This is a genomic window from Flavobacterium sp. LHD-85 (genome assembly GCF_030929595.1).
Taxonomy (GTDB): domain Bacteria; phylum Bacteroidota; class Bacteroidia; order Flavobacteriales; family Flavobacteriaceae; genus Flavobacterium.
This window is the reverse complement of record NZ_JAVFVR010000009.1, coordinates 172,695-265,439: the sequence shown is the minus strand read 5'-3', so window position 1 is coordinate 265,439 and position 92,745 is coordinate 172,695. Positions and strand designations below refer to the sequence as shown.

Sequence of the window (92,745 nt, the reverse complement as noted above, 5' to 3'; positions counted from 1 at the left end):
AAGATGAGATTTCTTTTAAGGATCGTGGAAGATGACCACGTTGATAGGCTACAGATGTAAAGGCAGTAATGTCATAGTCGAGTAGTACTAATAATCCGTAAGCTTATGCACAGACTTTTCCCTATCCGCCTTGGCGGATAGGGAAGGAACTTTCTTAAAAAAAGCTTATTTGTTTCTTTATCCCAGTATGTTAAAATATTTGCTCGACGCAGAGCGGTGAATAGTAAAGAGTAATAAGTAAAGAGTCTAAGGACTAATTACTAATCACTAAGAGCTAATCACTAACAACCTTAAGGTGGTTATTGCGGCGGGGCTCACCTCTTCCCATCCCGAACAGAGAAGTTAAGCCCGCCTGCGCAGATGGTACTGCATTATTGTGGGAGAGTATGTCGTCGCCTTTCTTTTGAAAACCCTGTTTACATTAACGGGGTTTTTTATTCTAACATTTGCTATATAGAAATATAAGTAAATAAGGTACCTTAGCTCAGATGGTAGAGCAATGGACTGAAAATCCATGTGTCCCTGGTTCGATCCCTGGAGGTACCACATAATGCTCGGATGGTGAAATTGGTAGACACGCTGGACTTAAAATCCAGTGAACAGCAATGTTCGTGCGGGTTCAAGTCCCGCTCTGAGTACTAAAACTTCAATTGACTTTGTCAATTGAAGTTTTTTTTTGGATTTAACTGAGATCACACACTAAATTTCATATTTTTACTTTTAACTATTGTAATATTATAAACTATGCAAAATGTTTTTCTTAAAGAAGATTGTGATCAATTTATAAATAGAATTAATCAGCTCACAGCTAATACACAACCACTTTGGGGTAAGATGTCTGTTGACCAGATGTTGGCTCACTGTAATGTTACGTATGAAATGGTTTATGATAATATTCATCCTAAACCAAATGTTGTTATGAAACTTCTTTTAAAACTATTGGCTAAGAATAAAGTAGTAAGCGAATCTCCTTATCCAAGAAATCTTAGTACAGCTCCGCAATTTATTATTAAAGGGGATCATGATTTTGAACTAGAAAAAAACAGATTGATTTCTTATATTCAAAAAACACAAGAATTAGGAGAACAAGAGTTTGAAGGTAAAGAATCTCTTTCTTTTGGGAAACTGTCTTCTAAAGAATGGAATAATATGTTTGCAAAACATTTAGACCATCATTTCACTCAATTTGGCGTTTAAACTATTTTAGCAATGAAAACGTATGTAATTTTCCTTTTTCTTCTTTTGGGATTATCATCTAATGCTCAAAAACAAGAAGTACAAAAATGCATTGAATCTTTTTTTGAAGGTTTTCATCAGAGAGATTCATCAAAAATTAAGTTAGTCTGTACTGACAAAATGGTATTGCAATCCATTAGTGAAAGTGCTGTTAAAGGCAATAAATTGTCAGATGAAAGCGCAAAAGAATTTTATAAATCTATTGCTTCAATTCCTGTAAACATGAAATTTCAGGAGAAGATTTTAAGCTATAATATTCAAATTGACGGAACTATGGCTCATGCTTGGACTCCTTATGAATTTTATGTAAATGACAAACTTAGCCATACAGGAGTTAATGCATTTACATTATTTAAAGAGAAAGATTCGTGGAAGATAATTTATATAATTGATACGAGAAGAAAATAACTAGATTACTTCTGTATTATAATAAAGGCAGATATCTGCTAAAAGACATTCAAGACATTTCGGTTTTGGTCTGCAGGTCTCTCTTCCTAGAAAAGAAATTGCCATTCCTATTTCGGACCAAATGTTTTTAGGTAAAACCTGCATTAAGTCTTTTTCTATCTTATTTCCGTCTTTACTTTCTTTTATAATTCCAATTCTCGGCGCAACACGAATAACGTGTAAGTCAGCAATAATTCCTTCAGCGGGTCTATTAGTTTCTCTTAGAATAACATTCGCAGATTTTCTTCCGACACCTTTTAGCGCTGTCAAACCTGACATGGTTAAAGGAATATTTGCATCTTCTTTAATAGTTTTTGCTATATCTAGAATCCATTGTGCTTTTGTGCTATAGTTTCGAACTTTAGTAATCTGCGATGTAAAAGTTTCTATATCGGTTTGCGATATGCTTTTTAATGTTGGGTATTTTTCAAATAATTTTGGTGCTATTGTATTTATATTGGCATCAGAATCTTGTGCTGAAAGAATCACCATCACAAGCAATTGATAAGTATTATGATATTCCAGAGGATGCTTTTTTCCTTTATATTTTTTTAAAATGGGCTTTAGTTTTGTTTCCCAATCCGAAGTTTGTCCAAATAAATCCATTTTATATTAAATTTAAAATATTGATATTTAGTTTTTTATGCTTATAAATTTACGGATTTTGTATGAATTCTAGAATTTTTTTAATAACACCATGATTTCCTAGAATTTTTCTATGACCAAGTCCTTCGGTTAGAAATAAGGAACCATTTTTAAGATTTTCATGAATATGTATTCCGGCTTTAACAGAAACTTCAGGATCGTCTTTATCATGCATAACCAAAACAGGAATTTCTACTTTCTGAGCAGCTTTATAAGCTGAAAAATTATCCATTTTAACTTGGTACATATTTTCAAAATAATCTCTTAGATGTATGCTGATTTCTTTCTTCAATCCTAATTTAAAAGTAAATTCATCCAAAATATCCTGAACTATATCACCACTTCCTATTATTACTGCTTTTTCTACTTTAAGTCCGTCTTTGATAGAGTTTAGGACAGACATTCCGCCTAAAGAATGCCCTATTGCAATTTCAAAAGGACCAAATTGTTTTTCTATTTCTAATATAGAAGCTATAAATTCAGACATTATTGTTGTTTGTCCTTTTGATTTTCCGTGAGCAGGCGCATCAAAACTAACTGTAGAATAGCCATTTGCTAGCAGTTCATCGGCAATCTTAAAAAGTTGAGTTCCTCTTCCTGACCAGCCGTGAACCAGTAATACTTTTCGTTGGCTTTTACCATATATATAAGTGACTACACTTTTGTCAATAGCAGGAACATAAACTAAGTTTTGTTCGCTTTTTGAATCCATTTCCAACTCGCGTTTTGGAACTTTATGCTTTATCGGACTTGTAAAAATTTTTGCAGCAAACTTTGTAACTAATTTTGTTGATATAAAAGCACAAATTTTCGCAGAAATTATAATAATCTTCGGAATTTTTAATGATTTAGTAGGATTAATTGCCTTTTTTGCCATTTCAATAAAACTGATTTAAAAGAAGGATTTTGCTTGTTTTTTTGCTAAATTTAAAAAGCATAAAAATAGCATTTAAATGATTGCTTCTTATCTATAATCATAAATTAATTTCTTGAATGGAAATATTTCATATTAGTGCAGAATGTTATCCTGTGGCGAAGGTTGGAGGCTTGGGAGATGTAGTCGGCGCATTGCCTAAATATCAGCAGTCTGCAGGACATGATGTTAGAGTTGTAATTCCTTGTTATGACACAAAGTTTAGACGTGAAAATGATTTTGAATGTGTTCATTGGGGAACGGTTATATTAGGAAATTTTAATTTTCCGTTTAGCGTCTTAAAGGAAACCACTGATAAATTAGGATATGAACTGTATCTAATAGAAATTGATGAATTATTCAATCGTCCGAATGTTTATGGCTATGAAGATGATATAGAAAGATTTTTATCTTTTCAAATTGCAACACTCGATTGGATTATAGCAAGAAATAAAATTCCAGACATTATTAACTGCCATGATCATCATACAGGAGTTATTCCGTTTTTGCTTCAGTTTGCTTATAAATATGAGAATTTGAAGGATGTAAAAACTGTCATAACAATTCATAATGGTTTGTATCAAGGATGGTTTGGTTTTGATAAATTGTATTATTTACCGGAGTTTGATTTGAGACATGTTGGATTTTTAGAATGGAACAATTCAATAAATTCTTTGGCAGTTGGAATCAAATGTGCGAATGCAGTAACTACGGTTTCTCCAAGTTATTTAAATGAAATTAATATTTCTGCCAATGGTTTAGAATCTCTTTTTAATTCTGTACGAAACAAATCAAAAGGAATTTTAAACGGAATTGACATTGAAGTTTGGAATTCGTTGAAAGATCAAATGATTGCAGAAAATTATTCAATTGAAGATTTTGAAGCAGGAAAAAGAATAAACAAAGAAAAACTGTGTGAAGAGTTTGATTTAGATCCTTCAAAACCACTGTTTAGCTTTATTGGCAGATTGTTTGAAGAAAAAGGAGGCGATTTGCTTCCGCATGCTTCTGCTTTGGCTTTGTCAGAACATTTCGAAGAAATTAATATTTTGATTCTAGGTTCTGGAAATGCAGCAATTGAATCACAACTGACTCAACTGCGAAATGATTATAAAGGGAATTACAATGTTTTTATTGGTTATAATGAAGAATTAGCGCATTTGATTTACGCAGGTTCAGATTATATATTAATGCCATCGAGAGTTGAGCCATGCGGATTGAATCAGATGTATGCAATGCGTTACGGAACAATTCCGATTGTTAGAAGAACGGGAGGATTGAGAGATACGGTTATTGATTTTGGAGATGAAGGAAACGGAGTTTGTCATGATCAAGCTTCTGTGGCTGATATATGCTATTCAATAAATCGTGCTGTTAGGTTGTATGAGGATAAAATAAATTTCAATAAAGTTTTAAAACGAGGAATGTCAGCAGATCATTCCTGGGAAAGTGTTTGCCAAGATTATATCGAAATATACAACTTAATAATTCAGCAAGATGAAATTTAAAAAGAAAAATGTAGTCGCCATTATTTTAGGAGGTGGACAAGGTTCACGTTTATTTCCACTAACAGAAACAAGATCAAAGCCAGCAGTTCCGATTGGTGGAAAGTATCGTTTGGTTGATATCCCGATTTCGAATTGTATCAATTCTGATATTTTTAAAATATTTGTTTTGACACAATTCAATTCTGCGTCTCTAAATGCTCACATTAAAAACACTTTTAATTTCAGTATTTTTAGTCAGTCTTTTGTTGATATATTGGCAGCTGAACAAACTCCAGACAATCCAACTTGGTTTCAAGGAACGGCTGATGCTGTAAGGCAATGTATGTCGCATTTTTTAAAACACGATTTCGATCACGCTTTAATTCTTTCTGGGGATCAATTGTATCAAATGGATTTTAATGAAATGCTAGAAGCGCATATTGCTGCTGATGCTGAAATTTCTATTGCAACTTTACCCGTAAATGCTAAAGATGCTCCTGAGTTTGGTATTCTTAAAACAGATCATGAAAATAATATCCATGCGTTTATAGAAAAACCTCATGCTTCTTTATTGCCTGAATGGGAATCTGAAGTGAGTGAGCAAATGCAGGAAAAAGGCAAAAAATATCTAGCTTCGATGGGGATTTATATTTTCAATAAATCATTGTTGGAAGAATTGATGGCTGACCAAGAAACCAAAGATTTTGGTAAAGAAATCATTCCGCAATCTGTTGGAAAGCATAAAATATTAAGTTATCAATATGAAGGATATTGGACAGATATTGGAAATATTGAATCATTTTTTGAAGCAAATATTGGTTTAACTGCAGATATTCCTGAGTTTAATTTATTTGATAATGAGAATAAAATTTTCACAAGACCAAGATTACTGCCACCATCTAAATTTAGAAATTCGATTATCAATCAATCTTTAATTTCTGAAGGCTGTATTATCAATGCAAAAGAAATCAAAAGTTCGGTTATTGGAATTCGCTCAAGAATTGGAGAAGGAACCGTTTTAGAGAATTGCTATGTTATGGGGAACGATTTTTATCAAGATCTTGATGAAATGAACCATGAAAGCAGTATTAATAAAATTCATGTCGGAATTGGCGAAAACTGCTTTATAAATAACGCTTTGATTGATAAAAATGTCCGTATTGGAAATAATGTTCATATTAGTGGAGGCAAACATTTGGACAATTTCACGAACGAATTGTACAGCATAAAAGATGGAATCGTAGTTATTAAAAAAGGAGTTACTCTTTCTGATAATTTTAGAATTGAATAAAACCTGAAAAAACAATATTAAAATTCTAAATTCCAAAATCCAAATTCCAATCGCCATAAAAACCAAATATGATAAAAGTAATCGCACATTCTCTTTTTACCGATTTTGATATAGATTTATTCAAAGCTGGCAAACACTTCAGATTATATGAAAAATTAGGAGCTCATTTAACTGAGGTGAACGGAGTTAAAGGCGTTTATTTTGCCGTTTGGGCTCCAACCGCTCAGTCTGTTTCTGTAGTTGGCGATTTCAATTATTGGACACAGGGTGAACATAATTTAAATGTACGCTGGGATTCTTCCGGAATTTGGGAAGGATTTATTCCTGATATTTCGAAAGGAGCGCTTTATAAGTATAAAATTCAATCCAATATCAATGGTGTAATTACAGAAAAGGCCGATCCTTTTGCTCGTTATTGCGAAAAACCGCCTCATACAGCTTCTGTAGTTTGGGATTTAGATTATAAGTGGAAAGATCAAAATTGGATGCAGAAGCGTCAGGATTATAATGCACTTGATAAGCCGTATTCGGTTTACGAAGTGCATTTGGGATCTTGGAAAAGAGCAGAGCATAATCGGTTTTTAACTTATTTGGAACTTGCAGATGATTTAGTCAAATATGTAAAAGAAACTGGTTTTACGCATGTTGAGTTCATGCCTGTTATGGAATATCCGTACGATCCTTCTTGGGGGTATCAGTTGACAGGATATTTTGCGCCAACTTCACGCTTTGGCAAACCGCAGGATTTTATGGTTTTGGTGGATCGATTGCATCAGGAAGGAATAGGTGTAATTTTAGACTGGGTTCCGTCTCATTTTCCTGATGATGCTCATGGTTTAGGTTTTTTCGACGGCTCTCATTTATATGAACATCCCGATCGCAGAAAAGGATATCACCCAGATTGGAAGAGCTTAGTTTTTAATTATGGAAGAAATGAAGTTAGAGCTTTTCTAATGAGCAATGCTGTTTTTTGGCTTCAGAATTATCACATCGACGGACTTCGAGTCGATGCTGTAGCGTCTATGCTTTATTTGGATTATTCTAGAAAAGATGGTGAATGGGAAGCTAATATTTTTGGAGGAAGAGAAAATTTGGACTCAATTAGTTTTCTTAAAGAATTTAATGAAGTAATTTATTCTAATTTTGATGGAGTCCAGACTATTGCAGAAGAAAGTACTTCGTTTCCTATGGTTTCGAGACCAACTTCTGTGGGAGGTTTAGGTTTTGGGATGAAATGGATGATGGGATGGATGCACGACACTCTTAAATATTTTCAAAAAGAGACGGTCTATAGAAAATACCATCAGAATGAATTGACTTTTTCGATGACTTATGCCTTTACTGAGAATTTCATGCTTCCGTTTTCGCATGACGAAGTGGTGTATGGTAAAAATTCTCTTATTTATAAAATGCCCGGAGATGAATGGCAACGTTTTGCAAATTTGAGACTTTTATATGGTTATATGTTTACTCATCCTGGAACAAAACTCTTGTTTATGGGAGCTGAATTTGGTCAAACGTCTGAATGGAATTTCGAACAAAGTTTAGACTGGCATTTGCTGCAATATGATTTTCATTCTGGAATAAAAAAAATAATCACAGATTTGAATCAGTTGTATAAATCGCAGCCTGCATTGTATGAGAAGCAATTTAGGGGAGATGGTTTTGAATGGATTAATTATTCAGATCATCAAAATGCTATTTTATCTTATATCCGAAAAGGAAATAATCCTGATGAGAATTTAATTGTGGTTTGTAATTTTACTCAAGTTGTTCGAGAGAATTACAGAATTGGCATTCCTAAAAAAGGAAAATTGCAAGAGATTTTTAATAGTGATGCTGTAATTTATGGTGGAGGCGGTGTCGGAAATTCTAAAGCATTAAAAATTGAAACAATCGGTTATGATGGAAGAGATTTTTCTGCAGCATTAATTTTACCGCCTTTAAGTGTTACTGTATATTCTTTGATTGAATAAAAAATCTGAAAGTAAGATTTTGTCATTATATCGTTTCAAAATTATCAAATTGCTGATTTTTTCTTTTGTAATTTGGAACTCATTCAGAAAAATCGTTTTCGTGAATAAACCTTTTATTCATAGGGTGTTACGAACTTTTTTTGTATGTTTGAATAGGAGGAAAATGTTAAATTAATTCATTCGAGATATGATTACAAACACATCATTAGAATACAAAGGCGATTTATACCCATCAAAAATTGTCTCTTATGAACATGAAGGAGATTCTATTTTCTTTAACACGGACAACAAAGTAATTTTAAAAGTTACCATTCTTCGCGATAGTCTAATCCGATTTCGTTTTACTACAAAAGGTTATTTCAGTAACGACTTCTCATACGCTATTGATAAGACGCAGCTTCACGGTTATAATTTTTTAGAACTTACCGAAGAAGAAACGTATTTCCAGATTAGGACAAGCAAAGTTAAATGTAAAATCCAAAAAGTAGATCTTCGTCTGGCAATTTATGATTTAAATGATTTTCTAATTCTGGAAGATGAACTTGGTTTTCATTGGGAAGAAAGCTACGAATATGGAGGAAATATTGTAAAAATGAGCAAATTCTCTAAAGATGGTGAATGTTATTACGGTCTTGGAGATAAAGCCACTCAAATGAATCTTAAGGGCAAGAGAGTAGAAAATTTTGCGACAGATCAATATGCTTACCAAAAAGATCAGGAACCTTTATATAAAGTTGTTCCGTTTTACATTGGCTTACATAACAAACAGTCTTACGGAATATTTTTTGACAATACTTTTAGAACTTTCTTCGATTTTTGTCAGGAAAGAAGAAATATTACCAGTTTTTGGGCTGAAGGTGGCGAAATGAACTATTATTTCATTTATGGCCCGCAAATGCAAGATGTTGTAACGACTTATACCGATTTAACAGGAAAACCAGAATTGCCACCACTTTGGGTTTTAGGCTATCATCAATGCAAATGGAGTTATTATCCAGAAAGTAAAGTAAAAGAAATCACTTCAAAATTTAGGGAACTACAAATTCCGTGTGATGCCATATATCTGGATATTGATTATATGGATGGTTTTAGATGTTTTACTTGGAATAAAAACTATTTTCCAGATCCAAAAAAAATGGTCGCTGAATTGGCCGAGGATGGTTTTAAAACTGTTGTAATCATTGATCCGGGAATTAAAATTGATAAAGATTACTGGGTTTACAAGGAAGCTTTAGAAAAAGATTATTTCTGTAAAAGAGCTGACGGCCCTTATATGAAAGGAAAAGTCTGGCCAGGGGAATGCAATTTTCCTGATTATACAAATCCAGCAGTTAGAGAATGGTGGGCTGGTTTATTTAAAGAATTAGTTTCAGAAATTGGTGTAAAAGGAGTTTGGAATGATATGAATGAACCTGCCGTAATGGAGGTTCCAAATAAAACCTTCCCAATGGACGTACGTCACTTTTACGATGGAAATCCTTGCAGTCATAGAAAAGCGCATAACATTTACGGAACGCAAATGGCAAGAGCAACGTATCATGGTGTCAAACGATTTGCTTATCCGAAACGTCCGTTTGTCATTACAAGATCGGCTTATTCTGGAGCGCAACGATACACTTCTTCTTGGACAGGAGATAATGTGGCGACTTGGGAACATCTATGGATTGCAAATATACAAGTGCAGAGAATGTCTATTTCTGGAATGGGATTTACAGGTTCTGACATTGGAGGATTTGCAGAACAGCCTTCAGGCGAGTTATATGCACGTTGGATTCAATTAGGTGTTTTTCATCCGTTTTGCAGAACACACTCTTCTGGAGATCATGGAAATCAGGAACCTTGGTCATTTGACGAAGAAGTGATTAATATCACTAGAAAATTTGTCAGCCTTCGCTATCAATTACTTCCTTATTTATATACGATGTTTTGGCAGTATATTGAAGAAGGAGTTCCAATGCTGAAACCGTTAGTTTGCTTTGATCAGGACGATACGCAGACACATTACCGTAATGATGAGTTTATCTTTGGAAACCAAATTTTGGTCTGTCCAATACTTGAACCTAATGCTGTAGGTAGACGTATGTATATTCCTAGAGGAGAATGGTATAACTACTGGACAAATGAACTTTTTATTGGAGGAAGAGAGATTTGGATTGACAGTAAATTTGATGAAATTCCTGTTTTTGTAAAAGCGGGTGCCATTATTCCTAAATATCCAGTTCAGCAATTTGTTGGCGAATTAGAGTTTGATGAACTGACACTTGATGTTTACTATAAAAATGGTAAAGAGCAATCGGCAGTTTATGAAGATGCACAAGATGGTTATGATTATAAAAAAGGACGTTACAGCTATTTGTCGCTCAGAAATATAGGAAAAGAAAAAGAGCTTATTATTCAGCTTCACAAAGAAGGGAAGTATGAAACTCCGTATTCTAAATATAAAATCAATTTAATTGGACTTCCATTTAAAGTTTCAGAAATTGAAATTGACAATGAAAAAATTGAATTTGACAAAATTAATTTCGACTTAAATAATTTCTTGAGTGTTGATAAAGAGTTCAATGAACTTCATATTGTTGGCGAATAGTCAAATTTTGATAATTTTTTGATTTATCGTATAAAACATTTTATCTTTTTTAATCGTATTTTTGTTATAAAAATAGCTCGAATTATGAAAAAATATGTGTTTTTAGGGGTTTTTGGAGCACTTATGATGGGGTGTGCAACAAATCCAATTACAGGGAAACAAAACTTGAATTTTGTTTCGAATAGCGAATTGTTTCCATCTTCTTTTCAGCAATACAGCCAGTTTTTAACTGAGAACAAAGTTATTACGGGAACAGCAGATGCAAAACTTGTGGAAACAGTAGGATTTAAGATCAAGGCAGCTGCAGAAAAATATTTAAATTATTTAGGTCAAACGCAATACTTAAAAGATTATCGTTGGGAATATAAATTGGTCGATAATAAAGAAGTAAATGCATGGTGTCTTCCTGGCGGTAAAATTGTAGTGTATTCTGGAATTTTGCCAATTACGCAAAATGAATCTGGTTTGGCAACGGTAATGGGGCACGAAGTTTCTCATGCTTTAGCAAATCACGGTGCGCAAAGAATGTCTGCCGCACAATTGCAGCAAATTGGTGGAGCAGCTTTAGGAGCGGCAACAAGCGGAAAATCTGAAGCAACACAGCAGATATTTGCACAAGCTTACGGAATTGGTTCTGAAGTAGGTGTCATGCTTCCATTTAGCAGAAGCAATGAAAGTGAAGCGGACAAAATTGGTTTGACTTTGATGGCAATTGCAGGTTACAATCCAGATGATGCTGTAGCTTTCTGGAGTAGAATGGCGGCCAAATCTGGTGGAGCTTCTACACCAGAATTTATGAGTACACACCCTTCTGATGCTACAAGAATTGCTAATATTAAAGCCTTAATTCCAGAAGCAAAAGCAATTGCGCTTAAAGTTGGAACGATAAAGTAATACATAAAAAAAATAAATTTAAAAGCTATTCTTTGGAATAGCTTTTTTTGTTTTAGTACACTTCATGATTTAATAATGTACGATTTGAATAAATTCTATTTGTTTATCGTAAAAAATGGATAAATTCGTAGCCTATTAACAAAACCATTTCTATGAAAAACCTACAAAAAGGAGATAAGAAGCTTTTAAATGCTTGGGCATTTTATGACTGGGCCAATTCAGTTTATACTTTGACGATTGCTTCTGCTGTGTTTCCAATTTTTTATGAAGCTTTATTCAGTGATCGTGATCATTACATCGATGTTTTCGGAATGCATCTTAAAAATTCGGCCTTAATTAGTTTTATTACGGCTGCGGCTTTTTTAGTAGTTTCATTTATTTCTCCTTTATTATCTGGAATTGCCGATTATGTAGGGAATAAAAAATCATTCATGAAGTTTTTCTGTTACATGGGAGCTTTATCGTGTATGGGATTATATTGGTTTGATCTTGAAAATATTTATGTCGGTTTAGCTTTTTATTTCCTGGGATTATTAGGATATTGGGGAAGTTTGGTTTTTTATAATTCTTATCTGCCAGACATTGCTTTTGAGGAGCAGCAAGACAGAATTAGTGCGAAAGGATATTCTTTAGGCTATATAGGAAGTGTTATTTTGTTAATCATCAATTTAGCGATGATAATGAAGCCAAAACTTTTTGGAATATCAGGAACCGATGGAGAAGCTGCAATGAAAGCAATGCGTTATTCTTTTATAATGGTTGGAGTTTGGTGGATTCTATTCAGTCAATATACATATTACTATTTGCCAAAAGGAAGCAAAGAAACAGGACAGAAGCTGACAAAATCTGTGATATTCAATGGTTTTAAAGAATTAAGAAAGGTTTGGGGTATATTGCAGGATAATATTCCTTTAAGACGTTATTTAGGAGGTTTTTTTGTTTCTAGCATGGCTGTTCAAACCGTAATGCTTGTAGCAACTTATTTTGGGGCTCAAGAAATTCAATGGGAAACCAAAGAGCAAAGTACAATTGGTTTAATTATTTGTATTTTAATAATTCAGTTGGTAGCTGTTGTAGGGGCGGTTTTAACTTCTAGAGCATCTGCAAAATTTGGTAATATCCCAACACTTATAGGAATTAATGTTGTATGGGCTGTTTTTTGCGCATTAGCTTACTTTATAACATTACCAACACATTTTTATGTTATGGCTACAGTGGCTGGATTTGTAATGGGAGGAATTCAGGCTTTGTCTCGTTCTACCTATTCTAAATTATTGCCTGAAACAGAAGATACGGCGTCATTTTTTAGTTTTTATGATGTAGCAGAAAAAATCGGAATTGTAATTGGAATGTGTGTTTACGGAATTATCGATCAGATTACGGGAAGTCCGCGTGCGGCGATTGTAATCTTGGCAATATTCTTTATTACATCAATATTTTTATTGAGAAGAGTGCATAAAAAAGACGTTTCAAATTAATTGAAACGTCTTTAATAATAATATCGCAAATTGCAATTAATTATTGATTGATGATAGTTATGTAATTTGCGATATTTTATTTAATTAATTAACCTTTGTAAATTTTTCCAGAACCAGAAACTTTTACATCTCTTTTCTCTGGATTTCCTAAATATTTAATATTTCCAGAACCAGAAACTCTTCCAGTAATACTTGTTTCGCAGGTTACTACGCTATTTCCAGAACCAGAAACAGTTACATCTACAGCTTGCGATTTTAAATTGGAAGCATTAACATTTCCTGATCCAGATATTTTGCTTGTGAAAGAATCTGCTTTTCCTTTTAAAACTATATCACCAGAACCGCTTAGAGCTAAATCAAAATTTTTTGAATCAACATCTAAGTCAAAATTTCCTGATCCTGAAAGTTTTGCTGAAAAACTATCGCTGTTGATTTTGTTTTTACTTTTTACATCGCCAGATCCGGATAAAGTAACTGCCGATATTTTTTCGAATGGAACTGTCACTTCAATCTTTTTGCCCATGCTGGTACGTAGTTGTATTCCTTTCTCAACATAAACTTTCAATTCGTTTCCTTCAACTTCAACTTTGATTTTAGATAATAAATTTTCTTCTCCTTTAAGGGTGATTTTTCCTTCTTTTCCAGCTACCAAATCTACATCCAAGAATCCAGAGATTCTTATGCCATCATAGTTTCCAGTTGTTCTTGTTTCGGTAGTGACATTACCATTTCCGCTTATTTTTGTTTGTGCGTTAGAATTTACCGCAATAAAAAACAGGCTTAATGCTGTAAGTAAAATTGACTTTTTCATTGTTTTGATTTTTAGATGATTAATTTTTTATTAGTGAAATATTTCCATAGTTTGAATTGATATTGATTTTATTCTGGCCTTTTTTCTTGTAAAATCCTGCGATTCTTTTGCTGTTGCTTTTGACTTCAGAAACAGAAACTTCTAACGAATTATCATGTTTGATATTCGAATATTTTGCTGAAATATCAAAATCAAAAGCGTAGTTTGGAACATAACCGATTGTAACGTCTGTATATCCTGAGTTTATGCTAATATTTCCTGCTTTTTCAGTCACAGTTCCGATACTGATTTTACTGTAATTGGTGTCATAACTAAAGTTGCTTGATACTTCTCCAATAATAAAAGTCATGTAATTTCCAGAACCGCTTAAAGAATTGATTTTTTGAAATTTAAACGTGCCATAATTACAGTCAGCTTTAATGTTTTGACCATCATTTAGATTAATATCTGTATAGTTTGCATTAATATTTAGGTTTCCAGAATCATTAATTTTAAGATTTGAATATCGAGCATCTATATTTCCTGCTTTTATATAATCAACGCTTGAATTCTGGCAATATTGAATAGAAATTTGATTGTTCGATCCGCTTAATTTTCCTAAAGTAACTTTGCCATATTTACATTCAATGTCTGTAGAAGATTCTGCATTTGGAATAGAGATATTTCCATACTTATTAGCTAGTTTAATTGTTCCGTTTTTTGGAATTTTAATAACATAGTTGATTTCAACACTGTTATTGCTTCCTTTGCTTTTAACATTAGAACTTCCTAGCGATGTTACAGCTGTCACCAAACTTTTAAGAGCAGTGATATTTACATCAATGTTGTTCAATCGTTCATTTACCCAATTTTCATTTGGGCCATTCACTTTAATCGTGATGTCAAGATCAATTTTATCTTCATCCCAAGTGGTTACAGTGATGCTTCCGTATTTGTTGTCAATATCGATTCCTGCGTTCGAATTTACGATATAGGTTTTTTTAATGTTTTTTTGTTTCGTTATATAAGTGTCATCATTTGAAAATCCTAAGAAAGGAATCAAAAGAAGTAAGATTAGCAAATTATAGTGTTTTTTCATTAGAGGTGTTTTTTAGTTTTTCATTGTCTTCAATTCTTTTCAAAACGGTTTGTAAAAAAGAAATACGCGTTTGGAGATTGCTGATCATTGCATAAATAATCTGTTTGTTTTCTCCATTTTTTTGCAATTCATTGATGATTTTTTGATAATCAGCATCGAAAGTTTTCATCTGCTTCATTGCGTCATCAATAATCTGCTGGTTTTCTGGCGAATTTTTCTCTTTCAGTTTAACCAGTTCATTATCAATTAGAATATTAAAAATAGAATCGGTACGTTTAGTTTCTTTAGAAGCAAATTTGAATTCTTTTGGTTTTTCATTTTTATAAAAAAGAGATATCCCGAGCATCAATACAATCGAAGCGGCAATAGCAGTTACGAACCAATATCGTTTCTTAGGCTCTTTTTTGTTTAGTTTTTGAAGAAAATCCATCTGATGATCCGGATTTAACTCCTGAATATCCCATTGGTTTTCAAATCTGTTAAATAATTCTTCTAAGTTGTCTTTTTCATTTTTCATAATTCCAATTCATTTTATATCTCTTCCAATTTTTTTCTCAAACTATCTTTGGCTCTGCTCAAAGTCGTTCTGCAATTTGCGTATGTGATGTTTAAAATTTCGCAGATCTCTTCTTGATCATAACCTTCTATATAAAAAAGCGTCAGCACCATTCTGTAATTATCTTTCAGCTGCAGAATAGTATCCAAAACCTGTTTTACTTTTAGAGAGTTTAAGTCAATATTATCGGAAAGAATTCCGTCGTTTTCTTCGATTTTATAAAGCTGTTTACTTAAATCTTCTACTTGAAAAGAGTTGTTTTTCTTGTAAAAATCGATGCTATAATTGATGATTATTTTTTTTAACCATGCTCCAAAAGCCACTTCTTGTTTATAGTCATTGATTTTTGTAAAAGCCTTTAAGAAACCTTCCTGCATGACGTCTTGTGCAAAATGTTCATCTTTTACAATACGAAAAGCCACGTTATACATCGCCTTACAATAGCGATTGTATATTTCAAACTGCGCTTTTTGATTATTGCTTTTGCAAAGCGCAATCAGTTCATCGATATTTTGGTTGTTTATAGTCAAGTAGTGGCTTTTGGTTTTTAGTAATGACTTTACTTTTTTTTGTTTGTTACACTTTTATAAAATTAATTTTATTTTTTTTTAATTTCATTAGAGCGAAAGTGAAAATATAATTTTTAGAACTGACTTCTTTTGCTTTTGGCATAATGATTGTCTATTTTTATGCCCTATCTTGTAATTGAAAGACGAAACTCGTTTTCAGTAAAAACTTCAATAAGCAATACTACTTTTACAGATAACATAACAATTTTAATGACAAAACGACTTATATTTTATTATGTCAAACCATAAAATACTTACTATTGACAATCTGTCACTTCAAGAATTTGACTCAGAGGCAGAATTAATTCCATTGTTGACGCCAGAAGATGAGGAGGAAATGAACAATGAAGAACTTCCTGTTTCGCTTCCAATTTTACCTTTACGTAATACTGTATTATTTCCAGGAGTTGTTATTCCAATTTCTGCTGGAAGAGATAAGTCTATCAAACTAATTAATGACGCTAACGCAGGCGGAAAAATTATTGGTGTTGTATCTCAAATTAATGAAGAAGACGAAGATCCGTCAAAAGATGATATTCATAAAGTAGGAACTGTAGCGCGTATTTTGCGTGTGCTTAAAATGCCTGACGGAAACGTTACGGTTATTCTTCAAGGTAAAAAACGCTTCGAAATTGACGAAGTTGTTGCTGAAGAACCTTATATGACAGCAACAATTAAAGAAGTTGCTGAAGATCGTCCAGATGAAAATGATACTGAGTTTACAGCTATTTTAGACTCTGTAAAAGAATTAGCGATTCAAATTATCAAAGAAAGTCCAAACATTCCTTCTGAAGCTACTTTTGCGATTAAAAACATTGAAAGCCAGTCATTTTTAATCAATTTTGTATCCTCAAACATGAATTTATCTGTAAAAGAAAAACAAGGTCTTTTATCGATAAATGGATTAAAAGAACGCGCTTTAGAGACTTTGCGTTATATGAATGTTGAACTTCAAAAATTAGAATTGAAGAATGACATTCAGTCAAAAGTTCGTTTTGACTTAGATCAGCAGCAGAGAGAGTATTTCCTTCACCAGCAAATGAAAACCATTCAAGAAGAATTGGGTGGCGTTTCTCAGGAAGAGGAAATGGACGAAATGGGGCAGAAGGCGAAAACCAAAAAATGGGACGAAAAAACGCAGAAACATTTCGAGAAAGAATTATCTAAAATGCGTCGCATGAATCCGCAGTCGCCAGATTTCGGAATTCAAAGAAATTACTTAGAGTTGTTTTTAGAATTGCCTTGGGGCGAATATTCTAAAGATAAATTCGATTTAAAACACGCACAAAAGATATTAGATAAAGATCATTTTGGACTTGATGAAGTTAAGAAAAGAATGATTGAGCATTTGGCAGTTTTAAAATTGCGAAATGACATGAAATCACCAATTATATGCTTAACAGGGCCTCCGGGAGTTGGTAAGACTTCTATTGGGCGTTCTGTGGCAGAAGCTTTAGGAAGAGAATATGTTCGTATTTCTTTAGGAGGCTTACGTGACGAAGCGGAAATTCGCGGTCATAGAAAAACCTATATAGGAGCGATGCCAGGACGTATCATTCAGAGTTTGAAAAAGGCAGGAACATCAAATCCTGTGTTTATCTTAGATGAGATTGATAAACTTTCAAATGGAAATAGCGGCGATCCATCTTCAGCTTTACTAGAGGTTTTAGATCCAGAGCAAAACAATGCTTTCTATGATAACTTCCTTGAAATGGGCTATGATTTGTCTAAAGTAATGTTTATTGCGACTTCAAATAATATGTCAGCGATTCAGCCTGCTTTGCGTGACAGAATGGAAGTAATCAAAATGTCAGGCTATACCATTGAAGAAAAAGTTGAAATTGCTAAAAGACATTTATTTCCAAAACAATTAGAAGCTCACGGTTTAACTGCAAAAGATTTGACTATTGGTAAAAAACAATTAGAAAAAATCATTGAAGGTTATACTAGAGAATCTGGTGTTCGTAACTTAGAAACTAAAATTGCTCAAGTTATCAGAAATGCAGCAAAATCTGTTGCAATGGAAGAAGAGTACAACAAAAAAGTTACAGATGAAGATGTTGTAGCAATTTTAGGAGTGCCAAGATTAGAGCGTGATAAATACGAAAATAATGATGTTGCTGGTGTTGTAACAGGTTTAGCTTGGACAAGTGTTGGAGGAGATATTTTATTTATTGAATCTTTGATTTCTGAAGGAAAAGGCTCATTGACTATTACAGGAAATCTTGGAACTGTAATGAAAGAATCTGCTACAATTGCATTAGAATATATTAAAGCAAATGCTAAGAAATTAGGCATTAGTACAGAATTATTTCAGAAATATAACATTCATTTACACGTTCCAGAAGGAGCAACTCCAAAAGATGGACCAAGTGCTGGTATAGCAATGCTTACTTCTTTAGTTTCGCTTTTAAGTCAAAAGAAAGTAAAGAAAAGTTTAGCTATGACTGGAGAAATCACTTTACGCGGAAAAGTGCTTCCTGTTGGCGGAATCAAAGAGAAAATCTTAGCCGCTAAAAGAGCTGGAATTAAAGAAATCATTCTTTGCCACGAAAATAAAAGCGATATTGATGAAATTAAAGCCGAGTATCTAGAAGGTCTTTCTTTTCATTATGTAAAAGAAATGAGCGAAGTTTTAGCGATTGCTTTGACTGATCAAAAAGTTAAAAATGCTAAAGATTTGAAATAAACGTCAATTAAATTTTTATATATTTAAATTCCAAATTCCAATTTTTTTATTGGAGTTTGGAATTTTTTTATTGGAATTTATTTAGCGTATAGTTTATTTTAAGAGTTATATAATTTTATATTTGCAGTTACGTTATTCCCATATAGGTGCGCCAAAAACAAATGCTTAAAAAAGTTGTTTTATTTTTTATAATCTTAATTTGTTCGTGTTCTTTCGGACAAGTTGGAGGGCGTTACACTTATCAATTCTTAAATCTTACCACTTCGCCAAGACAGGCTGCATTAGGAGGAGATATAATTACGATATATGACGAAGACGTTAATCAGGCCATGTCAAACCCCGCTTTAATAAACGCAGATATGGACAATCATTTGGCATTAAATTACGGAAGTTATTACGGCGAAGCCTCTTATGGTACTGCATCATATGCTTATACTTATGATAGGCATGTCCAGACTTTTTATGCTGGAGTGACTTATGTAAATTATGGCACGTTTGAAGGTTATGACGAAAATGGTCAGGCGACTTCTAATTTTACAGGAAGTGAAGGTGCCCTATCACTTGGATATGCCTACAATGTTCCTTATACCGATTTTTACATTGGAGCAAGCGCTAAATTGATAACATCATCGCTTGAAAGTTATAATTCGATTGGAGGCGCAGTTGATTTGGGGTTTCTATATGTGAATGAAATGAATGATCTGAACTTCGCTCTTGTGTTTAGAAATATGGGAACGCAGTTTACGACTTATTCAGGAATTAAAGAAAATCTTCCGTTTGAAATCATTGCTGGCGTTTCACAAGAATTAGAACATGTTCCAATTCGCTGGCATCTTTCGTTGGAGAATCTTCAGCAATGGAATATCTCTTTTTCAAACCCTAATCGAGGAGAAACTAATATTGACGGAAGTACAAGTCCAGAAAAGGTTTCTTTTGTAAACAATGCTTTGAGGCACGTTGCTTTTGGTGTGGAACTTTTTCCTAAGAAAGCATTCAATTTTCGTATCGGATATAACTTTAGAAGAGGAGAAGAGTTGCGAGTAGAAGAACAGCGCAATTTTTCGGGTGTTTCATTAGGTTTTGGTTTAAGAATGAATAAGTTAAAATTTAATTATTCATATTCTAGATATACACTGGCGGCTAATACAAGCCTTTTTGGTTTAACATTAAATTTTCAATAATTACAAAAAACAATTCTATTTGGTCTTATTTATGGTGGTAAGTTTTTTTTTATAGAATCAAAACTTTCTTTTAAGTAAGAGGAAAAAAAATCTCTAATAATCATTTAATGAAAAAAGTAATTATCATATGTCTTTTTGCTCTTGTGATTTTAGTTGGGTATTTTATAATATCTGATAGCAATAGAGTTGATTTACCATCTTCTGACTATAAAAGAGTTGAAACTCATGTTGCTGATATAAAAAAGCTAATTCATAAGAATGCGAAATACAATGATAAAATTGCTTTTTTTATAGATATGAAGATTCCTTCGGGGAAGAATCGCTTTTTTGTTTATGATTTAAAAGCAGATAAAATTATAGACAAAGGTTTGGTTGCGCATGGTTCTGGTTCTGAAACGGGGAAAGAAGGAAAACTTCGCTTTAGCAACGTTCCAAATTCATTAAGCACTTCATTAGGAAGATATTCTATCGGAAATCATTATTACGGAAAGTTTGGAAAGGCATATAGGTTGTATGGTTTAGATGAAACAAATGATAATGCTTTTAAACGGGATATTGTTTTTCATTACTATTATGATGTTCCATATGAAGAGAAAGATGGCTACATTTGCAATAGCCATGGCTGTCCTATGGTTAATAAGAAATACTTTGAAAGAATAGCTCGATTAATTGATGGTTCCAAATCGGATATTTTAATGAGTATTTACTATTAGAAAAAAAAGCTTTAAAAGAATAAAAATTTAAAAATAAAAAATTGAAAAAAATTACCATTGCTATCGACGGATTTTCATCAACAGGAAAGAGTACTCTTGCCAAGCAATTAGCAAAAGAGCTAGAATATGTTTATGTGGATACTGGAGCTATGTATCGTGCCGTTGCTTATTTTGCTATGCAACATAATTTGATTGGAGTTGATTTCTTTAAGAAAGAAGCCTTGATTGAAGCATTAGCAGATATTAAACTTGAATTTAAATTTAATGCGGATTTAGGTTTTGCGGAAATGTATCTAAATGGTGAAAACGTAGAGAAACAAATTAGAACTATTGAGGTTTCTAATTTCGTTAGCAAAGTAGCGGCTGTTTCAGAAGTTCGTGCTAAATTAGTAGAACAGCAGCAAGAAATGGGAAAGAACAAAGCTATTGTAATGGACGGTCGTGACATCGGAACTGTAGTTTTTCCTAATGCTGAACTTAAAATCTTCATGACTGCAAGTGCAGAAACTCGTGCTCAAAGACGTTTTGACGAATTGCAGGCTAAGGGTGATAATGTTTCTTATGAAGAAGTCTTAAAAAATGTAGTAGAGAGAGATTATATGGACACACATCGTGCAGATTCTCCTTTGGTAATTGCTGAAGATGCAATAGAAATTGATAATTCTTACTTAAATAAAGAGGAGCAATTTGCAGCTGTTTTAGAATTAGTGAATGATGTTGTTAAAACAATATAATTTTTTGCAGATATTATTTTAAATGGTAGTTTTACCGCTTCATTTTTACTAAAGAACAATTTTTATCATATGGGGATTAAAAATAGATTGATTTTAATGAGCTTTCTTCAATTTTTTGTTTGGGGAGCCTGGCTTATAACAATTGGAAATTATTGGTTTGGAACAAAAAACTGGGAAGGAACTCAATTCGGACTAGTTTTCGGAACCATGGGAATCGCTTCTCTTTTTATGCCTACACTTACGGGTATTATTGCCGACAGATGGGTTAATGCCGAAAAATTATACGGCGCGCTTCATATTCTTTATGCAGTAGTTCTATTCGGAATTGCACAAGTTGCTACACCAGATACTTTTATTATTGTTATGCTTTTAGCCATGTGCTGTTATATGCCAACAATCGCTTTAAGTAATTCAATATCTTATACTTCGCTTAAATTAAATAATAAAAACATTGTGAAAGACTTCCCGCCAATTCGCGTTTGGGGGACAATTGGTTTTATTGTAGCAATGTGGATTACAAATTTAAGCGGAAGCAAAGCAACAGAATATCAATTTTATATTGCTGGAGTTGGAGCTTTAATTCTTGGAGTTTATGCTTTTACTTTGCCTAAATGTGAGCCACAGCGTTTGATTAAAGAAAATGCAACTTGGATTGAAACTTTTGGCTTAGAATCTTTCAAATTGTTTGCAAATTACAAAATGGCTTTGTTTTTTGTTTTTTCTATGTTTTTAGGAGGAGCGTTACAATTGACAAATGCTTATGGTGATGTGTTTTTGGATGAATTTAAGCATTTTCCAAAATATGCAGATTCTTTTGTAATTAAATATTCGACTATTATAATGTCGATTTCTCAAGTTTCTGAGACGTTATTTATTTTGGCTATTCCATTTTTCTTGAGACGTTTCGGAATCAAACAGGTTATGTTGATTAGTATGCTGGCTTGGGTTTTACGTTTTGGATTATTTGCTTTTGGAGATCCAGTTGGAGGTCTATGGATGATTATTCTTTCTTGTATTGTTTACGGAATGGCATTTGACTTCTTTAATATTTCGGGTTCTTTATTCGTTGAAAGCAATACCGATTCTAAAATTCGTTCTTCTGCGCAAGGTTTATTTATGATGATGACCAATGGAGTAGGAGCAGTTTTGGGAAGTTTGACTTCGGGATGGGCAATAGATCGTTTCTTTACAAAATCGTTTGCTAATACAACAGAATTGGCTGGTTTTTTACAAACAGATGCCACTAATGAGAAAATAGCAGAATTTGTAAAAGGACAAGGAAATTCAATTTCTGCAGATGGAATTTTTGCAAATCCAGTTTTAATGAAAGATTGGCATACAATCTGGTTGTCGTTTGCTGCTTATGCTTTGGTAATTGCTATAGCCTTTGCTGTATTGTTTAAACATAAGCATGATCCGAAGGAGATTGAGAATTTGAGTCATTAATATTTTAGATATAAAAAATCCCGTTTTCGATTTATTGAAGACGGGATTTTTTCTTTATGTTTATATAAGTTTAGTGATAGTTTTGGAAAGAAATTCTTTCTTCATTATTTGAAATATTTTATTTTTATTTATTAAATAGGCATTATGAGTATTAAAAAAATAGCGTTTTTAATTCTTTTCACTTTTATATTTAGCTGTAGCAAAAAAGAAGATTTTAAGCCTACAGTTAAACTTGATTCAATTTTAAAAAATGAGAAATTAAAGAAAGATTATGCTGAATTTAGATTTGATAATATTTATTTGTTTTCAGGAATAGAGAAAAAAGAAAGTTTTATGAAGTTTTCTAGAGAAGCAAGTATTGATGATCTAGTTTTAATGACAGAATGTGAAAAACCAATCGTAAGGTGTTTTGCATTTAAAATATTGGTAGAAAAAGATTATCCTAAAATTCGTGAATTATTGTTTAGGCATAAAAATGATAATGAATATCTAGATGTTTTGCATCCGCCCTGTGTTAGGATGAATGAAATGGTTAAAGTTTATATGCTACAGCAATTAGATCCGTTTTCAAATAGTAAAAGGAAATTTAATAGAGCTGATTATGATAAGGTTGTGGCTGATTTTTTTAGATAATATTTTTAGGAAAATAATATTGTCATTAAATCTTAAGATATTTTGATATGGTTTAAAAATCTGTCAGTAATTGCCTTATGAATACAGAACCTTCTAAATTAGCCCCGATAGAAGTGGAAATCCTTTTGTGACGGGGTTCGGCACAAAAGATTGCAACGGATAGCGGGACAAAACGTCTTTTGAAACCTCAAATCTTCTGCTTCTTAATAATTAACTGATAATCATATCGGTTTTGTTTTGTTAATTCAGAAAAATGTACTAATTTTGCAGTCCTTTTGGCAGAGAAGAGTTTCCATTAGGAATCAACCATTTATGTAAAACAACTTCTGTATTTTCTATCGCATGGAGAAACTCGAGAAAAACAGAATACAAATTTTTTTATCAGCATGTCTGAACAAACAAAATCACAAGAAGAGTTTTTAGCAAATTTTAACTGGCACAACTTCCAAGAAGGAATCGATGCAGTAGATGAAAAAAACTTACAAGAGTTTGAAGAACTAGTATCAAAAACTTTCATCGCTACAGATCAAGAAGAAGTAGTTGAAGGAGTTGTAGTTAGAATTACAGATAGAGACGTTATCGTTGACATCAATGCTAAATCTGAAGGTGTTATTTCTTTAAACGAATTTCGTTACAACCCAAATTTAAAAGTAGGTGACAAAGTTGAAGTATTAATCGACATCCGTGAGGATAAAACAGGTCAATTAGTATTATCTCACAGAAAAGCACGTACTATCAAATCTTGGGATAGAGTTATTGCAGCTAATGAAACTGGAGAAATCGTTAACGGTTTTGTTAAATGTAGAACTAAAGGAGGTATGATTGTTGACGTATTCGGTATCGAAGCGTTCTTACCTGGATCTCAAATTGACGTTAAGCCAATTAGAGACTACGATGTATATGTAAACAAAATGATGGAATTCAAAGTGGTAAAAATCAACCACGAATTCAAAAACGTAGTTGTATCTCATAAAGCACTTATTGAGGCTGATATTGAAGTACAGAAAAAAGAGATCATCGGTCAATTACAAAAAGGACAAGTATTAGAAGGTGTTGTTAAAAACATTACTTCTTATGGTGTGTTCATTGACTTAGGTGGTGTTGACGGATTAATTCACATTACTGACCTTTCTTGGAGTAGAATCAACCACCCAAGTGAAGTTCTTGAATTAGACCAAAAATTAAACGTTGTAATCCTTGATTTCGATGATGAGAAAACAAGAATTCAATTAGGATTGAAACAATTAAACGCTCACCCATGGGATGCTTTAGATGCTAACTTAACTGTTGGTGATAAAGTTAAAGGTAAAGTAGTTGTAATCGCTGATTACGGTGCATTTATCGAAGTTGCTGAAGGTGTTGAAGGTTTAATCCACGTTTCTGAAATGTCATGGTCAACTCACTTACGTTCTGCTCAGGACTTCGTGAAAGTTGGAGATGTTGTTGAAGCAGTTATCTTAACTCTAGACAGAGAAGATCGTAAGATGTCATTAGGTATCAAACAATTGACTCAAGATCCATGGACTGACATTACTTCTAAATACCCAGTAGGTTCTAAACATACAGGTATCGTTAGAAACTTTACAAACTTTGGTATTTTCGTAGAATTAGAAGAAGGAATTGATGGATTAATCTACATTTCTGACCTTTCTTGGACTAAGAAAATCAAACACCCATCTGAGTTTGTAAACGTTGGTGAAAAACTTGATGTTGTAGTATTAGAATTAGATGTTGAAGGACGTAAATTATCTTTAGGTCACAAACAAACTACTGCTAATCCTTGGGATCAGTACGAAGATTCTTTCGCTGTAGGAACTATCCACAACGGTGAGATTTCTGAAATCGTTGACAAAGGAGCTACTGTAGAATTCGGAGATGATATCGTTGCTTTCATTCCTACTCGTCACCTTGAAAAAGAAGACGGAAAGAAATTGAAAAAAGGTGATACAGCTGATTTCAAAGTAATTGAATTCAATAAAGAATTCAAAAGAGTTGTTGCTTCTCACACTGCTATCTTCAGAGAAGAAGAAGAGAAAAATGTGAAAGCTGCTGCTGAAACTACTACATCTGCATCTACAAACGCACCAGCTGCGACTTTAGGTGACAACAATGATGTATTAGCTGCTTTAAAAGCTAAAATGGAAAAAACTGAGAAAAAATAATTCTTAGCTTTTTTATAAAATAGAAAGTCCCACAGTAATGTGGGACTTTTTTTTATTCAGTTCTTTATAATTTAAGATATTTTAACAAATAAAGTTGTGTTATTATCTTAAAAAGTTATTTTTGTATGAAAATACAACATATGAAAAAACTCTACTTTTTTGTTTTGGCTTTATGCTTTTTTAATAGTACAAATGCACAATTTGTTTCTTTTCAAGATTTTAATCTTAAAATAAAATTACTGTCATCTCCTTTAAATACCAACTCCAATTCGGAAATTGAAATCAGCGAAGCGTTAAATGCTACTTATTTGGATATTAGCAACTCTAATATCACTTCATTACAAGGATTAGAAAGTTTTGCCAATCTTCAATTTTTAAATTGTAGTGAGAATCCAATTATGACAGATGTTGATTTTAATTCTTTAAAGAAATTAGTTTATTTAAATTATTCTAATATTCAAAACAAACAATATTTGCAAATTGAAAATTTACCAGAGTTAACCACGATAATAGCTGAAGGACTATCTAATTTGAAATATGTTCAATGTACAGGAAATCCAAAACTAGCGACATTAAGCTTAATTGGGGCAACTACTTTGACTGAAATTTGGGCTACAAATAATAAATTGTCTGTTTTGAACCTGCAAGGATTAACTGCACTTAAAAAATTACGCTGTTCAGGAAATCAATTAGCGGCATTAGATGTCAGTAGTTTAACGAATCTTGAAACTTTGAGCTGTGAAGGTAACGTACTGAAATCGACAGAATTTAATGTATCAGGATTAAATAATCTAAAATATTTATCCTGTCAATACAATAAATTGGTAAAATTAAATGTAGATCTTCTCACAAAACTTACATATTTAAGCTGTTATTCTAATGAACTTGTAGATTTGCCTGTAAGTAACCTAATGAATTTAGAGGAACTGTATTGTGACGGAAATAATATTTCTTCATTAAAATTAGGCAGTTTGCAGAAGTTAGTCTGGCTTAACTGCAGTGATAATACATTACCACAATTGTATGTAGATGGTTTGACTAGTCTTAAGGGGTTAAAATGCAGTTACAATAAATTGACATCACTAAATGTAAGCACGTTAACGAAGTTAGAAAGTCTTGAGTGCTTTAATAACCAAATTGATACTTTGGATTTAAGTAATTCGAAGAATCTGAATCGCCTTGATTGCTCTCAAAATCAGCTTACTTTGCTATTGATAAGAAATGGAAGTACGGAAAAAGACTATTTGAAGTTCTCTTCAAATCCTAATCTGAAGTATGTTTGTGCAGATGAAAATCAGCTGAGTACTGTTCAGGCTTTGGTTGCAGAATATGGTTATAGCAATTGTAATGTAAATTCGTATTGTTCTTTTAAGCCCGTTGGTACATATTATACAGTTGAGGGAAATAATAAACTTGATTCTGATAATAATGGATGTGATACTCAGGATATGAGTATGCCAAATTTTAAGCTCAGTCTGTCTGATGGTACAAACACAACTAATATAACAGCTGATGCAAATGGAAATTATTCGATTCCTTTTCCTGAAGGAAACCATTCGATTACTCCAGTTTTAGAAGAACCAGCTTATTTCTCTGTTTCTCCAACTTCTGTAAATGTTTCTTTTCCTGTACAAACCGCTCCTTTAAAGCAAAATTTTTGCATAACTCCAAATGGTTTACATCCTGATTTAGAAGTGGTTGTTTTGCAAACTGTTCCTGCAAGACCTGGATTTGATGCATCATATAAAGTTATTTATAAGAACAAAGGCAATATAGCACAATCCGGATCAGTGAATTTAAGCTTTAATGATTCTGTTTTGGATTTTATCGCATCAAATCCATCTGTAAATACTCAGAGTACAAATAATTTATCATGGAATTTTACAAATATTAAACCTTTTGAATCCAGAGAAATCTCGTTTACCATTAAAGCAAATGCTCCAACGTCTACTCCAGCTGTAAATATTGGCGATATTTTGACATTTACTGCTGCCATAATATCTTCAAATGCAGATAAAACCCCTAAAGATAATTCATTTGTCTTCAATCAAACAGTTGTAGGATCTTATGATCCGAATGACAAAACCTGTTTGGAAGGTTCAGTTGTTACTTCAGAATTAATAGGTGAGTTTGTGCATTATATGATTCGTTTTGAAAACACAGGAACTTACCAAGCACAAAATATCGTTATAAAAGACATTATCGATTTATCAAAATTTGACATTTCAACGCTAATTCCAACAAGTTCAAGTCATCCTTTTGTTACTAAAATTTCAGAAGGAAATAAAGTAGAATTTATTTTTGAGGGAATTAATTTGCCTTTTGACGATGCGAGTAATGATGGTTATGTCGCTTTTAAAATAAAGACAAAACCAACATTAGTAGTAGGAGATACGTTTACGAATGAAGCTAATATTTATTTTGATTATAATTTTCCTATTTTGACTAATACAGCAACTTCAACATTTAAAACTGTTTTATCAACAGAGGAATTTAATTTCTCGAGATATTTAAGTTTATATCCAAATCCGGCAAATCAGTTTTTAAATATTTCGCAGAACCAAAATATTGAAGTGCAATCATATGAAATTTATGATGTTTTAGGACAATTAGTACTTGCAGTTCCAAATGCAAAAATAACTTCTAGTATTGATATTTCTAGGCTTAGAGCAGGTAATTATTTTATAAAAGTAAAATCAGATAAAGGAAGCTCGAGTATGAAATTTATTAAGAATTAAATAGAAAGTCCCACAGAAATGCGGGACTTTTTTATTTGTTTATAATATTTTAATCTCTAGTTATTTCTCGACTGTCAGTTAGAATGGAGCCGAGAACCCGTTTTTAAAAACGATATTTATTGATATTAGTTTGATGCTAATAATTTTGATTCCTCTGGGGTAAATTCTGGAACAATATAATATGATGTTATTCCAGTTATTTTCATTTCATCCAAAATATCTACCAAATTACCATAATTTGATTTTTTAGTAGGTTTAATAATAACTACTAGATCTCGCATTAGTTTACTAGAATCAGAATAATAGCTTTTTAAAGATTCGATTCGAGCAGTAAGTTCTTTTCGAATTCCATTTTTACCATATGCAACAGTTTTAGGCTTTTTAATTGGACTTGCGATAACTCCAATATAATAAATTAATTTATTGTTTTCGCCTAGTATTACTGTGATCGATCTATTTTCACCATCATGACGGGGCGGACAGTCGCAACAACCTCTATCTTGCCCAGTATCATATTTCATTTCTCTAGGTTTCGACAATTCTCCAACAACCATAAAAAATATAATTAGCAAAAAAGAAACGCTGACCATAGCGGTTAAATCAACTCTAGAATTTAACTTTCTGCTTCTGACTTTTTGAGGTAGATTTTTCATAGGCTTTAGATTTAATTTGAAGCTAATAATTTTGATTCTTCTTGAGAAAATTCATCGACAATAGAATAAGTGTCAATTTTTGCAATTTTCATTTCGTCTAAAATGTCAACTAGATTTTGGAAATTACTTTTTGAACTTGGCTTTATAACCACAATTATTCCGCTTTTAGGTTTCCCTACAGATATCATATACTCTTTTATTTGTTTCTTTTTAAGGAAAACTTCCTCTCTAATACCTTTTTTTCCAAATTCAAAATTTTTAGGAATTTCAAGTGGATAGGATAAAATCCCAGAATAAGTGACTATTTTGTTATTATCCCCCAGTAAAATTGTATACAAGCGATTAGGCTTAATATGACCAGTTGGGCCACATGTAATGTCATCATTATCTGGAAGAACCAAATTTTTTCCTTTAGGTTTAGATAATTCTCCAACAACCATAAAAAATATAATTAGCAAAAAAGAAACACTAACCATTGCAGTTAAATCCACTTTTGAATTTAACTTTCTGCTTCTGACTTTTTGAGGTAGATTTTTCATAGTCTTTAGATTTAATTTGAAGCTAGTAATTTAGATTCTTCTGCACTAAATTCATCAACTATTGAATAGGTTTCAATATTGGCAACTTTCATTAGATCGAGTATATTTACTAAATTACCGTAGTTTGATTTTTTACTCGGCTTTATTATTACAATTACACCATTCATTGGTTTTCCTACTGAAATCATATAATTATGAACTTCTTTCTTTTTACGGAATACTTCTTGATTGATTTCATTTTCCCCAGATTTAAATTCCTTTGGTGTCTCCATTGGAAATTCTAATATTCCAGAATAAGTTATTATTTTATCGTTCTCGTCTAATAATATGGTATAGACCCGATCGGCTTTTATACATGCATGACTCCATCTGCATACATCTTTTTCCGGTAAAGCGAGATCCATTCCTTTGGATTTTGACAATTCCCCAACAACCATAAAAAATATAATTAGTAGAAAAGAAACACTAACCATTGCAGTTAAATCCACTTTTGAATTTAACTTTCTGCTTCTGACTTTCTGAGGTAGATTTTTCATAGGCTTTTTGATTTAGAGTTGTAACACAATTGAATTAGTTTGAGGCCAACAATTTTGATTCTTCTATAGTAAAATCATTTACTATAGAATAGTTTTCAATATTGGCAATTTTCATTTCATCTACTATATTTACTAAGCTTCCATAATTTGAATTTTTACTCGGTTTTATAATAACGATTACTTCACTTGTTGGTTTTCCTTCGGAGATCATATAATCATGAACTTCTTTCTTTTTACGGAAGATTTCTTGCCGTATCTCATTTTTTTCAAAATTAAACTCTTTTGGCTTCTCGATTGGAAATTCCAACAAACCTGAATAAGTTATTATTTTACCATTTTTATCTAACAATATGGTATACAATCGATCAGTTTTGACACATCCAATATTTTCTAAATAGACATAGTTCTCTGGAAAGGAAAGATTCATTATTTCAGGCTTTAATAGTTTCTTAGCAGCCATGAAAAATACAATCAGTAAAAAACAAACGCTAACCATTGCGGTTAAATCTACTTTTGAACTTAACTTTCTGCTTCTGATTTTTTGATGCAAATTTCTCATGATTAGTAAGTTTTGATTTTAAATTTAATAATAAAATCGATACAAAAATTAGATGTATTTATGTTTTTTTTGTAAAAATATTAGAATACTTTAATGTCTTGGTTTACGAGAAGTTTAGGGAAGAATTAGAATTTTTTGACATGAAAATAATTTTCAAATGAAAACCAAAACTACTTTATCGCCGTAAATGACCTTATAACTTAAAAATCATTTAATATGAAAACTAGAAAATTTTTAGCCGTAACAATTTTAGCTTTAGGATTTGCATTTACATCAAATGCTCAAAAATCAGTAATGGTGGGTGGTGCAGCGATGTATCCAAATAAAAATATAATTGAAAATGCTGTTAACTCAAAAGATCACACAACATTGGTTGCTGCAGTAAAAGCGGCCGATTTAGTTGAAACTTTAAAAGGAAAAGGCCTTTTTACCGTTTTTGCCCCAACAAATGCAGCATTTGATAAATTGCCAAAAGGAACCGTAGAAACATTACTAAAACCCGAAAATAAGAAGCAACTTCAAACTATTTTGACATATCATGTTGTTTCGGGAAAACTGAATTCGGTTGATATTGCAGAAGCAATTAAAGAAGGCAAAGGAAAAGCGGCTTTTAAAACGGTAAGTGGCGGCACAATAACAGCTTGGATGAAAGGAAAAGATCTATATATTAGTGACGAGAACGGAAATAAAGCAAAAGTTACTATTGCTGATGTAAATCAATCAAATGGAGTTATTCACGTTATAGATGCTGTATTGCTTCCTAAAAAATAAATGGCTTAAATTCCAATTTGAAAATTCCAAATTCCAAATGCTACAATGGAATTTGGAATTTTATTTTTGAGGTTTTTTCAATTTATTTTTTTGATGTCAAAGTACTTCCTGCGGAAGCAATTACAACGCATATTACAGCTAGAATTTCGTAAAAATTTAAACTTTCTTTCAGAAAAATAAAGGCACAGATAGAGGCTGCTGCCGGTTCTAGGCTCATTAAAATACTAAAAGTACGTGGAGGAAGTTTTCCCAATGCTTTCATTTCTAGTGTAAACGGAATTGCACTCGATAAAAGAGCAAGAGCAATACCCATTCCGAAAAGTTTAGGCGTAAGATTGTTTAATCCGCTTTCAAAGAAACCAAAAGGTAAAACTAAAAGAGCCGCAAATAACATTCCTATAGTAACGGCATCTCCATCATTCATTATTTTTGAAACTTTGCCTCCCAAAACAATATAAGCACTCCAAAAAGCCCCAGCCAAAAGAGCGCATATAATTCCGACAGGATCTAAACGATCATTTGTCCAAGGCGCAATTAATAAAATGCCAACTGCAGCCAATAAAACCCAGCAATAATCAACCAAACGTTTTGAACCAGCTATTGCAAGCAATAATGGCCCCACGAATTCTAGTGTTACCGCCAAACCAATTGGAATTCTTTCTATAGCGAGATAGTAAATTAAATTCATAGCACCCAATGATAAACCATAAGGAATTACAACTTTCCATTGTTTTGGTGTTATGGTTCTCAAATTTGGTCTGTAAGCTAATAATAAAATTATTGCCGAAATACCAATACGCATTGATGCTGTACCTGCTGAGCCAATTGTTGGAAAAAGTGTCTTTGCAATTGCCGCACCGAATTGCACACTGATAATTGCTAATAATACTGCTGGAACAGGAGACAGACTGATTTCTCTGTTTTTCATAAAAAAATAAGACAGAATACTAAAAAGCCTATTTCTGTCGGATAAATAAAAATGTATTCTAAATTAATTGCCCAATGCTTTTTTTGTAACATAGGCGCGATAACCAATAATTGCCATTTGCCATTTCTTTGCTTTTGAAATATCCAGACCTTGTTTGGTAAAGCTTGGCAAAAGTAGTTTATTTAGTTTAGCTAATAATTTATACATGGTAGATTTGTTTCGGCAAAGATATAAAAAAAAGACTTTGTGTTTGAAACAAAGTCTTTTGGCAGTAAAATGTAAAAGTATTTAAATTCTGATAACCAGGTTTTTATCTCTATCTGTTTCGCAGTTTATGGCATTTTTCGGAGCCTCCATTCATCCAGCTTTATTGATGGCAAATTTGAAAAGAAAAACCAGTGTTTGAGCACTGGTTTTTTATGTTTCAAAATATATGCAACTATGCTTTTTTATTTTGTTTTTCCATTTCTTTCATGTCTTTTTCATGCTGCTTCATATCTTTCTCATGTTGTTTCATGTCTTTTGCATGTTGCTTCATGTCTTTGGCGTGCTGTTTCATATCAAGCTCATACTGTTTCATGTCTTGTTCGTATTGCTTCATGCTATTTTTATAGTCTTTAGAATCATCTCCGAAGTTAAACTTAAAGTCATAATTAAATTTTTCCATGTTTGCACTGAATTTTTCCATAGCAATTTCATACTTCGCCATTTCTTTTTCATAAATGGCTTCACGTTGAGACATAATAGTTTCAATTTGTTTCTCATATGCATCCATCTGAGGTTCCCATGCTTCCATTTGTTTTTCAAAAGCTTCCATGTCTTTTTCAAATTTAGCCATAGCAATTTTATCTTTTGGGTTTTTAGGAGCAACTGGAGGTTTTGGCATTTTTGACATGTCAACTGCAGGAGCAGGAGGCAGTGGCCCTGAAGGAAATGAAGGTGGAGTTGGAGGTGCTGGAGGAACTATATCTCCATTACGAACAATAACTTTTTCGTTTCTGATAATTATTGGTGTTCTGAAATTTTTATCAGTATTGATAACAATAGCTTTTGCTCCATTTTCATCTGTTCCAATTGCTAGCTCACAATCTTTTATAGCTTCGTCTCCGTCAATTTTGATAGTTTGTTTTTTGCCAGAATCCGATTTTACTTTGATCTGAATCGCTGTTAATTCCTCTTTAGTATTTCTTTTCACATCAGAAATCTCAACATCAAGATTATGATTTGTTTTTAACTTTCCAGGAAGTTCGTTTAATTCCTTGTCGGTTGTGTTTTTTGTTATTTTGATGGTTTCATCAGAATCTTTGATAGTATCTCTTTGAACAACAGCTTCATTTTGTTTCTTTTCCTGTGCAATGGTCTTTATTTGAAATAAAAGAACAAATGCACCAAGAGCAGGAATTACTGCCGAATATTTCCAGTAGTTTCTTTTCTTTGATTGATTTTTGTTTAACATGACAATTCGTTTTTTGATTAATGATTGATAAAAATGATTGGTGATTGCAACGCAAGTTTCATGCGTTGTGATTTTTAAAAGTGTGTACTGATACGCTTTTTTGTCTGCAATTTTTTTAGAGGCCTCGCTATCAGCAATAAATTCGAGATTTTGCAAAATTGCTTTTTTGTAAAGCCAAACAATTGGATTGAACCAAAATAGGATACAGAAGATTCTCGAAATCAAAACATCGACTGTGTGTTTTTGATCGCTGTGCACTTTTTCATGTTCCAGAATATTCTCCAATTCTGCAGCTGTATATAGTGATGAGTTATATACAATGTAATCGAAATAGGAGAAAGGCGCAATGTTTTCATCTACGTCAATGAATTTAAAATCATTTTGCTGTTCAATTTTCTTTCCTTTCAAAACAGAGTTTAAGCTGTAAAAATCAAAAGCAAATTTGATTAGGAATGCTAAGAAACCAATTCCGTACACTACAGCAAGGACTAGACTCCAATTGATTTCGAAATTTTCCTCCTCAACAACCGTAACGGCTGTTGGTTTATATTGAGGCGTGTAAACAATGGCATCTTGACTTGAAGTCGAAATGTTTTTTACAGCATTTTCCGTAGTTGTTATAATTGGAGCAGGAGTATGCGCAGGTGGTGCTTCAATCCAAATCACTTTGGTGTAAACTACAAAAGGCAGTAAAACAGAAGTAATTAAACCAGCAATAAGAAACCAGCGGCTGCTGTTGAAAAAAGTCTCTTTGCGAAGTAAAAAAATATAAGCAAAATAAAACATTGCTAATAACCCGCTTGATTTTAGGATAAAAATGAAAAGTGCTTCCATACTATTTTGATTATTTACCTTCTTTTGGATTTTCGATCATATCTAAGATTTCACGTAATTCGTCTGCCGAAATTTTTTCTTCTTTGGCAAAGAATGAAACCATGCTTTTATAAGAACTATTGAAATAATTATCAATAGCAGTACTCATGAAACCTTTTCTATAATCTTCGATGCTTACAGCTGGATAATACTGATGCGTATTTCCAAAAGCATTATGCTTCACATAACCTTTCTCTTCCAAATTACGGACAATGGTTGACAAAGTGTTGTAATGTGGCTGATCTTCTAAAATCTCTGCTTGGATTTCTTTTACAAAAGCCTTTTTCAGCTTCCATAAAATATGCATGATTTCTTCTTCTTTGTTGGTTAGTTTTTGCATTTCTTTTCTATTTAAAAATTAGAAAGGTTTTATTTTTTAGTATAGATTTCGATTACTCCATTTGAACCTTTATCACCATATTCGATAACTGCATTCTCTGGTTTGAAAACATGTACAGATTCGATATCAGTTGGCTTAATACTATTATAATCAAAGCTAGAAGGCATTTCTTCTCCATCTACAATTACAAGCGGATGGCCTACTTTAATATTTGTTTTTGCATCACTTGATACAGCAACGGTCGCGCCATTGCTTGCAATAACTTTAGTGTTGCCGTCTTTGTTTACGATTACAGTAGTGCTAATATTTGTATTAGTATCACTGTTAATTTTTGTACTAGTAGTAGAATTAGTGTTAACATTGGTTTCTGTATTAGTAATTGTGTTTTTAACTTCAGAATGGTTTGCCTTTTCATTTAAAGCAACTTTTTGACTTACAGCGCTTCTTTCATCATAGGTTTTAATGCCAGTTCTTTTTGTGCCATTTTTTCCAGAAACAACAACTATCCCGAAATCTTTAATGGCAACTTTTCCGCCTGTTTGGATAGATTGAGATTTTTGGTTTTCATATGCTATTTCAACTTTAAGTGAAGTTAGCTGATTTGCTGAGTTTCTTTTGACTCTAGAAACTTCAAAATCAACATTGTGCAACATTTTTAATTGCGTTTTGATTCTTTTTAGCTCTAAATCTGTAGTGTTTTTTTGAATTTTGTAAATATCAACGGCTTCAATTTCGTTTGAAACTGATTTTACAGTTTGAGGTCTTTCTTTTGCAATTACTTCAATTTGAAATAATAATACAAATGCTGCAAGAGCTGGGATTACAGCATAATACTTCCAAGAATTTCTTTTTTTTGATTGACTTTTGTTTAGCATAACGATTCGTTTTTTGATTAATGATTGATAAAAATGATTAGTGATTGCAACACAGTTTTCGTGCGTTGTTATTTTTAAAAGCGTGTATTGATAGGCTTTTTTGTCTAAAAGTTTTTTTGCAGCCTCGCTGTCGGCAATAAATTCTAAATTCTGAGTTATTGCTTTTTTGTAAAACCAAACAATTGGATTAAACCAGAAAATAATGCTGAATATTCTCGAAATCAACACATCGAATGTATGATTTTGATCGCTGTGCACTTTTTCGTGTTCAATTATGTTTTCCAATTCTGAAGCTGTGTACAGTGATGAGTTGTACACGATATATTCAAAATAGGAGAAAGGAGCAATGTTTTCGTTTATGTCTATGAATTTGAAATCGGCTTGCTGTTTGATTTTTTTTCCTTTAATAATAGAATTCAAACTATAAAAATCGATTGCCAATTTTATTAGAAAAATCAAAAGGCCTAAAGCGTAGAGCCCAAGAAGGAAATAATTCCAATTAAACTCCGAAGATTCGTCTTGAGATGTGTTTGATACGAAATTCTGAAAATCGGTATCAAATTGTGGAGCCGCATTTATCCATATTACCTTCGTATAAGTCACTAATGGTAAAATTGCTGATACAATTAAACCAGACAAAAGAAACCATCTGTTGCTATTAAAGAATGTTTCTTTGCGAAGTAAGAAATAGTATGCGCAATAAAACAAAAGCATTAAACTGCTTGATTTGATAATATAGATGAAAAGTGCTTCCATAATCAGAATTATTTATCTTCTTTTTTATTTTCGATCATCGATAAAATTTCGCGCAATTCATCTGCTGAAATTTTTTCTTCTTTAGCAAAAAAGGACACCATGCTTTTATATGAACTATTAAAGTAATTATCGATTGCGGTTTTCATAAACCCTTTTCTGTAATCTTCAATTGGTACAATCGGAAAGTATTGATGTGTGTTTCCGAAGGCATTGTGCCCAACATATCCTTTTTCTTCCAGATTACGCACAATAGTAGATAATGTGTTGTAATGTGGCTGGTCTTCAGTTATTTCAGCTTGAATTTCTTTTACAAAAGCTTTTTTCAGCTTCCATAAAATCATCATAATTTCTTCTTCTTTGTTTGTTAACTTCTGCATCTTCTTTAATTTTAATTCAAACCTACAACTATTTTTTTAGTTACACAACTATAAAAATAGTTATTTAACTAAAAATTAAGTTTGATTTCGATTTTAGACGCAAAAAAGCAATTCAAATTTAATGGTAATAAATTGAATTATAGTGTTTTAAAAAGTTAAAAGTTGTTTAGGAAGCTTTTGGGTTAAGTAAAGCGTTTTTAATCCAAATGCAACACCCGGTTGCAAGAACACCAATGCAGGCCATAAAAAGCCAATTGGTTTGATAGCCAAATCGGGTAATAATCTCGAAGCCAAGTTTAGAACTCACAATATGAGCAAGACTAAAACTCATGGTATAAAGTGCCATGTATCGTCCTTCTTGTCCGCGCGGTGCACGACTTAGCGCAAATGCATTGGAAAACGGAAAAGTAAGAACTTCACCAATAGAAATGCAAACCATACTAACAACCAATATTCCTGCCCAGAAATTAATAAGAAGCAAAAAGAAACTGGAAGCCATTACAAAAGAGCCAACTATTATAATTCTAATTTTAGGAAAAGCTTTTCGCTCTAAGAATCCAACTGTTGGCATTTCTAGAGAGAAGATCAATAGACCGTTTAAAGTCATTAAAAGACCTGTTTGGAATTCGCTTAAGCCAAATTTTTCGTTATGATATAAAGGTAGAGTAGTAAATAACTGGAAGAAAATCATAGCCGTAATAAAACTTACGAATAAGAAAACCCAAAATATTTTATCATGAAAAACCGATTTTACATCGGTAGCGCTTTCTGCTTTATCGTCGTGTGTGGCTTTTTTCTTTTCTTTTACTAGCAGAGCGAAAATAGAGATCGAAATAATACAAGAAGCACCATCAACCCAAAACAAGCCTGAATATCCCATTCCCATAATAATTAAACCTCCAAGAGCTGGCCCTGCTGCAAAACCTAAATTTACTGCAAGACGTACAAGTGTTAGGGCACGAGTTCTATTTTCTGGTTTAGCATAAGCTCCAAGAGAAACAAACATAGCAGGTCTGAACATGTCTGCAATTGTCATAAGTACAAACATGGCAACGCAAAGTGTCCAAAAAGTAGTGATATATTGTACAAAGAAAAGAGAAATACCGCTTGTAAATAAGCTAAAAATCATGATTTTATAGAACCCTATTTTATCTGATAGTTTACCTCCAAGCCACGAACCCAACATTGATCCAAAACCAAAAGCAACCATAATCCATCCAACTTGATTGTACGAAAAGTGAAGGTCTTCTTTTAAATATTTAGATAAAAAAGGAAGAACCATTGTCCCGGCACGGTTAATAAAAGTGATAATGGCAAGAATCCAAACTTCTCTGGTAAAACCTCTGAAGTTGTTAATGTAGTGGGTTAAGGCGTTTTTAAGCATTTTGAGTGATAGATTATCGTAACAAAGTTAGGAAACTTTGTCTCGTTAAGTGGTTGTTGTTTTGTTACTTTTGAACTATTTTTGCAGAAAATTTCTAAGATGAAAACTATAAACGCCCTAGCTTTATTGTTGGTATTTAATTTTGGCTTTGCACAAAAAAAGTTTAGTAAAACTGATGCTCAGAAGTTTCAAAAGAAAATCAACTCCGAATATGCTGATCCTAAGACAAGTCCGTTGATGGCTGAAGATTTAAAAACTTTTAAAAGCTTAGATTTTTTTCCTATTTCTGAAACTTATTTTGTGAATGCAACTTTGGTAAAAGCCAAAGGAGGAAAAGTTTTTGAAATGAAAACTTCTGGAACTCGCACTCCAAAGTATATAAAGTATGGAACTTTAAATTTTAAAATCAACGGAAAACCTTTTCAGCTTGCTGTTTATCAAAGTTTGGATCTTATAGTTCAGGAAAAATATAAGAATCATTTATTCTTGCCTTTTTCAGATTTAACAACTGGTAAAGAAAGTTATATCGGCGGGCGTTATATTGATTTAGAAATTCCGAAAGGAAATACGATAGCTGTCGATTTCAATCAGGCTTATAATCCGTATTGCGCTTATAACTACAAATATTCTTGTCCGCTTGTGCCGCAGGAAAATGATCTGAAAATTGAAATCAAAGCGGGTGTAAAGACTTTTCATTAATGCAATATTTTAATCTTCATACCCATCAATTTACCAATCAATCAGATGTTTTAGAATTGGTTAATCAATATCCAAAAGATTTTGATGCGTCAATTCCATTTTATTCGATAGGAATTCATCCATGGTATATTGATGAAAATAGGCTTAATGAAGATTTGAAAACTATAGAGGAAAAACTGCAAACCAAAAATTGTCTGGCAATAGGCGAATGCGGTTTGGATAAAAGAATAGAAGTTCCGTTTGATTTGCAAGTTTCTGTTTTTGAAAAGCAATTGGAATTAGCAGAAAAATATAAAAAACCTGTAGTAATTCATTGCGTTGCCGCTTTTCAGGAAGTCATGGCGATTAAGAAAAAAATGAAGATAAATGTTCCAATGCTAATTCATGGTTTTTCAAAAAATAATCAATTGGCAGAACAATTAATCGTGGCTGGATTTTATCTTTCATTTGGAAAATACTTATTGAAAAATCCTGATTTGAAATCGGTTTTTCAAAATGTCCCAAATGATCGTTTTTTCTTAGAAACAGATACTATTGAAGAATCAATCAAAGAAGTTTACAATTTGGCTTCTGAATATAAAGGACTAAATTTAATTGAATTAGAAGAGGTTATTTCAAGTAATTATAAAAGTGTATTTAGGTAGTATAATGTGATTTGTCAGGCTGAGCGAAGTCGAAGCCAAGACCAATTGGAACGCCCTTCGACTCCGCTCAGGGTGACAACAGTAAAAAACATGAAACATGAAACATGAAACTTGAAACATGAAACTTGAAACATGAAACTTGAAACAAAAAGAATAAAAAATAAAACAACAAAATAGAATATAATGGCAGAATGGACAGAAAGAGCTGAGCTTTTGTTTACTAAAGAAGGATTAGAAAATTTACAAAAGTCTAATGTTTTAGTCGTTGGACTAGGAGGAGTTGGATCTTTTGCCGCTGAATTTTTAGCGAGAGCAGGAGTAGGGAACATGACAATTGTAGATGGAGACGTTGTGGATATTACCAATATTAACCGTCAATTGCCAGCTTTGCATTCAACAGTTGGTCAGCCAAAAATTAAAATTGTAGGCGATCGTCTGATGGATATTAATCCGGAATTAAATCTAACTCGTGTTCAGGAATTTCTTTCTCCAGAACGTGCTTTTGAGATTGTTTCTCCAGAATTTGATTATGTTTTGGATTGCATTGACAGTATTACTCCAAAATTAAATCTGATTATTGCCGCAAAACGCAAAAGAGTAAAAATCATCAGCAGTATGGGAGCTGGCGGAAAAATGCTAGCATCAAAAGTGAAAGTAGCGGATATTTCAAAAACAATTAACTGCTATTTCTCCAAAACAGTTCGTAAGCGTTTAAAAGAAGTAAAAATTAATAAACTAAAAGTGGTTTTCTCTTCTGAAATTCAAGACGAAAAAAGCTTAAAATTAACAGACGGTAAAAACTTTAAAAAATCGTTTTACGGAACAAACAGCTATATGCCAGGATTATTTGGCTTGCACGCCGCAGAAACAGTGATTAGATATTTGTTGAGCAAATAAGATACTAAGACGCTAAGATTCTAAGTTGCTAAGTTTTTTTTCTGAAACGCTGAATCTTAATTCCTTTGAACTTATAAATAAAACGTAAAGCAACTTTGTCAAAGTTTAAAACTTTGACAAAGTTAAATACACTAGAGAGAAATCTTAGAATCTTAGAATCTCAGAAACTTTAAAAAAATGATTAAAACAGTAATTTTTGATATGGACGGCGTAATTGTTGACACAGAACCTGTTCATCGTTATGCCTATTATTTACAATTTTCAGAATTGAATATCGAAGTTCCTGAAGAAATGTATACCACATTTACAGGATTTTCAACTCGAAATACATTTCAGACTTTAAAAAGCTATTTCCCAACGGTAGAACAGGAAGTTGAAGATTTAATTCAGAGAAAAAGAACAATTTTTAATGATGCTTTTGACACTAAGGAAGATTTATTTCTTTTAGATGGTGTCGAAGATTTGATTAAAGATTTGTACAACAACGGAATACAATTAATTTTGGCTTCATCGGCTTCAAAAGTTACTATTGATCGCGTTTTTACAAGATTTAATCTGCATCAATATTTTACACATATTGTAAGCGGTGAAGATTTTCCGCAATCAAAACCAAATCCAGCAATATTTATTCATGCAGCTTCTCTTTCTATAGCGCCAAAAGAAGAATGTATTATTATTGAAGATAGCACCAATGGCATAAAAGCAGCAAAAGGTGCAGGAATTTACTGCATTGGTTATAAGAGTGAGCATTCGCATCTTCAAGATTTGTCTGAGGCTGATTTAGTTATAGAACATTTTAACGAATTAAATGCTGAAAAAATATCACAGCTAAAGGGTTGAATTATATAAAATTTAACATTTGTTCCCTAATTGAATTTGTAAATTTGAATAAAAATAAAACTTAAAATAATGAAAAAACTACTTATTGCTTTAGCCCTGATCTTAGGACCATTAGCATCAGAAGCACAAGTAAAAACACCGCAAGCAAGTCCAAAAGGATATATTAAACAGACTGTTGGTTTAACCGATGTTGAAGTTACGTATTCAAGACCGGGAGCAAGAGGAAGAGCTGTGTTCGGAAATTTAGTTCCGTTTGGAAAATTATGGAGAACTGGAGCTAACGAAAACACTATTATCAATTTTAGCGACGATGTTGTAATTGACGGAAAAACGCTAAAGAAAGGAAAATATGCAATTTACACAGTTCCTAGAATCGAAAGCTGGGATATTATTTTCTACCTTTCTACAGACAACTGGGGATTGCCAGAAAACTGGAGCGATTCTTATGTAGCTTTAAAAACTACAGTTAAAGAAGAAGCGTTACCAACTCCTGTAGAAACATTTACAATCGGAATCAATGGTTTAGACCCAAATTTTGGTTATATCGACATTGCTTGGGAAAACTCTCATGTTGCTTTAAAGTTTGAAGTTCCAACTGCTAAAATTGCAACAGCAAGTATCGATAAAGCTTTGTCTGGTCCGAGCTGGAACGATTATTTTGCAGCATCTCAATATTTATTCCAATCAAATGGAAATATTGAAACGGCTAGAAATTATGTTGACAAAGCTCTTGATATGAGTTCAGACAAGCCATATTATGTGTCAAGATTAAAAGCATTGATCCAAGCCAAACAAGGTGATAAAAAAGGCGCAATCGAAACGGCAAAGGCTTCTTTAGCATCTGCTGAAGCTGCAAACAACGCTGATTACGTAAAATTGAACAAAGACAGTATTGCTGAATGGAGCAGATAAGCTTTTAAATTTTCAGTATATAAATTTTCAAATTCCAGGACTTTCGAGTTTTGGAATTTTTTTTAGATGTTAAAATAGACAGACTGGTCTGTTTATTTTATAGATTATTTATATATTTGCAGATATAAATTATAATGGGATGTCGCCGAAAGAAAGAATATTAGAAAAAACATTTAGTCTATTCCATACACAAGGTTATAATGCTACGGGCATTAATCAAATTATTGAAGAGGCAAAAGTCGCAAAAGCAAGTTTTTATCAGCATTTTAAATCTAAAGAAGATTTGTGCGTTGCTTTTTTAAATCAGCGCCATTTGTTTTGGTTTGAAGAATTGAAAAAATTTACCGCTAAGGAAGAAGACACAAGACTAAAAATTTTGGCTTCTTTTGATTTCTTAATTTATATGAATAAAAATGAAAATTTTAGGGGTTGCAGTTTTCTAAATATTTTATCAGAAATTCAATCAGATAATATTAAAATATTAGCAGTAATTCAAAGCCATAAAGCCGATTTACGAACTTATTTTGCCGAAGTTTTAAATGATAGTCTATTATCAGATCATCTATATCTGCTTTTTGAGAGCTGCATTATAGAAAGCCAGCTTTTCAAATCAAATAAGCTTATTGAGCAAACAAAGAAAATTATTCAAACTTTAATTTTATAATTATGGAACAGAAATTGCCATTGCCGCCATTCTCTTATGAAACAGCAATAGAAAAGATTCAACTAGCAGAAGATGCTTGGAACAGTCAAGATCCTGAAAGAGTTTCAAAAGCCTATACCGTTGACAGCGAGTGGAGGAATAGAAATCAGTTTGTAAATGGTAGAAATGAAATTGCACAGTTTTTAACGCAAAAATGGAAAAAGGAGAAAAACTACAAACTGAAGAAAGAATATTGGGCACATACCGAAAATAGAATTGCAGTTCGATTTGAGTATGAATATCAGGATGTTGATGGAAACTGGTTTAGAGCCTATGGAAATGAAAATTGGGAGTTTGATTCAAACGGGTTGATGCAAAAAAGGTTTGCCAGCATAAATGATCTTTCAATAAAAGAAGAGGAAAGAAAATTATAATAAATTTAATTCATAGAGGGCGGTTCAGGAATTTTTACCGTCCTTTTTATTTTCTTTATAATTAACAAATAAAATGTAATTCCTCCTAAAATAATAAGTAAAGCAATTTGAAGCTGGCCAAGCGCATTGTTTCTGTTATACATTGCATTTGCAGCGGCAAGTTTTGCTTTTCCTTCTTCAATCTGGATTTGAGAAAGCGATTCTAATGTTTTTAAAGCTTTCTCGCTAGAAATGGAAATTTTATCCCAGTTTTTATTTTCAACTTGCCTATTTATTTCTTTACAGGAAAGCAAAAAAACATCAAAATACTGTTTCTCTTTGTTTGTTAAAACTGTTTTAGCATACAAATCGTCAATATCATGAATAATGTCAAGAGTATGAATAATTTCATCTTTTTTAATGTTGTCGCTTAGATTTAATTTTTCAGCTTCAGCTTTTATAAAATGAAGTTCCTTTGAGTATTGAAAAATATAATGTGCCACCACCAATCGATCTTTATAAATTGCATTGATATTGTCATTTACGTTTTTGGAATTTCGCAGTGTGTTAAAGTTACCAAGCAGAATGATAAGCATTACGACTAATAATATGAAAGCAGCTTTGGTTTTATTGCTATATCTTCTTTGATCTTTCATGACATTTTTTTTGTGAAACTAAAATTTTAATCAATCACTTTGTTCTCGTTGAGCGCAATGTTTTTTATGGATGCTAAAGGGGTAATTTTTATTTTATTATCTCCCTTAACTAAATAGAAATAATACAAACTATTATTTCCAATGATAAAAACATTCTCAGATTCACCTTCATTAAAATCAAGCTGATAGCTGTAATCCAATCTGTTTTCTTTTAGCTTTTTCGTAGTAAAATAGCCTCCTGCGAATCCGTAACCTAAAAAAAAGGATAATAAAAAAATGACAAGCGATTTTATAGCAATGCCATTATAGTAGCTTTTAGTTTCTTCTGGAGACAATTCATCTGTTGATTTTAGTTCGAATGATCTTTTTACAAATGCCAAATCTTTATTCTTGGCCAAGAAGGAAGGAAGATAAAAATGAACTAAAAAAAGTATGGTGATTGCTCCTAAAATAATCGGATTTGAAGTAAATTCAGCAATTGGACTAATTAGAATGTCCATTATTGTGGAATACCTCAATATATTAATTCCGAATTGGTAGTAAAATATACTATCCTTTAGTATTCCCATTAAAATTAGAAATAGATATCCAAAAGGCAATAGCTTTTCTAAATCGTCTGAAATCTTCATTTCTGCAGTTTAAAATTGGTTCGTTTTTGGTAAGTTTTACAACTTACTAAAATAGTCTTTTTTACTTACAATAAATGAAGAATTATAATTGAATAAAGTAGTTATTTGAATTTTAAGTAGCTATATCCTGCTGTCCGCTATATCTTTTGTGCCGAACCCCGGCACAAAAGGATGCCGCTTCCATCAGGGCTAGGGCATTAGTATTTATTTGGAAGATTCTTGTTTAATTAATGAAAGTGTCTGTTTGTTTACAATATCAGCAGCCCTTTTTAAATAAAAAGAACTAGTACATTCTGCATAACTGATATAGACAATATGATTATCATCTTCTAAATTTTCATTTTTCTTTTTTTCTATAGAACCGCTTTCTAGACCGTTAATTAAGTAAACAGGATTTCCTTCTTTAAATAATTGAGTTGTAATTCCTATTAGTCTTTGTTCAGCAACTATTTGTATATCGGTCTCTTTGTATGCTAAAAGAAAAGAACAGTGAAGAAGCGTACAAAACATTGAAGAATCTAATGTTGGATATTTTTTGAATATCTCATTTCCTTGGTTTAAATTTTGAAAGCATTTTGTGTACAATTGAGTAGAAATTGAATTGTCTTCAATTATATTAGAATCGTCTTGATTTTGACTTTCGGCCAAGAAAAATGAAAAAAATGACAGTATCAAAAAGACTTTTCGAATCATCTTACTCCAAAATCACTTCGTTACCATCTGATTTTCCTCTAAAAAACAAAAACTGCAATAAAAGCGCTAATACAATTGTCAAGATAGCGCCAATAAAATTAAGCCATAAATAACCCAATTTTTCCTGATTGTAAACCATAAAATAGTAAATCACAAAAATCGTAAGCTGACTTATAATAGCGCTTATAAACATTGGTTTTGCTTGAACTCTTTTAGTATAAAAAGCTACAAGGAAGATTCCTAAAACGGTTCCATAAAAGATAGAGCCAATAATATTTACAAGCTGAATTAAATTTTCAAATAAGGTTCCAACGCAAGCAAAAAGTATGGCTATAACTCCCCAAAAAAGAGTGAAAAACTTAGTAACATGCAAATAATGTTTCTCTGATTTTTCTTCTTTCTGATTTCGTTTGTAAATATCAATTGCTGTCGTAGAAGCCAAAGCTGTTAGTCCAGAAGCCGTTGAAGACATGGCTGCCGAAAGGATAACGGCCAATAATAATCCGATTAGACCTTTTGGCAAATAGTTCAAGATAAAATGAAAAAACACATAATCTTTATCATTTGTTTCTGTATGGCTATCTGCTCTTGAAATAATTTCTTTCGCTTTATCGCGAAGATCTTTTTCTTTATTGGACAATGCAACCAATTCTTTACGTAAAATTGGATTGTCATAATCTTGATTCAGCTGATCGATGTACAATAAATTAATTACTTTTTTGTCTTCTGAAAGTTTGACTAATTTTTCTTCTAAAGCGTGATATTCATTCTTAAAAGCCGATTTTTCAATCGCGATTTTATTATTTGGATTAAAATTTAGCGGCACTGGATTGAACTGAAAAAAGACAAAAACCATGACTCCAGTCAATAGAATAAAGAACTGCATTGGTACTTTCAGCAATCCATTCATAATTAAACCCATCTGACTTTCACGAACCGATTTTCCAGATAAATAACGCCCAACCTGCGATTGGTCTGTGCCAAAATAGGCAAGGGCCAGAAAGAAACCACCTGTAATACCGCTCCAGAAAGTATACTTTTCTTCAGGATCAAATGAGAAATCAACAATATTCATTTTATCATTTGCACCTGCAATATGAAGCGCACTGTTAAAAGTCATATCGTTTGGGAGATAGTGTAAAATCAAGAAAAATGTAATAAACATTCCAGACATAATAACAAACATCTGCTGTTTTTGGGTTACGTTTACCGCTTTTGTACCGCCAGAAAAAGTATAGATAATTACCATAACTCCAATAATGATATTCATTACGGTTAGATTCCACCCTAATAGTGCAGACAAGATGATGGCTGGCGCGTAAATGGTCAAACCAGTACCTAAACCTCTTTGCACTAAAAACAAAATTGCTGCAAGTGAACGGGTTTTAACGTCAAATCTTCTTTCTAGAAATTCGTATGCGGTATAGACTTTACTTTTATGATATAGCGGAATAAAAGTCAAACAAATGACAACCATGGCAATCGGCAGACCAAAATAAAACTGCACAAAACCCATTCCGTCATGATAAGCTTGTCCAGGTGTAGATAAAAACGTAATGGCGCTAGCTTGTGTCGCCATTACAGAAAGTCCGACAGTATACCAAGGCGTTTCATTATTTCCTAAAATAAAATCCTCAACGTTTTTACTGCCTCGGGTTTTCCAAGAACCGTATCCAACAATAAATAATAAAGTGACAATAAGTACAATCCAGTCAAATAGCTGCATAGGTTATGAGTATAATTGCATGATTAAGAAAAAGATAGCAATATAAATTGCATTAGCTACCAAAACATAGGTGTAGCTTTTTTTCCATTTTTTTGTTTTTTTAGCTTCCATATTTTATTGCTTTAAATCTTGTTTTGGCGCTTCAATAGGCTGTTTTAGAGAAATAATATTCGATAATAATCGATAGGCTCCCGAAACGCCTTCAGGTAATTCTCTAAAGAAGCTTAAGCCAGTGTAAATGTAATATCCTTTTCCGTAAGGAGCGACCAATAGCGCACCATCTTTTGCAGATTCTCCTTTGTCATGTGATGAAATGATAGGAGTGAAGGCAGGATCATATTCATTTGGGTAATACAAACCTTGTTCTTGCGTCCAGCCTTGAAAATCTTTTTCAGAGATTTTGTTTGGTGTATTTAAAACAGGATGATTTGGAGCCAAGAAAGTAATTTTAGCATTTTCTTCAGTCACACGATCATTCGATAATTTTAATGGATATGGAGCAATTTTATCAGTTACCAATTTTCCGTTTGTATTGTACTGAACGATCATGTTTTTTCCGCTTTTTACAAAATTGAAAAGTATGTTTTGTTTGTTTGCCAAAGCATTTACGGTATTGTAAGCGCGAATTCCGGTAATAACGGTACTGAACGAATCTAGTTTCTGAGGTGTAATTTCTTCTGGTTTTAAAACAGAAACTTTGTATCCCATTTGTGTTAAACTTTCTGGAACTTCGTCTCCAGCACCCATAATGTAAGCAACGGCATCTCCAGAAATTTTCAAATCAATTCTAATGCATTTTGATTCAGCAGGTTTCAAAACCATTTGTTTGGTAATATGAGGAAAGTCAATAATTGTCTCGTCTTTATCAAAGCGCTTTCCGTCTACAATTGCGACGCTTTTTGCAGTAACTTCTTCTGGATTTACTGGTGGGGTTACTTCAAAGTAAAAGATTTGTTCTGTGCCTTTTTTGTCTAAAGCAAACGGAATTTCTTTTGGAGAAACATTCCAGCTTTTTGGCAATTCTAATTGCAGATTTCCTTTTACATCGTCTTTTCCAGCACGAACTTTTACTGGAATCATTTTGCTTTTGGTATTTCCAAAAATTAAAACCCTTTCTAAGATTGAAGTCGTAACTTCTGGCACAATATCTAGGAAATTATACATTTCGCCCTTTACGCCATCATTATATTTGTAGACTACAGTACGTTCAAACGGAATTTCGACATCGTTGATTTTTACATTAAAAATTACTTTCGTGTCTCTTATAATATCTGGAATGCCAATGTTTTCTTGGTTAGAAACCGTGTACATTCCAACTGTAGCTTTTTCTTTTAGCCAATATGGCTGCGTGTAATCAATATTGCTTGGAAGCTGTAATTGCAGGTTGATTTTATTGTCATTATTATTTTTTAAAACAATATTCTGAGCTGTAGTCTGATTGTTTGGAAGTGTAGTTACACTCATTAATTCCATTCCCACAGAACATCTGTTAATAGCTTCAAGACTTAGTTTAATAGTGCTTCCAGGAGTCGCTTCTTGTTCACTGGCAACAGCTTCAAGATATAAACCTGAACAAGAGGCAATAATGTTTTTTATAGCTGCCGATTTAATCTCTTTCCAATGTGTATCGTCTAAAGCTTGAATCATGGCATATGCTTTAACTAAATCTGGAATACTTGCAGCAGGATGGCTGAAATCGTATTTTGAAATAATTGCAGCAATTAAATCTCCAACAGGTTTTCCGTTTTTAACACGGTTCCAGCTTGTATCAATTCCGTCAAATAAATTATCGCGTTCTTTTGGCGTTTCACCATTTATCAGTTCTAAGTATTCGGTTTCTTCCCCGCGAACACCTGTGCTTCCAAAACCTTGCGATTGATGACGGCTTCGGCTTAAAGCTGCGATTTCTTGGTTTGATTTTCCGATTCCTGTGTAGTAAACACCTGTTTCTAGCTTTGTAAATTTAGATTTATTAGCGGCATCAAATTTTTCTTGGCTTCCGTAGAACCACCAAGACGGATTAAAGAATTGACGTTTTACCTGCCATGGCGTAACGTATTTTAATTGTTCAGGATAAATTTTAGGATCATTTGTCAATTTGAAACTTTCAACACTTAGCATCGCAGAAGATGTATGATGCCCGTGAGTTGTACCTGGCGAACGGTGATCAAAACGATTGATGATAATGTCTGGCTGGAATTTTCGTATTGTCCAAACCACATCGGCAAGGACTTTTTCTTTATCCCAAATATCTAAAGTTTCGTCTGGATTTTTAGAAAAACCAAAATCATTCGCTCTTGAGAAAAACTGTTCTCCACCATCTATTTTTCTAGCTTCAATTAATTCTTGAGTTCTAATAACGCCTAGCAATTCGCGTAATTGTGGCCCAATTAAATTTTGTCCTCCATCACCGCGAGTCAATGACAAATAGCCTGTTCTAGCATTCATATCATTGGCCAAATACGAAATCATTCTGGTATTTTCATCATCAGGATGTGCGGCAACGTACAATACAGAACCTAAAAAGTTTAGCTTTTTGATTTGATTGTAAATTTCAACTGAATTTGGCTTTTGTGGCTGCTGTGCAAACGAAACCTGAAAACCGATAAAAAATAAAAGAAAGATATAAATCTGTATTTTTCGCATGGTAAATGTTAGGTGTTTTTTTGAAATTATTCCAAAAATAGTAATTATTTTATGTAAGATTATTTAAATGAATTGTTAACGCTCAATAATTATACCTTTCTTTAAATTGATAAAATAAAAAAAAGCTGTTAGAAACTAATCTAACAGCTTTTATAGAAGTATTTTGAGAATTTATTTCAATTTGTTTTCGGTGTCTTTGTAAGTTCCTGTAATTGTAACATTACTTCCTTTTGTAACTTTTCCGTAGATTGTTATAGAAGAGTTATTACCAATGAAATTAATCTTAGCACCGCTGTTTAATCTTAAATCTCCCCAGATTACAACAGAACCTTCAACTTGCAAAAGAGCATTATTATTGATAATTAACTCTGTTGGATTAGATTGTTGGTATTTTCCTTGAGATAAACTTCCAGTCATATTGAAAGTGCCACCACTATTTAATGTCAAGTTATTAAGAATAGCTATTGAACCGCAATGTGTTAAAACAGCACCAGAGTTAATAATTGCCGAATTAATAGCAGTTGCTCCTTGGTATGATTTTATGTCGTTTGAGTTTAAAATCAGATCTCTACCTTGGTTGTATACGATATAAGAGGTACAGTTTGCAAAAGTAGTATTTGGTTTTTCCATTTTAATGATTTTCAAACCGCCTGTACCGCTTGCCACATAAATATAATTACCGCTTGATTTTACATAGTTTGATGAGCCAGTAATTCCGACAGACCCCATTAAGTTAAGTTGCGTTGCAGATTGATAAACGTTTAAGCCTAGAGCACCGTTTGCAACAAAAGCATAACCATCATTAAAAGAAACGGCATTTGTTACATTATCTTCTCCAGCTGTCGCAATTGCAATACTCTGCAATTTAGATCCGCTGTTGATATCATATACGCCAAGACCGTTTGGACCTTCAGAAACAAAAAGTTTTGTTCCGTCAATATCCATTGTTCTTTTTGCGCCGCTAACATCAGAAGATGTTTTAAAGCTTTTTTGTAAAGCAAGTGTTGACTGATTGTAAACATTAACACCTTTTGTACCGCTTAAAGTCACAACTTTGTCACTTGTTAAGGCAATCGAACGTAAATCGGCTACAGCAGCTTTTCCTGTAATTTCTTTTGTAGAACTGCTTAGTTTAAATAAGCTTCCATTGTCTCCAGTTACAGCAAAGTAATTAGAAGTATTAGCAGCAACGTCTGTTGTAACTCTATTCTCTAGATAATTTGTTTTGAATTTATCTGTAAGTAGTCCAGAGCTTAACTCCATATTAAGCACTATCGCTGGATTAGTATTCAGAAGCGGATCTTTATCTACATCTTTTGCTGCTCCTATAATTAAATTTGAACCAGAGAAAGTAAGAGATGTAATATCTGTATTAGGAATCAAAGCTGATCTAACCAATTTTGGTTTGTAAGGATCTGAAACATCAATTACATCAATAGCTCCAGAGTACACATCGCCTCTCATAATATAGGAAACATAAGCATAATTTCCGTTAACCGCAACATGGCTTGCTTGAAGTGTTTTCCCATTAGCATCAACTGGAGGTTTAACTTCAGCAATTTGAACTAAAGGAAATGAAGTGTTGGCAGTCTCTACAGATTTTCCTGTCAAAGATCCATTTTCGATCGAAATTACCCCTGAATTAGTTAGGTCAAGTCTTTGATTTAAAGTAGATTGATCTGAGGTAATAGTAATGTTATTTGACGATTGTCCATCGTTTTTGTTGTCATTGTTATCATCACATCCTATTAACAGTGACATTGCTAAAAATGAAAGCAAATAAACATTCTTTTTCATAAATTTCTTTTTTGGATTTTAAAATTCGGCGCAAATATAAATCATAATCACATTAAACAAAGGTTAATTTTACTAAAACAATCTTTTTTACAGTGATTTATATACAAATTACAAAATTTTAACAAAACTTCAAAGCTAAAATGGCATAAAAAAAGAGAGCATCATTTTATTGATACTCTCTTAAGCTGATTGCTAATAATTTAGCATTTATCTTCTTCCATGTCCATGATCGTGGTCGTGATCATCATCGTGGTCATGACGATCGTGTTTGTCATGGTGTTTATTGTAGTGTTTATCATGTTTGTCGTAGTGTTTGTAGTCTCTACGATCGTTGTAGCCATACACAGGTCTTGGTCTGTATGGTCTTTGTGGCGCTCCATGATATCCTCTGTAATATTTTACTTTATGACGATCAAAGTAAGTATAAGGAGTTCTACCATGATAATCTGTCAAAACTACTTTATAACCTCCATACAAATCATAGTTTCTATATTGTCTAGGCAAGTAAGTTGTTCTTACCCATCTTCCTCCTCCGAAATAGATAAATTGAGCAGCACGAACATCATAGTAAGCTTCAATATCTGGCAGATAATAGTATTCCATTTCTGTATATCCCACTGGACCCCAAGCTGGTGGATTTCCAATATTTACGTTTATCGATACTTGGGCTTGTGTGGCGTTTGCAACCATTAGAAATAATCCGGCGATTGCTAATTTTATCGTTTTCATCTTTTTTGTTTTTTTTAAATGTTAATCTTGAATAGGGATATTCACATACTGTGCCAAAAAAAATAAAGAGATGTATTTTGTCGAATAAAAATGCATTTCATCGAATATATAAAGTGTATAAAAGGTTTTAAAATGTTGGTAATAAGTGGTTTTACCCTTTTTTGAAATTTCTTAAAAAAAAATAAAAAATTACTTGTAATTGACTACTCTAGGTTTTGCTAACTCAAAACTTTGGAGTCCATAATCGGTAGTTTCAAAAGTATTTGTTTTGAATACATTATCTCCCTGTTGGGGAATGCTTGGGTAATAAGACAATGAAAGCTGGAATGAACTGAAAACCAAGTAGTCATTGCTAATTAATAATCCTACAGTAAGTTTAGAATAGGGTTTGCTTTTTGTCATTGCCATTTCTGGACTTCCTAATACCGCAATAGAATAATTAAAAAATGGGTTTATACGGAATCCCAACAAGGAATGCGGAGAATATGTTTGCGTCTGCAAGGATAAAACGGCTTTACTGGTTCCGTACAAATAACTATTGAATCCCGGAATTCCGTTTTCTTCGTTTATATTCAGCTGATCCCCAATTATATCATCTCTATTTATTCCAATTACTACTTTCGGATTTACGAATTGTCTAAGCTTCCAATTTCCGATACTGAATAGTTTTGTAAAATAATTGGATTCAAACAAAAATGAAGTTTGATAGGTTTTAGATTGATGAAAAAAAGTTCCTGCTTCAAAATTCATACTCAGAAAACCTAAACGGTAATAATTTCCAAAAGAAAACTGTGCGCCAACATAAGGTCGCCAGAAAGTATTCTTGTACTGATATCCAAATGTTACACCATAAATACGTCCTATTGGAACGTCCTCTGTTTGTCCATTTCTAAAAATATAGCTGTCTTTTATAAATTTACGAGTATTCAATCCAATTCCGCTGAGAATTAGTTTTTCAGAAGAATAAAAATGGTCAGGATCATAAATCTCGGAAGGTGTTTCACTGTAATTTACATTGAGAAAACGAGCTGTTGTAATTAAATTTGTTATCGCTTTATTCTGGTCTTCAAACATTTTAAAAGCATACCCAGCCCAAACGTCTTGCGAAGTATATTTTTTTGGCTGATAGGCAAATGTCAAATCGGGTGCTTGCAGCGTGTCTTTTCTAAAACTTTCATCAATATAAAATCCACCTGCCCATTTAGTCAAAGGAGAGTAGAAGTCTCGTTCAATATTTATACTTTTAATATAATTATTGTCCAAATCCATATTGTAGTGAAATACCGTACCGATGTAAGTATTTTTAATATTTGGAACTGTATAGGTTGCTTCATTAGCATTTCGTCCATCATCAAAACGATTGGTAAAACGATATTCTAATTGCTGCCCAGTTCCAAAAAAGTCTTTTTCTTTAAAGCCGATTGACATCTGGCTGCTAGAAATCGAAAATCTTGGAATAGTACTCCATGAATCTAACACGCGAATGGTAACATCTACAGAATCTGAAGCTTGACCAACACTTTGATTGGAAATTCTAACGGCTGTAACATATCGTTGTGCACGAATCAAACGTTCACTCTCGAGAACCTTATAGGTATTGTAAGGCGTGTTTTTCTTAAAAAGCAATAAATTATAAATAGCAATTTTTTTGGTTTTTAAGTGAAGTCGATTACCCATTCTTTCTCCCCAGTTTTTAGGCATTTGTGTGGTATCGGCAACAGAATGCCCAAAAGGATCTAAAGTGATAATATTGATTTTTCGAATAATTTTTCCTTCATAATTAGTAGAATCAATAGGAACAAGTAATTCGTCTTTTTTTCTTGGTTTTTTGGATCGAAAAAATAGTTTATGCATGGTTTGCGTAAACTTATTTTTTTTAGAATAGTTTCTAATTTTTGTATAGATTTCTGTGGTGTCTTTTTGCGGTTTTGGCTCTTTTTTACTTTGTTCTACCTGAGCATATCCGCTTTGTAAGCAAAAGCACAGCAAAATAAAAAATAGTATTTTTTTGTATAAAGACATTCAGTAGTTTTCTTCTAATAGTTTTAAGTTTTATGAATATAAGGAATATATAAATGTTATGCTAGCATAACGTTATTTTTAATTTTCTGTTGTAATTTTTCGTTTTCTCCAGACAAATTTCCTTGGAACATGATTTCCCATTAGATAACCCCAAGCAGAAAGAGAGTCAATTCGATCGAAAATGATTTTCAAAATTGCCAAAAGCGGAATCGCTAGAAACATTCCAGCTATTCCGGCGGCCGCACCTCCCACAATAATTCCCATAATAGAAACAAAGGCGTTTATTTCTACCTTAGAGTTTATAATTAAAGGCACAAGCAGATTGTTGTCAATAAACTGAACAATAATATTTACAATCAGGATTCCTAGAATTACTGAAATTTCTCCAGATCCTGTCAATGAAGCCAAAACAGAAATAATTCCAGCAATAAAAATTCCAATATAAGGAATCAGGTTTAGAAGACCTGTAATTAGTCCAAGCAGAATAAAATATTTTACACCAATAATCCATAATCCTAAGCTTGTCAAGACCGAGACAACAATCATTTCCATAATTAAGCTTACGATATAATTATTGATGGAAACTTTTATTTGAGACAAAATATCTTGTAGAACAGCATGATTTTCCTGTTTGATTAATTTGGCAAAAAACAGTTTAAAATGCTCTTTGTAAATTAGAAATAGGAAAGTATAAATAATCATAATAGTAGTGTCTAAAAGGACATCACTCATAGAAATTATAAAAGATCCCAGTTGAGCCTGACCCGTTTTGACAGAATCTTTTGTAACAGAATCCAGGTATTTTTTCTGTTCACCAATGCTTACCTGAAAATTTTCTCTGATAAATTTATGGATTTCGACAATAAAAGAGTTTGCATTTTTCTTTATAGTTTCAAAATCATTTGCTATGTAAGTGACTTGATAGGAAATGAAAACTAAAATTCCAACAATGCAGGATATGAAAAGGACTAAGCAAATGAATGCTGCGAGGTGTCTCGGAAATTTACATTTTGTGTTTAAAAAAGTAAAAATAGGAAGCAGTAAAACAGCAAATAAAAATGCCATTAAAACAGGTGTGAGAATGTCTTTTCCGATGCAAAAAATGAATGCAAAACAAATTAAAATTACAAGAATAAAAGAAAGTTTTGCATAAAATGGTAATGTTATGGGCCGAGTCATTTTTATTTTTATTTAGCTGAATTTATATAACAAATATTACGATTTATTTGTCTTTTTGCGTTCTAGCTTTTCTCGTGCCCGTTATAAAATTCCCATCATATTTTAGTCAAAAAACTCTCGCTCTTCATACTTTGCAGGAATAATAGAAATTCCTTTTTGAAGCAATAAATTATTTGGAAAAACAATTTTTTCTCCTTCTTTTGTTTTTAAACTTATGTGAAAAGTATTAATGTCTTCAATTTCGGCTTCGATCGGAAAATCTTTGTCATGAATTTTAATGGTATCTCCAATTCTAAAAGGAAAAGAGAAAAATAAAACCATTCCAGAAGTAATATTACTTAGAATAGACCATTGGGCAAACATGGCAACTCCAATTACAGTGGCAATAGAAGAGATGGTAATAAAAATATCTTCTGTCTGAACTCCCCAGATTATAATCAAAATGGTTACAAGAAGTATATTCATTAAAATATTAATATACTTAATAACCAAATTGGTGCGATGTTCAAATAATTGGCTTGTAGCTGCAAATTGCTTTATTAGTTTAGCAATTACTATTCGTAATACAATCAAAACACCAATAAGAATGATTGTGGCTATAATTTCTCGGCTATACTCTTTAAAAGAAAACATAAATAAATTTTTACACTAATGTAGTCAAAAATTCGTAAACTTTGGCTGTCGGAAGTCCCATTACATTGGTATAAGAGCCTTCTACTTTTGCAACTGCCATAAAACCAAACCATTCTTGTATACCATATGCACCAGCTTTATCATAAGGTTTGTAGTTTTCGATATAATATAAAATAGCTTCGTCTGACAAATCTTTAAAAGTTACTTTGGTAACGTCATGCAAAAGAGTAGAGGCGTCTGCAGTTTTAAAACAAACTGAGGTAATTACTTCATGTGTTGCATTAGACATTGATTTTATCATTGTAAAAGCGTCTTCAGCATTTTTTGGCTTTCCTAAAGCTTTATTCTGATGCCAAACAATAGTATCGCTTGTTACTAAAATTTCATTTTCTTTCAATTCACCTTCGAAAGCATTTGCTTTTAGTTCAGCGAGATAATCGGTAATTTCTTCCGCTTTTAGTTCTGGCGGATAAATTTCTTCAACGTCTTTTAAACGAATTTCAAAATCTAGATCTAAATCCTTAAAAAACTGCTGTCTGCGAGGCGAACCTGAAGCTAATATGATTTTATATTTTTTTAATTTTTCTTTAAGCATTGTACTGAATGTTTAAGGCAATAACTAAGATTGATAAAATTCCGAAGAATAAAATAAGCTTTAGAATAGTGCTTAAATGATGAAAATCATTTTGAGATTTTGCACTAAATATTTTTACGATAAAATATAGTAAAGGCGCTAAAACTGTCGCAAAAGCATAAAATACAGCCATATAAAGCTTATTTTGCATGAAATATGTATTGCAGTAAAGCCCAGAAAGAATAAACGCAATAATAGCAAAACCTAAAGCTATTTTAGCTGCTCGGCTTACTCCAATTGCTACTGGAAGCGTATTCATTCCTATATTGTAATCGCCATTTACATCTTCAATATCTTTTACAATTTCACGAATAAAATTGATCATAAAAGCAAATAGCGCATAATCAGTCAAAATAGAGAATAAGCTTGCCATTTGCGCCTGATTTTCACTCGTAGTAGCCGGAAAAAGATCAAAAACACCAATAATTAAGACACTCACAGCCAAAAGCAATGCCACAACAAAATTGCCTAAAATCATAATTTGTTTTAGCGTTGTCGCATAAAAATACAGCAGCGATGCGATTAAAATGAAAAGCGAAGCAAAAGTTGGTCTCATGATAATATTCGAGAGAATAAAACCAATTGCCACTCCAGAAATATTCAAACCTATATAAATGTTATAAGCCGCAGTTTCTGTAATTCCTTTTCCGACAACAACATCATTTGGTTTGTTGATGCTGTCGGTTCCTACATCGTAAATGTTATTGATAACATAACCCGCTGCAGCCAACAAAACAGTGCTTAGAACAAGCAATCCGTATTGCCAATCAGATAGTGCCAGCGGAACTTCCTGCTGTTTTAAAAAGGCATAACGAAAAAGCAGCTGCATAAAAGCGAGCATTAAAAGGTTTTTATAACGAATAAGTTTGAGGAATTTCATTTTTTCTAAGGTTCTGAGATACTAAGGGGCTAAGTTTTTTATTGTAACTGAAAACTGTGACTGCGACTGAAAACTTTAATCATGTTGTCCGTTAAAGTATTCCATCCATTTTCCTTGCACTTTCATTACTTGTTCGATAACGTCTCTGGCAGCGCCACGTCCGCCTTTTACGTGTGAAATGTATCGGCAGATATTTTTGATTTCTGGACTTGCGTCTTGAGGACAAGTAGGAAGTCCAACTAATTTCATTACATGAAAATCAGGGATATCGTCTCCCATATACAACACATTTTCATGTTTAATATTGTGTGTTTCAGTGTATGCTTTAAAAGTTTTTACTTTATCTGGAGTCCCTAAATGAATGTCACTAATGCCTAGATTTTGAAGACGAATTCGTACGCCTTCATTGCTTCCGCCAGAAATAATGCAAACATGATAACCGCTTTCAATTGCCGCTTTCATTGCATAGCCATCACGAATATTCATTGTTCTTAACATTTCACCTTCATTGGTTACAAAAACAGAACTGTCTGTAAGTACGCCGTCTACATCAAAAACAAAGGTTGTGATGTCATTCATTATTTCTTTATAACTTTTTGCCATTATGCTGTATAGATTGTGTTAGGGTTTTATAGATATTTTTTTTGTTTTCGTCTTGTAAAAAAGCCAGATGTGCATTGATTGTATTTGAATCGTGGCGTATGGCTGGCCCTGTTTGTGCATCAATAGGATCGAGCGTATTGATTTTATCAGCTGTTTCCTGAATTAAAGGCCGTAGAACAGCAAATGGAACTTGATTTTCTTCACAGACTTCGTGTCCTATTTGGTACAAATGATTTGTAAAATTGCTCACAAAAACGGCTGCAACATGAAGTGCTTTTCGTTGTTCTGAACTGATAGAGTAAACTGCTGTTGAAACGCTCTTTGCAATTGTCTCCAAAAGTTTAAAATCGGCTGTATTTTCTGCCTCCAAACAAAAAGGAACAACAGAATAATCTAATGCTTTATTCTTAGAAAATGTCTGAAGCGGATAAAAAACACCGCGTCGATTCTTAGGATTCAAAAGTTTTATTGAAGATGTTCCAGAAGTATGAACCACTAACTGATTATTAAAAGGAAGTTGTTCTGAAACTTCTGTAATAGCATTATCTGAAACGGAAATAATATGCAAATCAGCAGGTTCTAATGCTGCAAAATCGGTTACAATCTTTTCAGAATCAATTAAATGGATCAAGGCTTCTTTCTTTCTCGAAAAAACCTGTTTAATTTCAACAATTTTGCTGGCAGAAAAAGCCCTTATCAAATGCTGTGCAACGTTGCCGGAACCGATTATCGTTATCTGAATCATGAAAGCAAAATTAGTATTATTTTTTTTAATGCAGGAGTCTATTGGTAATTGATAATGCATTTTTGAAGTTTTTATTGTCTTCTGGTTTTTGTTAGAATTCCAACACTTTCTGGCTAAAAACAGTTATTCAAAAAACACGCGTCTGTTTTGTAGGTTTAAACTTTCTATATTATCAATTCGTTTAAAAAATAGTCCTTATTTTTGGTTTTTATTAACAAAAGGCAAAGCCTGCTAGTCAACATTTTTAAGTACTTTTGTCGCACTTTTATACAATGTAATTCCTAAGAAATGGATAAAAAAATATTCTCTTTTTTGTTTTCTACACGATTAATGGCCGTTCTTTTTTTAACATTTGCAATTGCAATGGGTATTGGAACTTTTATCGAAAGTAAATACAATACCGACACGGCTAGAATACTAATTTACACTACATGGTGGTTTGAGGCAATTATGGTCATCTTTGTGATCAATTTCTTCGGAAATATCAAAAAATATCAATTGCATAAAAAAGAAAAATGGGCAAGTCTTTTATTGCACCTTTCTTTTATTTTTATTCTTTTAGGAGCTTTTATTACAAGATATATCAGTTATGAAGGAATGATGCCAATTCGCGAAGGCGCAGCAGAAAACCAAGTATACTCAGATAAAACTTTTTTAACCATTTTTGCTGATGGTGAATATAAAGGCGAAATGAAAAGAAGAGTTTTTGAAAAAAGCCTTTTGCTTTCTCCTGTCACCAATAATGATTTTAGCATTTCAGGAAAGTTTGATGAAACTCCTTTTGAAGTTACGTATTCAAACTATATCATGGGAGCTAAAGAAGTGGTTAAACCAGATCCAAATGGAACTTTATACTTAAAATTAGTTGAAGCTGGAGCAGGTGGAAGGGAAGAACATTACCTAAAAGAAGGTGAAGTTCAGAACATTCATAATGTTTTATTTGCTTTGAATAAGCAGACAGACGGTGCAATTAACATCAATACAACTGGAAAAGAATATACTATTCAAACTCCTTTTGAAGGTGAATTTATGCGAATGGCAGATCAGTTTAAAGGAAAAGTTACAAAAGATAATGTACAGCCTTTAATGATGCGTTCATTATACAGTATTGGAGATATTAGAATTGTATTTCCAGAGCCTCCATTGAAAGGAAAAGTAGATTATGAGTCTAATAATGATTTTAAAGCAAAATCTCATTCTGACGCTTTAGTAGTTAAAGTAAAAGCAGAAGGGCAAGAAAAAGAAGTGATGCTTTTTGGTAATAAAGGACAAGTTGGAGAAGCAAAAACCGTTAAAATTGGTAACATCGAGTATTCTTTATTCTTCGGAAGTAAAGCATATGTTTTGCCGTTTAAAATTCGTTTAAACGATTTTATTGCTGAGAAATATCCTGGAACAGAGAAAAGCTATTCTTCATACAAAAGTAAAGTAACTGTTCAAGATTCTACAGAAACTTTTGATGCAGATATTTTTATGAATCACGTTTTGGATCATAAAGGATATCGTTTCTTCCAGTCTTCGTTTGATCCAGACGAAAAAGGAACTGTTTTATCTGTAAACCATGATTTCTGGGGAACTAACATTACTTATTTTGGCTACTATCTATTATACATTGGCTTAATGGCTATTATGTTTACTAAAAATTCTCGTTTCGGTGATTTGAAACGTAAACTTGAAGCGGTTAAAAAGAAAAAAGAGAAGCTGATTACGATTCTAGTTTTAATGTTTAGTTTAAGCAGTTTTGCGCAGCAATCACCGCATGTTCACTCACATGATCATGATCACAATCACAGTGCAGATCCAAACGACCACGCCAATCATGTTACTGCACCGCCAAGCAAAAAGCAATTAGATTCTTTATTGAACATCTATAAAGCTCCAGAGGCTCATGCAGCAAAATTTGGACGCTTGATTATTCAGGATGCTGGAGGTAGAATGAAGCCAATTAATACGTTTTCATCTGAATTGCTTCGTAAAGTAAGCCATAGTGATAAATATAACGAAATGAATTCTGATCAGGTATTTTTGTCTATGACGCAATATGCTCAGGTTTGGATTCAGGTTCCTATTATTTATATTAATACAAAGAATGACAGTATCCGTAAAATCATTGGTATCGATTCTAAAGATAAGTATGCACCGTTTGTAAAATTCTTTGACGAGCAAGGCAATTATAAACTATCTCCATATTTAGACGCTGCCTATAAAGCGGCCAATCCAAATAGTTTTGAAAAAGATTTTGTTGAGACGGATAAGAAAGTAAACTTGATGGAATCGGCATTAAGCGGTAGTATTTTAAAAATCTTCCCAATTCCTAACGATCCAAATCACAAATGGGTTTCTTATTTAGAACGTGAAGGAGCTGGTTTTAAAGGAATGGATTCTACTTACGTGAAACAAATTCTGCCTTTATATTTTAGCGCTTTGAATAATGGTTCTATCGCTAAAAACTTTGATACAGCTGATAATTTAGTAGAGAGTATCAATGGTTTTCAAAAGAAATTCGGTGCAAAAGTAAGGCCAAGCGAGCAAAAAATTGATGCAGAGATTGCCTATAATAAATATGACGTTTTTCAAAAACTACCATATTGGTATATTACAGCGGCTAGCTTTATGTTCATTTTTATTATTGTCAATATTTTCTTTGAGAAAAAATGGCTTCGCATTACTGTAAATGCCTTCCATATTATTATCGGATTATTATTTGCACTTCATACATTAGGATTAATTGCACGCTGGTATATTTCTGGTCACGCTCCTTGGAGTAATGCTTACGAATCGATAGTATATGTGGCTTGGTCAACAATGTTCTTCGGATTGGCTTTTGACAGAAAATCAAAATTAACCGTTGCTTCATCAGCTTTCGTTACTGCTATGATTTTAATGGCGGCTTACTTAAACTGGATCGATCCAGAAATTGCAAACTTACAGCCGGTTCTTAACTCATATTGGTTAATGATTCACGTTGCGGTTATTGTAGGTAGTTATGGTCCGACTGCATTAGGAATGATTTTAGGTTTTGTATCATTATTGTTGATCTTGTTTACGACCGAGAAAAACAAAGCCAGAATGGAGTTGAACATTAAAGAGATCACTTACATCAACGAGATGTCTTTAACAATCGGTCTTATCATGCTTACTATTGGTAACTTCCTTGGAGGACAATGGGCAAATGAAAGTTGGGGACGTTATTGGGGATGGGATCCAAAAGAAACGTGGGCTTTAATCTCGATTATGGTTTACGCATTTGTAATTCACGCTCGTTTTGTTCCTGCATTAAGAGGAAAGTGGTTCTTTAACTTAATGAGTATGTATGCTTTTGTTTCTATCTTGTTTACCTATTACGGAGTAAACTTCCACTTAGTAGGTTTGCACTCTTATGCAAGTGGAGAAGCACATTCATTAAGCTGGATTTATTACTGCTTGATTACAATTACTATAATTGGAGCTGTTACGTATCCAAAGTATAGAAAATACTATAAAACAAAAAAAGTGAAGAAATAGATAATTTGCAATAATTATTAATTCATAAAAAAAGACTCAACATCATGTTGAGTCTTTTTTTTTATGCTTAGTTTTAAAATTTGCCAGAGAGAAGAAGTACAATAGCTATTATTATAAAAAAGCAAATTAAAAAAATGAGGTGACTTAGTATGGATAAGAAAAATGCTCTTGTTTTAGATATTTTATTAAAGAACTGAATATTCGTCCAAAAGATTAAAATCACACCAATAATATACATTATATAAGTGTACTGCTGCATATGCGAAGTGTGATTTAGAAAAATCATGACTGGAATTGTCAGCAATTGTACAGAGATTCGTTGCGCAGCTTTGAAAGTATTGAGTACAAAAAGTTCTACAAAATTATAACCTTGATTTCTAAAAACAAGGTAAGTGCCAATAGTGTAAATGGGAATAGATGCGATCGTTACCCATGAAAAATGTGTAGCAAACCATTCGTTTAAAAAAACAGAATCTAAATTAGGAGCCTGTACATGATTAAAGGTGTCAATATGAAAATAGTGATACAAAAGTCCATAAAGAGTAGCAAGAACGACCACTAAAGATATTGGCTTAAAATGACGGACTCTTTTTCCTTCAATAAATTCACGGATAGAATGCCCAGGTCTTGTAAATAATTGTTTTAAAGAATATAAAATTCCTTTGTCAAAATGTAATAAACCATGCTGGATATCGTGCCATAAAAAATGCACATTTATTTTATGCGTTTCAGCAGACTGTCCGCAATTGTTGCAATAATGACCTTTAAAGACCTGATGGCAGTTTTTGCACATTATTTCCATTAAGCTTGATATTTGATTTATAAATTACTTTTGTTGTTTTTTATGATGCCATTAGGATACATGATTGCTAATAGGACTATGATTAGGAGAAAATTATATTCAACACCGTTTCTTCCGCCGCCTACCACAAACCAGCCTTCTTTAAAGTGTACTAGAATGATTCCCATTATAAGAACAAAAATGGTAACAAAACCGGCAAGTTTAATGTATTTATTTGCTAGCAAAAGTATCGCAGCAACAATATGAGATAATTTGATACTCCAGGCTAGAAACACTCCGTATGGCGCAAAACCAATTTGGTTGAGAAAAAGATTGCCAAAATCATTTATGCCATTATTGAACATTCCAAAAACGGAATGAGTTAGGAGAATAATCGCCATCGTAATCCTCAAAAGTAAATTTGCATTCATAAAATTGGTTTTTGGTGAATTAAAAATAATAAAAAAACGCATATTACACTGAATATGCGTTTTAGCTTTTATAAAAGATTAATTTTAAACTTTTCCTAATGTATAAAGCTGTTCCATTGTTGGAGTTGGACTTCCGCCAGCTGGTTCTAGAGTAATTCCAAAAGCTTCTGCAGAATCGGTTTGTTCTACAGCAAAGATTTTTTGTTTATTCCCTTCAAAATTATCCAATAAACCAATACTTGTCGGAGTAAGAACCGGACTTAATTTTAAAGACCAAACCTGATATACCATTCCTTTTGGAGGAGCAGGTAGGCCAGCCGCATCAATGTAAGTAGTTTTAGTCTGCTGATTCCAGTATACTTTTGCAAAAGATGCTGGTGAAACAGCTTGGCCGCCAAGAGTTACGCCTGTATTTTTGATATCTCTTACAATACTTAGATTTTTTTCAGTTTGTTTATTCTGCTGATCTAAGAATGCGTATTCTCTTTGAATTTTATTCTTTTCATTTCCAACAGTAGAAATGGCTTCTTGAGTTTTTGTTAATTCTAAAGTCTGATACCCCAAACCTAGCAATAATAATATTGCAGCCGCCCAGCCAACATATTGAGACCAGTTTGAAGCAGGTTTCATATCGACTACTTTTCCATGCTTAAGTTCCAGACGAGCTTTAATTTTTTCAAAATTTTCTACAGAATGAAAAGGAGAGAAGCTCGAAGAAAGTGCAATTACAGCTTTTTCTATTGAAATAATTTCATGATCCATTTCTGGATTCTTTTTTGCCATTTCGGCAATTTCTAGATTTTCTTTTTCACTTAATAGGCCATATACATATAGCTCTAAAATTCCTGATTCTATATATTCTTGTGCTTCCATTATATCTTCAAATAATTACGTAAATCGTTAATACAGTTTCTGTTTTGCGTTTTGATAGTTCCCAGTGGCAGTGCCAATTCTTCTGAAGCTTCTTGCTGGGTGTATCCTTTAAAGAACAATAAATTGATTATTTCGATACATTTTGGTTTCAGTTTTTTTACAAATTCCTGAATTCCAATTGCATCAAGTTTATGGCTCAATTTGTTGCTCTCATCTAAAAGATTTACGAAATTATCTGATGAAAGGTTTTTTTGACTGTTGTTATAATCTTTAGAACGAAGTTTATCTATCGAAGTGTTTCGAGCGATATTTAAGATCCAGGTGTAGAAGCGTCCTTTACTTTCGTTATAGGTATCAATATTTTTCCAGATCTTGACAAAAACATCTTGAAGCACATCTTCTGCCTCTTCGCGATTTTTTATTAGAACATGAATGACAGAGAACAAGCTTTTTGAATACATATCATACAAATGTGTAAAAGCTTTTTCGTCCTTTTTGTAAATTAAAACTAGCAGTTCTTCTTGACTCATAGATTGGGATTTTTAAGTTTAAACATTAGAAATTAAAGCATTATGTGTTAACCTGTTATAAAGTTACTTTATTTTTTGTTCATTTTTATATTTTTTTTAATAGTCCAAAACCTAAGAAAATAAGGGGCTCAGAAAAAAAAGTGCATTTTTTCACTTTTTTTTAAAACCAAAAACAATCCAATTACGTAAATCAATTTAATAAGGGGAGAAAAATCTTATTTACAGTCATAAAAGTTTGAAAACAAACTGTTGTTAGAATATTATTAGAGACTTATGGATAGCAAAATAATAGTTAGAATATTAATAGTTGGACTAACAACAGTTTTATCGTTGACCATTTTTACTGAAAAAGATTTTCTGCAAGAAGCTTTGTCAAGTTGCACAAAGGTTGATTATTCAGGAATTTGTGATTGAGGAAGATATAATTATAAAAAGGAACAAAATATAAATACTGTATAGTTGATGTACTCGGACTTCCAGATCGAAGATTTTTTTAATATGTCTCGGTTATTTTAGAATTTAATTTACATCAGTACAAGCCATTAAGAGAAAAAATAAAAAGACGTTTGACATATGGGGGATAAACGAATTTTCGACATAACCGAGTCATCAACTATAATTTATAAAAGATTGCATAATAATTAATTCATGGTTTGATTTGTTTGTATGGGGGGAAGCCTAACGTCTGATTAACGTTAGGCTTCATTTTTTTATTTAACTTTTGATTAGCAAAAAAAAAGTTTTTGTGAAATGGATTTTAGCTAATTTTATAAAAAATTATCAGATGAAAAAAATATTATTAATGCTTTTTGGAGCAGCAATTTTGTCAGCGACAGGATTAAATGCTCAAACTAATACAAACAAATTATCTAAAAAAGATAAAGCCATGGCAAAAGAAACAATTTATCAATTTAAAGTAGAAGATTTATCGGGAGATACTTTTGATTTTGCTTCTTTAAAAGGCAAAAAAATCATGATTGTCAATACAGCTTCAAAATGCGGTTTAACTCCACAGTACAAAGATTTGGAAGCGGTTTACAAAGAATACAAAGACAAAGGTTTTGTGATTGTTGGATTTCCTGCAAATAATTTTGCTTCACAAGAACCTGGAACGGCTAAAGAAATCGAAACGTTCTGCCAGCAGAATTACGGTGTAACTTTTCCTATGATGAACAAAGTTTCCGTTAAAGGAAGTGATATGTGCGAAGTCTATAAATTCTTAACTGAAAAATCGAGAAACGGTTTACAAGATTCTGAAGTTGAGTGGAATTTTCAAAAGTACTTAATCAATGAAAAAGGAGAATTGGTAAAGGTAATTAAACCAAAAACTTTAGTAACAGAACCTGAAGTTATCAATTGGATTAAAAGCTAAAAGCATAAAAAAAAAACTCAAATTTGAATATTCAAGTTTGAGTTTTTTTTTAGATTGAAAGGTACAAAGAGGCAAAGGGAGGGAGTTTTTTAATACTTTGCGAACTTTGCGTAATTCTTCGCGTCCTTTGCGGTTAAACTAATATTAGCTGCATAAAAACCAGATCCAACCAGTGGTCAAATTTGTAGCCTACTTCGCGAATAGTACCCGTTGCAACAAATCCAAATTTTTCATGAAAAGCAATGCTTCCTGCGTTATCGGCATCAATTGCGCCAATCATAACGTGATAGCCTTGCTCTTTTGCTAAACGAATCAATTCAGTTAAAAGCTTTGAACCAATTCCTTTTCCGATAATATTATCAACCACATAAACAGAATGTTCAACAGTATATTGATAGCCAATTTTTTCTCTAAACTGTCCATAACTTCCAAATCCAACTACTTCGCCATCTAAATCGGCTACAATTACAGGAAGGTTTTTAGATATTTTATCTTCAAACCATTTTGTCTGAACTTCTAAAGTCTGGATTTCGTAACTATAATTGGCAGTAGTGTGCAAAATAGAATGATTTACTATTTCTAGAATCTTTTGTAAATCATTTGTTGTTGCAGGTCTTAAAATAATACTCATAGATGATTTATTGCAGTTTATTTGGTATTCAGTTGAGCTAAAAGAGTATCAACTTCTTTAGAATTCCAACCCATTTCTTTGGCAATGGCTTTGGCATTTTTGGCGTATTCTAAAGCTTTCTTTTTATTATTTATTTTATTGTAAAGCTTGGCTTCGAGTAAATTACCGTCGTAAGAATCATTTAATTCTAATGAACGATCTACCCAGGAAATGGCTTTTTTCAAGCTCTCTGTATCTTTGATATGTTTAAAATAAGTATTCCCAATATCTTTTAGAAAACTAGCATCGTTCCAAACTAATTTCTGAGTGTCTTCAAGAGTAACTTTTTTATAAAAATTCCATTTTTCGGTTCGTTCTGCCAACGTTAGGTCATATTTAAACACAAGAGAATCGGTCTTTTGCAATCTTATAGATTTGGCAACTTCTCTTTGCTTATAATAATTTACTGTGTCTAGATTGTCAACCAAAGGTCGAAGCAATTCGTTTACAATACTTTCTATTTTACGGTCAACACGATTTTGAGAAGCTACAGCAGCAAAATCCTTTTGATGGTTTAAAACATACTGAAATTCTCTAGATTTTATATCGGTTACACCATTAGCAATAACTCTCCAATTTAATTCGCTAACTAATTGTTTGTCAGACTGAGTATTTAAATAAATGTGAGTTGGAACAGATAATTCTGTTCTGTCTTTTCCTTTTTTTAAAGTATTTAAATAGGTAAAGAATTTATCTGAATTGCTTGGGTCAGCAAGAAATTCTTTTTCCAAATAAGGCAGTTGCATCTTTGGATTTAAAGCATAACGAAGTTCGTTCTGAAATTCAGCCTTTTTCATCTCTCCTTTTAGAGAATATAGAAGTGTTTCACTGCTATCGATAAATAAAAAAGTCGGAAGTGACTTTGTATTGTATTTGTTCTTTAAAGCAATTCCTTCTTCTTTTTCAATATTTTTATAAGTGCATATAAAATTCTTGTTTAAAAAATCAATAATAGCAGGATCGCTTAAAACTTCCGTTTTCATTAAATTACAATGTGGGCACCAGTCGGCGTAAAGCATCACAAAGAGAGGCTTTCCTTCTTTCTTAGCATTTTCCAAAGCCGTTTTGTATGGAATGTCAACAGGAACAAATTGATTCTGAGAAGTTATGGTTTGAAAAGTGACAGATATAAAAAGTATAAATAAGAAACGCATAATATCTCAGGCTTTTATTAATTATTCGATTTTACAAATATATTCCCTTTTTTGAGAAAGAGCCTTAATATATTCCTAATTATAATATAAATCAAGTGTGAAGTTTGTAACTTTGTAAGCAAGATAAAGAAAAATTATATCAGGATTTTTCTTTAAAAAATAGTAATACACGACCGGAATGATTTACCCCAAAATAGCGCTTGCACAAAGCATTATCGAAATTTTATCTGCCAAAGGCATTGTCAATATTATAATTTCTCCAGGATCTAGAAATGCACCGTTAACTATCGGATTTGCTCAAAATCCAAACTTTACCTGTTACAGTATTGCAGACGAGCGTTGTGCTGCTTTTTTTGCTTTAGGGATTGCTCAGCAAACCAAACAGCCAACGGCAATTGTTTGTACTTCAGGATCTGCCTTATTAAACTATTATCCAGCTCTGGCAGAAGCATTCTACAGCCAAATTCCTTTGATTGTTATTTCTGCTGATCGTCCGCAGAGCAAGATTGATATTGGTGACGGACAAACCATTCGCCAAGAAAATGTATTTGCCAACCATTCTGTTTTCAATGCTAATTTAACCGAAGAAGCATCTGAAGAGAATGATTTGAAAATCAATTTGGCAATTGAAACGGCTATTCTTAAAAAAGGTCCAGTACATATTAACGCACCTTTTGAAGAGCCTTTATATGAAACTGCAGAAGCGCTTTCTGTACAGCCAAAAATTACGAATCTAAAACCTGATAATTTTTCAAAAACTATAGAAAATAGTGAAGAATTTGTTTCTGTTTGGAACACTGCAAAACGAAAATTAATCTTAGTTGGAGTAAATGAAGCCAACAGCATTGATAAGGAAATTATCGAAAATTTAGCTTCAGATCCATCAGTTGTAGTGCTTACAGAAACAACTTCAAATCTTCATCACGAGAGTTTTATCAATTCAATAGATACTTTAATTACTCCTTTTGATGATTTTGATTTTAAGCAATTTAATCCTGAAGTGCTAATTACTTTTGGTGGAATGGTTGTTTCAAAAAGAATTAAAGGTTTTTTACGAAAATATAAACCAAAACAGCATTGGCACATTGATACTCTACGTGCTTATGATACGTTTGATGCATTGACAAAACATTTTGTAATGCAGCCGAATGATTTCTTTAAAGATCTGTTTTCAAAAACGACTTTTGTAAAAAGTAATTATTTCAAAAACATTGACACGGTTTATCAAACAAGATTAGAAAAAAGAAAGGAATATTTAAGTAAAATTGAATTTTCAGATTTCAAAGTTTTCGAAAAAGTAATCGAATCATTGCCTAAAAATAGTTTGCTGCAAATTAGCAATAGTTCTGCTATTCGTTATGCACAACTTATCGATATTGATGATACAATTGAGGTTTTCTGTAATCGCGGAACAAGCGGTATCGACGGAAGTACTTCTACAGCAATTGGGGCAGCGGTTGGAAACGAAAAGCAAACTGTTTTTGTAACTGGAGATATTAGCTTCTTGTACGATAGTAATGCTTTATGGAATTCATACATTCCTAAAAATTTCAAAATCGTTTTGATTAATAATGGAGGAGGCGGAATCTTTAGGATTTTACCAGGCCATCAAGAAAAACCTGTTTTCAATACTTATTTCGAGACATCTCATAAATTGACTGCTGAACATTTAGCTAAAATGTATGGATGTGATTATTTGGCAGCACACGATATTCAATCATTAGACAGTGGAATACAATCTTTATATAATTCTGATGATGCTCCTTGTATTCTAGAAGTTTTTACGCCAACATTTGAAAATGATCAGGTTTTGAAGCAGTACTTTAAATATTTATATTAATTTGAAAGAAAATATTTGTTAAAATTATTGTTTAGCAATTTCTTTAGCTATAGCTTTGGCGTATATTCACCAAATAAATATATCGTTATGAGCAAGAGAGAAGAATTAATTAAAAAGTATACTACCGATTTAAAAGAGAAATGCGGTGTTACAGCTGACGCAGATTTATTGACAAAAGTTACAATTGCTTGCGGTCCATCAATTTACAACGATGATGCTTCTACGGTAGCTTCTTCACAGCAATCGGAATTAGATACGGTAAAGAATAACTTCTTAATCAGGAAATTAGGCTTAAAGGAAGGTCCAGATTTAGATAAAGGCATTGATGCGGTTATGGAAAAGTATGGCAAATCTAATAAACACAAATACAGAGCAGTAGTGTATTATTTATTAACTGTGCACTTTAAGAAAGAAAGCATCTTTAAATAGTGTACATTTGATAATTGAAATTCCCTTTATAACATTTGTTGTAAAGGGAATTTCTGTTTTTTATCTATAAATTAAGTTTTGTTAAAATTAATTTCTTTGTACCTCGCCAAACTTCGTACCTTTGCTGTTCAGAAACTTAGCAGTTTTACTGCTTAGAAACATTTTAAAATGCTAGAAATAGGAAAATACAATACGCTAACTATATTACGTGATACCAAAGTTGGTTTGTTTTTAGGAGATCCGGAGAATGATCCAGATGGAGTTCACGATGTTTTGCTTCCAAATAAATATGTGCCAAAAGTATTTGAAATTGGTGAAGAATTAATTGTTTTTGTTTACTTAGATCACGAACAGCGACCAGTTGCAACTACTTTAGTACCATATATTTTACTAAATGAGTTTGCTCTATTGAGAGTGAACTACATTAATAATGTCGGGGCATTTATGGACTGGGGAATGGAAAAAGATATTCTTGTTCCATTTAAAGAGCAAGCGCGACCGATGGAGAAAGGAAAACGATATTTGGTTTACTTATACTTAGATAAACAAACTAATCGTTTGGTTGCTTCAAGTAAAACCAATCAGTTTTTGAACAATGATAATCTGACAGTTGAAAAAGGAGAAGAAGTAGATTTAATTGTTTCTCATATTACCGATATGGGAATCAATGTTATCATTAACGAGCGTCACAAAGGGCTTTTGTATAAAGATGAAGTTTACGATGATGCAATAAGAACTGGAGATAGAATGCGCGGTTATATCAAAAATATTCGTCCTGATAATAAAATTGATGTAGCGCTTCAGGCACAAGGTTTTGAAAGCATTGAACCTAATGCAGAAAAAATTCTTAGCGAGTTAAGAGCCAGCAGAGGTTTTCTTCGTTTAAATGACGATTCGCACCCAGAAGACATCAAAACTGTTTTGAAAATGAGTAAAAAATCATTCAAAAAAGCAATTGGATCTTTATATAAAGAAAAATTAATCGAAATTAAAGAAGACGGAATTTATCTAGTAAAAGAATAAAAATCTAAAAACGCCAAAATTTTAGATTCCAAGACTGATTGAACGCAATCCATTGGAATTTGAAATTTTTATATTTTGGAATTTATTCTTGCGTCAGCAAAATTATTATAATACAAAAGGCTGCTCATTACAAGCAGCCTTTCGCTTTTTATTCAGTTTTAAAAAAAATTGTAATTAAAAAAAAACAGAAATAAAATAATTCGAATCCATCTCAGAACAATAGCTTTACGAATTTTGGAAATCATTCCATTGATGGTATGTCTTTTAAATAATTAATGCACCTATCTTAAAAGCAAAAAAGAGAATTTCACGGCTCATCCATTGGTTTTATAAAATAACTTTTAGAAAGTGGTGAATTAGTACTTTTTTCCTCTTTTCGTTATCATTTCTATACTAATTAATAGACAATTCTAACATTTAACCTTAGGTGTTACTTTTTTCTTTTTGAAGTTTCGACAAACACATAAATCATTTGCTCCTTTAATTGAGGTTTGTTACTTAAAACCCTAAAAAAATGAGCGACAAATTTTTTAAATTTTCTCAAAAAAATCATTTTTTAGGTTAATAAATCAGTGAAAGAAAATCAATCTGAAATCTTTGAAATAATTTGTATCTCATTGATTTCTAGGGTGTAAAATTAAATATTATTTTTCTAAACTAATGTTAAAAAATGTTATTTTTTGTAGGTAAATACCAATTGTTAACATTGCAAGTCAATTTAGTAAAGACTTAAGACTGATTGAGTAGGTAAAGTAGTAAAAATGCTTTATTTTTACCGTATAATTATTTTAAACAAAAAATCAAAATGGATTGGATTACAGCCAGAGAATTTGAAGATATAACTTATAAAAAATGTAATGGAGTAGCGAGAATAGCCTTTAACAGACCAAATGTTAGAAATGCATTTCGTCCTAAAACTACTTCAGAATTATACCAAGCTTTTTATGATGCTCAAGAAGATACTTCGATTGGTGTAGTTTTACTTTCTGCTGAAGGGCCTTCAACAAAAGACGGAGTTTATTCTTTCTGCAGCGGTGGAGATCAAAATGCACGTGGACACCAAGGATATGTTGGAGACGACGGACAGCACCGTTTAAATATTTTAGAAGTGCAACGTCTAATTCGTTTTATGCCTAAAGTGGTTATTGCTGTCGTACCAGGTTGGGCTGTAGGTGGCGGACATAGTTTACATGTTGTGTGCGATATGACGCTTGCAAGTAAAGAACATGCCATTTTTAAACAAACTGATGCAGACGTAACAAGTTTTGATGGCGGTTACGGATCGGCATATTTGGCCAAAATGGTAGGTCAGAAAAAAGCTCGTGAGATTTTCTTTTTAGGGCGCAACTATTCTGCTCAAGAAGCTTTTGAAATGGGAATGGTAAATGCTGTAATTCCGCACGACGAGTTAGAAGCTACCGCTTATGAGTGGGCGCAGGAAATTCTTCAAAAATCGCCAACATCTATAAAAATGCTGAAATTTGCAATGAACTTGACAGATGACGGAATGGTCGGACAACAAGTTTTTGCGGGTGAAGCAACTCGTTTGGCTTACATGACCGAAGAAGCTAAAGAAGGTAGAAATGCTTTCCTAGAAAAAAGAAAGCCAAACTTTGGCGAAAATAAGTGGTTGCCATAAATAAGTTATAAAATAGTTTCAAGTTTCAGGTTTCAAGTTAGGAACCTGAAACTTGAGACCTGAAACTAAACAAACAAAACAAATAATGAAACATTGGATTGAAGCCGCTAGACTGCGCACATTACCTTTATCAGTTTCCGGAATTATAGTTGGAAGTATTTATGCTTTGTCAAATCCAACAGAAACTATCAACACTCCAACTGAAGTATTCAGCTGGAAAGTTTTTGGTTTTGCTTTATTGACAACTTTAGGTTTGCAAGTTTTATCCAATTTTGCTAACGATTATGGTGATGGAGTAAAAGGCACCGATAACGCGGATCGAGTTGGTCCTCAGCGTGCTATTCAGAGCGGTGTTATTACGCCGCAGGCAATGAAAAAAGCGATTGTTATTACTTCGTTTTTAACTTTATTGTCTGCCATTATATTAATTTATTTTGCTTTCGGAAAAGACAATTTCGGGTATTCTATCTTTTTCCTGCTGTTAGGGATTGCGGCTATTGTGGCTGCAATTAAATACACTGTAGGTAATTCTGCTTATGGATATAGAGGATTAGGAGATTTATTTGTTTTCATTTTCTTCGGATTAGTGAGTACGTTAGGAGTAAACTTTTTATATGCAAAAGAAGTAGATCAGCTTTTAATTCTTCCGGCAGTAGCAATCGGATTGTTGAGCGTTGGAGTTTTGAACCTAAACAATATGCGCGATCAGGAATCAGATAAAAAAGCAGGTAAAAACACAATTGTAGTACAAATGGGTGCTGAAAAAGCTAAGATTTACCATTATACTTTGATCGTTGGCGCGATGCTTTTGGTGGTTATTTTTGCAATTTTAAGCAATTATAACTTTGATCAATATCTATTTGTATTGGCATATATTCCATTAATAAAACATTTAATCACGGTTTACAAAAACCAAGATCCAAAATTATTAGATCCAGAATTGAAAAAACTGGCATTAAGCACATTTTTGCTTTCTATATTGCTTACAGTTTGTATGATTTCATTGATTTCAGACATTATTGTAAATCTATTTTTAGGAGGAAGATAAAACAACGTTAAATTTAAAAGGTAACAAAATGAAAATTACTTACTACGGACACGCTTCATTAGGAATTGAAGTAGGAGGAAAACACATTATTGTGGATCCATTTATTACTGGAAACCCGCAAGCTGCATCGATCAACCTGAGTACTATTAGAGCCGATTATATTTTGCTAACACATGCACATCCTGATCACGTTCTAGATGTTGAAGCCATTGCTAAAAATACCGATGCAGTTATTGTTTCTAATGCAGAAATTGCAAGTCATTACGCAAAAAAAGGATTCAATTCGCACCCAATGAATCACGGCGGAAGCTGGAAATTTGATTTCGGAAAGGTAAAATATGTAAACGCAATTCACTCAAGCAGTTTTCCTGACGGTTCTTACGGAGGAAACCCTGGAGGTTTTGTAATCGAAGGCGAGCATAAAAACATCTATATCGCTGGAGATACGGCATTGACTTACGATATGAAATTGATTCCGCTTCGTACAAAACTGGATTTAGCCATTCTCCCAATCGGAAACAACTTTACAATGGATGTTGAAGACGCTATTATTGCTTCAGATTTTGTAGAATGCGACAAAGTTTTAGGATATCACTTCGATACTTTCGGTTATATCGAAATCAATCATGAAGAAGCAATTCGCAAATTCTTCGACAAAGGAAAAGATTTAATGCTTTTACCAATCGGAGATTCTATTGAATTATAATTGTCATCCTGAGCGGAGTTGAAGGAAGGAGCCAATCCCGCTTTCGGCTAAATTCCCGATTAACAAAAAACACGGCTGAAAAAGCCTTGTTTTTCTAAATCGGGAGATACCGCCTCTATTGGGGCTAGGGCACTCAATTTCTTAAGAAAGTTATTTGGCATAATCTATGTTAATTGAATTAAAAATCATTTTAATCTGTGAAATCTGTGGCACTTAAAGCATCATCACAAAGTACAACTTTCAAACAAATCCTTTTATTACTATTTATCGCAACTTCCTATAACGCTTTTGGACAAAAAGACGGTTATTGGGACAAAGAACGTGCAACAACCAAAGAAATTATGGTTCCTGCACGCGATAGAATTTCTATACCAACAGAAGACTTACCAGTTGGAACTACAGAAATTGTATATAGAATCACACTTTTAGATAAAAATCAGGAAATGGCCAATAGCTTGGTTTCTTTGTTAAAAGCAATTCCTGACCCAACAGGTGTTAGCCAAGGTTCTGCAGGCGCTGTATTCCTGATGTCCAAAATTTCGGGAGAGGATGAGTGTGCCTATTCGATTTTCACGTCCAACGAAAATGCAAAAAAATATGTTGCAGATGGTAAAATTGACAAAGCTTGCTATTCTCAGGCAGAACCTGTTAGCAAAGATGCTAAACGCTTATCTGTAAATAAATCATCATGCTTGACGGAAAACATCGGCACAATCTGGTTTGGTTTTGAAAGCAAAAACTGGATCTTAAGCCAAAAAGTAGTTTTGGAAGTAGTGCCTTGGGTAGATACAAAACTAAATCGCGGATGGAATCAGGACAACAAAAATGAAATTATCAGTTTATGCAAAACGTCTACAATGGCACAGAAAATGGCTAATTCTGATGATTTTTGCGTTTGCATCCTGAATAAAATCATGAAACAATATCGTTATGATGAGTTTCAGAAATTATTGGCTGTAGAGAAAACAAAAGTGTATAAAGATTTTGGAAACAGCTGTTACAAGGATGCTGATATTTCTAAAAATGTATTCAACGATTTAAGAACACAAGTCGCTTCTTTAATTAAAACTCAAAAGTATAACGAAGCGATTCCTAAATTAAACACAATTGTAAACGAAGGTAAAGCAACTGCTCTAGATTACGGTTCACTAGGCTACTGCTACATTTTGACCAAGCAGTATGCAAAAGCATTAAAAGTGCTTCAGGAAGGTGAAAAATTGGATGATACTGAATTATTGGTCAAATTAAATTTGGCACATACTTATTTAGTAAGTGATGACTACAGTGCTGCCAAAGCGATTTATAAAAAATACCAGACTCAGAACGTAACGGACAGTTTAAGCTGGACAGCAAAAACAAAACTTGATTTTCAAGCTTTTGAAAAAGCAGGCTTACCTTCAAAAGATTTTGAAAAAATCTTAAAATTATACAACTAAGTTTCTAATGCACAAATTGCTACATGAAGAGTATTAAGAAAAGCTTAGTGCCTCAGTAGCTTAGCATCTCAGTCCCTTTAAAAAAATGAACGCATCTTATCATAAATATTTACTAGAATTTAAACGCCCGTCAGGAACTTCCAGAGGAATTATGACTGAGAAAGAAACTTGGTTTATAGTGCTAGAGGAAAACGGCAAAAAAGGAATAGGAGAGTGTGGCATACTGCGTGGTTTGAGCGCAGATGATCGTGAAGATTATGAAGAAAAATTAAAATGGGCTTGCGATAATATTCATTTAGGGGAAACAGCTCTTTGGAAGGCTTTATTAGAATTTCCTTCCATACAATTTGGGATAGAAATGGCTTTTTTATCGCTTAAAAGTGAAAATCCATATCTTTTGTTTCCATCTAATTTTACCAATAATACAAGTTCAATTCCTATAAACGGATTAGTCTGGATGGGTGAATCGGCTTTTATGAAACAGCAGATAGAGGAAAAATTGTCTGATGATTTTGGCTGTATAAAACTGAAAATTGGTGCTATAGATTTCAATAAAGAATTAGAATTATTGCAGTTCATTAGAAGCCATTTTTCACAGGAAGAAATAGAAATTAGAGTAGATGCTAATGGCGCTTTTTCTTCAATAGAAGCTTTAGATAAATTAAAGCAATTAAATCAATTTCAGCTTCATAGCATTGAACAGCCAATTAAAAAAGGCCAAGTTGAAGAAATGGCTAAATTGTGCAGAGAAACTCCATTTCCAATAGCTTTAGATGAAGAACTTATTGGTGTATTTTCGTTTGAAGAAAAAGAAAAATTGCTTCAGGAAATTAGACCTCAATACATTATTTTAAAACCAAGCTTTATTGGCGGTTTCAAAGGTACACAAGAATGGATCACTTTAGCAGAAAAATACAATATCGGCTGGTGGATTACATCGGCATTAGAAAGCAATATTGGACTGAATGCGATTGCACAATGGACATTTACATTAAATTCAGATATGCCTCAAGGTTTAGGAACCGGAGCATTATATACTAATAATATAGAATGCCCGCTAGAAGTAAAAAAAGGCCAGCTTTGGTACAATGCTTCTAAGAAATGGTCAAGTTTCTAAGATACTAAGCTCCTAAGTCTCAAAAAGTAAAATCTTAGCATCTCAGTATCTTAGAAACTTAGTGTCTTCTTTTCACTCTTTTCCGCCCAATAGACTATCTTGCCAATCTTTCAATTCCATCCATTTTCCTTGATAAGCCATTAATGCTTGTTTGGCCCAAGTGCTCGGATTATGCATGGCATAGTTTTCTCCACCAGAATCTAAGATTGATTGCAATTTTTCGGTGGATGCCTGTGACAGATTTTGCCACGTTTTTATTCCTGCTTTAACAAATAAAGATTCTATTTTAGGGCCAATTCCTTCTACTATTTTTAAATCATTTTCTTTTATTTTTTTTCCTAATGCATTTGAAGCTAATTTGGGCTCAAAAGGAATTATTTCAGGAACTGCTGTTTTGTTTTTTGTCGCCAGTTCAGCTTCTAATTTTAAGATTCTTGTGTTTAAATTTCGTGTATGAGCTTTACAGACATCTAAATCGGCTTGAAGAGATGCTGAAAGTGAATTGTCATTCTTAAAAGTAATTTTACCTAGTATGTAACCTAAAATCCCACAGATTACACCTAGTGCTATCGGTATTGCAATATAAGGTACATTCATGATCTTCTATTTTAGAGTTTAAATTGTAGTAAGTTTTTTAGTTATGCGTAAAAAATGTTTTAGATTGATAACTAACTGTTTATTGAGGATTGGATTCTATCAAAATTACTTAAAATAATGATTGCAAGATGTTAATAATCAGTTATTTTGATTCTTTTTACTGTTTGATAAAAAGAATGAATTAACATATTTTTCATTTTTTATAAACTAAAAGGCTTGATTAAAATGAGTAACTTGCATAAAAAATAATCTAGAATAAAAATGGTTGAAATAGAAAGAAAGTTTCTTGTAAAATCTGACGTTTACAAGAATCAAGCTTTTACTCAGAATAAGATTGCTCAAGGGTATTTGAGTTCTGCTCCTGAGCGTACGGTTAGGGTTAGGATTAAAGGTCACAAAGGGTTTATAACCATAAAAGGAATAAGCCATAGTGGCGGTATGTCTCGTTTTGAATGGGAGAATGAAATCCCGCTTGATGAAGCTCAGGAACTTTTGAAATTATGCGAAAGAGGGAAAATTGAAAAAACGCGTTATGAAATAAAATCTGGCGATCATGTATTTGAAGTAGATGAATTTTATGGCGAAAATGAAGGCTTGGTAATGGCTGAAATTGAATTAAATTCGGAGGATGAAACTTTTGAAAAGCCAGAATGGCTAGGAGAGGAAGTAACAAACGATGAAAGATATTATAATGCTTATTTAAGCAAAAATCCTTATAAAGACTGGCAAAAATAAAATGACAGAATCAATTTATGACCTTGTTATAGTAGGTGGTGGACCAATTGGACTTGCTTGCGCAATAGAAGCTGAAAAGAAAAATTTAAAATATGTAATTATAGAAAAAGGTGCGATTGTTAATAGTATTTTTAACTACCCGCTTTATATGACTTTTTTCTCTACTGCAGAAAGATTAGAAATTGGCGGGATTCCGTTTAACTGTTTGGCGCCGAAACCTGGACGACAAGAAGCTTTAGAATACTACAGAAATATTCATCGCTATTTTAAATTCAATATCAATTTATTTGAAAAAGTAACTGAAATAGTGAAGAATCAAAACATTTTTAGAATTACAACTGATAAATGTAATTACGAATCAAAGAATGTCATAATTGCAACTGGCTTTTATGATATTCCGATTGAAATGAATGTTTTGGGTGAAAACCTTCCAAAAGTGCGTCATTATTATAAAGAAGCACACGAATATGCTTTTAGAAAAGTTTTGGTTGTTGGAGCGAATAATTCTTCTGTAGATGCTGCTTTGGAGTGTTGGAGGAAAGGAGCAGAGGTTACGATGGTAATCCGTAAAAACGAAATTAATAATCGTGTAAAATATTGGGTGAAACCGGATATTGAAAACCGTATCGCCGAAGGAAGTATTAAAGCTTATTTCGAATCAAATATTACTGAAATTAAGGAAGGTAAAGTAGAAATTCAGACACCAAACGGAAAAATTACAATTGAAAATGACTTTGTTTTGGCATTAACTGGCTACAAACCTGATTTGAATTTTCTGGAAAAAATTGGAATTCAGCTTTCTGCTGATGAACTAAAAATTCCGGTTTATAATCCTGATACAATGGAAACTAATGTAGAAGGTTTGTTTCTCGCTGGCGTTGTGTGCGGAGGAATGCAGACACATAAATGGTTTATAGAAAACTCTAGAATTCAAGCTAATTTGATTGTAGATTATATTAGCTCAAATTAAAAAAGTTTGCCACGAATTACACAAATTTGCACCAATTTTATTCGCTTTAAGTAGAATTAAACTGGGAAAAATATTTGTTTAAATTTGTGTAATTCGTGGCAAAAAAAAATTAAGAACTGCATGAAAGCATTGAACAGCCAACTTTTGTTCTTGCCCAATCTGGACGTTTTGCAAACCATTTTTCAGATTCGGGCTGCTCGTCATACGGATTTTTCAGAAGCTGAAATAATTCATCAACCAAAGTATAATCCTCTTTGTCTGCTGCATCAATAGCCAATTGTGCCATATAATTTCGCAATACATATTTTGGATTAATTTGATTCATTTTTGAAGTTCTTTCTTCATCTGAAAGTGTTTCAGAGTTTAATCTTTTCAAATAAACTGTAAACCATTTTTGCCAAGCGTCTAGAATATTTTCTCTTATTTCTTCTGGAATATAAAATGCGTATTCTATTTTTTCGAATGCTTGTTCTACAGAATCATCTTTTTTAATCTTACTAAGATTTCTAAAAAATATGGTCATATCAGTTTCTGATAACTGCAAAATTTCTTCTATACCTTTAATGATTTTATCATCAGCTTCACTTGAAGTAAATATTCCTAATTTGCTCAAGAACATTATTTTGTAATCTTTTTCAAAATCAGTTATAAACGTATCTAATATTTTTTCAAGAGGCGCCGCTTCATTAACTAATGGATAAAGCGCATTTGCCAATTGAAATAAATTCCACTGTGCCACCTGTGGCTGATTTCCGAAACGGTATCTTCTATTTTGACTGTCGGTTGTGTTTGGAGTCCAGTCTGGGTCATAATTTTCAAGCCAGCCATAAGGACCGTAATCGATCGTAATTCCGTGAATGGACATATTATCGGTGTTCATTACACCGTGAACAAATCCAACACGTTGCCAATGCAGGATCATTTCTCGAGTTGTATCGGCAACTTTTTGAAAGAACTGCAGATACTGTTCTTTTGGCTCTCCAGTAATTTCAGGGAAATAGTGCTTAATAGTAAATTCTACAAATTGCTTTAAGTTTTTTAGCTCGTTTCTAGCTGTAAGCATTTCGTAGCTACCAAAACGAATGAAAGAAGGAGCTACACGGCATACAATGGCACCTTTTTCATAAGCAGGATTCCCGTTATATAAAACATCTCTTAAAACCTGATCTCCAGAAAGGGCAAGTGAAAGCGATCGGGTAGTGGGAACGCCCAAATTATACATTGCTTCAGCACATAAATATTCTCTTATAGAAGAGCGTAAAACAGCCAAGCCATCTGCCGTTCTAGAATATGGAGTTTTTCCTGCGCCTTTTAACTGCAATGTGTAAAACTGATTATTGTTTTCAACTTCAGTTAGATTAATTGCACGTCCATCGCCCAATTGTCCAGCCCAATTTCCAAACTGATGTCCCGCATAGCACATGGCAAACGGCTGTGTTTCTGGAAGAATTTCTTTTCCTGAAAAAATATTTAAAAACTGTTCTGATTTAATTTCGTCCTTAGAAATTCCAACTAATTCAGCCACTTCTTCAGAAGCGTGAATCAATTTTGGGTTTGAGGGTTTTGTTGGATTTACATATGAAAATAGAGTGTTCTTAACTTGACGAATCTCATTCGTCAAATCTGGATCTGCTGGCAATTCGGCAGTAAATCGATTATTTATTTTAAGATTTTTCATTTTGTTGTTTTTCTTTCTTTTTGCCACAGATTATATAGATCAAACGGATTTATTATTCTAGTATTTGTCAGGCTGAGCGAAGTCGAAGCCTCGGTTCAATTGGAGCGCCCTTCGACTTCGCTCAGGGTAACAATTCAATTCATAAATAATTCCAATCTTTAATCTTTTTAATCTGTGGCAAACTTAAAATTAGCCAATTAGCATATCAGCATACATTTTTTTAAGTTTTTGAATTTTTGGATCAATTACAACTTGGCAATATCCAGCTTCTGAATTTTCATTATAATAGTTTTGATGATAATCTTCAGCTTCATAAAAAACTTCAAAAGGCTTTAGTTGCGTTACAATTGGATCTGCGTAAGCAGGCTGCACTTCTTCAAAAACTTTTTCGGCAATTGCTTTTTGCGTATCATCGTGATATAAAATTATCGAACGGTATTGGGTTCCACTATCGCCACCTTGACGATTTAAAGTTGTCGGATCATGACTTGTCATGAAAATGAAAATTAAGTCATGATATGAAATTATGTCAGGGTTGAAAGTCACTTGAATCACTTCGGCATGTCCTGTTCTTCCCGTACATACTTCACGATACGCTGGATTTTTTATAAATCCGTCTGAATAACCCGATTTTATAGATTCTATTCCTTTTAAACGCTGAATTACAGCTTCTATACACCAAAAACATCCGCCACCAAAGGTAGCTACAGATAAATTCTCCATAAATATTACTTTCTTTAAATTTAATGCCTATTAATTCGATAGGATATTATGATAATTTATTAAAAAAAAGTTGTTTTAACTAAAAATACCAAACAGTAATATAGTGTTTGAAGTTTACTATTGATAAATTCGCAATTTTATAAAAAACTATATATATTTGCAGTCAAACACAAGGCACAACTAATGAATAGCAAAAATAGTACCATGACACTGGAAACTTATTTCCAGGAATTTAGACAGAATATTGTCGGTATAAATCAAGAATTTACTTCGCCTTATGGCAGAAAATCAATAATTTACACAGATTGGACTGCCAGCGGAAGGTTATATCGTCCGATTGAGGAAAAACTATTAAATCAGTTTGGACCATTTGTAGCCAATACACATACTGAAACGACTGTATCTGGTACGGCTATGACAAAAGCGTACCACCATGCCAGACATATTATTAAGCGTCATGCCAATGCAAACAATGATGATGTTTTAATTACGGATGGAACCGGAATGACGGGAGTTATCAATAAATTTCAGCGTATTTTAGGATTAAAAATTCCTGAAAACTTAAAAAGTTTTACAACTGTTCCAGCAGAGAAAAAACCTATTGTTTTTATTTCGCATATGGAGCACCATTCTAATCAGACTTCGTGGCTAGAAACTATTGCAGATGTTGAGATTATTCCGTCTTGCGAGAAAGGGCTTTTTCATTTAGAGAGTCTTGAAGCTTTATTGGAGAAATATAAAGATAGAACTATCAAAATTGCTTCTATTACGGCTTGTTCGAATGTTACGGGGCTAAGAACTCCTTTTCATGAAGCTGCAAAACTAATGCATCAATACAATGGTGTATGTTTTGTTGATTTTGCCTGTTCTGGGCCATATGTAGAAATTGATATGCATCCGGCAGATCCAGAATCTTATTTGGATGCTGTTTTTATGTCGCCTCATAAATTCTTAGGCGGACCTGGAACTTCTGGAGTTTTGATTTTCAACAAAAAGTTATACAACAACATGATTCCTGATTGCCCAGGCGGAGGAACCGTGAGCTGGACAAATCCTTGGGGAGAGCATAAGTATATTGATAACATTGAAGATCGTGAAGATGGCGGAACGCCTGGTTTCCTTCAAGTTATTAAAACTGCGCTGGCAATTGAGCTTAAGGAGGAAATGGGGATTGAAAACATTATGGAACGTGAACATGAAATTGTTGATTACGTTTTCTCTCAATTGGATCCTGTTTCTAATATTAAAATTTTAGCTGGACAGCACAAAGAACGTCTTGGCGTAATTTCGTTTTTTATTGATGATCTTCACTTCAATTTAGGGGTAAAAATCTTAAATGATCGTTTTGGAATTCAGACTAGAGGAGGATGCAGTTGTGCAGGAACTTACGGCCATTATTTATTGCATGTTGATCAGGAAACTTCTAATAAATTGGTTAATGAAATTACGATTGGTGATTTAATCAAAAAACCAGGATGGATTAGAATGTCGATTCACCCAACAACAACTGATGAAGAAATTGCTTTTGTTTGCAATAGCATCAAAGAATTAGCGGCAAATCATAAAACATGGGCTTTGGATTATTCTTACGATAAAAACCGTAATGAGTTTATTCATAAAGATGCAACTTCGTTTGAAGATGAATTAGTTGAAAGTTGGTTTAAATCTTAGATCTATAACTTCAGATAGCTAAAAACTCTTTAGCCACAGATTATACAGATTAACGCTGATTTTTTAAAATCTCCTTAATTTTTTAATCTGTGGCTATTTTTTTTAACGCAAAGAGCGCTAAGATTCGTATTGATTTTGTTTAATAATCTTTGTCTTTATTGAGGTCGCAAAGGAAAAGACCTGATATTCACATAATCAATCTTACGCCGCCAAGATCGGCAACTCGGTAGGAGAATCTATTTCCTGGTGAACCAATAAACATAAAGTTTTTTGGAATGTTCCATTTTTGAGAAAGTTCATCTATAATTTCGGGACCAAATACGCCTTCAATTTCTATAAATTCGATATCTAGTCCGTCGTAAGCGCGATCTAAGACTTCCAAATCTTTTTTGAGCGCTTCGTTATCTACAGCATCTTTTTTGACATGAACAATTTTTAATTTCTTTGTAGTTTCATTGTCTTCTACATACTGCAAAACCTTGTTTAAAATTGTAATGTCGTCGCCTTTTGTAAAAAATACAAATTCTTGAGAATTAATCTTAGAGCTTAACTTTTCCAAATAGCGATTACTCAATATTACTATTTTACGGAGAGGCTGATAAAAATATTCTAAAGCTTCAATTAATAAACGTATTAACATGACACGATTAAGCATGATGCCGATAAAAATTAAAGCTGGAATCATATATTGCAAAAATGTATAGAAAGAGTTGATATTTAAACGCATATTTCCAATAAAGGCAGCAATTACAAAAGTCACAGCGGTTACAACTGCAATGCCTCGGGCACGTTCTGGTCTTGGGAGTTTGCTGCGTTTGTATTTTAAAAGTAAATTTCCAATTCCGAAAAGAGCCATGACAGCCAAAAAAGAAAAAGTATAAACTCCAGCCAAAGATTCTAAGTGCCCATTTGTTGCAAAAAGAACGGACAAGCAAAGAATTAGAAAACTTATAACGATTCGGTAATGAGAACCTCTTTTGTTTTGTTTTAGAAAATAGTTGGGCAAAATTCTATCTAAAGTCATTCGGTTTAAAAGTCCAGAAACACCAACGAATGAAGTTAAAACGGCTCCGCAAAGCACAAGTACGGCATCTATAGAAATAAGCCAAGCGAGCCATGAACCTCCAGTTGTTTCACCTAAATGAGCGAGAAGTGATTCTTTGTTTTCTCCAACTTCTGTCAGTGGAATTACACTAATTAACAAAATGGCAATTACGGGATTGAAGAAACTCACGATTCCCCACATATTGCGAAGCGTTTTGGTGAAAACACCATGTTCTTGTTCCTCTACAAAATTGGCAGAACTTTCAAAACCTGATATTCCTAACATGGCGGCAGAAAATCCCAGAAAAAGAGCAGTTTTTATGCTTCCAGAAGCAATAGGTGTTTGCCAATTTATATGAAATGTATCTAAACCGTTCATTAAAACAAACCAAGCCGATGCTAGAACCAGCAAAGTCAAAGTTCCAATATGGGTCATAAAAATGATTACGGCGACGAATGCAGATTCTCCGATTCCTAAAATGGCTAATCCGGTAAAAAGAACCAAGACGACTACTGTTGCAATAGTGACATTAAGACCTTCAAAAATTCCGTGCAAATAATGCATTCCCTCTGAAGCCGAAATTACGGCGGTTGCCATATAGGACAAAACGGTTAATGTTGCAGCTACAGAAGCTAAACGTTTTGTGGAAGTATTTAATAAAACGTTATAAGCGCCACCATTTAAAGGAATGGCTCCAACAACTTCTGCATAAATTTTTCTGAAAAGAAATAAGACAACAGCAACAATTAGAAGTGAAATCCAAGCGTATTGTCCTGCGTATAAAATGGTTAAAGCCGAAACGTAGAGGCATGAAGAACTAATATCGTTTCCGCAGATTGCAGTTGCCTGTAATTGATTTAATTTTTTGTGTACGATTTCTTTCATCAGTATTTAGAATTAACACTTTTATTAAAATTAAAAACAAATAATTATAATCGAGCGTGAGGCAGATACTGAAATTTACATTTGGCAAATACTTATGTATTATCCAAATTATATACTGTTCTGAAATTGTTTCAGAGCAGATAAGGCTTGTGATTGCACTTTTTGCTGAAAAAATCCTGTCCAGCCTAATAAATAGCCAGTTAAGCCAAAGGCTTGTTTTGACCATTTCCAAACATCAAAATTATCGGTATGTTTGATAATTAGCCCGTCTTGGAATATAAATTCTGCTGAAATTTTATTAATGACTTTTCTGTTGGTTTTGCTAAAATTGTAAGTAGCGATCCAATTTGCTGAACCGGTGGAATCGTCTGCTTTTACATTTGAAAATTCAATTTTTAAATTGCCTTTACTTTTTAAAAGTAGCATTTCCCACATCTTAGAAACCTGTTCTTCTTTTAACAAACCAAAAGCTGGATCAATAAAATGAACTTTCGGATGATAACATTCGCTCATTGTTTTGGCGTCAGCATTGGCGAAAGCGGTATAAAATTTTGCAATCAAGGCTTCATTTGAGTTCATAAAAAAAATATTTATGTTAAATATAAGATTTATTATATTAAAAAATCACTACAAAACACTAATTTCTTTAGCTGTATCAAATGTTTTTTTAGTTTTATCAAATGCTGTTGAGAAATATTTCACTTTACTATAAGCTGTAAAGTGCCCTGTTAGATTACCTGAAATATCTGGTCCACCTGCAATTATAAATCGTACAGCGTAAATATCAGTCTTTTTAAGTTTCAGCCATTCTGCTGGTGTAAAATAGTAATAGGCGGTCGTTTTTCCGTCTGCAGATTCTTTTACATTTTTGTCTGTGCAGGCAATTACATCGGCATTTGTCAAATCGACGTAAACACCACCAGCAATCTTTGCTTTGTCGCTTGCTGTAGAAATGGTTAGTTTTAAAATACCGCCTTTTTCTGTTTTGGCTATCTGCACATTTATTTCACCGGAGTAAGCATATTTTTCGCAGATGAAAGTATATTCTTGTGTGGCAGGATAAGGTGCAGAACCTTTTACGCTTATGGTTTGCTGTGCTGAAGCAAAAGTTGAAACAAATAATAAAAGAAGAATTGGCAGTTTAAAATTCATAGGTATCGTAATTTATTGATCGGCTAATTTGGCATCAAATTTCTCATCCCAATCCATAGATTTTATGGCAGAAATGAGATTGTCTTCATTTACAAAAATACGCAGCTCTTTATTGGCTACTTTTTTTGTGTATAAAGCATGATAGCGGTAAATGACTTCATGTTTGGTTTTGTAAACTCCATCTAATTTTAAATCTATAAAACTTCCGTAGTATTGTCTAAATCTTTGGCAGGTTTTGGTTAAACGTTCTTCAGTTGTGTTTTCCATAACCGTTTTAGTTACTTCAGTTTCATTAAAAGGTTTAAATTTTGAAGTATTACAAGTTTCCAAGACTCTCTTTCCTAAATCATACGCTTTACGCTGCTGATTTGCATTTACATCTGCTCCAGAAACCTTTTTAATTTTCAAATCTTCTGTATCTCTGCTTACGGTTTTAGATTTACATCCGATTAATAACAACAAACATATAATCAATCCTGCTTTCTTCATAACTATTTAAGTAATTTTTAATAATAAGTTAGGATCGGGACAATTTTCAATATAAAAGTTTAGGTCGTCTGTATTGCAGACACCAGGATAGTCTCCGTGATAATCACCAATATTGTGGATGATTTGAAAATGGACATGAGGGGCATAATCTCCATTTACTGAGGCATTTCCTAAGCTGGCAATTTTTTCACCTTTCTTAAAATAGTCTCCGATCTTTAGATTCTCTATACTTTCTAACGATAAATGTCCGTATAAAGTATAAAATTTTTCCTTTTCAACTTCGTGTTCCAATATAATAGTAGGGCCATAATCGCCCAAACCAACATTATTTTTAAAACTATGGACCTTGCCATCCAGAGCTGAAAGTACTTCGGTTCCGGCTTCTGCCCATAAATCCAATCCGATATGAATATTTCGTTCTGGTTTTGAAGCGTCCAAAAATATGGGGCTTCTTTGGTATAAAAATCTACCTTCTATATAACCTCCAAAGGCTACTTTGGCATTGTTCTCTTTCAGATAGTTTGAAATATATTTTTCAAAATCCTCTGAAGTGTCTAGTTTTTTATCGACCAATTCCTGATTTGAAACCGATAGATTTAAAGGTACATATTCAGAAAGATTAATTGAGGCATCAATAACTTTAGTAGGTGGTAAGGCGTTTAAGATTGAGGAAAGGGGTTTCATAAATTAAGCAACTTTATTTATAATTATTAATTCGTTATGTACTTCAATGCGGGGCAGCATCTTTGTTTTAAACATTTTTGGATTCACTTCTGCAACATATTTTCTATTTCGAACATTATGAGCTTCGTCTAATATCATGGTGTTAAACAAAACAAAACCTTTGTCTCTTAAAAGTGTGCAAACTCTATCAACAAAAAACTTTTCAAACAAAAAGTTTGGCATATGTGTGTCTTCAAAAATGTCTATTATAATGAGATCATATTTTTCTTTTGTTTTCAGTACAAATTCGAAAGCATCATCAATAACAACTTCTAATTGTTTAATTTGATTCAGGTTAAAGTACTCATTGGCAATATGAATCATATCGGGATCTATTTCCACTCCGGTAATTTTTTCTTTATAGGCAATCTCATCCACTAAAGTTTTTACCACGCTTCCGCCAGCGACTCCCAATAACAGAATGTGATCCATTTCTAGGATTTTCTCATAACCAATATTTCGGAGTCCATACCTTAATATACGTTGCAGACTTCCGTACGAATAATTTGTGTTTTCAGTATCCAATACTAATTTGCCATTTGCCCAAGTAACTTCGATCATCTTGCTTCTGGCCGATTTTTTCTTAAATATTTTTATTGGAATTATATAACTGAAAATTTTTCGAATCATTTTTTATGCTTTTACTCAAATTTACCATTAAATCTTTTATTTTGCACCAAATATTAAATCTTTCATGAAAAAACTGTTATACAAATTCATCTTTTACAAGCTAATGGGCTGGAAGATAGCGGGAATGGAGAATGCTGAAGTAAAAAAATGTATACTTATGGTGATGCCTCATACGAGTAATCATGATTTTTATATAGGTCTTTTTACTCGTGGAATCTCTGGACTGCAGATGAATTGGGTAGGAAAGAAGGAATTGTTTCGTTTTCCGTTTGGTTATTACTTCAGAAATGTTGGTGGAGAACCATTAGATCGTTCTGGCGGATTAAATAAAGTAGATTCGATTGCGGCAATTTTTGATAGAAAAGAAGTCTTTCGTTTGGCCGTTGCTCCAGAAGGAACTCGAAAAAAAGTAAATGAATTAAAAACCGGATTTTATTTTATTGCGCTTAAAGCAAAAGTCCCAATTGTTCCTGTAGCATTTGATTGGGGCAAAAAAGAAGTAAATCTTGGCGAGCCATTTTTTCCAACTGGAAATTACGAAGCCGATTATGAAATTTTGAAAAAACACTATGATGGTGTTTTAGGTAAAATTCCAGAAAATGGAATTAGATTGTAATTTTTTATATTTTTTTCAAACGCGTGAGAATCGCATATTTGAAAATTTTCTGTACAAAGAATCAAATACGCGCTAATTTTTGCATCATGGTGAATAGGCTTTAAAAGTGCCATTTTTGTAGAATAAAACGATTTTTTCGATTTCGTCATCTTCCAAGTTAAAATCTGTATTTTTTGGAGCTGAAGATTTTTTAGTTTCTCTTTTTTCTTCTTCTGTATTTATTTCTATAGTCGAAAATAAATCATTTCCCATATTCTGATTTGATGATAGAATAGGAGAAGAAGATTTTTGGGTTTCGATTGTTTCTTCATTATTGCTTTTTGGAAAAGTTCCTTTTCCTATCAAAATCCAATATAAGTCTACATCTGGAAAAACTTCCAGAATTTTCATTACAAAATCTAAACTTGGTTTATTTCTTCCTGATAAAAGATGGGACATGCTAGAGCGTTGCACTCCAATTTTATCAGCAAAAGCAGAGGCATTTAATCCATAATATTCTAATACGGATTCTAATCTTTTTACAAAATCATCTATGTTTACCATTGTAAATTCTTGGTTTAAAATCTTCCATTTACAAATGTAAACAAAAAGAAAAGATATCCATGCATTATTGTTGCAGTTTTAATTAGAGTTCATTTTTATGTTAAATTTAAAATTTAATTAAATATTTATAATTAACTGAATTTTATTATTTTAGATATGAGTAACTAATTTAAAAACCTCAGTTAAAACAAGTTAAAGCTGCTACTGCCAAATCTCATTAAAAACTGTTTACAATTCTAAATTATTATTTTTTTGTACAGTTTACAATTGTAAAAATAAAGATGTTTACTTTTGTAAACTAATCGAAACATAATGAATTTAGAGCAGCTTTTTACACAATACAAAGAACAATCCATTTCTGGCAGATATCTAACTTTAGACCATATTAAACCGCTTTTAGATAAGTTAAATACAAATGGTCAGGTTAAGATTATTGGTACATCTGTTCTAGGTGAACCTATATATAGTTATCAAATCGGAACGGGAAAAATACGTGCTTATCTATGGTCGCAAATGCACGGAAACGAAAGCACAACAACAAAAGCTTTATTTGATTTCATCAATTTGCTGAATCACGATACTGATCTTGCTAAACAAATGTTGGATACTTTTACATTCTATTGCATTCCGATGCTTAATCCGGATGGAGCAAGACTTTATACAAGAGCTAATGCAAATGAAATAGATTTAAATCGTGACTCGCAAGATTTGACGCAGCCCGAAAGTAAAGTGCTTCGCGAAGTATTTGAAGAGTTTAAACCTGATTTTTGCTTTAATCTTCACGATCAGCGTACCATATTTGGAGCTGGGACAACTGGAAAACCAGCTACGGTATCTTTCTTGGCTCCATCTTATAATGAGGGAAGAGAAGTAAACGAAAACAGATTAAAAGCTATAAATGTCATTGCAGGAATCAATGATGAGCTTCAAAAATACATTCCAGGACAAGTTGGACGTTTTGATGACTCCTTCAATATTAATTGTATAGGAGACACTTTTCAGTTTTTAGGCGTTCCTACGATCTTATTTGAGGCAGGACACTTTCCAGAGGACTACGAGCGAGAAATTACTAGGAAATTCATATTTTTCTCGTTAATTTTAAGTTTTAAATTGATATCCGAAAACGATTTAGTTGACAATAGATTTTCCGAATATTTGAATATTTCACAAAATAATGTGGTTTTTTATGATTTTATGTATAAAAATGTCAAAATAAATTATGATGGTATCGAAATTATTACGAATTTTGTCGCACAATACAAAGAAGAATTAATCGAAAATAAGATTCATTTTAACGCTTACATTGTTGAAGTAGGCGAGTTGGAAAATTATTTTGGACACTATGAATACGACGCAAAAGGCGCAGAATATTCGGACGATTTCCAAAACTTTCCTAAAACGGGTCAAAAAGCAAATTTTTATTTAAATAAAAATGTTAAATTTGTTAACGGATTAATAAAAAGTTAATTTTTATGTGAATTTGTTGTTTTTTATATATAATTTTATACTTTGTAATAGCAATTAGTAATATTAATTAAACAATTATGAGTAAATTTCGTTTAGATGAAGTAGATCACCAGATTTTAGATATGTTAATAGACAACACGAGAGTTCCGTTTACTGACATTGCAAAAAAACTATTGATATCTGCTGGTACAGTACACGTTAGAGTTAAAAAGATGGAAGATGCCGGTATCATCATGGGATCTTCATTAGCCTTAGATTACGATAAATTAGGTTATTCATTTATTGCTTATGTAGGGGTTTTTCTTAATAATACATCTCAAACTAAATTTGTATTAGAGAGAATCAATCAAATTCCATTCGTAACTGTAGCTTCTGTAACTACAGGAAAATTCAACATCTTTTGCAAAATTAGAGCAAAAGACACTAAACACGCGAAAGAAGTTATCTTTATGATTGACGATATTGATGGTGTTTACAGAACAGAAACAATGATTTCATTAGAGGAAAGTATAAACGATAAGAAGCGTTTGATGCATACTATTTTCAAAAATATGTAAGAACTTTTCTTGAATGCTATATTAAAATATAACCTCAAGTTTATTCTTGGGGTTTTTTTATGACTAATTAACCAACCAACTATAACACGATTATGTATACGTTGCCAAAAATTGAGCGTTTTAATCAAGACGTTCTCTCAAAATACCACATTTATAATAGTGTTTTTATAACATTACCCTTTGATTCTATAGATAATACGGGAGTTTTACTTCCTTTATTTACAGAAACTTGCGAAACAGGCTTTAAAAAACAGGAAACTCCTAAAGAAATTGTTGATTTCTTCTCAAATAAATTCTTAAGTAACGCTTCTGAAGAAGAAAAAATCGATCTTATGTTTCGATTTATTCAATATATCGAGCGTCAGATTGTATTGTTTGATGCCATCGAAGATGCAGCTTTTCCAGAAGTTAACAACATGGAAGGACGTGGATCTCTTCGTGACATCAAAGAGAAATCTGATGCAAAAGAGAAAGACGACGAATTAAGCGAGTTTCTAGAAAGTTTTAATGTTCGTACCGTTCTAACGGCACACCCGACTCAGTTTTATCCTGGTCCGGTATTAGGAATTATAAATGATTTGACTGAAGCAATTCGTCAAAATGATTTGCTGCAAATAAAACAATTACTGGCTCAATTAGGAAAAACGCCTTTCATTCAGAAAGAAAAACCAAATCCTTATGACGAAGCAGTAAGTTTAATTTGGTACCTTGAAAATGTATTTTATGCTACAGCAGGAGAGATTGTACATTACCTGCAAAAAAATATTTTAGAAGGAAATC

General features: G+C 32.7%; 88 protein-coding genes, 2 tRNA genes and 2 rRNA genes (1 of these 92 cut by a window edge). 45 read left to right on the top strand and 47 right to left on the bottom strand.

The features are described from left to right. The 6 genes from RB618_RS16480 to RB618_RS16455 form a co-directional block, all read left to right on the top strand. Positions 1 to 111 (top strand): 23S ribosomal RNA (locus RB618_RS16480); the annotation flags it as partial. A gap of 180 nt (positions 112 to 291) precedes the next feature. Then, positions 292 to 401: ribosomal RNA gene (gene rrf / locus RB618_RS16475) — 5S ribosomal RNA — on the top strand. Positions 402 to 473: 72 nt separating this feature from the next. After that, positions 474 to 546 (top strand) — tRNA-Phe (locus RB618_RS16470). Positions 547 to 552: 6 nt separating this feature from the next. Next, positions 553 to 638 (top strand) — tRNA-Leu (locus RB618_RS16465). A 106-nt stretch (positions 639 to 744) separates the two neighbouring features. After that, on the top strand, positions 745 to 1,197 hold the full coding sequence (locus tag RB618_RS16460) for a DUF1569 domain-containing protein (protein ID WP_308069735.1): 453 nt from the start codon (positions 745 to 747) through the stop codon (positions 1,195 to 1,197). 12 nt (positions 1,198 to 1,209) lie between these two features. Further along, on the top strand, positions 1,210 to 1,644 hold the full coding sequence (locus RB618_RS16455) for a nuclear transport factor 2 family protein (protein WP_308069734.1): 435 nt from the start codon (positions 1,210 to 1,212) through the stop codon (positions 1,642 to 1,644). Here the strand turns inward: RB618_RS16455 and nth are convergent, their stop codons facing one another. Then, a complete protein-coding gene (gene nth, locus RB618_RS16450; RefSeq protein WP_308069733.1) occupies positions 1,645 to 2,289 on the bottom strand; it encodes an endonuclease III in 645 nt (214 codons plus the stop codon). A 49-nt stretch (positions 2,290 to 2,338) separates the two neighbouring features. After that, positions 2,339 to 3,205, bottom strand: coding sequence for an alpha/beta hydrolase (locus tag RB618_RS16445; RefSeq protein ID WP_308069732.1), 867 nt, complete (start codon positions 3,203 to 3,205; stop codon positions 2,339 to 2,341). A 116-nt stretch (positions 3,206 to 3,321) separates the two neighbouring features. Between RB618_RS16445 and RB618_RS16440 the strand changes: the two genes are divergently transcribed. From RB618_RS16440 to RB618_RS16415, 6 genes are all read left to right on the top strand, one after another. Continuing rightward, on the top strand, positions 3,322 to 4,749 hold the full coding sequence (locus RB618_RS16440; protein WP_308069731.1) for a glycogen synthase: 1,428 nt from the start codon (positions 3,322 to 3,324) through the stop codon (positions 4,747 to 4,749). Next, positions 4,739 to 6,019, top strand: a complete 1,281-nt coding sequence (locus RB618_RS16435) for a glucose-1-phosphate adenylyltransferase (RefSeq protein WP_111376318.1) — start codon at positions 4,739 to 4,741, stop codon at positions 6,017 to 6,019. The genes RB618_RS16440 and RB618_RS16435 overlap by 11 nt, the downstream gene beginning before the upstream one ends. Before the next feature lie 68 nt (positions 6,020 to 6,087). Beyond that, positions 6,088 to 7,995, top strand: coding sequence for a 1,4-alpha-glucan branching protein GlgB (gene glgB, locus RB618_RS16430; RefSeq protein WP_308069730.1), 1,908 nt, complete (start codon positions 6,088 to 6,090; stop codon positions 7,993 to 7,995). A 187-nt stretch (positions 7,996 to 8,182) separates the two neighbouring features. Further along, positions 8,183 to 10,582, top strand: coding sequence for a glycoside hydrolase family 31 protein (locus RB618_RS16425; RefSeq protein WP_308069729.1), 2,400 nt, complete (start codon positions 8,183 to 8,185; stop codon positions 10,580 to 10,582). An 84-nt stretch (positions 10,583 to 10,666) separates the two neighbouring features. After that, positions 10,667 to 11,476 carry a M48 family metallopeptidase gene (locus RB618_RS16420; RefSeq protein WP_274256853.1) on the top strand — a complete coding sequence of 270 codons (810 nt, stop codon included), beginning with the start codon at positions 10,667 to 10,669 and terminating at the stop codon, positions 11,474 to 11,476. A 152-nt stretch (positions 11,477 to 11,628) separates the two neighbouring features. Further along, a complete protein-coding gene (locus RB618_RS16415; RefSeq protein ID WP_308069728.1) occupies positions 11,629 to 12,954 on the top strand; it encodes an MFS transporter in 1,326 nt (441 codons plus the stop codon). 88 nt (positions 12,955 to 13,042) lie between these two features. On the opposite strand, the gene RB618_RS16410 is transcribed toward RB618_RS16415, so the two are convergent. From RB618_RS16410 to RB618_RS16395, 4 genes are read right to left on the bottom strand one after another with little or no spacing between them, the layout of a single operon-like run. Beyond that, positions 13,043 to 13,765: a head GIN domain-containing protein gene (locus tag RB618_RS16410; protein ID WP_308069727.1), complete on the bottom strand. Its 723-nt coding sequence runs from the start codon at positions 13,763 to 13,765 to the stop codon at positions 13,043 to 13,045. A gap of 19 nt (positions 13,766 to 13,784) precedes the next feature. Continuing rightward, positions 13,785 to 14,843, bottom strand: coding sequence for a hypothetical protein (locus RB618_RS16405; RefSeq protein WP_308069726.1), 1,059 nt, complete (start codon positions 14,841 to 14,843; stop codon positions 13,785 to 13,787). Continuing rightward, entirely contained in the window at positions 14,827 to 15,360 is a 534-nt protein-coding gene (locus tag RB618_RS16400) for an anti-sigma factor (protein ID WP_274256849.1), read from the bottom strand. The genes RB618_RS16405 and RB618_RS16400 overlap by 17 nt, the downstream gene beginning before the upstream one ends. Positions 15,361 to 15,374: 14 nt before the next feature. Continuing rightward, positions 15,375 to 15,929 (bottom strand): sigma-70 family RNA polymerase sigma factor, encoded by a 555-nt coding sequence (locus RB618_RS16395; protein WP_308069725.1) that lies wholly within the window; start codon positions 15,927 to 15,929, stop codon positions 15,375 to 15,377. 274 nt (positions 15,930 to 16,203) lie between these two features. On the opposite strand from RB618_RS16395, the gene lon reads away from it, so the two are divergent. The 8 genes from lon (at position 16,204) to RB618_RS16355 (ending at position 28,264) form a co-directional block, all read left to right on the top strand. Next, positions 16,204 to 18,657, top strand: coding sequence for an endopeptidase La (gene lon, locus RB618_RS16390; protein ID WP_308069724.1), 2,454 nt, complete (start codon positions 16,204 to 16,206; stop codon positions 18,655 to 18,657). 161 nt (positions 18,658 to 18,818) lie between these two features. Next, positions 18,819 to 19,838 (top strand): type IX secretion system protein PorQ, encoded by a 1,020-nt coding sequence (porQ, locus tag RB618_RS16385; protein ID WP_308069723.1) that lies wholly within the window; start codon positions 18,819 to 18,821, stop codon positions 19,836 to 19,838. Positions 19,839 to 19,945: 107 nt separating this feature from the next. After that, positions 19,946 to 20,551 (top strand): murein L,D-transpeptidase catalytic domain-containing protein, encoded by a 606-nt coding sequence (locus RB618_RS16380; RefSeq protein WP_308069722.1) that lies wholly within the window; start codon positions 19,946 to 19,948, stop codon positions 20,549 to 20,551. A 41-nt stretch (positions 20,552 to 20,592) separates the two neighbouring features. Next, positions 20,593 to 21,285 (top strand): (d)CMP kinase, encoded by a 693-nt coding sequence (gene cmk, locus RB618_RS16375; RefSeq protein ID WP_308069721.1) that lies wholly within the window; start codon positions 20,593 to 20,595, stop codon positions 21,283 to 21,285. Positions 21,286 to 21,354: 69 nt separating this feature from the next. Next, positions 21,355 to 22,731 carry a nucleoside permease gene (locus RB618_RS16370; RefSeq protein ID WP_308069720.1) on the top strand — a complete coding sequence of 459 codons (1,377 nt, stop codon included), beginning with the start codon at positions 21,355 to 21,357 and terminating at the stop codon, positions 22,729 to 22,731. A gap of 144 nt (positions 22,732 to 22,875) precedes the next feature. Beyond that, a complete protein-coding gene (locus RB618_RS16365) occupies positions 22,876 to 23,364 on the top strand; it encodes a hypothetical protein (RefSeq protein WP_308069719.1) in 489 nt (162 codons plus the stop codon). A gap of 386 nt (positions 23,365 to 23,750) precedes the next feature. Then, positions 23,751 to 25,526 carry a 30S ribosomal protein S1 gene (gene rpsA / locus RB618_RS16360; protein WP_111376332.1) on the top strand — a complete coding sequence of 592 codons (1,776 nt, stop codon included), beginning with the start codon at positions 23,751 to 23,753 and terminating at the stop codon, positions 25,524 to 25,526. 125 nt (positions 25,527 to 25,651) lie between these two features. Then, positions 25,652 to 28,264, top strand: coding sequence for a T9SS type A sorting domain-containing protein (locus RB618_RS16355; protein ID WP_308069718.1), 2,613 nt, complete (start codon positions 25,652 to 25,654; stop codon positions 28,262 to 28,264). A gap of 125 nt (positions 28,265 to 28,389) precedes the next feature. Here the strand turns inward: RB618_RS16355 and RB618_RS16350 are convergent, their stop codons facing one another. Genes RB618_RS16350 through RB618_RS16335 form a run of 4 tightly spaced genes read right to left on the bottom strand, consistent with a single transcriptional unit; the run spans position 28,390 to position 30,551 of the window. Beyond that, entirely contained in the window at positions 28,390 to 28,917 is a 528-nt protein-coding gene (locus RB618_RS16350) for a biopolymer transporter ExbD (RefSeq protein ID WP_308069717.1), read from the bottom strand. 11 nt (positions 28,918 to 28,928) lie between these two features. Further along, positions 28,929 to 29,456 (bottom strand): biopolymer transporter ExbD, encoded by a 528-nt coding sequence (locus RB618_RS16345; protein ID WP_308069716.1) that lies wholly within the window; start codon positions 29,454 to 29,456, stop codon positions 28,929 to 28,931. An 11-nt stretch (positions 29,457 to 29,467) separates the two neighbouring features. Then, positions 29,468 to 29,992 carry a biopolymer transporter ExbD gene (locus tag RB618_RS16340; protein WP_308069715.1) on the bottom strand — a complete coding sequence of 175 codons (525 nt, stop codon included), beginning with the start codon at positions 29,990 to 29,992 and terminating at the stop codon, positions 29,468 to 29,470. A 34-nt stretch (positions 29,993 to 30,026) separates the two neighbouring features. Further along, positions 30,027 to 30,551, bottom strand: coding sequence for a biopolymer transporter ExbD (locus RB618_RS16335; protein WP_308069714.1), 525 nt, complete (start codon positions 30,549 to 30,551; stop codon positions 30,027 to 30,029). 216 nt (positions 30,552 to 30,767) lie between these two features. Between RB618_RS16335 and RB618_RS16330 the strand changes: the two genes are divergently transcribed. Next, complete coding sequence (locus tag RB618_RS16330) at positions 30,768 to 31,322, top strand: fasciclin domain-containing protein (protein WP_308069713.1); 555 nt, start codon at positions 30,768 to 30,770, stop codon at positions 31,320 to 31,322. A gap of 82 nt (positions 31,323 to 31,404) precedes the next feature. Here the strand turns inward: RB618_RS16330 and RB618_RS16325 are convergent, their stop codons facing one another. The 7 genes from RB618_RS16325 to RB618_RS16295 form a co-directional block, all read right to left on the bottom strand. Further along, positions 31,405 to 32,250, bottom strand: coding sequence for a DMT family transporter (locus RB618_RS16325; protein ID WP_274256835.1), 846 nt, complete (start codon positions 32,248 to 32,250; stop codon positions 31,405 to 31,407). Between the two features lie 63 nt (positions 32,251 to 32,313). Continuing rightward, positions 32,314 to 32,457, bottom strand: a complete 144-nt coding sequence (locus RB618_RS16320) for an SsrA-binding protein (RefSeq protein WP_111368963.1) — start codon at positions 32,455 to 32,457, stop codon at positions 32,314 to 32,316. A gap of 232 nt (positions 32,458 to 32,689) precedes the next feature. Beyond that, on the bottom strand, positions 32,690 to 34,540 hold the full coding sequence (locus tag RB618_RS16315; protein ID WP_308069712.1) for a M56 family metallopeptidase: 1,851 nt from the start codon (positions 34,538 to 34,540) through the stop codon (positions 32,690 to 32,692). A 10-nt stretch (positions 34,541 to 34,550) separates the two neighbouring features. Beyond that, complete coding sequence (locus tag RB618_RS16310) at positions 34,551 to 34,919, bottom strand: BlaI/MecI/CopY family transcriptional regulator (protein ID WP_111425003.1); 369 nt, start codon at positions 34,917 to 34,919, stop codon at positions 34,551 to 34,553. Between the two features lie 29 nt (positions 34,920 to 34,948). Continuing rightward, positions 34,949 to 36,550, bottom strand: a complete 1,602-nt coding sequence (locus RB618_RS16305) for a M56 family metallopeptidase (protein ID WP_308069711.1) — start codon at positions 36,548 to 36,550, stop codon at positions 34,949 to 34,951. Between the two features lie 8 nt (positions 36,551 to 36,558). After that, entirely contained in the window at positions 36,559 to 36,927 is a 369-nt protein-coding gene (locus RB618_RS16300; RefSeq protein WP_066034576.1) for a BlaI/MecI/CopY family transcriptional regulator, read from the bottom strand. Between the two features lie 166 nt (positions 36,928 to 37,093). Further along, on the bottom strand, positions 37,094 to 38,311 hold the full coding sequence (locus tag RB618_RS16295) for an MFS transporter (RefSeq protein ID WP_308069710.1): 1,218 nt from the start codon (positions 38,309 to 38,311) through the stop codon (positions 37,094 to 37,096). A gap of 99 nt (positions 38,312 to 38,410) precedes the next feature. Here RB618_RS16295 and RB618_RS16290 point away from each other — a divergent pair, with 99 nt between their 5' ends. The 7 genes from RB618_RS16290 (at position 38,411) to RB618_RS16260 (ending at position 43,380) form a co-directional block, all read left to right on the top strand. Further along, the gene (locus RB618_RS16290; protein WP_308069709.1) at positions 38,411 to 39,010 is read left to right on the top strand and encodes a DUF1684 domain-containing protein; all 600 of its coding nucleotides are present in this window, start codon (positions 38,411 to 38,413) and stop codon (positions 39,008 to 39,010) included. Next, the gene (locus RB618_RS16285; protein ID WP_308069708.1) at positions 39,010 to 39,654 is read left to right on the top strand and encodes a TatD family hydrolase; all 645 of its coding nucleotides are present in this window, start codon (positions 39,010 to 39,012) and stop codon (positions 39,652 to 39,654) included. Before RB618_RS16290 ends, RB618_RS16285 begins: the two co-directional genes overlap by 1 nt. Positions 39,655 to 39,837: 183 nt before the next feature. Then, a complete protein-coding gene (locus tag RB618_RS16280) occupies positions 39,838 to 40,551 on the top strand; it encodes a tRNA threonylcarbamoyladenosine dehydratase (protein WP_308069707.1) in 714 nt (237 codons plus the stop codon). 177 nt (positions 40,552 to 40,728) lie between these two features. After that, complete coding sequence (locus RB618_RS16275) at positions 40,729 to 41,391, top strand: HAD family hydrolase (RefSeq protein ID WP_308069706.1); 663 nt, start codon at positions 40,729 to 40,731, stop codon at positions 41,389 to 41,391. Positions 41,392 to 41,460: 69 nt separating this feature from the next. After that, the gene (locus tag RB618_RS16270) at positions 41,461 to 42,303 is read left to right on the top strand and encodes a DUF2911 domain-containing protein (protein WP_308069705.1); all 843 of its coding nucleotides are present in this window, start codon (positions 41,461 to 41,463) and stop codon (positions 42,301 to 42,303) included. A 139-nt stretch (positions 42,304 to 42,442) separates the two neighbouring features. Then, positions 42,443 to 42,967: a TetR/AcrR family transcriptional regulator gene (locus RB618_RS16265; protein ID WP_308069704.1), complete on the top strand. Its 525-nt coding sequence runs from the start codon at positions 42,443 to 42,445 to the stop codon at positions 42,965 to 42,967. 2 nt (positions 42,968 to 42,969) lie between these two features. Continuing rightward, entirely contained in the window at positions 42,970 to 43,380 is a 411-nt protein-coding gene (locus RB618_RS16260) for a nuclear transport factor 2 family protein (protein ID WP_308069703.1), read from the top strand. Between the two features lie 5 nt (positions 43,381 to 43,385). Here RB618_RS16260 and RB618_RS16255 read toward each other — a convergent pair whose 3' ends face one another. The 14 genes from RB618_RS16255 to RB618_RS16190 all read right to left on the bottom strand — a co-directional run bounded on the left by RB618_RS16255 (position 43,386) and on the right by RB618_RS16190 (position 58,931). Next, positions 43,386 to 44,015 carry an MCP four helix bundle domain-containing protein gene (locus RB618_RS16255; protein WP_308069702.1) on the bottom strand — a complete coding sequence of 210 codons (630 nt, stop codon included), beginning with the start codon at positions 44,013 to 44,015 and terminating at the stop codon, positions 43,386 to 43,388. Positions 44,016 to 44,041: 26 nt separating this feature from the next. Beyond that, positions 44,042 to 44,644, bottom strand: coding sequence for a hypothetical protein (locus RB618_RS16250; protein WP_308069701.1), 603 nt, complete (start codon positions 44,642 to 44,644; stop codon positions 44,042 to 44,044). 204 nt (positions 44,645 to 44,848) lie between these two features. Then, positions 44,849 to 45,319: a hypothetical protein gene (locus RB618_RS16245; protein WP_308069700.1), complete on the bottom strand. Its 471-nt coding sequence runs from the start codon at positions 45,317 to 45,319 to the stop codon at positions 44,849 to 44,851. A gap of 19 nt (positions 45,320 to 45,338) precedes the next feature. Beyond that, positions 45,339 to 47,063, bottom strand: coding sequence for a sodium:solute symporter (locus RB618_RS16240; protein WP_308069699.1), 1,725 nt, complete (start codon positions 47,061 to 47,063; stop codon positions 45,339 to 45,341). A 114-nt stretch (positions 47,064 to 47,177) separates the two neighbouring features. After that, positions 47,178 to 49,709: a PIG-L family deacetylase gene (locus tag RB618_RS16235; protein ID WP_308069698.1), complete on the bottom strand. Its 2,532-nt coding sequence runs from the start codon at positions 49,707 to 49,709 to the stop codon at positions 47,178 to 47,180. Positions 49,710 to 49,880: 171 nt separating this feature from the next. Continuing rightward, positions 49,881 to 51,506 (bottom strand): hypothetical protein, encoded by a 1,626-nt coding sequence (locus tag RB618_RS16230; RefSeq protein WP_308069697.1) that lies wholly within the window; start codon positions 51,504 to 51,506, stop codon positions 49,881 to 49,883. Between the two features lie 207 nt (positions 51,507 to 51,713). Beyond that, on the bottom strand, positions 51,714 to 52,235 hold the full coding sequence (locus RB618_RS16225) for a hypothetical protein (RefSeq protein ID WP_308069696.1): 522 nt from the start codon (positions 52,233 to 52,235) through the stop codon (positions 51,714 to 51,716). Positions 52,236 to 52,424: 189 nt separating this feature from the next. Further along, on the bottom strand, positions 52,425 to 54,257 hold the full coding sequence (locus tag RB618_RS16220) for a hypothetical protein (protein ID WP_308069695.1): 1,833 nt from the start codon (positions 54,255 to 54,257) through the stop codon (positions 52,425 to 52,427). Positions 54,258 to 54,335: 78 nt separating this feature from the next. Further along, entirely contained in the window at positions 54,336 to 55,436 is a 1,101-nt protein-coding gene (locus tag RB618_RS16215; protein WP_308069694.1) for an AI-2E family transporter, read from the bottom strand. 102 nt (positions 55,437 to 55,538) lie between these two features. Beyond that, entirely contained in the window at positions 55,539 to 56,069 is a 531-nt protein-coding gene (locus tag RB618_RS16210; protein WP_308069693.1) for a mechanosensitive ion channel domain-containing protein, read from the bottom strand. Between the two features lie 10 nt (positions 56,070 to 56,079). After that, positions 56,080 to 56,664, bottom strand: coding sequence for a Maf-like protein (locus tag RB618_RS16205; protein WP_308069692.1), 585 nt, complete (start codon positions 56,662 to 56,664; stop codon positions 56,080 to 56,082). After that, entirely contained in the window at positions 56,657 to 57,583 is a 927-nt protein-coding gene (locus tag RB618_RS16200) for a geranylgeranylglycerol-phosphate geranylgeranyltransferase (RefSeq protein WP_308069691.1), read from the bottom strand. The genes RB618_RS16205 and RB618_RS16200 overlap by 8 nt, the downstream gene beginning before the upstream one ends. A 75-nt stretch (positions 57,584 to 57,658) precedes the next feature. Then, on the bottom strand, positions 57,659 to 58,186 hold the full coding sequence (locus tag RB618_RS16195; RefSeq protein ID WP_308069690.1) for an HAD-IIIA family hydrolase: 528 nt from the start codon (positions 58,184 to 58,186) through the stop codon (positions 57,659 to 57,661). After that, complete coding sequence (locus tag RB618_RS16190) at positions 58,170 to 58,931, bottom strand: DUF2520 domain-containing protein (protein ID WP_308069737.1); 762 nt, start codon at positions 58,929 to 58,931, stop codon at positions 58,170 to 58,172. The genes RB618_RS16195 and RB618_RS16190 overlap by 17 nt, the downstream gene beginning before the upstream one ends. 288 nt (positions 58,932 to 59,219) lie before the next feature. Between RB618_RS16190 and ccsA the strand changes: the two genes are divergently transcribed. Further along, positions 59,220 to 62,435 (top strand): cytochrome c biogenesis protein CcsA, encoded by a 3,216-nt coding sequence (gene ccsA / locus RB618_RS16185; RefSeq protein WP_308069689.1) that lies wholly within the window; start codon positions 59,220 to 59,222, stop codon positions 62,433 to 62,435. Between the two features lie 73 nt (positions 62,436 to 62,508). Here the strand turns inward: ccsA and RB618_RS16180 are convergent, their stop codons facing one another. The 4 genes from RB618_RS16180 to RB618_RS16165 form a co-directional block, all read right to left on the bottom strand. Then, positions 62,509 to 63,237 (bottom strand): DUF3667 domain-containing protein, encoded by a 729-nt coding sequence (locus tag RB618_RS16180; RefSeq protein ID WP_308069688.1) that lies wholly within the window; start codon positions 63,235 to 63,237, stop codon positions 62,509 to 62,511. A 17-nt stretch (positions 63,238 to 63,254) separates the two neighbouring features. Further along, positions 63,255 to 63,647, bottom strand: coding sequence for a DoxX family membrane protein (locus RB618_RS16175; RefSeq protein WP_308069687.1), 393 nt, complete (start codon positions 63,645 to 63,647; stop codon positions 63,255 to 63,257). A gap of 84 nt (positions 63,648 to 63,731) precedes the next feature. Beyond that, complete coding sequence (locus RB618_RS16170) at positions 63,732 to 64,520, bottom strand: anti-sigma factor (RefSeq protein ID WP_308069686.1); 789 nt, start codon at positions 64,518 to 64,520, stop codon at positions 63,732 to 63,734. Next, positions 64,520 to 65,050 (bottom strand): sigma-70 family RNA polymerase sigma factor, encoded by a 531-nt coding sequence (locus RB618_RS16165; RefSeq protein WP_308069685.1) that lies wholly within the window; start codon positions 65,048 to 65,050, stop codon positions 64,520 to 64,522. Before RB618_RS16165 ends, RB618_RS16170 begins: the two co-directional genes overlap by 1 nt. A gap of 784 nt (positions 65,051 to 65,834) precedes the next feature. Between RB618_RS16165 and RB618_RS16160 the strand changes: the two genes are divergently transcribed. Continuing rightward, complete coding sequence (locus RB618_RS16160; RefSeq protein ID WP_308069684.1) at positions 65,835 to 66,422, top strand: glutathione peroxidase; 588 nt, start codon at positions 65,835 to 65,837, stop codon at positions 66,420 to 66,422. A 133-nt stretch (positions 66,423 to 66,555) separates the two neighbouring features. Here the strand turns inward: RB618_RS16160 and RB618_RS16155 are convergent, their stop codons facing one another. Together RB618_RS16155 and RB618_RS16150 are read right to left on the bottom strand one after the other, a co-directional pair. Further along, positions 66,556 to 67,053: an N-acetyltransferase family protein gene (locus tag RB618_RS16155; protein WP_308069683.1), complete on the bottom strand. Its 498-nt coding sequence runs from the start codon at positions 67,051 to 67,053 to the stop codon at positions 66,556 to 66,558. Between the two features lie 17 nt (positions 67,054 to 67,070). Next, positions 67,071 to 68,246 (bottom strand): thioredoxin family protein, encoded by a 1,176-nt coding sequence (locus tag RB618_RS16150; RefSeq protein WP_308069682.1) that lies wholly within the window; start codon positions 68,244 to 68,246, stop codon positions 67,071 to 67,073. 178 nt (positions 68,247 to 68,424) lie between these two features. On the opposite strand from RB618_RS16150, the gene menD reads away from it, so the two are divergent. The 8 genes from menD to RB618_RS16110 all read left to right on the top strand — a co-directional run bounded on the left by menD (position 68,425) and on the right by RB618_RS16110 (position 77,484). Further along, entirely contained in the window at positions 68,425 to 70,086 is a 1,662-nt protein-coding gene (gene menD, locus RB618_RS16145) for a 2-succinyl-5-enolpyruvyl-6-hydroxy-3-cyclohexene-1-carboxylic-acid synthase (protein ID WP_308069681.1), read from the top strand. 87 nt (positions 70,087 to 70,173) lie between these two features. Next, entirely contained in the window at positions 70,174 to 70,515 is a 342-nt protein-coding gene (locus RB618_RS16140) for a DUF2853 family protein (RefSeq protein ID WP_308069680.1), read from the top strand. A 168-nt stretch (positions 70,516 to 70,683) separates the two neighbouring features. Beyond that, complete coding sequence (locus RB618_RS16135; protein ID WP_308069679.1) at positions 70,684 to 71,538, top strand: S1-like domain-containing RNA-binding protein; 855 nt, start codon at positions 70,684 to 70,686, stop codon at positions 71,536 to 71,538. A gap of 805 nt (positions 71,539 to 72,343) precedes the next feature. Further along, positions 72,344 to 73,177, top strand: coding sequence for a 1,4-dihydroxy-2-naphthoyl-CoA synthase (locus tag RB618_RS16130; protein ID WP_012024845.1), 834 nt, complete (start codon positions 72,344 to 72,346; stop codon positions 73,175 to 73,177). Between the two features lie 85 nt (positions 73,178 to 73,262). After that, positions 73,263 to 74,225, top strand: a complete 963-nt coding sequence (gene menA, locus RB618_RS16125; protein ID WP_308069678.1) for a 1,4-dihydroxy-2-naphthoate octaprenyltransferase — start codon at positions 73,263 to 73,265, stop codon at positions 74,223 to 74,225. Positions 74,226 to 74,253: 28 nt separating this feature from the next. Further along, positions 74,254 to 74,931, top strand: a complete 678-nt coding sequence (locus RB618_RS16120) for a metal-dependent hydrolase (protein ID WP_308069677.1) — start codon at positions 74,254 to 74,256, stop codon at positions 74,929 to 74,931. Between the two features lie 197 nt (positions 74,932 to 75,128). Further along, entirely contained in the window at positions 75,129 to 76,367 is a 1,239-nt protein-coding gene (locus RB618_RS16115; RefSeq protein ID WP_308069676.1) for a tetratricopeptide repeat protein, read from the top strand. Positions 76,368 to 76,452: 85 nt separating this feature from the next. Next, complete coding sequence (locus RB618_RS16110) at positions 76,453 to 77,484, top strand: o-succinylbenzoate synthase (protein ID WP_308069675.1); 1,032 nt, start codon at positions 76,453 to 76,455, stop codon at positions 77,482 to 77,484. A 72-nt stretch (positions 77,485 to 77,556) separates the two neighbouring features. Here the strand turns inward: RB618_RS16110 and RB618_RS16105 are convergent, their stop codons facing one another. Beyond that, complete coding sequence (locus tag RB618_RS16105) at positions 77,557 to 78,081, bottom strand: hypothetical protein (protein WP_308069674.1); 525 nt, start codon at positions 78,079 to 78,081, stop codon at positions 77,557 to 77,559. A 261-nt stretch (positions 78,082 to 78,342) separates the two neighbouring features. On the opposite strand from RB618_RS16105, the gene RB618_RS16100 reads away from it, so the two are divergent. After that, positions 78,343 to 78,816: a CYTH domain-containing protein gene (locus RB618_RS16100; RefSeq protein ID WP_308069673.1), complete on the top strand. Its 474-nt coding sequence runs from the start codon at positions 78,343 to 78,345 to the stop codon at positions 78,814 to 78,816. A gap of 1 nt (position 78,817) precedes the next feature. Next, on the top strand, positions 78,818 to 79,786 hold the full coding sequence (locus RB618_RS16095) for a YpdA family putative bacillithiol disulfide reductase (protein ID WP_308069672.1): 969 nt from the start codon (positions 78,818 to 78,820) through the stop codon (positions 79,784 to 79,786). Positions 79,787 to 79,895: 109 nt separating this feature from the next. On the opposite strand, the gene RB618_RS16090 is transcribed toward RB618_RS16095, so the two are convergent. Together RB618_RS16090 and msrA are read right to left on the bottom strand one after the other, a co-directional pair. Next, positions 79,896 to 81,464 (bottom strand): protein adenylyltransferase SelO family protein, encoded by a 1,569-nt coding sequence (locus RB618_RS16090; RefSeq protein WP_308069671.1) that lies wholly within the window; start codon positions 81,462 to 81,464, stop codon positions 79,896 to 79,898. Between the two features lie 189 nt (positions 81,465 to 81,653). Continuing rightward, positions 81,654 to 82,187: a peptide-methionine (S)-S-oxide reductase MsrA gene (gene msrA / locus RB618_RS16085; RefSeq protein ID WP_308069670.1), complete on the bottom strand. Its 534-nt coding sequence runs from the start codon at positions 82,185 to 82,187 to the stop codon at positions 81,654 to 81,656. Positions 82,188 to 82,370: 183 nt separating this feature from the next. Between msrA and RB618_RS16080 the strand changes: the two genes are divergently transcribed. Further along, positions 82,371 to 83,858 (top strand): aminotransferase class V-fold PLP-dependent enzyme, encoded by a 1,488-nt coding sequence (locus RB618_RS16080; RefSeq protein ID WP_308069669.1) that lies wholly within the window; start codon positions 82,371 to 82,373, stop codon positions 83,856 to 83,858. A gap of 187 nt (positions 83,859 to 84,045) precedes the next feature. Here RB618_RS16080 and RB618_RS16075 read toward each other — a convergent pair whose 3' ends face one another. From RB618_RS16075 to RB618_RS16050, 6 genes are all read right to left on the bottom strand, one after another. Then, positions 84,046 to 85,788, bottom strand: coding sequence for an APC family permease (locus RB618_RS16075; protein ID WP_308069668.1), 1,743 nt, complete (start codon positions 85,786 to 85,788; stop codon positions 84,046 to 84,048). Between the two features lie 108 nt (positions 85,789 to 85,896). Then, positions 85,897 to 86,367, bottom strand: a complete 471-nt coding sequence (locus tag RB618_RS16070) for a nuclear transport factor 2 family protein (RefSeq protein WP_308069667.1) — start codon at positions 86,365 to 86,367, stop codon at positions 85,897 to 85,899. A 48-nt stretch (positions 86,368 to 86,415) separates the two neighbouring features. Beyond that, the gene (locus RB618_RS16065; protein ID WP_308069666.1) at positions 86,416 to 86,940 is read right to left on the bottom strand and encodes a hypothetical protein; all 525 of its coding nucleotides are present in this window, start codon (positions 86,938 to 86,940) and stop codon (positions 86,416 to 86,418) included. A gap of 12 nt (positions 86,941 to 86,952) precedes the next feature. Then, the gene (locus RB618_RS16060) at positions 86,953 to 87,429 is read right to left on the bottom strand and encodes a hypothetical protein (RefSeq protein ID WP_111369054.1); all 477 of its coding nucleotides are present in this window, start codon (positions 87,427 to 87,429) and stop codon (positions 86,953 to 86,955) included. Positions 87,430 to 87,435: 6 nt separating this feature from the next. Beyond that, complete coding sequence (locus RB618_RS16055; protein ID WP_308069665.1) at positions 87,436 to 88,113, bottom strand: peptidoglycan DD-metalloendopeptidase family protein; 678 nt, start codon at positions 88,111 to 88,113, stop codon at positions 87,436 to 87,438. Positions 88,114 to 88,116: 3 nt separating this feature from the next. Beyond that, positions 88,117 to 88,782 (bottom strand): fused MFS/spermidine synthase, encoded by a 666-nt coding sequence (locus RB618_RS16050; RefSeq protein WP_308069664.1) that lies wholly within the window; start codon positions 88,780 to 88,782, stop codon positions 88,117 to 88,119. Positions 88,783 to 88,846: 64 nt separating this feature from the next. Between RB618_RS16050 and RB618_RS16045 the strand changes: the two genes are divergently transcribed. Next, positions 88,847 to 89,398, top strand: a complete 552-nt coding sequence (locus RB618_RS16045) for a 1-acyl-sn-glycerol-3-phosphate acyltransferase (protein WP_308069663.1) — start codon at positions 88,847 to 88,849, stop codon at positions 89,396 to 89,398. An 84-nt stretch (positions 89,399 to 89,482) separates the two neighbouring features. On the opposite strand, the gene RB618_RS16040 is transcribed toward RB618_RS16045, so the two are convergent. After that, positions 89,483 to 89,941: a helix-turn-helix transcriptional regulator gene (locus RB618_RS16040; protein WP_308069662.1), complete on the bottom strand. Its 459-nt coding sequence runs from the start codon at positions 89,939 to 89,941 to the stop codon at positions 89,483 to 89,485. Between the two features lie 312 nt (positions 89,942 to 90,253). Here RB618_RS16040 and RB618_RS16035 point away from each other — a divergent pair, with 312 nt between their 5' ends. From RB618_RS16035 to RB618_RS16025, 3 genes are all read left to right on the top strand, one after another. Then, the gene (locus RB618_RS16035) at positions 90,254 to 91,408 is read left to right on the top strand and encodes a M14 family metallopeptidase (RefSeq protein ID WP_308069661.1); all 1,155 of its coding nucleotides are present in this window, start codon (positions 90,254 to 90,256) and stop codon (positions 91,406 to 91,408) included. Positions 91,409 to 91,485: 77 nt separating this feature from the next. Next, positions 91,486 to 91,965: an Lrp/AsnC family transcriptional regulator gene (locus tag RB618_RS16030; RefSeq protein WP_008468989.1), complete on the top strand. Its 480-nt coding sequence runs from the start codon at positions 91,486 to 91,488 to the stop codon at positions 91,963 to 91,965. Positions 91,966 to 92,057: 92 nt separating this feature from the next. Next, positions 92,058 to 92,745: the 5' portion of a phosphoenolpyruvate carboxylase gene (locus tag RB618_RS16025; protein WP_308069660.1), read on the top strand. It continues 1,898 nt past the right edge of the window; 688 of the gene's 2,586 nt are visible here — the first part of the coding sequence; it begins with the start codon at positions 92,058 to 92,060; its stop codon lies beyond the right edge, outside the window.

Excerpts from the sequence above, each read along its gene's own strand:
- RB618_RS16055 (WP_308069665.1), bottom strand. The coding sequence starts at position 88,113 with ATGAAACCCCTTTCCTCAATCTTAAACGCCTTACCACCTACTAAAGTT.
- RB618_RS16165 (WP_308069685.1), bottom strand. The coding sequence starts at position 65,050 with ATGAGTCAAGAAGAACTGCTAGTTTTAATTTACAAAAAGGACGAAAAA.
- RB618_RS16440 (WP_308069731.1), top strand. The coding sequence starts at position 3,322 with ATGGAAATATTTCATATTAGTGCAGAATGTTATCCTGTGGCGAAGGTT.
- RB618_RS16320 (WP_111368963.1), bottom strand. The coding sequence starts at position 32,457 with ATGTATAAATTATTAGCTAAACTAAATAAACTACTTTTGCCAAGCTTT.
- RB618_RS16260 (WP_308069703.1), top strand. The coding sequence starts at position 42,970 with ATGGAACAGAAATTGCCATTGCCGCCATTCTCTTATGAAACAGCAATA.
- RB618_RS16290 (WP_308069709.1), top strand. The coding sequence starts at position 38,411 with ATGAAAACTATAAACGCCCTAGCTTTATTGTTGGTATTTAATTTTGGC.
- lon (WP_308069724.1), top strand. The coding sequence starts at position 16,204 with ATGTCAAACCATAAAATACTTACTATTGACAATCTGTCACTTCAAGAA.
- RB618_RS16170 (WP_308069686.1), bottom strand. The coding sequence starts at position 64,520 with ATGGAAGCACAAGAATATATAGAATCAGGAATTTTAGAGCTATATGTA.
- nth (WP_308069733.1), bottom strand. The coding sequence starts at position 2,289 with ATGGATTTATTTGGACAAACTTCGGATTGGGAAACAAAACTAAAGCCC.
- RB618_RS16300 (WP_066034576.1), bottom strand. The coding sequence starts at position 36,927 with ATGCAGAAGTTAACAAACAAAGAAGAAGAAATTATGATGATTTTATGG.
- RB618_RS16280 (WP_308069707.1), top strand. The coding sequence starts at position 39,838 with ATGGCAGAATGGACAGAAAGAGCTGAGCTTTTGTTTACTAAAGAAGGA.
- RB618_RS16265 (WP_308069704.1), top strand. The coding sequence starts at position 42,443 with ATGTCGCCGAAAGAAAGAATATTAGAAAAAACATTTAGTCTATTCCAT.
- RB618_RS16195 (WP_308069690.1), bottom strand. The coding sequence starts at position 58,186 with ATGGCAAAAAGTTATAAAGAAATAATGAATGACATCACAACCTTTGTT.
- RB618_RS16120 (WP_308069677.1), top strand. The coding sequence starts at position 74,254 with ATGAAAATTACTTACTACGGACACGCTTCATTAGGAATTGAAGTAGGA.
- RB618_RS16225 (WP_308069696.1), bottom strand. The coding sequence starts at position 52,235 with ATGAAAACGATAAAATTAGCAATCGCCGGATTATTTCTAATGGTTGCA.
- RB618_RS16275 (WP_308069706.1), top strand. The coding sequence starts at position 40,729 with ATGATTAAAACAGTAATTTTTGATATGGACGGCGTAATTGTTGACACA.
- RB618_RS16130 (WP_012024845.1), top strand. The coding sequence starts at position 72,344 with ATGGATTGGATTACAGCCAGAGAATTTGAAGATATAACTTATAAAAAA.
- RB618_RS16180 (WP_308069688.1), bottom strand. The coding sequence starts at position 63,237 with ATGGAAATAATGTGCAAAAACTGCCATCAGGTCTTTAAAGGTCATTAT.
- RB618_RS16215 (WP_308069694.1), bottom strand. The coding sequence starts at position 55,436 with ATGACTCGGCCCATAACATTACCATTTTATGCAAAACTTTCTTTTATT.
- RB618_RS16415 (WP_308069728.1), top strand. The coding sequence starts at position 11,629 with ATGAAAAACCTACAAAAAGGAGATAAGAAGCTTTTAAATGCTTGGGCA.
- RB618_RS16405 (WP_308069726.1), bottom strand. The coding sequence starts at position 14,843 with ATGAAAAAACACTATAATTTGCTAATCTTACTTCTTTTGATTCCTTTC.
- RB618_RS16095 (WP_308069672.1), top strand. The coding sequence starts at position 78,818 with ATGACAGAATCAATTTATGACCTTGTTATAGTAGGTGGTGGACCAATT.
- RB618_RS16045 (WP_308069663.1), top strand. The coding sequence starts at position 88,847 with ATGAAAAAACTGTTATACAAATTCATCTTTTACAAGCTAATGGGCTGG.
- RB618_RS16355 (WP_308069718.1), top strand. The coding sequence starts at position 25,652 with ATGAAAATACAACATATGAAAAAACTCTACTTTTTTGTTTTGGCTTTA.
- RB618_RS16255 (WP_308069702.1), bottom strand. The coding sequence starts at position 44,015 with ATGAAAGATCAAAGAAGATATAGCAATAAAACCAAAGCTGCTTTCATA.
- RB618_RS16425 (WP_308069729.1), top strand. The coding sequence starts at position 8,183 with ATGATTACAAACACATCATTAGAATACAAAGGCGATTTATACCCATCA.
- RB618_RS16310 (WP_111425003.1), bottom strand. The coding sequence starts at position 34,919 with ATGCAAAAACTAACCAACAAAGAAGAAGAAATCATGCATATTTTATGG.
- RB618_RS16070 (WP_308069667.1), bottom strand. The coding sequence starts at position 86,367 with ATGAACTCAAATGAAGCCTTGATTGCAAAATTTTATACCGCTTTCGCC.
- RB618_RS16365 (WP_308069719.1), top strand. The coding sequence starts at position 22,876 with ATGAGTATTAAAAAAATAGCGTTTTTAATTCTTTTCACTTTTATATTT.
- RB618_RS16150 (WP_308069682.1), bottom strand. The coding sequence starts at position 68,246 with ATGCGTTTCTTATTTATACTTTTTATATCTGTCACTTTTCAAACCATA.
- RB618_RS16380 (WP_308069722.1), top strand. The coding sequence starts at position 19,946 with ATGAAAAAAGTAATTATCATATGTCTTTTTGCTCTTGTGATTTTAGTT.
- RB618_RS16060 (WP_111369054.1), bottom strand. The coding sequence starts at position 87,429 with ATGAAGAAAGCAGGATTGATTATATGTTTGTTGTTATTAATCGGATGT.
- RB618_RS16270 (WP_308069705.1), top strand. The coding sequence starts at position 41,461 with ATGAAAAAACTACTTATTGCTTTAGCCCTGATCTTAGGACCATTAGCA.
- RB618_RS16140 (WP_308069680.1), top strand. The coding sequence starts at position 70,174 with ATGAGCAAGAGAGAAGAATTAATTAAAAAGTATACTACCGATTTAAAA.
- glgB (WP_308069730.1), top strand. The coding sequence starts at position 6,088 with ATGATAAAAGTAATCGCACATTCTCTTTTTACCGATTTTGATATAGAT.
- RB618_RS16350 (WP_308069717.1), bottom strand. The coding sequence starts at position 28,917 with ATGAAAAATCTACCTCAAAAAGTCAGAAGCAGAAAGTTAAATTCTAGA.
- RB618_RS16445 (WP_308069732.1), bottom strand. The coding sequence starts at position 3,205 with ATGGCAAAAAAGGCAATTAATCCTACTAAATCATTAAAAATTCCGAAG.
- RB618_RS16110 (WP_308069675.1), top strand. The coding sequence starts at position 76,453 with ATGAACGCATCTTATCATAAATATTTACTAGAATTTAAACGCCCGTCA.
- RB618_RS16190 (WP_308069737.1), bottom strand. The coding sequence starts at position 58,931 with ATGATTCAGATAACGATAATCGGTTCCGGCAACGTTGCACAGCATTTG.
- RB618_RS16460 (WP_308069735.1), top strand. The coding sequence starts at position 745 with ATGCAAAATGTTTTTCTTAAAGAAGATTGTGATCAATTTATAAATAGA.
- RB618_RS16235 (WP_308069698.1), bottom strand. The coding sequence starts at position 49,709 with ATGCGAAAAATACAGATTTATATCTTTCTTTTATTTTTTATCGGTTTT.
- RB618_RS16090 (WP_308069671.1), bottom strand. The coding sequence starts at position 81,464 with ATGAAAAATCTTAAAATAAATAATCGATTTACTGCCGAATTGCCAGCA.
- menD (WP_308069681.1), top strand. The coding sequence starts at position 68,425 with ATGATTTACCCCAAAATAGCGCTTGCACAAAGCATTATCGAAATTTTA.
- RB618_RS16400 (WP_274256849.1), bottom strand. The coding sequence starts at position 15,360 with ATGAAAAATGAAAAAGACAACTTAGAAGAATTATTTAACAGATTTGAA.
- RB618_RS16435 (WP_111376318.1), top strand. The coding sequence starts at position 4,739 with ATGAAATTTAAAAAGAAAAATGTAGTCGCCATTATTTTAGGAGGTGGA.
- RB618_RS16105 (WP_308069674.1), bottom strand. The coding sequence starts at position 78,081 with ATGAATGTACCTTATATTGCAATACCGATAGCACTAGGTGTAATCTGT.
- RB618_RS16030 (WP_008468989.1), top strand. The coding sequence starts at position 91,486 with ATGAGTAAATTTCGTTTAGATGAAGTAGATCACCAGATTTTAGATATG.
- RB618_RS16330 (WP_308069713.1), top strand. The coding sequence starts at position 30,768 with ATGAAAACTAGAAAATTTTTAGCCGTAACAATTTTAGCTTTAGGATTT.
- RB618_RS16410 (WP_308069727.1), bottom strand. The coding sequence starts at position 13,765 with ATGAAAAAGTCAATTTTACTTACAGCATTAAGCCTGTTTTTTATTGCG.
- RB618_RS16075 (WP_308069668.1), bottom strand. The coding sequence starts at position 85,788 with ATGAAAGAAATCGTACACAAAAAATTAAATCAATTACAGGCAACTGCA.
- rpsA (WP_111376332.1), top strand. The coding sequence starts at position 23,751 with ATGTCTGAACAAACAAAATCACAAGAAGAGTTTTTAGCAAATTTTAAC.
- RB618_RS16065 (WP_308069666.1), bottom strand. The coding sequence starts at position 86,940 with ATGAATTTTAAACTGCCAATTCTTCTTTTATTATTTGTTTCAACTTTT.
- RB618_RS16250 (WP_308069701.1), bottom strand. The coding sequence starts at position 44,644 with ATGAAGATTTCAGACGATTTAGAAAAGCTATTGCCTTTTGGATATCTA.
- RB618_RS16100 (WP_308069673.1), top strand. The coding sequence starts at position 78,343 with ATGGTTGAAATAGAAAGAAAGTTTCTTGTAAAATCTGACGTTTACAAG.
- RB618_RS16160 (WP_308069684.1), top strand. The coding sequence starts at position 65,835 with ATGAAAAAAATATTATTAATGCTTTTTGGAGCAGCAATTTTGTCAGCG.
- RB618_RS16175 (WP_308069687.1), bottom strand. The coding sequence starts at position 63,647 with ATGAATGCAAATTTACTTTTGAGGATTACGATGGCGATTATTCTCCTA.
- RB618_RS16340 (WP_308069715.1), bottom strand. The coding sequence starts at position 29,992 with ATGAAAAATCTACCTCAGAAAGTCAGAAGCAGAAAGTTAAATTCAAAA.
- RB618_RS16345 (WP_308069716.1), bottom strand. The coding sequence starts at position 29,456 with ATGAAAAATCTACCTCAAAAAGTCAGAAGCAGAAAGTTAAATTCAAAA.
- RB618_RS16220 (WP_308069695.1), bottom strand. The coding sequence starts at position 54,257 with ATGTCTTTATACAAAAAAATACTATTTTTTATTTTGCTGTGCTTTTGC.
- RB618_RS16325 (WP_274256835.1), bottom strand. The coding sequence starts at position 32,250 with ATGAAAAACAGAGAAATCAGTCTGTCTCCTGTTCCAGCAGTATTATTA.
- menA (WP_308069678.1), top strand. The coding sequence starts at position 73,263 with ATGAAACATTGGATTGAAGCCGCTAGACTGCGCACATTACCTTTATCA.
- porQ (WP_308069723.1), top strand. The coding sequence starts at position 18,819 with ATGCTTAAAAAAGTTGTTTTATTTTTTATAATCTTAATTTGTTCGTGT.
- RB618_RS16335 (WP_308069714.1), bottom strand. The coding sequence starts at position 30,551 with ATGAGAAATTTGCATCAAAAAATCAGAAGCAGAAAGTTAAGTTCAAAA.
- RB618_RS16285 (WP_308069708.1), top strand. The coding sequence starts at position 39,010 with ATGCAATATTTTAATCTTCATACCCATCAATTTACCAATCAATCAGAT.
- RB618_RS16040 (WP_308069662.1), bottom strand. The coding sequence starts at position 89,941 with ATGGTAAACATAGATGATTTTGTAAAAAGATTAGAATCCGTATTAGAA.
- RB618_RS16230 (WP_308069697.1), bottom strand. The coding sequence starts at position 51,506 with ATGAAAAAGAATGTTTATTTGCTTTCATTTTTAGCAATGTCACTGTTA.
- RB618_RS16315 (WP_308069712.1), bottom strand. The coding sequence starts at position 34,540 with ATGGAAGCACTTTTCATTTTTATCCTAAAATCAAGCGGGTTATTAGCA.
- RB618_RS16205 (WP_308069692.1), bottom strand. The coding sequence starts at position 56,664 with ATGCTTAAAGAAAAATTAAAAAAATATAAAATCATATTAGCTTCAGGT.
- RB618_RS16200 (WP_308069691.1), bottom strand. The coding sequence starts at position 57,583 with ATGAAATTCCTCAAACTTATTCGTTATAAAAACCTTTTAATGCTCGCT.
- RB618_RS16240 (WP_308069699.1), bottom strand. The coding sequence starts at position 47,063 with ATGCAGCTATTTGACTGGATTGTACTTATTGTCACTTTATTATTTATT.
- ccsA (WP_308069689.1), top strand. The coding sequence starts at position 59,220 with ATGGATAAAAAAATATTCTCTTTTTTGTTTTCTACACGATTAATGGCC.
- msrA (WP_308069670.1), bottom strand. The coding sequence starts at position 82,187 with ATGGAGAATTTATCTGTAGCTACCTTTGGTGGCGGATGTTTTTGGTGT.
- RB618_RS16050 (WP_308069664.1), bottom strand. The coding sequence starts at position 88,782 with ATGATTCGAAAAATTTTCAGTTATATAATTCCAATAAAAATATTTAAG.
- RB618_RS16295 (WP_308069710.1), bottom strand. The coding sequence starts at position 38,311 with ATGCTTAAAAACGCCTTAACCCACTACATTAACAACTTCAGAGGTTTT.
- RB618_RS16305 (WP_308069711.1), bottom strand. The coding sequence starts at position 36,550 with ATGGAAGCACTTTTCATCTATATTATCAAATCAAGCAGTTTAATGCTT.
- RB618_RS16035 (WP_308069661.1), top strand. The coding sequence starts at position 90,254 with ATGAATTTAGAGCAGCTTTTTACACAATACAAAGAACAATCCATTTCT.
- RB618_RS16455 (WP_308069734.1), top strand. The coding sequence starts at position 1,210 with ATGAAAACGTATGTAATTTTCCTTTTTCTTCTTTTGGGATTATCATCT.
- RB618_RS16210 (WP_308069693.1), bottom strand. The coding sequence starts at position 56,069 with ATGTTTTCTTTTAAAGAGTATAGCCGAGAAATTATAGCCACAATCATT.
- RB618_RS16155 (WP_308069683.1), bottom strand. The coding sequence starts at position 67,053 with ATGAGTATTATTTTAAGACCTGCAACAACAAATGATTTACAAAAGATT.
- RB618_RS16080 (WP_308069669.1), top strand. The coding sequence starts at position 82,371 with ATGAATAGCAAAAATAGTACCATGACACTGGAAACTTATTTCCAGGAA.
- RB618_RS16370 (WP_308069720.1), top strand. The coding sequence starts at position 21,355 with ATGGGGATTAAAAATAGATTGATTTTAATGAGCTTTCTTCAATTTTTT.
- RB618_RS16135 (WP_308069679.1), top strand. The coding sequence starts at position 70,684 with ATGCTAGAAATAGGAAAATACAATACGCTAACTATATTACGTGATACC.
- RB618_RS16420 (WP_274256853.1), top strand. The coding sequence starts at position 10,667 with ATGAAAAAATATGTGTTTTTAGGGGTTTTTGGAGCACTTATGATGGGG.